Origin of the sequence: Pseudomonas sp. 2957, from assembly GCF_031456345.1 — a bacterium.
GTDB classification, from domain to species: domain Bacteria; phylum Pseudomonadota; class Gammaproteobacteria; order Pseudomonadales; family Pseudomonadaceae; genus Aquipseudomonas; species Aquipseudomonas siliginis.
Window position 1 is genome coordinate 1 of record NZ_JAVDUL010000009.1, and the last position, 102,182, is coordinate 102,182.

At 60.5% G+C, this 102,182-nt stretch carries 101 protein-coding genes; 52 read left to right on the top strand and 49 right to left on the bottom strand.

The annotated features are described in order from the left end of the window. Positions 1 to 451: 451 nt before the first annotated feature. Positions 452 to 1,189, bottom strand: coding sequence for an SDR family oxidoreductase (locus tag J2Y39_RS25795; protein WP_024012510.1), 738 nt, complete (start codon positions 1,187 to 1,189; stop codon positions 452 to 454). A 127-nt stretch (positions 1,190 to 1,316) separates the two neighbouring features. Beyond that, complete coding sequence (locus J2Y39_RS25800; RefSeq protein ID WP_310220482.1) at positions 1,317 to 2,198, bottom strand: AraC family transcriptional regulator; 882 nt, start codon at positions 2,196 to 2,198, stop codon at positions 1,317 to 1,319. A gap of 259 nt (positions 2,199 to 2,457) precedes the next feature. Here J2Y39_RS25800 and J2Y39_RS25805 point away from each other — a divergent pair, with 259 nt between their 5' ends. Then, entirely contained in the window at positions 2,458 to 3,222 is a 765-nt protein-coding gene (locus tag J2Y39_RS25805) for an SDR family oxidoreductase (protein WP_310220377.1), read from the top strand. Positions 3,223 to 3,396: 174 nt separating this feature from the next. After that, complete coding sequence (locus tag J2Y39_RS25810; RefSeq protein ID WP_016774232.1) at positions 3,397 to 4,314, top strand: AraC family transcriptional regulator; 918 nt, start codon at positions 3,397 to 3,399, stop codon at positions 4,312 to 4,314. Here the strand turns inward: J2Y39_RS25810 and J2Y39_RS25815 are convergent, their stop codons facing one another. Together J2Y39_RS25815 and J2Y39_RS25820 are read right to left on the bottom strand one after the other, a co-directional pair. Beyond that, positions 4,315 to 5,244, bottom strand: a complete 930-nt coding sequence (locus J2Y39_RS25815; protein ID WP_122699049.1) for a LysR family transcriptional regulator — start codon at positions 5,242 to 5,244, stop codon at positions 4,315 to 4,317. A 94-nt stretch (positions 5,245 to 5,338) separates the two neighbouring features. Continuing rightward, the gene (locus J2Y39_RS25820) at positions 5,339 to 6,049 is read right to left on the bottom strand and encodes an SDR family NAD(P)-dependent oxidoreductase (protein ID WP_016774234.1); all 711 of its coding nucleotides are present in this window, start codon (positions 6,047 to 6,049) and stop codon (positions 5,339 to 5,341) included. A 265-nt stretch (positions 6,050 to 6,314) separates the two neighbouring features. Here J2Y39_RS25820 and ycaC point away from each other — a divergent pair, with 265 nt between their 5' ends. Then, complete coding sequence (ycaC, locus tag J2Y39_RS25825) at positions 6,315 to 6,944, top strand: isochorismate family cysteine hydrolase YcaC (RefSeq protein WP_016774235.1); 630 nt, start codon at positions 6,315 to 6,317, stop codon at positions 6,942 to 6,944. Positions 6,945 to 7,137: 193 nt separating this feature from the next. On the opposite strand, the gene J2Y39_RS25830 is transcribed toward ycaC, so the two are convergent. The 3 genes from J2Y39_RS25830 to J2Y39_RS25840 all read right to left on the bottom strand — a co-directional run bounded on the left by J2Y39_RS25830 (position 7,138) and on the right by J2Y39_RS25840 (position 9,388). Next, complete coding sequence (locus tag J2Y39_RS25830) at positions 7,138 to 7,836, bottom strand: tRNA (adenine(22)-N(1))-methyltransferase TrmK (RefSeq protein WP_257221805.1); 699 nt, start codon at positions 7,834 to 7,836, stop codon at positions 7,138 to 7,140. 127 nt (positions 7,837 to 7,963) lie between these two features. Beyond that, positions 7,964 to 9,013 (bottom strand): NAD(P)-dependent alcohol dehydrogenase, encoded by a 1,050-nt coding sequence (locus J2Y39_RS25835; RefSeq protein WP_310220381.1) that lies wholly within the window; start codon positions 9,011 to 9,013, stop codon positions 7,964 to 7,966. Between the two features lie 147 nt (positions 9,014 to 9,160). Then, complete coding sequence (locus J2Y39_RS25840; protein WP_056784730.1) at positions 9,161 to 9,388, bottom strand: hypothetical protein; 228 nt, start codon at positions 9,386 to 9,388, stop codon at positions 9,161 to 9,163. Positions 9,389 to 9,552: 164 nt separating this feature from the next. On the opposite strand from J2Y39_RS25840, the gene J2Y39_RS25845 reads away from it, so the two are divergent. Beyond that, positions 9,553 to 9,762, top strand: coding sequence for a DUF2945 domain-containing protein (locus J2Y39_RS25845; RefSeq protein WP_051600414.1), 210 nt, complete (start codon positions 9,553 to 9,555; stop codon positions 9,760 to 9,762). On the opposite strand, the gene J2Y39_RS25850 is transcribed toward J2Y39_RS25845, so the two are convergent. The 5 genes from J2Y39_RS25850 to J2Y39_RS25870 all read right to left on the bottom strand — a co-directional run bounded on the left by J2Y39_RS25850 (position 9,759) and on the right by J2Y39_RS25870 (position 16,234). Then, positions 9,759 to 11,012, bottom strand: a complete 1,254-nt coding sequence (locus J2Y39_RS25850) for an FAD-dependent oxidoreductase (protein WP_310220383.1) — start codon at positions 11,010 to 11,012, stop codon at positions 9,759 to 9,761. The genes J2Y39_RS25845 and J2Y39_RS25850 overlap by 4 nt on opposite strands. Beyond that, positions 11,002 to 12,594, bottom strand: a complete 1,593-nt coding sequence (locus J2Y39_RS25855; RefSeq protein ID WP_310220385.1) for an aldehyde dehydrogenase (NADP(+)) — start codon at positions 12,592 to 12,594, stop codon at positions 11,002 to 11,004. The genes J2Y39_RS25850 and J2Y39_RS25855 overlap by 11 nt, the downstream gene beginning before the upstream one ends. A gap of 63 nt (positions 12,595 to 12,657) precedes the next feature. Then, a complete protein-coding gene (locus tag J2Y39_RS25860) occupies positions 12,658 to 13,605 on the bottom strand; it encodes a dihydrodipicolinate synthase family protein (RefSeq protein ID WP_116657459.1) in 948 nt (315 codons plus the stop codon). A 54-nt stretch (positions 13,606 to 13,659) separates the two neighbouring features. After that, the gene (locus J2Y39_RS25865; RefSeq protein ID WP_310220387.1) at positions 13,660 to 14,586 is read right to left on the bottom strand and encodes a 4-hydroxyproline epimerase; all 927 of its coding nucleotides are present in this window, start codon (positions 14,584 to 14,586) and stop codon (positions 13,660 to 13,662) included. 22 nt (positions 14,587 to 14,608) lie between these two features. Beyond that, the gene (locus tag J2Y39_RS25870) at positions 14,609 to 16,234 is read right to left on the bottom strand and encodes an APC family permease (protein WP_310220389.1); all 1,626 of its coding nucleotides are present in this window, start codon (positions 16,232 to 16,234) and stop codon (positions 14,609 to 14,611) included. 221 nt (positions 16,235 to 16,455) lie between these two features. Here J2Y39_RS25870 and J2Y39_RS25875 point away from each other — a divergent pair, with 221 nt between their 5' ends. Next, a complete protein-coding gene (locus J2Y39_RS25875) occupies positions 16,456 to 17,226 on the top strand; it encodes an AraC family transcriptional regulator (protein ID WP_110599539.1) in 771 nt (256 codons plus the stop codon). On the opposite strand, the gene J2Y39_RS25880 is transcribed toward J2Y39_RS25875, so the two are convergent. Continuing rightward, complete coding sequence (locus J2Y39_RS25880; RefSeq protein WP_076563371.1) at positions 17,223 to 17,816, bottom strand: LysE family translocator; 594 nt, start codon at positions 17,814 to 17,816, stop codon at positions 17,223 to 17,225. The genes J2Y39_RS25875 and J2Y39_RS25880 overlap by 4 nt on opposite strands. A gap of 54 nt (positions 17,817 to 17,870) precedes the next feature. Continuing rightward, positions 17,871 to 18,707, bottom strand: a complete 837-nt coding sequence (locus J2Y39_RS25885) for an AraC family transcriptional regulator (RefSeq protein WP_310220392.1) — start codon at positions 18,705 to 18,707, stop codon at positions 17,871 to 17,873. A gap of 1,033 nt (positions 18,708 to 19,740) precedes the next feature. Here J2Y39_RS25885 and J2Y39_RS25890 point away from each other — a divergent pair. Beyond that, positions 19,741 to 20,037 carry a hypothetical protein gene (locus J2Y39_RS25890; protein ID WP_042609596.1) on the top strand — a complete coding sequence of 99 codons (297 nt, stop codon included), beginning with the start codon at positions 19,741 to 19,743 and terminating at the stop codon, positions 20,035 to 20,037. A 79-nt stretch (positions 20,038 to 20,116) separates the two neighbouring features. Here J2Y39_RS25890 and J2Y39_RS25895 read toward each other — a convergent pair whose 3' ends face one another. From J2Y39_RS25895 to J2Y39_RS25905, 3 genes are read right to left on the bottom strand one after another with little or no spacing between them, the layout of a single operon-like run. Continuing rightward, complete coding sequence (locus tag J2Y39_RS25895) at positions 20,117 to 21,355, bottom strand: nucleoside permease (protein WP_252869226.1); 1,239 nt, start codon at positions 21,353 to 21,355, stop codon at positions 20,117 to 20,119. 42 nt (positions 21,356 to 21,397) lie between these two features. Further along, a complete protein-coding gene (locus tag J2Y39_RS25900) occupies positions 21,398 to 22,480 on the bottom strand; it encodes a sugar phosphate isomerase/epimerase (protein ID WP_252883584.1) in 1,083 nt (360 codons plus the stop codon). Beyond that, entirely contained in the window at positions 22,470 to 23,633 is a 1,164-nt protein-coding gene (locus J2Y39_RS25905; protein WP_310220395.1) for a Gfo/Idh/MocA family oxidoreductase, read from the bottom strand. Before J2Y39_RS25905 ends, J2Y39_RS25900 begins: the two co-directional genes overlap by 11 nt. A gap of 203 nt (positions 23,634 to 23,836) precedes the next feature. On the opposite strand from J2Y39_RS25905, the gene J2Y39_RS25910 reads away from it, so the two are divergent. After that, positions 23,837 to 24,850, top strand: coding sequence for a LacI family DNA-binding transcriptional regulator (locus J2Y39_RS25910; protein ID WP_252883586.1), 1,014 nt, complete (start codon positions 23,837 to 23,839; stop codon positions 24,848 to 24,850). Between the two features lie 5 nt (positions 24,851 to 24,855). Here J2Y39_RS25910 and J2Y39_RS25915 read toward each other — a convergent pair whose 3' ends face one another. Further along, positions 24,856 to 27,237, bottom strand: a complete 2,382-nt coding sequence (locus J2Y39_RS25915) for a DUF3772 domain-containing protein (RefSeq protein WP_310220398.1) — start codon at positions 27,235 to 27,237, stop codon at positions 24,856 to 24,858. A 165-nt stretch (positions 27,238 to 27,402) separates the two neighbouring features. On the opposite strand from J2Y39_RS25915, the gene J2Y39_RS25920 reads away from it, so the two are divergent. From J2Y39_RS25920 to J2Y39_RS25940, 5 genes are all read left to right on the top strand, one after another. Further along, complete coding sequence (locus tag J2Y39_RS25920; RefSeq protein ID WP_150635663.1) at positions 27,403 to 27,912, top strand: CinA family protein; 510 nt, start codon at positions 27,403 to 27,405, stop codon at positions 27,910 to 27,912. Then, positions 27,909 to 28,427 (top strand): hypothetical protein, encoded by a 519-nt coding sequence (locus J2Y39_RS25925; RefSeq protein ID WP_150635662.1) that lies wholly within the window; start codon positions 27,909 to 27,911, stop codon positions 28,425 to 28,427. Before J2Y39_RS25920 ends, J2Y39_RS25925 begins: the two co-directional genes overlap by 4 nt. A gap of 7 nt (positions 28,428 to 28,434) precedes the next feature. After that, a complete protein-coding gene (locus tag J2Y39_RS25930) occupies positions 28,435 to 28,890 on the top strand; it encodes a DUF421 domain-containing protein (protein ID WP_016774256.1) in 456 nt (151 codons plus the stop codon). A gap of 86 nt (positions 28,891 to 28,976) precedes the next feature. Beyond that, positions 28,977 to 29,204 (top strand): PLD nuclease N-terminal domain-containing protein, encoded by a 228-nt coding sequence (locus tag J2Y39_RS25935; protein ID WP_024012535.1) that lies wholly within the window; start codon positions 28,977 to 28,979, stop codon positions 29,202 to 29,204. 110 nt (positions 29,205 to 29,314) lie between these two features. Further along, positions 29,315 to 29,461 (top strand): hypothetical protein, encoded by a 147-nt coding sequence (locus J2Y39_RS25940; protein ID WP_164488341.1) that lies wholly within the window; start codon positions 29,315 to 29,317, stop codon positions 29,459 to 29,461. Between the two features lie 112 nt (positions 29,462 to 29,573). Here J2Y39_RS25940 and J2Y39_RS25945 read toward each other — a convergent pair whose 3' ends face one another. Beyond that, positions 29,574 to 30,800, bottom strand: a complete 1,227-nt coding sequence (locus J2Y39_RS25945) for an MFS transporter (protein ID WP_310220402.1) — start codon at positions 30,798 to 30,800, stop codon at positions 29,574 to 29,576. A 107-nt stretch (positions 30,801 to 30,907) separates the two neighbouring features. Between J2Y39_RS25945 and J2Y39_RS25950 the strand changes: the two genes are divergently transcribed. After that, on the top strand, positions 30,908 to 31,360 hold the full coding sequence (locus tag J2Y39_RS25950) for a helix-turn-helix domain-containing protein (protein WP_056784779.1): 453 nt from the start codon (positions 30,908 to 30,910) through the stop codon (positions 31,358 to 31,360). Between the two features lie 168 nt (positions 31,361 to 31,528). Further along, positions 31,529 to 31,954 carry a VOC family protein gene (locus J2Y39_RS25955; RefSeq protein WP_252887705.1) on the top strand — a complete coding sequence of 142 codons (426 nt, stop codon included), beginning with the start codon at positions 31,529 to 31,531 and terminating at the stop codon, positions 31,952 to 31,954. Here J2Y39_RS25955 and J2Y39_RS25960 read toward each other — a convergent pair whose 3' ends face one another. Then, positions 31,955 to 32,869 (bottom strand): LysR family transcriptional regulator, encoded by a 915-nt coding sequence (locus tag J2Y39_RS25960; protein WP_123441644.1) that lies wholly within the window; start codon positions 32,867 to 32,869, stop codon positions 31,955 to 31,957. It abuts the gene before it with no gap. 202 nt (positions 32,870 to 33,071) lie between these two features. On the opposite strand from J2Y39_RS25960, the gene J2Y39_RS25965 reads away from it, so the two are divergent. After that, entirely contained in the window at positions 33,072 to 34,412 is a 1,341-nt protein-coding gene (locus tag J2Y39_RS25965) for a nucleobase:cation symporter-2 family protein (RefSeq protein WP_056784786.1), read from the top strand. A 33-nt stretch (positions 34,413 to 34,445) separates the two neighbouring features. Further along, entirely contained in the window at positions 34,446 to 34,955 is a 510-nt protein-coding gene (locus J2Y39_RS25970; protein ID WP_095179608.1) for a nucleoside deaminase, read from the top strand. Positions 34,956 to 35,124: 169 nt separating this feature from the next. Here the strand turns inward: J2Y39_RS25970 and J2Y39_RS25975 are convergent, their stop codons facing one another. The 6 genes from J2Y39_RS25975 to J2Y39_RS26000 all read right to left on the bottom strand — a co-directional run bounded on the left by J2Y39_RS25975 (position 35,125) and on the right by J2Y39_RS26000 (position 39,699). After that, on the bottom strand, positions 35,125 to 35,373 hold the full coding sequence (locus J2Y39_RS25975; RefSeq protein ID WP_041480580.1) for a DUF6555 family protein: 249 nt from the start codon (positions 35,371 to 35,373) through the stop codon (positions 35,125 to 35,127). Between the two features lie 84 nt (positions 35,374 to 35,457). Beyond that, positions 35,458 to 35,664: a hypothetical protein gene (locus J2Y39_RS25980; protein ID WP_370593551.1), complete on the bottom strand. Its 207-nt coding sequence runs from the start codon at positions 35,662 to 35,664 to the stop codon at positions 35,458 to 35,460. Positions 35,665 to 35,842: 178 nt separating this feature from the next. Beyond that, complete coding sequence (locus tag J2Y39_RS25985; RefSeq protein WP_252869234.1) at positions 35,843 to 36,775, bottom strand: MBL fold metallo-hydrolase; 933 nt, start codon at positions 36,773 to 36,775, stop codon at positions 35,843 to 35,845. Positions 36,776 to 36,815: 40 nt separating this feature from the next. Continuing rightward, positions 36,816 to 38,018, bottom strand: a complete 1,203-nt coding sequence (locus J2Y39_RS25990) for an NAD(P)/FAD-dependent oxidoreductase (RefSeq protein ID WP_095179611.1) — start codon at positions 38,016 to 38,018, stop codon at positions 36,816 to 36,818. A gap of 223 nt (positions 38,019 to 38,241) precedes the next feature. Then, positions 38,242 to 38,598: a response regulator transcription factor gene (locus tag J2Y39_RS25995; protein WP_056784799.1), complete on the bottom strand. Its 357-nt coding sequence runs from the start codon at positions 38,596 to 38,598 to the stop codon at positions 38,242 to 38,244. Positions 38,599 to 38,694: 96 nt separating this feature from the next. Beyond that, on the bottom strand, positions 38,695 to 39,699 hold the full coding sequence (locus J2Y39_RS26000; RefSeq protein WP_310220411.1) for a DJ-1/PfpI family protein: 1,005 nt from the start codon (positions 39,697 to 39,699) through the stop codon (positions 38,695 to 38,697). A 199-nt stretch (positions 39,700 to 39,898) separates the two neighbouring features. On the opposite strand from J2Y39_RS26000, the gene J2Y39_RS26005 reads away from it, so the two are divergent. Together J2Y39_RS26005 and J2Y39_RS26010 are read left to right on the top strand one after the other, a co-directional pair. Then, complete coding sequence (locus J2Y39_RS26005) at positions 39,899 to 40,570, top strand: response regulator transcription factor (RefSeq protein WP_310220413.1); 672 nt, start codon at positions 39,899 to 39,901, stop codon at positions 40,568 to 40,570. 56 nt (positions 40,571 to 40,626) lie between these two features. Then, the gene (locus tag J2Y39_RS26010; protein ID WP_310220415.1) at positions 40,627 to 46,089 is read left to right on the top strand and encodes an AAA family ATPase; all 5,463 of its coding nucleotides are present in this window, start codon (positions 40,627 to 40,629) and stop codon (positions 46,087 to 46,089) included. Positions 46,090 to 46,146: 57 nt separating this feature from the next. Here the strand turns inward: J2Y39_RS26010 and J2Y39_RS26015 are convergent, their stop codons facing one another. After that, on the bottom strand, positions 46,147 to 46,911 hold the full coding sequence (locus tag J2Y39_RS26015; protein ID WP_310220417.1) for an SDR family NAD(P)-dependent oxidoreductase: 765 nt from the start codon (positions 46,909 to 46,911) through the stop codon (positions 46,147 to 46,149). A gap of 116 nt (positions 46,912 to 47,027) precedes the next feature. Between J2Y39_RS26015 and J2Y39_RS26020 the strand changes: the two genes are divergently transcribed. Beyond that, positions 47,028 to 47,972 (top strand): GlxA family transcriptional regulator, encoded by a 945-nt coding sequence (locus tag J2Y39_RS26020; RefSeq protein WP_310220419.1) that lies wholly within the window; start codon positions 47,028 to 47,030, stop codon positions 47,970 to 47,972. 12 nt (positions 47,973 to 47,984) lie between these two features. On the opposite strand, the gene J2Y39_RS26025 is transcribed toward J2Y39_RS26020, so the two are convergent. Both J2Y39_RS26025 and J2Y39_RS26030 read right to left on the bottom strand, forming a co-directional pair. Then, on the bottom strand, positions 47,985 to 48,752 hold the full coding sequence (locus J2Y39_RS26025; RefSeq protein ID WP_056784810.1) for a TSUP family transporter: 768 nt from the start codon (positions 48,750 to 48,752) through the stop codon (positions 47,985 to 47,987). Between the two features lie 143 nt (positions 48,753 to 48,895). After that, positions 48,896 to 49,870, bottom strand: coding sequence for a hypothetical protein (locus J2Y39_RS26030; protein WP_310220421.1), 975 nt, complete (start codon positions 49,868 to 49,870; stop codon positions 48,896 to 48,898). 143 nt (positions 49,871 to 50,013) lie between these two features. Between J2Y39_RS26030 and J2Y39_RS26035 the strand changes: the two genes are divergently transcribed. The 6 genes from J2Y39_RS26035 (at position 50,014) to J2Y39_RS26060 (ending at position 55,250) form a co-directional block, all read left to right on the top strand. Next, positions 50,014 to 50,880, top strand: a complete 867-nt coding sequence (locus J2Y39_RS26035) for a LysR family transcriptional regulator (RefSeq protein WP_310220423.1) — start codon at positions 50,014 to 50,016, stop codon at positions 50,878 to 50,880. 124 nt (positions 50,881 to 51,004) lie between these two features. After that, on the top strand, positions 51,005 to 51,565 hold the full coding sequence (locus J2Y39_RS26040; RefSeq protein ID WP_310220425.1) for a nucleotidyltransferase family protein: 561 nt from the start codon (positions 51,005 to 51,007) through the stop codon (positions 51,563 to 51,565). Between the two features lie 617 nt (positions 51,566 to 52,182). Then, positions 52,183 to 52,542, top strand: a complete 360-nt coding sequence (locus J2Y39_RS26045; protein ID WP_024012551.1) for a DUF6124 family protein — start codon at positions 52,183 to 52,185, stop codon at positions 52,540 to 52,542. A gap of 139 nt (positions 52,543 to 52,681) precedes the next feature. Further along, on the top strand, positions 52,682 to 54,223 hold the full coding sequence (locus J2Y39_RS26050; RefSeq protein WP_310220428.1) for a DUF2235 domain-containing protein: 1,542 nt from the start codon (positions 52,682 to 52,684) through the stop codon (positions 54,221 to 54,223). Continuing rightward, positions 54,223 to 54,879, top strand: a complete 657-nt coding sequence (locus J2Y39_RS26055) for a DUF2931 family protein (RefSeq protein ID WP_150635657.1) — start codon at positions 54,223 to 54,225, stop codon at positions 54,877 to 54,879. Before J2Y39_RS26050 ends, J2Y39_RS26055 begins: the two co-directional genes overlap by 1 nt. 80 nt (positions 54,880 to 54,959) lie before the next feature. Further along, a complete protein-coding gene (locus tag J2Y39_RS26060) occupies positions 54,960 to 55,250 on the top strand; it encodes a hypothetical protein (RefSeq protein WP_236169171.1) in 291 nt (96 codons plus the stop codon). A gap of 64 nt (positions 55,251 to 55,314) precedes the next feature. Here the strand turns inward: J2Y39_RS26060 and J2Y39_RS26065 are convergent, their stop codons facing one another. Beyond that, positions 55,315 to 56,274, bottom strand: coding sequence for a DMT family transporter (locus J2Y39_RS26065; RefSeq protein ID WP_056784828.1), 960 nt, complete (start codon positions 56,272 to 56,274; stop codon positions 55,315 to 55,317). A gap of 168 nt (positions 56,275 to 56,442) precedes the next feature. Next, positions 56,443 to 57,369 carry a LysR family transcriptional regulator gene (locus J2Y39_RS26070; RefSeq protein ID WP_310220431.1) on the bottom strand — a complete coding sequence of 309 codons (927 nt, stop codon included), beginning with the start codon at positions 57,367 to 57,369 and terminating at the stop codon, positions 56,443 to 56,445. 112 nt (positions 57,370 to 57,481) lie between these two features. Here J2Y39_RS26070 and J2Y39_RS26075 point away from each other — a divergent pair, with 112 nt between their 5' ends. From J2Y39_RS26075 to J2Y39_RS26110, 8 genes are all read left to right on the top strand, one after another. After that, a complete protein-coding gene (locus J2Y39_RS26075) occupies positions 57,482 to 58,234 on the top strand; it encodes a 3-oxoacyl-ACP reductase family protein (RefSeq protein ID WP_236169174.1) in 753 nt (250 codons plus the stop codon). A 7-nt stretch (positions 58,235 to 58,241) separates the two neighbouring features. Next, the gene (locus J2Y39_RS26080) at positions 58,242 to 58,838 is read left to right on the top strand and encodes an NADPH-dependent F420 reductase (RefSeq protein WP_236169241.1); all 597 of its coding nucleotides are present in this window, start codon (positions 58,242 to 58,244) and stop codon (positions 58,836 to 58,838) included. A gap of 49 nt (positions 58,839 to 58,887) precedes the next feature. After that, on the top strand, positions 58,888 to 59,286 hold the full coding sequence (locus tag J2Y39_RS26085; RefSeq protein WP_310220434.1) for a nuclear transport factor 2 family protein: 399 nt from the start codon (positions 58,888 to 58,890) through the stop codon (positions 59,284 to 59,286). A gap of 107 nt (positions 59,287 to 59,393) precedes the next feature. Continuing rightward, positions 59,394 to 59,696 carry a metalloregulator ArsR/SmtB family transcription factor gene (locus tag J2Y39_RS26090; RefSeq protein ID WP_310220436.1) on the top strand — a complete coding sequence of 101 codons (303 nt, stop codon included), beginning with the start codon at positions 59,394 to 59,396 and terminating at the stop codon, positions 59,694 to 59,696. A 63-nt stretch (positions 59,697 to 59,759) separates the two neighbouring features. Further along, positions 59,760 to 60,734, top strand: coding sequence for a zinc-dependent alcohol dehydrogenase family protein (locus J2Y39_RS26095; protein ID WP_310220438.1), 975 nt, complete (start codon positions 59,760 to 59,762; stop codon positions 60,732 to 60,734). A 28-nt stretch (positions 60,735 to 60,762) separates the two neighbouring features. Continuing rightward, complete coding sequence (locus J2Y39_RS26100) at positions 60,763 to 61,104, top strand: antibiotic biosynthesis monooxygenase (RefSeq protein ID WP_056784844.1); 342 nt, start codon at positions 60,763 to 60,765, stop codon at positions 61,102 to 61,104. Positions 61,105 to 61,268: 164 nt separating this feature from the next. After that, on the top strand, positions 61,269 to 61,970 hold the full coding sequence (locus tag J2Y39_RS26105) for a DUF695 domain-containing protein (RefSeq protein ID WP_310220441.1): 702 nt from the start codon (positions 61,269 to 61,271) through the stop codon (positions 61,968 to 61,970). A 274-nt stretch (positions 61,971 to 62,244) separates the two neighbouring features. Further along, entirely contained in the window at positions 62,245 to 63,390 is a 1,146-nt protein-coding gene (locus J2Y39_RS26110) for a sensor histidine kinase (RefSeq protein WP_310220443.1), read from the top strand. Positions 63,391 to 63,429: 39 nt separating this feature from the next. Here the strand turns inward: J2Y39_RS26110 and J2Y39_RS26115 are convergent, their stop codons facing one another. Then, on the bottom strand, positions 63,430 to 65,286 hold the full coding sequence (locus tag J2Y39_RS26115; RefSeq protein WP_056784851.1) for an ABC transporter ATP-binding protein: 1,857 nt from the start codon (positions 65,284 to 65,286) through the stop codon (positions 63,430 to 63,432). 298 nt (positions 65,287 to 65,584) lie between these two features. Here J2Y39_RS26115 and J2Y39_RS26120 point away from each other — a divergent pair, with 298 nt between their 5' ends. Genes J2Y39_RS26120 through J2Y39_RS26130 form a run of 3 tightly spaced genes read left to right on the top strand, consistent with a single transcriptional unit; the run spans position 65,585 to position 67,472 of the window. Next, positions 65,585 to 66,235 carry a hypothetical protein gene (locus J2Y39_RS26120; protein WP_252877904.1) on the top strand — a complete coding sequence of 217 codons (651 nt, stop codon included), beginning with the start codon at positions 65,585 to 65,587 and terminating at the stop codon, positions 66,233 to 66,235. Further along, positions 66,235 to 66,663 carry a phage holin family protein gene (locus tag J2Y39_RS26125; protein WP_310220444.1) on the top strand — a complete coding sequence of 143 codons (429 nt, stop codon included), beginning with the start codon at positions 66,235 to 66,237 and terminating at the stop codon, positions 66,661 to 66,663. Before J2Y39_RS26120 ends, J2Y39_RS26125 begins: the two co-directional genes overlap by 1 nt. After that, positions 66,660 to 67,472 carry a DUF3618 domain-containing protein gene (locus tag J2Y39_RS26130; RefSeq protein WP_150635647.1) on the top strand — a complete coding sequence of 271 codons (813 nt, stop codon included), beginning with the start codon at positions 66,660 to 66,662 and terminating at the stop codon, positions 67,470 to 67,472. Before J2Y39_RS26125 ends, J2Y39_RS26130 begins: the two co-directional genes overlap by 4 nt. A 330-nt stretch (positions 67,473 to 67,802) precedes the next feature. Here the strand turns inward: J2Y39_RS26130 and J2Y39_RS26135 are convergent, their stop codons facing one another. Further along, a complete protein-coding gene (locus tag J2Y39_RS26135; protein WP_310220446.1) occupies positions 67,803 to 68,705 on the bottom strand; it encodes a LysR family transcriptional regulator in 903 nt (300 codons plus the stop codon). Between the two features lie 131 nt (positions 68,706 to 68,836). On the opposite strand from J2Y39_RS26135, the gene J2Y39_RS26140 reads away from it, so the two are divergent. Further along, on the top strand, positions 68,837 to 70,048 hold the full coding sequence (locus J2Y39_RS26140; RefSeq protein WP_409037450.1) for an MFS transporter: 1,212 nt from the start codon (positions 68,837 to 68,839) through the stop codon (positions 70,046 to 70,048). Between the two features lies 1 nt (position 70,049). On the opposite strand, the gene J2Y39_RS26145 is transcribed toward J2Y39_RS26140, so the two are convergent. Next, positions 70,050 to 70,208 carry a DUF2986 domain-containing protein gene (locus tag J2Y39_RS26145; RefSeq protein ID WP_024012572.1) on the bottom strand — a complete coding sequence of 53 codons (159 nt, stop codon included), beginning with the start codon at positions 70,206 to 70,208 and terminating at the stop codon, positions 70,050 to 70,052. Positions 70,209 to 70,336: 128 nt separating this feature from the next. On the opposite strand from J2Y39_RS26145, the gene J2Y39_RS26150 reads away from it, so the two are divergent. From J2Y39_RS26150 to J2Y39_RS26160, 3 genes are all read left to right on the top strand, one after another. Then, positions 70,337 to 70,828: an anti-virulence regulator CigR family protein gene (locus J2Y39_RS26150; protein WP_310220449.1), complete on the top strand. Its 492-nt coding sequence runs from the start codon at positions 70,337 to 70,339 to the stop codon at positions 70,826 to 70,828. A gap of 152 nt (positions 70,829 to 70,980) precedes the next feature. Further along, positions 70,981 to 71,955 (top strand): quinone oxidoreductase, encoded by a 975-nt coding sequence (locus J2Y39_RS26155; RefSeq protein ID WP_310220450.1) that lies wholly within the window; start codon positions 70,981 to 70,983, stop codon positions 71,953 to 71,955. Continuing rightward, complete coding sequence (locus J2Y39_RS26160; protein ID WP_310220452.1) at positions 71,952 to 72,878, top strand: LysR family transcriptional regulator; 927 nt, start codon at positions 71,952 to 71,954, stop codon at positions 72,876 to 72,878. Before J2Y39_RS26155 ends, J2Y39_RS26160 begins: the two co-directional genes overlap by 4 nt. A 373-nt stretch (positions 72,879 to 73,251) precedes the next feature. On the opposite strand, the gene J2Y39_RS26165 is transcribed toward J2Y39_RS26160, so the two are convergent. After that, a complete protein-coding gene (locus J2Y39_RS26165; protein ID WP_016774305.1) occupies positions 73,252 to 73,728 on the bottom strand; it encodes a hemerythrin domain-containing protein in 477 nt (158 codons plus the stop codon). A gap of 256 nt (positions 73,729 to 73,984) precedes the next feature. After that, positions 73,985 to 74,200 carry a PLD nuclease N-terminal domain-containing protein gene (locus J2Y39_RS26170; RefSeq protein WP_041480553.1) on the bottom strand — a complete coding sequence of 72 codons (216 nt, stop codon included), beginning with the start codon at positions 74,198 to 74,200 and terminating at the stop codon, positions 73,985 to 73,987. A 169-nt stretch (positions 74,201 to 74,369) separates the two neighbouring features. Here J2Y39_RS26170 and J2Y39_RS26175 point away from each other — a divergent pair, with 169 nt between their 5' ends. Continuing rightward, the gene (locus tag J2Y39_RS26175) at positions 74,370 to 75,497 is read left to right on the top strand and encodes a saccharopine dehydrogenase (RefSeq protein WP_310220454.1); all 1,128 of its coding nucleotides are present in this window, start codon (positions 74,370 to 74,372) and stop codon (positions 75,495 to 75,497) included. Between the two features lies 1 nt (position 75,498). Next, positions 75,499 to 75,996: a DUF2269 domain-containing protein gene (locus J2Y39_RS26180; RefSeq protein ID WP_252877912.1), complete on the top strand. Its 498-nt coding sequence runs from the start codon at positions 75,499 to 75,501 to the stop codon at positions 75,994 to 75,996. Here J2Y39_RS26180 and J2Y39_RS26185 read toward each other — a convergent pair. Together J2Y39_RS26185 and J2Y39_RS26190 are read right to left on the bottom strand one after the other, a co-directional pair. Then, positions 75,979 to 76,431: a thiol-disulfide oxidoreductase DCC family protein gene (locus tag J2Y39_RS26185; protein WP_310220457.1), complete on the bottom strand. Its 453-nt coding sequence runs from the start codon at positions 76,429 to 76,431 to the stop codon at positions 75,979 to 75,981. The two genes, J2Y39_RS26180 and J2Y39_RS26185, sit on opposite strands and share 18 nt — an antisense overlap. A 51-nt stretch (positions 76,432 to 76,482) precedes the next feature. Then, a complete protein-coding gene (locus J2Y39_RS26190) occupies positions 76,483 to 77,403 on the bottom strand; it encodes an AraC family transcriptional regulator (RefSeq protein ID WP_310220458.1) in 921 nt (306 codons plus the stop codon). 88 nt (positions 77,404 to 77,491) lie between these two features. Between J2Y39_RS26190 and J2Y39_RS26195 the strand changes: the two genes are divergently transcribed. Further along, positions 77,492 to 78,460 (top strand): oxidoreductase, encoded by a 969-nt coding sequence (locus J2Y39_RS26195; RefSeq protein ID WP_310220460.1) that lies wholly within the window; start codon positions 77,492 to 77,494, stop codon positions 78,458 to 78,460. A gap of 182 nt (positions 78,461 to 78,642) precedes the next feature. On the opposite strand, the gene J2Y39_RS26200 is transcribed toward J2Y39_RS26195, so the two are convergent. Next, a complete protein-coding gene (locus tag J2Y39_RS26200; RefSeq protein ID WP_056784881.1) occupies positions 78,643 to 79,518 on the bottom strand; it encodes a LysR family transcriptional regulator in 876 nt (291 codons plus the stop codon). A 98-nt stretch (positions 79,519 to 79,616) separates the two neighbouring features. Between J2Y39_RS26200 and J2Y39_RS26205 the strand changes: the two genes are divergently transcribed. Both J2Y39_RS26205 and dctA read left to right on the top strand, forming a co-directional pair. Continuing rightward, on the top strand, positions 79,617 to 80,786 hold the full coding sequence (locus J2Y39_RS26205; protein WP_252883610.1) for a mandelate racemase/muconate lactonizing enzyme family protein: 1,170 nt from the start codon (positions 79,617 to 79,619) through the stop codon (positions 80,784 to 80,786). A 102-nt stretch (positions 80,787 to 80,888) separates the two neighbouring features. Continuing rightward, positions 80,889 to 82,196, top strand: coding sequence for a C4-dicarboxylate transporter DctA (gene dctA / locus J2Y39_RS26210; RefSeq protein WP_042610193.1), 1,308 nt, complete (start codon positions 80,889 to 80,891; stop codon positions 82,194 to 82,196). A gap of 338 nt (positions 82,197 to 82,534) precedes the next feature. Here dctA and J2Y39_RS26215 read toward each other — a convergent pair whose 3' ends face one another. After that, complete coding sequence (locus tag J2Y39_RS26215; RefSeq protein WP_236708157.1) at positions 82,535 to 83,572, bottom strand: LysR family transcriptional regulator; 1,038 nt, start codon at positions 83,570 to 83,572, stop codon at positions 82,535 to 82,537. 26 nt (positions 83,573 to 83,598) lie between these two features. On the opposite strand from J2Y39_RS26215, the gene J2Y39_RS26220 reads away from it, so the two are divergent. Next, positions 83,599 to 84,339, top strand: a complete 741-nt coding sequence (locus tag J2Y39_RS26220) for an SDR family oxidoreductase (protein ID WP_056784894.1) — start codon at positions 83,599 to 83,601, stop codon at positions 84,337 to 84,339. 28 nt (positions 84,340 to 84,367) lie between these two features. Then, on the top strand, positions 84,368 to 85,450 hold the full coding sequence (locus J2Y39_RS26225; protein WP_252869259.1) for an alkene reductase: 1,083 nt from the start codon (positions 84,368 to 84,370) through the stop codon (positions 85,448 to 85,450). Positions 85,451 to 85,617: 167 nt separating this feature from the next. Here the strand turns inward: J2Y39_RS26225 and J2Y39_RS26230 are convergent, their stop codons facing one another. The 4 genes from J2Y39_RS26230 to xylA all read right to left on the bottom strand — a co-directional run bounded on the left by J2Y39_RS26230 (position 85,618) and on the right by xylA (position 90,934). Next, positions 85,618 to 86,754: a sugar ABC transporter permease gene (locus tag J2Y39_RS26230; RefSeq protein WP_076563313.1), complete on the bottom strand. Its 1,137-nt coding sequence runs from the start codon at positions 86,752 to 86,754 to the stop codon at positions 85,618 to 85,620. Next, the gene (gene xylG / locus J2Y39_RS26235) at positions 86,755 to 88,311 is read right to left on the bottom strand and encodes a D-xylose ABC transporter ATP-binding protein (RefSeq protein ID WP_110599153.1); all 1,557 of its coding nucleotides are present in this window, start codon (positions 88,309 to 88,311) and stop codon (positions 86,755 to 86,757) included. Positions 88,312 to 88,468: 157 nt separating this feature from the next. Continuing rightward, a complete protein-coding gene (gene xylF / locus J2Y39_RS26240) occupies positions 88,469 to 89,470 on the bottom strand; it encodes a D-xylose ABC transporter substrate-binding protein (protein WP_016774327.1) in 1,002 nt (333 codons plus the stop codon). A gap of 147 nt (positions 89,471 to 89,617) precedes the next feature. Next, a complete protein-coding gene (xylA, locus tag J2Y39_RS26245; RefSeq protein WP_310220469.1) occupies positions 89,618 to 90,934 on the bottom strand; it encodes a xylose isomerase in 1,317 nt (438 codons plus the stop codon). Positions 90,935 to 91,217: 283 nt separating this feature from the next. Here xylA and J2Y39_RS26250 point away from each other — a divergent pair, with 283 nt between their 5' ends. Then, the gene (locus tag J2Y39_RS26250; RefSeq protein ID WP_122881891.1) at positions 91,218 to 92,393 is read left to right on the top strand and encodes a DNA-binding transcriptional regulator; all 1,176 of its coding nucleotides are present in this window, start codon (positions 91,218 to 91,220) and stop codon (positions 92,391 to 92,393) included. A 12-nt stretch (positions 92,394 to 92,405) separates the two neighbouring features. Here J2Y39_RS26250 and J2Y39_RS26255 read toward each other — a convergent pair whose 3' ends face one another. After that, positions 92,406 to 93,572 (bottom strand): MFS transporter, encoded by a 1,167-nt coding sequence (locus tag J2Y39_RS26255; protein WP_258711502.1) that lies wholly within the window; start codon positions 93,570 to 93,572, stop codon positions 92,406 to 92,408. Positions 93,573 to 93,667: 95 nt separating this feature from the next. Here J2Y39_RS26255 and J2Y39_RS26260 point away from each other — a divergent pair, with 95 nt between their 5' ends. Beyond that, the gene (locus J2Y39_RS26260; RefSeq protein WP_095179644.1) at positions 93,668 to 94,561 is read left to right on the top strand and encodes a LysR family transcriptional regulator; all 894 of its coding nucleotides are present in this window, start codon (positions 93,668 to 93,670) and stop codon (positions 94,559 to 94,561) included. A gap of 48 nt (positions 94,562 to 94,609) precedes the next feature. Here the strand turns inward: J2Y39_RS26260 and J2Y39_RS26265 are convergent, their stop codons facing one another. Further along, positions 94,610 to 95,386: an SDR family oxidoreductase gene (locus J2Y39_RS26265; RefSeq protein WP_095179645.1), complete on the bottom strand. Its 777-nt coding sequence runs from the start codon at positions 95,384 to 95,386 to the stop codon at positions 94,610 to 94,612. Between the two features lie 208 nt (positions 95,387 to 95,594). Here J2Y39_RS26265 and J2Y39_RS26270 point away from each other — a divergent pair, with 208 nt between their 5' ends. After that, positions 95,595 to 96,503, top strand: a complete 909-nt coding sequence (locus J2Y39_RS26270) for a LysR substrate-binding domain-containing protein (RefSeq protein WP_310220474.1) — start codon at positions 95,595 to 95,597, stop codon at positions 96,501 to 96,503. Between the two features lie 13 nt (positions 96,504 to 96,516). Here J2Y39_RS26270 and J2Y39_RS26275 read toward each other — a convergent pair whose 3' ends face one another. Then, positions 96,517 to 97,956 (bottom strand): HD domain-containing phosphohydrolase, encoded by a 1,440-nt coding sequence (locus tag J2Y39_RS26275; RefSeq protein WP_310220477.1) that lies wholly within the window; start codon positions 97,954 to 97,956, stop codon positions 96,517 to 96,519. Positions 97,957 to 98,044: 88 nt separating this feature from the next. On the opposite strand from J2Y39_RS26275, the gene J2Y39_RS26280 reads away from it, so the two are divergent. After that, positions 98,045 to 98,818, top strand: coding sequence for an alpha/beta fold hydrolase (locus tag J2Y39_RS26280; protein ID WP_252885811.1), 774 nt, complete (start codon positions 98,045 to 98,047; stop codon positions 98,816 to 98,818). A gap of 26 nt (positions 98,819 to 98,844) precedes the next feature. After that, a complete protein-coding gene (locus tag J2Y39_RS26285) occupies positions 98,845 to 100,416 on the top strand; it encodes a GMC family oxidoreductase (RefSeq protein ID WP_252887736.1) in 1,572 nt (523 codons plus the stop codon). A gap of 76 nt (positions 100,417 to 100,492) precedes the next feature. On the opposite strand, the gene J2Y39_RS26290 is transcribed toward J2Y39_RS26285, so the two are convergent. Then, positions 100,493 to 100,906, bottom strand: coding sequence for a PaaI family thioesterase (locus tag J2Y39_RS26290; protein ID WP_041480531.1), 414 nt, complete (start codon positions 100,904 to 100,906; stop codon positions 100,493 to 100,495). 119 nt (positions 100,907 to 101,025) lie between these two features. Then, on the bottom strand, positions 101,026 to 101,967 hold the full coding sequence (locus J2Y39_RS26295) for an AraC family transcriptional regulator (protein WP_056784919.1): 942 nt from the start codon (positions 101,965 to 101,967) through the stop codon (positions 101,026 to 101,028). Between the last annotated feature and the right edge of the window lie 215 nt (positions 101,968 to 102,182).

Genomic DNA, 102,182 nt, shown 5'->3' on the forward strand with positions numbered 1-102,182 from the left:
CAGTTGAATAAGAGTTACGCATATCCGAACACCTCAGATTTGGACGCCATCATAGCGCCTGATTGAAGTGTCCAAAATCATTAGGCCAGTTCAGCTTGCCCGCGAAGGCGGCGGCACTCCAGCATCTCTGCCGACTGACCCAGCGCTTTCGCGAGCAGGCTCTCTCCCACAATGTTCCGTGTTGACCATTGATTCTGTGGTGCCACAAATCCCCGGTGGGAGCGAGCCTGCTCGCGAAGACGGCGGCACATTCAACATCACATTCACCTGACTCAGCGCTTTCGCGAGCAGGCTCGCTCCCACAATGTTCCGTGTTGACCAATGATTTGGTGGTGCCACGACCCCCTGTGGGAGCGAGCCTGCTCGCGAAGACGGCGGTACATTCAACATCTTTGCCGACTGACCCAGCGCTTTCGCGAGCAGGCTCGCTCCCACAGATTCAGTCCTGGCCTCAGTAAGGGCTCGCGGTCGGGCGCACGATCAGTTCGCTGACGTCGACATCCGCCGGTTGTTCGACGGCGTAGGCAATTGCGCGGGCGATGGCTTCGGCGGGGATGGCGATCTTGCGGAATGACTTCATCTCTTCGCGGCCGCCTTCATCGGAAATGCTCTCGGCCAGTTCCGATTCGGTCACGCCCGGTGCGATGACGGTGACGCGGATATCGCCGCCCACTTCCTGGCGCAAGCCTTCGGAAATCGCCCGTACGGCGTATTTGGTCGCGCAGTACACCGCTGCGGTGGGGCTGACCGCGTAGGCGCCGATCGAGGCGATGTTGATGATCTGCCCGGCGCGCTGGCGCTGCATCAAGGGCAGACTGGCGGCGATGCCGTGGAGTACGCCACGGATGTTGACGTCGATCATGCGGTTCCACTCATCGACCTTCAGCGCGTCCAGCCGTGACAACGGCATGACCCCGGCGTTGTTGACCAGCACATCGACGCGGCCGTAATGCTCGACGGCAAAATCGACGAAGCGCTGCACATCCTGCTGATCGGTGACGTCCAGTGCGCGGAACTGCGCGTGGCCACCGGCGCCGTTGATCTCTTCGGCAATCACGGCCAGACGCTCGGTGCGCCGTGCGCCCAACACCACTTTGGCGCCACGTTCGGCGAGCAGGCGTGCGGTGGCTTCGCCGATGCCGCTGCTGGCGCCGGTAATCACGATCACTTTGTCTTGAATGTTCAGCATGATGTCGTCCTCTTCTGTGTGCCCGTGAGTGGGCTTGGAAGAAGATTAAGTGCGGCGGCTCATGGGCTATTAATCGATTCCTCCTCGGGATTTGCCCAATTCTGCTGCATCGCTTTTCGACAGGTTTTCAGGCCCCGCGTGGCGCGTCCCGGTAGGCACTCGGAGTGACCCCGACTTCACGGCGGAACACCTGGGAAAAGTGGCTGGGGCTGGAGTAGCCGACTTCCAGGCCAATGTCGATCACGCTGCGTGCGGTCTCCAGCAACAGATGACGCGCGCGGCTCATGCGCAGGCGGATGAAGTATTGCGAGGGCGATAAACCGGTGGCGCGTTTGAAGGTGCGGCTGAAGTGGTAGTCGCTCAGCCCGGCGATGGCGGCCAGATGACTGAGACTGAAATCCTCCGCCAGATTCGCATTCATGGCTTCGATCACCCGGCGCAGTTTGTAGGCGGGCAGGGCGTTGTCGCGGCGCGGGTTGCTGTCGGGGTCGAGATAATGACGCAGCAAATGGATCGCCAACGCCTGGGCCAGGCTGTGCACCAGCAGTGCACTGGGATGGCGCTGTTCGGTCAGTTCGACGCGCAGTTGCTCAAGAATGAAGCTGACCTGCTCGTCACGCGCACCCGACACGTCGACAAACGTCACTGCACCGGCCTGTTCGCCGAAGGCTTCGCGCGCCGCGTGTTCGATCAAGCCCAGACCAAGATAAAGGTGCATGACTTCGAAGACCTCGCAACCTTCGGTTTGCCAGCGCATTTCGTAGGGTTCCCGGGTGTTGGTCAGGAAAAAATCGCCCGCCGTGACCTGGCTCGCCTGCCATTCTCCGCCCAACGAACGTTCTTCGACCCGGGCAGTGCCGGCCAATACCAGCACGAGCAGCGGTTCGGCCACGCAGGGCACGCGGATCGGCTCAAGCAGGGTTTGATGGCGGAACAGCTGCACCACTGCATCCTTGATCTGCGGCTGGGGTGCCTTCGTTTCTGCAACACCGGGCAAATGCTCTGGCATGGCTTCGGCGGCGATGCGCGCGGGCTGGCTGATTGTCGGTGTAGCAGGGCTGGCAGAGGGCACAGGACGCTCCATGAAAAGCTTCGGCTGCGGAATGATTTTGAAGGTTAGGGCGGGCGAACGAGAAACTCCAGCGCAAAACTCCGACAGTCCCGGCAATCGCCCGAAAGCCCGGCGGCGGCCAGTGCGCGACAGTGAAGCCGTGTTCACGACCGCGCCATCAGGCGCAACACCGATTCGCTATCGAGGAGTTAAAACCATGACTGATTTCAACCACACCCTGCCCCAAGAAGTCGCCGGTAAAGTTGCACTGGTCACTGGCGCGGCCAGTGGCATCGGCAAGGCGATTGCGCTGATGCTGCACGCTCGCGGCGCCAAGGTGATTGCCGAAGACCTCAACCCGGCTGTCGAAGCACTGGCTCGTCCCGATCTGGTGCCGCTGGTGGCGGACATCACCGAGGACGGCGCCGCCGAACGCGCAGTAGGTCTTGCCGTCGAGCAGTTCGGGCGCCTGGATATTCTGGTCAACAACGCCGGGATCATCATCAACAAAGCCGTGATCGACATGAGCCGCGACGACTGGGAAAAGATCCAGGCAGTCAATGCCACGGCCGCCTTCCTGCACTGCCGCGAAGCGGTGAAAGCGATGATCCCGAACAAGTCCGGTGCGATCGTCAATATCGCCTCCTATGCCTCGTACTTTGCCTTCCCGACCATCGCCGCCTACACCGCTTCCAAAGGTGCGCTGGCACAACTGACCCGCACGCTGGCCTTGGAAGTCATCGAGCACGGCATTCGCGTCAATGCCATCGGCGTCGGCGATGTGGTGACTAACATCCTCAATGACGTGGTCGAGGACGGCCCTGGCTTCCTCGCGCAGCACGGCGAAGCGGCGCCGATCGGTCGGGCGGCGCAGCCGGAAGAAATTGCCGAGATCGTCACCTTCCTCGCCTCCGACCGCGCCAGTTTCATGGTCGGCTCGGTGGTCATGGCCGATGGCGGCATGACGGTAATGGCGGGTTGATAGTGGCGTGAGAAGCCACGGGCGCGTGTGATAACGCGCCCATGGCTTTGCCACGATCATGAGCACGCAGAATCAGGCAAACCTGCAGCATCTTTGATCTAGTCGCCGCTGGGTAAAACTGGCTAATCTTCCTTCGCAGTTGACCCACCTTCGTCTGCTTTCGAGGCCCTTTGCATGGATAACCACGACGCTTCCATCCTCCACGACACGGCGGTGTATCGCGCCGAGCTGGTGCGCTTGCTGACTCAGCGCTTTGATGCGCCGGGCACCTACGAAACCGCGATTGCGCCGCTGCACGTGATCCGTCTCGATGGGCCGTCCGAGCTGATCCATGTCGTGCACCGCCCGGCGCTGTGCCTGATCGTGCAGGGGCGCAAGGAAGTCGGGCTGGGCGACGAACGTTTCCTCTACGACCCGTTGAATTACCTGGTGGTGTCGGTGACGTTGCCGGTGTCGGGACGGGTGATTGAAGCCTCACCCGAGGCGCCGTATTTTTGCGTACGGCTGGATTTCGATCCGGCACAACTGACGCAACTGATTGCCGAATCACCGCTGACCGGCATGCCGCAGGACGCCGGGCGCGGGATGTTTCTCGACAAGATCGACGTGACCCTGCTCGACACCATGCTGCGTCTGGTGCGCCTGCTGGATAATCCGCGCGACATCGGCATGCTCGCGCCGATGGCGTTGCGCGAGCTGTATTACCGCCTGCTGCGCGGCCAGCACGGGCATCTGCTGTATGAAATCGCCGTCAACGATTCGCAGACCCACCGGGTCACGCGCGCTATCGACTGGCTGAACAAGAATTTCACCGAGCCGCTGCGTATCGACGCGCTGGCGCAGGTGGCCAACCTGAGCAACTCGGCGCTGCATCACCGCTTCAAAGCCGTCACCGCCATGAGTCCGCTGCAATATCAAAAACAGCTGCGCCTGCAAGAGGCACGGCGGCTGATCATCAATGAAGGGCTGGACGTGTCCAGCGCCTGTTACCGCGTCGGCTACGAAAGCGCTTCGCAATTCAGCCGCGAATACAACCGCCAGTTCGGCTGCCCGCCGTCCAAGGAACTCAGCCGCCTGCGTCAGACCGGTTGATTACCGCGCGGGTCCTGCCCATTGCTCACGAAACCCCAGCAGAAAATCCACAAACGCCCGCACCCGCTGCGGCACATAGCGGCCGTGCGGGTAGAGCAGGGTGTAGGGGCGCGAACGTCCGGCGTACGGTTGCAGCACTTCAATCAGGCGGCCATCGGCGAGTTCTTGCTCGACGATGAAACGGTAAGTCTGAAACAGCCCGGCGCCGTGTTTGGCCAGTGTCACACCGCCGAGTACATCGTCGGAACAGGAATAGCCACCGTCGGAAATCACTTCCAGGTCCCGGCCGTTTTCCTGAAACAGCCAGGAAATCCGCCGCCCGCTGCTGGGCAATTCGAACTGGATGCACTCATGCGCGATGAGATCGTCCAGCGTCTGCGGCGTGCCGGCTCTATGCAGATATTCAGGTGCGGCGACCACCACCAGGGCGGCGTCTTCCAGCAGGCGCGCGATCAGGGTCGAGTCCGGTTGTGCGCGCACGCGTATCGCCAGGTCGTAGCCCTCTTCAACGAAGTCGATATTGCGGTTGCCCAAGTGCACGTCGACCGTGACCTCGGGGTACAACGCGCGAAATTTCGGTAGCAGCGGCAGGATGCGGTGATGCCCGTAGGTGGTTGGCAGGCTGATGCGCAGTCGACCCGATGGCGAAGTCTGCGCGCCCATGACTTCCTGCTGCGCTTCGACCAGTTGCGTCAGCGCCTGGCTGCATTGTTCGAAGAAGCTCCGGCCGGCGTCGGTGAGGCGAATGCTGCGCGTGGTGCGGGCAAACAGTCGCGAACCCAAGCGTTGCTCCAGACGCAGAATCGACCGGCTCACCGCAGCGGGCGTGACCCCGGCCAGTTGCGCGGCAGCGGTGAAGCTGCCGGCTTCGGCGGCCAGGCAGAACAGTTCGATACTGCCTAACTGCAAATCTTCAAAATGGCGTTTCATTGTGGCTCGCACCGAGGATCGACGGACGTTCATCCTCTGTGTACCACAACCAACGACGCCGCCGGTATCCACCGGCGGCGTTGCAGGGTTTCGATCAATGGCCGGCGCTCTGGCCACCGTCGACATGCAGGATCTCGCCAGTGACGAAATTTGCCCCGTCGAGGTAGAGGATCGCTTGCACGATGTCGTCGATTTCGCCCATGTGGCCGACCGGGTGCAGGCTGCCCAGCGCCTGATGGGTTTCCTCAGCGTGCATCGGCGTTTTGATGATGCCCGGCGACACGGCGTTGACCCGAATGCCGCGCTTGGCGTACTCGATGGCCAGGGATTTGGTCGCGGCGTTGATGCCGCCCTTGGTCAGCGACGCCAATACCGAAGGCACGCCATCGATTGCATGATCGACCAGGCTGGTGGTGACGCTGACGACGTGGCCGCTGCCGTGTTTTTCCATCTCGGCGATGGCCAGTTGCGAGATGTAGAAGAAGCCGCTCATGTTGGTCGCCACGACCTGGGCATAGTCCGCCTGGCTGTAAGCGGTGAACGGCTTGGCCAGAAAGATCCCGGCATTGTTGACCAGCGTATCGACGCGACCGAAGCGGGCAACAGCGGCGCGAATCACGCGCTCGGCGGTTTGCGGATCGGCAATGTCGCCGGCGACGGTCAGGACATCCGGGTCGCTCGACTCTTTGATCGAGCGCGAGGTGGCGACCACTTGATGGCCAAGGGCGCGAAAGCCTTCGACCAGACCTGCACCAATGCCTTGCGAGGCGCCGGTGATGACAACTACTTTTTTCGATGTGCTCATGATGATTTCCTCTGTCGCTGGCCCGTCAGGATGGCGGGTGGCTGTTGGAGGAGACTTTAGGAAGTTGTGCCGAGTTGATAAATGGGGGCTGAGGTACATCATTTGTACTGTGGTGTATCTAATCAGAGCGGGCCTCGAATGATTGTCCCGTTTGAGTGGACGGTGAAACGCTTTTCAGCCGATTTATCCCTTTGCTGTGCGTCAGTAATCTGTACCCAACTTGAACGCAACAACAAACTTCAAAACTTGAAAAGGGACGCACACCATGACCACTCCAACCTACAACCGCCTGAACAAAGACGACGCTATCGTGCTGCTGGTTGACCACCAGACCGGTCTGATCTCGCTGGTGCAGGACTTCTCGCCGAACGAGTTCAAGAACAACGTGCTGGCGCTGGCGGATCTGGCCAAGTTCTTTGACCTGCCAACCATCCTCACCACCAGCTTCGAACAAGGCCCGAACGGCCCGCTGGTACCAGAGCTGAAAGAAATGTTCCCGGACGCGCCATACATCGCTCGTCCAGGCCAGATCAATGCCTGGGACAACGAGGACTTCGTCAAGGCGATCAAGGCCACCGGGCGCAAGCAGATCATCATTGCCGGTGTCGTGACGGATGTGTGTGTAGCGTTCCCGACCCTGTCGGCACTGGCGGAAGGTTTTGATGTGTTCGTGGTGACTGACGCGTCCGGCACCTTCAACACCACCGTGCAGCAAGCCGCGTGGAGCCGCATGACCCAGGCCGGCGCGCAAATGATGAACTGGTTCTCGGTGGCCTGTGAGCTGCACCGCGACTGGCGCAACGACATTGAAGGCCTGGGTAACCTGCTGTCGCAGCGTATCCCCAACTATCGCAACCTGATGAACAGCTACTCGGCGCTGACGCAGCAGAAGTAAGTTCACGGCCCACGAAAAAGCCTGCTTTTAACAGCAGGCTTTTTGTTTTTCCGACGGCTGCGGCCAACTTGGTTGCTCTGTAGCTTGACCCACCGCTTTCACGAGCAGGCTCGCTCCCACAGTTGACCGTGTTTCCTCAGGAGAAATGCAATTTCCTGTGGGAGCGAGCCTGCTCGCGAAGACGGCGGCACAGTCACCCGAGCAATTCGCTGATCCACTGCATCTCTTGCTTCAGCGCAAGAATTTTGTCCTCCGGCAACGCCTGTTGCGCTCGCGTAAACTGCCCCAACGTCTTCTGCCGCTGACTCAGCCTGCGTTGCCATTTGTGCAGAAATGCCGGGCAGCGCGCCTGCAGATGCAGCGGTCCGAAAAACAGTTCCCTGGCATCGTAAGTCACCGGATCAGAGCCGCGCTCGGCAACGATGATTTCATAGTCGAAGCGATTTTCGTGCAGCACTTCTTCGCAAACGATGCGGTAGCCGTTATCCATCAACCACTGGCGCAGCGCTTGCTCGCCGCCGTTGGGTTGCAGGATCAGCCGTTCGTGGCCATTGAGGTGAGCTTTGCCGTTCTGGAAAATATCGCGAATAGTTTCGCCGCCCATGCCGCACAGGGTGATGGCGCTGATGCCGTCGTCAGGCCTGATCGCCGCCAGACCATCGGCCAGACGCACGCTGATCTGGCCTTGCAGATCGTTGTCATTGACGGTGCGTTGCGCCGCGTGGAACGGCGTGCGCGCGACCTCGCCAGCCACCGCCGCTGTAATCAGGCCTCGGCGCATCAGGGCAACCGGCAAATAGGCGTGATCCGAGCCGATATCCGCCAGCCGCGCGCCGACCGGCACGTGGGCAGCGACGCGCTCCAGGCGCATGGACAATGTCTGTTGGTTCAATGGCGACCCCGTTCACCCAGCGGTGGAAAAAGGGGTGCGACTCTGGCGAGCAACGCTGACGCTGTCAATTGTGCAGGTGAAATCCCCGAACCATCGGCAGCATTGCGCTGCCGATGGGCGCTTGCGCTTAGCCGGCGAGCGTTGCGTTGTCGATGACGAAGCGGTATTTCACGTCGCCCTTGAGCATGCGCTCGTAGGACTCGTTGATCTGGTCGGCGCGGATCAACTCGATGTCGGAAACGATGCCGTGCTCGGCGCAGAAATCCAGCATTTCCTGAGTCTCGGGAATGCCGCCGATCATTGAACCGGCAATGGTGCGGCGCTTGGTGATCAGGTTGAACACGTTCGGCGACGGATGCGGCGATGCGGGCGCTCCGACCAGGGTCAACGCGCCATCGCGCTTGAGCAGGACGAGGAAGGCGTCGAGATCGTGCGGCGCTGCGACGGTATTGAGGATGAAGTCGAAACTCTCGGTGTGTGCCGCCATTTCTTCGGCATTGCGCGACACCACCACTTCGTCCGCACCCAGCGCCTTGGCCGCTTCGCGCTTGGATTCGGAGGTGGTGAAGGCGACGACATGGGCGCCCATGGCGTGGGCCAGTTTGATGCCCATGTGGCCCAGGCCACCGATGCCGACCACGCCGACTTTCTTGCCGGGGCCAGCGTGCCACTGGCGCAGCGGCGAGTAGGTGGTAATGCCGGCGCAGAGCAGCGGCGCGACGGCTGCCAGTTGCGCCTCGGGATGACGGATGCGCAACACATAGCGTTCGTGCACGACGATGTTTTGCGAGTAACCACCGAGGGTCCAGCCCGGTGCGTCCGGGGTCGGGAAATTGTAGGTGCCGATCATGCCGTCGCAGTAATTTTCCAGGCCGGATTCGCAGTCATCGCAGTGCTGGCAGCTGTCGACGATGCAACCGACACCGACCAGATCGCCGACCTTGTAGTCCTTGACGTGATCGCCGACCGCCGAGACGCGGCCGACGATTTCGTGGCCGGGGACGCAAGGGAATTGCGTGCCGGCCCATTCGGCGCGCACCTGATGCAGGTCGGAATGGCAGACGCCGCAGAAGGCGATATCGATCTGTACGTCGTGCGCGGCTGGCGCACGGCGTTTGATCTGCATGGGCTCAAGGGGTTTGTCGCCAGCGTGGGCGCCATAGGCTTGTACGAGCATGTGAGCATCCTCCATGGGTTGTCGGACGCCCATTGTTGCGCCTGGGTCGGAGCGCGAAGTAGTGCATTTCTGTGAAATGCTTGCCTGATTCTGCTGTTGATTGCGCAACCGACAGGCAGCCGTATGGCGACGGCTGCCTGTTCAGGCTCAACGCGGATTGGGCTGGTCGTCCATCTCGGCGTTATCGGTTTCCTGACGTACGCGCTCCGGATCCAGCCCGGTACTGTCATCGTCCAGCGGGATTTCGCCTTCGTTGTCGGGCAGTTCGTCGATGCCGCGTTCCTTCATCGGATCGACCTCGGTACGCCCCGGACTCAGCGGGTCGGGCGTGGTTGGGAGCGGATCGTCACCTTGCTTGCCTTGATCGTTATTCATCTCACACCTCGTCATGGCCGTTTTCTACGGCTTGTGCAGATTGGAGGTGCGGGTGATTTTCGCCGTTCGATTTTTTTGCCTGCCTTCGGTCGCCTCGCAAAAAAGCGGAATTTCTCCGACGCGCGCCGCTCCATAAACCAACAGCCAGAGGCGAGGACGCAATGATGAGCAGCTCATTCAAAGTCGGCGATGCGGTGCGCTGGAATTCCGAGGCGGGCGAGATCCACGGCAAAGTGGTCAAGGTGCACACCCGCGACACCGAGTTCATGGGCCGCCACCGGCCAGCCTCGAAAGACGCGCCGCAGTACGAGGTCAAGAGCGACAAGACCGGCCACCTGGCCATGCATCACGGCGACGCGCTGAAGCACGCTTAGAAACGTGCCAGTCGGTAGGCGTCGGCATTCGGCAACTCGCCGGCCGCGCCTGAGACCATCTGCCCGATCAATTCCGCCGTCACCGCCGCTTGAGTCAGGCCCAGATGCTGATGACCGAAGGCAAGCAAGACCTTGCCGGCGCAAACCTGATCAATCACTGGCAGCGAATCCGGCAGCGACGGGCGAAAGCCCATCCACGGTGTGGCGCCATCAGCGTTCAGGTCCTTGCGAAACAGGCCTTGGCTCAGGCGCTGCAACTGCCAGGCGCGCGCCATGTTCGCCGGCCGCTCCAGTCCGGCGAATTCGACCGTGCCGGCCAGACGCAGGCCTTCGCGCATCGGCGTCATGATGAATTTGCGTTCCAGCGAGGTGACGGGGAACGGCAGACGATCATGTTCGTGCGGCAGCATCAGGTGATAGCCACGTTCGGTGTCCAGTGGTACTTGCTTGCCGGTCAGAGCGGCGGTAAGTTTCGCCGAATGCGCACCGCAGGCCAGTAACACGCGGCCGGCCGTTACGCCGCCATTGCCGGTGACTAATAGCACACCGTTTTCCTGCACGTAGCCGCCCTGAACCTGCTGTTTGAGAAAACTCACGCCGCTGCTGCGCGCCGCCTCGACAAGTGCACGAACCACCCGATAGGGGTCAAGGAAATGCCCTGTTCGCGGGAAAAACAGTCCGCCCCGAATCTGTTCGCTGAGCTGCGGCGCCGTTTCGCGGATCGCCCCCGCTTGCCAATAGTCCACCGGCACCTGCTGCTGATGCAGTCGCGCCTGCAAGGCTTCGATGGCCTGCCGGGATTCAGGTTTTTCGAAGACCAGTAACGAGCCGTCAACCTTGAGCAGATCAGTGCGCTGGATATCGCTGAGCAAGCGCTGCCACGCGTCGAGGCTGCTTTCATTGAGCGCGCGCAAGCCGGCGACGGTTTTCTGAAAAGGCTCGGGCCGCAGATTCAGCAGCAAGCGGGTGAACCACGGCAGGGCGCGCGGCAGGTACTTCCAGTCCAGGCGTAGCGGTCCCATCGGGTCCATCAACATGGCCGGCAAGCGCTTGAGGATCGACACGTCAGCGATAGGAAAGACTTGCTCGGTGGCCAGATGCCCGGCGTTGCCGAACGAAGCGCCATGGCCCGGTTCCTGCTGATCGATGACCACCACCCGCAGGCCCTGGCGCGCCAGACGCAGTGCGCAAGCGACGCCGATGATCCCCGCGCCGACCACGGCGATGTCGTGCGAAGGGTTATTCGCCATGGTGTGTCGCTTCCCGTTGGCCATCGAGCAAGCGCCGAAGGTTGAGCGGATTGGTCTGTTGCAGCGCCGTCGGCAGCAGGCTGTCGGGGAAATCCTGATAGCACACCGGCCGCAGGAAACGCAGGATCGCCGCAGTGCCCACCGAGGTGCTGCGCGCGTCCGAGGTTGCCGGGTAAGGCCCGCCATGCACCATTGCATCGCAGACTTCCACGCCGGTCGGCCAGCCATTGACCAGCAAGCGCCCGGCCTTGCGCTCCAGGGTAGGCAACAACGCGCGCGCCAGTGCAAGGTCGGCGTCGTCCATGTGCAAGGTCGCGGTCAGTTGACCTTCCAGATGTTCGCAGACCTGACGAATTTCCTCGTCACTGCTGCATTGCACGATCAGCGCTGTCGCGCCGAAGACCTCGGCTTGCAAGCTTTGATCGGCAAGAAAATCCGCTGCATCGGTGCTGAAGACATGCGTCTGACACTGATTCGGGCCGCCGCCGACTTGGCCAACCGCTACCGCGCGCGCACGGGGATTGTCTTGCAAAGCCGTCGCGCCTGCTTGATAGGCGCCGAAGATGCCGGGCGTGAGCATGGTTTGCGCCGCGCTGCGCGGGATCAGTTCCGCTATCGCGCCGAGAAACCCGTCGAGCGCAGGGCCTTTGCGGGCAATCAGCAATCCCGGGTTGGTGCAGAACTGCCCGGCGCCCAGTGTCAGCGACGCGACAAACCCTTCGGCCAACGCCTGCGCCCGATTTTCCAGCGCGGCGGGAAACAGCAAAACCGGGTTGATCGAGCTCATTTCCGCATACACCGGAATCGGCTCCGGCCGCACTTGCGCGGCTTTCATCAAGGCCAGTCCACCAGCCCGTGAGCCGGTGAAACCAGCGGCTTTGATGCGCCAATCACTGACCAATGCGATGCCGACTTCGTAGCCAGAATCGAACAACAAGGAAAACACGCCATCAGGCAGACCGCAGGCCTTGACCGCTTGCGCGACTGCGCGGCCGACCAGTTCGCTGGTGCCGGGATGCGCGCTGTGCGCCTTGACGATCACCGGGCAACCAGCCGCCAATGCCGCAGCGGTGTCGCCACCGGCCACGGAAAATGCCAGGGGAAAGTTGCTCGCACCAAACACCGCGACCGGCCCCAAGGCAATCTGTCGTTGCCGCAGGTCGGAGCGCGGCAGCGGCTGGCGTTGCGGTTGCGCACTGTCGACGCGCACGTCCAGCCATTCACCGGCGCGTACCGTGCGGGCGAACAGGCGCAATTGCTGGCACGTGCGCCCGCGTTCACCCTCGAGGCGGGCGCGCGGCAAACCGGTTTCGGCGTGGGCGCGTTCGATCAGTTCGTCGCCAAGGTTTTCGATGTGTTCGGCAATGCTTTCGAGAAATGCCGCACGGGCGCTCAGGCTGGTTTCGCGATACGCATCTTGCGCCGCCCAGGCCAGGGCGCAGGCTTGTTCCACCTGTTCGGCTGATGCCCCGGCGTACTGCGGTTCAAGTGCCTGGTTGGTCGCCGGATCAATCGCGCGAAAGGCTGGACGATTACCGGTCACGGCTTGCTGGCCGATCAGCATGTTGCCCGTCAGAGTCATGGTGTCTTCCTGTGAAATGAGCGAGGCCTGCCGCGAATCGTGATGACTCGCAGCAGGTGGTGGTCAGGCGAAGTTCTGTTCGGCAGACCAGTTCTCGTACCAGTGACGGAACAGCGAATACTGCTTCTCGGCATAGCGCCGTTGCGAGTCGCTCAGCACGTCTGTTTCGTTGAAGTGCAGGGTGTATTCCTTGTCGCCGTTGAGCACCATCAAGTGCTTGTAATACAGCACCAGATCACAGCCTTCGTCGAACGATGACAGCACTGCCAATGCCGATTCCAGCTCCCGTGCCTGACGCCGGGCCTTGGCATCGCCTTGCGCGGCCTGCTTGCTCAGCGCGACCAGTTGCAGCACTTCGCGAGGAAGGGCGTTGCCGATACCGGTGATGGCGCCGGTGGCGTTGCAGTTGACGAAACCGTGCACCACTTGCGTGTCGACACCGACCATCAGCGTCACGTCATCGTCCTTGGATGTGATGTTCTCAGCCGCGTAGCGCAGGTCTGCGCCCCCACCAAATTCCTTGAAGCCGATCAGGTTCGGGTATTCGCGACGCAGTTCGAAAAACAGATCGGCGCGGGTGGCGAAGCCGTAGTAAGGGCTGTTGTAAATCACCGCCGGCAAGTTCGGTGCGGCTTGCAGGATGGCAGCGAAGTGGGCCTTTTGCGCCGTCGCCGAAGCACCACGGGACAGCACGCGCGGAATGACCATCAAGCCTTGCGCGCCGACTTTCGCCGCATGCGCTGCGTGGGAAACCGCTTCACGGGTATTCACCGCACCAGTGCCAACGATGGTCGGCACCCCGGCGGCGACCAGGCGCGCCACGCCTTCCTGACGCTCGGCTTCAGTCAGCAGCGGCCAGTCGCCCATCGAGCCGCAATAGACCACGGCGCTCATGCCGATATCAATCAGCTCGCGTCCCTTGCTCACCAGCGCATCGAAGTCCGGTTTGCGCTGGGCGGTGCACGGGGTCATCAGGGCCGGCATGCAACCGGTGAAGATGTTGTCGCTCATGGTTCAACTCCTTGGCATTTCGTTTTATTCGAGGGAAAAAATCGGCGTGGCGGCTCAGATGCCCCACGCGAACGGGTCGCTGTCGTCGATCAGCAAGGTGCTGTCGGCGGTCATGTAGGCGCGGCCGGTGATGAACGGGCGAATGCGTTCACCTTCCCATTCGAAGCGGCCTTCGAACTGGCTGCCGGTGATGCTCGCCTGGATCCACGGTGCGCCCGGTTGCAGCTTGTCGTCGGCTGCCAGGCAGGCAAGTTTGGCGCTGGTGCCGGTGCCGCACGGTGAGCGGTCGTAGGCTTTGCCGGGACACATGACGAAGTTGCGGCTGTCGGCCTGATCGTCATCGGCGAACAATTCGATGTGGTCGATGACCGCACTGTCTTCGCCGAAGATGCCCTGATCTTCCAGCGCCTTGAGCATGGCCCAGGTGTACGCGGTCAGGTGTTCGACGTTGTCCATGGTCAGGGTCTGGCCATGCTCGGAAACCAGAAAAAACCAGTTGCCGCCATAGGCGATATCGCCGACCACGCGGCCAAAACCGGGTACGTCCACCGACACCTGTTTGCGATAACGGTAAGCGGGCACGTTGCCCAGAGTGACCGAGCCATCGTCGTGCAGCGTCGCGCTGACTTGCCCCACCGGTGTGTCGATCTTGTGCACGCCCGGCTGGATTTTCCCCAGATGCTGCAACGAATTGATCAGGCCAATAGTGCCGTGGCCGCACATGCCCAGGTAGCCGGCGTTGTTGAAGAAGATCACCCCGCAAGTGGCGTCCGCCGATACCGGTGGGCAATAGAGCGCGCCGACCAGCACATCGTTGCCGCGTGGCTCAAGCAGACAGGCGCGCCGCCACTGGTCATGCTGGTTGCGCAAGGCATCGCGTTTCTCGGCCATGCTGTTGCCGGACAACTCGGGGAAGCCGCTCATCACCAGCCGTGTCGGTTCGCCGCCGGTGTGGGAATCAATGACGTGTACTCGTTTCATGGAGAGATCCCGTTGGATGATTTCAGTAGGCGCCGGCAGGGCGGGCGGTGACGGTGGACGAGGGCGCAGGGCTTTCGCTTTCTTCGTCCTCGTCGTCCAGGCGCAGCAGATGGGCAGGCACGCCGGTTGCTGCACCCCAGTAGTAAATGCCGGTAGCGCAAGCGGCGACGACGATCGTATCGAACGGATGGGCGAGGATGCCCAGGCCACCGAAGGTGCCGAGTTTCGACAGCACGATGGTCACCGCGTAGAAGACGATCAGCCACGCCGATGAACGCACCTGACGCACCAGACTCAGGTGTGCAGTGGGCACAAAGCGGCCACAGAACAGATAGATGACAAACATCAGGATTTGCAGGCCGAGCAGCCACGACACAGTGTTCCAGCCCGACCAGTAAACGATCAGCGCGGCGATGATGAACGACACCGGCCCGAGCAGGCCCATGCTCCTGACCCGGAACGGGCGCGGCATGTCCGGCGCATTGCGCCGCAACGCCGCAACCGATACGGGCGCCACCGCATAGCTCAACACCAGCGCGGCGGACACCACGTTGATCAGCGCTTCCCACGACGGGAATGGCAGGGTCCAGAACACCGACAGGGCGAAAGTCAGCCACAGCGCCGGACGCGGGATGCCGGACTTTTCATCGATGTGGGTGAAGACCTTGAAGAAGGTGCCGGTCTGCGCCCAGCCGTAGATCACTCGCGGCGTGGCGTTCATGTAGATGTTGCCGCAGCCGCTCGGCGAAATGACCGCATCGGCAACCACCAGATACGCCAGCCAGCCCACACCGAGCGCCAGGGCGATGTCGCGATAGGGCAGGGCGAATTCCTTGCTGATACCGGCCCAGCCGTTGGCGAGCATCTCCGTCGGGATGCTGCCGAGAAAAGCCATTTGCAGCAGCACGTAGATCAAGGTCGACAGCAGCACCGAGAGAATCAGCGCGATGGGAATGGTGCGCTGTGGATTCTTCACTTCGCTGGCGACGGAAATGATCGGCGTCAGGCCCAGATAGGCAAAGATGATCCCGCCGGCGGAGACCGCCATCTCGACGCCCGACAAGCCGAACGGGGCGAATCCCTGAACCTGGAAGTTCTCCGGTTTGAAGAAGGTGAACAGCACGCCGATGACCAGCAGCGGCACGATGAATTTGAACACGCTGACCAGATTGTTGGCCTTGGCGAAGGTCTTCACGCTGCGGTAGTTGAGCAGGAAAAACACGCAGAGCAGGCCGAACTGGACCAGCCAGCCGAGGATCGTCGGATCGCCACTGCCAGCCTTGGTCAGGCCGGGAAACCACGCCGCCGCGTATTGGCGCGAGGCGACCACTTCGATCGCCACCAGACTGGAAAACGCAATCAGCGTAATGAAGCCCATCAGGTAGCCGAGCAGCGGGCCGTGGGAATAAACCGGGTAGCGCACCACGCCGCCGGCACGGGGCAATGCCGCGCCCAGTTCGCAGTAGACGATGCCCAGCAGCAACACGGCAAAACCGCCCAGCAACCAGGAGAAAATCCCCGCCGGACCGGCAATCGCCGAGACATGGCTGGCGGCGAACAACCAGCCGGAGCCGAAGATCGCGCCGAGTCCGATAAAGGTGAGGTCGATCAATGAAAGCTGTTTTTTGAACTTGCCTTGGCCTGACATGGCATCGCCTTCTTGTGAGTTATTGGATAGGCAGTTGTGTCACGGGGACGAGCAGACTTTGCACCGCCCGGCAGTGGCGGCGATTGATGTTTTATGCCGGGATCGATGACGAATTCAGCACAATGGCACCGATGAATGCGCGGCCTCGACAGGGTCGCGACGTTGCTGCAATCTGCTGGCGAGTGACATTTGCGGTGGTTCAATTCGAGGGGAAGTCTTTGATGCAGTCAGCGTTTTCGATCCTGTGCCAAGGCACTGACGGCTTGCGTGCGCAGACCCTCGAAGAGATGGTCGCCGGTGCCGCGCAGCTGTTGCCGATACTCGATGTGATCCCCAATGCGGCGATCTTCATCAAGGATCTGCAAGCGCGCTATGTGCTGGCCAACCGTACGCTGGTGCAGCGCTGTGGCTTGAAGGACCTGCGCCCGTTGCTCGGCAAAACCAGTGCGCAGGTGTTCCCGGCGCAGTTGGGGCCGGGTTATACCGAGCAGGATCGCAAGGTGCTGGAGGAAGGTTTCGTGTTGGAGGATCAGCTCGAACTGCATCTGTATGGCAGTCGCGAGCCGGGCTGGTGCCTGACCCACAAGAGGCCGATCTACAACCGTGACGGGACGATCATCGGTCTGGTGGGGATCTCGGTGGATCTGCAGTCAGCCAGCGAAACCCATCCGGCTTTCGAGCGCCTGGCGGCTGTCGATGAATACATTCGCGGCAACTTCAATCGGCGGGTGACGCTGGGTGAACTGACGCGGATCGCCGGGATTTCCGTGGCGCAACTGGAGCGCTATTGCAAACGCGTTTTCCACCTGACACCACGGCAGATGATTCAGAAAGTCCGCCTGGAACATGCGCATCGATTGCTGCACAGCGACTTGCCGATTACCGAGGTGGCGCTGCAATGCGGCTACACCGATCACAGCGCTTTCACCCGTCAGTTCAAAGCCTCGACCGGGTTTACACCACGCGAATACCGGCAAGCCACCGGGCATTAGACCAACACGGCCAGCCAGGCCGAGAGCAGCAGAAGAAGGGCCAGTGCCGCGTTCATGCGCTTGAACGCCTGCGGTGAGCTGAGCAACCGCGCGCTGCCAACGCCGAGCAATGCCCAGAGCGTCATGCACGGCAACGACACCAGCAGAAACGCCAGCGACAACACCAACAGGCGCAGCGTCTTGTCGCCGCCGCCGACGAATACGCTGACCACCGCCACAGCCATCATCCACACCTTCGGGTTGACCAATTGCAGCAGCGCCGCGCCGAATACGCTCAAGCTTTGTTCCTGCGATTTCGGGTCCAGGGATGGCGGCGGGCTGCGAAAGATCTGCCACGCCAGCCAGCTCAACCAGAGCACGCCAGCCCAGGCCATCGCTTGCTGCACGCGCGGAAAGCGCAACAGGGTTTCGCCAGCGCCGAGCCCGACCACCAGCACAATCAGCGCCGCCGCCGCACAGGCGCCAAAAATGATCGGCAACGTGGCAATCAATCCGCGCCGCGAACTGTGGCTCAGCACCAGAATATTGGTCGGCCCCGGCGTGATCGAGGCAACGAAAGCAAACAGTAGAAAGGGCAGTAAAGAAGCCATGGTGCAAATTCCTGAAAGTCGAAACAGGACACCATGATCGTCAGCGGGCAGGCCTCAGTCTGGAAGATTTGAGCAGCGTTTGCGGTAGTCCGCCGGGGTCAGTTGATAGGCGCGGCGGAACCAGCGACCGAGGTGACTCTGGTCGGCAAAACCAAGCACGCTGGCCACCTGCGCTGGCGTCTCGCCGCGTGCGAGCAATTGCCGCGCCTTGGCCAGGCGCAACTGGATCAGGTAAGCGTGCGGTGCCAGACCGAAAGCGGCCTTGAACGCGCGGGTCAAGCGAAAACGATCGACACCACAGGCTTGCGCTAGGTCGTCGAGGCCGATGTCTTCATAGGTGTGGGCATGCAGATAGTCCCGCGCAACCTGGGCAACCAGTGGCAGGCGCGGATCGAAGTGCTGACGCTTGCGCCAGTCGAGGTGGCGGGTGAGGGACGCCAGCAGGCCATCCAGCGCAGTCTGCCGGACGATGCGCAGATCGCCGTCATGTAACGCGTGGAAGGCTTGCACGATCGCAGTCGACAGGCGCGGATCGTGGCTCAGGGTGTCGGCAAAGCCTGGCTGACTGTCGGCGGGCGCGTCTTCGAACAGCGCGTGCAGTTCGCGCTCCAGCCAGTGCGGATCGAGGTACAGCATCGAGTAGGTGAAGCCATCCTCGGTCGGTGCATGGCCATCGTGGATCTCTCCTGGTTCAAGCAGGAACACATGCCCCGGGGTACTGCGATGACGTATACGACGGCAATTGAACTGCTGCACGCCCTGCTCGGTAACGCCCACGAGGAAACTGTCATGCCAGTGCGGATCGTAGGCATGCCCACGGAAATGCGCACGAATCGACTCGATCCCGGTATCGACATCCTGGGAGAGAGAGATCCAGTTGCGTTTGTCCATGGGAGGATTCCATAGGGCGGTTGAGCAGGGGCGTTTCTAAAATACCGCGTGGGGGAGAAGAGTGTTTAGAAGATTTGTGCAGGGGCGCAGGGGGATCGAGTCAGGCAATGTGCCTTGGATGGGAGGGGGACCAGAAAACACAGACGAAAAAAAACCGCCTTCGCGGGGCGGTTTTTCAATCCTCGGTTTGGAGCCGAGGCCATGTGCTTCACTAGCCACACCAACATGTCCGCGCATGGTATTAAGTTTCTCCCGTCAGTGCAACGTAGGTTTAGCGTGATGTGGGAGGTTTTTTCGGAGCGGCCAGCGCATGCAACTGAATTCAGATCTGTCAATAAACATTGTCAGAAATACGATTTTACAAAGGTTCAGGCGTAGCCGCAGGATAACCTTGGTTACTCGGGTTTTCTCTTCTGATTTCTGCGTTAAGATGCCTGCGCTCATCTTGTTGGTAGAGCAGTGAGGTTTGGCTGGGGGGCGCAAAAGGTTTCACGCCCTCTGACGCGGATTCGCACCCGCGCCGGAATGTTGTCTCGGAGGGATTTCAACCGGCCGCCTCACTAGCCACACCAGCATGTAGGCTGAAGGCACGCATGGTCCGGTAAGTTTGCTGGAGGTTTGGCCGCCAGCCCTGGAGGCCAAAACGTATGAAGCTTTTGCTGCGTACGCTGAGCCTTGTATGGAGATTGTTGAAAGCTTTGCGCTTTTACGAGTTCCTGCGAGATCACTTTGACGACTTGAAATAAGGGTCGTCTGAGTGGGAAAGACCCGTTTCGGTTTCGATCGATTCGGGTCTTTTTTTGCTTGCGTAAAGCTGTCAGAAATACGATTTGTCAGTTTTGTGCTTTAGACTTTGTAGGGCGTTTCGTCTGGACGCGTAAGCACCAGCTTAACGGTTAGGTAAGCAGCTGCTTTTACTCAACTCATCATTGATTGCGTCAATAACAACCATTAAGTCAATGAAGTTCTCATATCCACGGTGCGGCGTAAGATCGGTTCCATACCCAACCACTGCAACTCGGAGCACATCATCATGAAACGCCAGACTATCCTCGGTATCGCTTTCTCGGTTTTTGCACTGAACGCCTTCGCCGCCACCGAAACCGACCCACTGTTCAGCGACGCGGTGGCCGCTACTCAAACTGATCGTCTGTTCAGCGACGCAGTAGCCGCCACCGAAACCGACCCGCTATTCAGCGACGCAGTTGCCGCCACCGAAACCGATCCACTGTTCAGCGATGCAGTAGCCTCTGATGGCTCCGATCATCTGCAAGGCAATCGGGTTGCCGAAGGTGGCGCAGACCGTCTGCTCGAACGTCGCACCGCTTGAGCGCAACCATGAGCATCGATAGCGAATGCCGCCTAAACCACAGGCGGCATTCGTTCTGTTCATGCATTAGAACTCTGCTCTAAACCGCAGTCGGCAACACAGCCTTGTCCCGATCGCGGCCCTTGAACGTCGCCCAGAAACACAGCAGCACCGCCACGGAAAAACCGGCTGGAAATAGCCAGATACTTCTCCAGTCATGGCCCGCACTCGAAGTGAAGTGGTCAGTAATCCGTCCCGCAATCCAGAAGCCAATCAACATGCCCAACCCGTACGTGGCCAAAGTGATCAGACCTTGCGCCGAACTGCGGAAGCGTTCCGGTGCTTTTGCATCGGTGTAGATCTGCCCGGACACGAAGAAGAAGTCATAGCACACGCCGTGCAGGGCAATGCCGATCAGCAGCATGAATGCCTGATCGTCGTTATTGCCGAAGGCAAACAGCACGTAACGCAACGCCCAGGCAGCCATGCCGACCAGCAGGGCGATCTTGATGCCGAAACGATGGATGAACAGCGGCAACAGCAACATGAACAGCACTTCCGACACCTGACCGATGGCCATCTTCGCTGTCGGGTTGGTCACGCCGATCTCCGCGAGAAACGGGTTGGCGTTCTGGTAATAGAAGGCCAGCGGAATGCAGATCAGGATCGAGGCGAGAAAGAACACCAGATAGCTGCGATCCTTGAGCAAACCCCACGCATCGACGCCGAGCATCTGCTTGAGGCTTGATGAGCCCGCTGCGCTTTTCAGCGGCGCAGTGTTCGGCAGACTGAAGCTGTAAAGCCCCAACAACAGCGACGCGACGGCGGACATCAGGAACGTATTGCGCAAGCCTCCCGCCGCGATGCTTTGTTGCGAGTCCCAGGCGAACACGAAGCTGATCACCACACCGGCGACAATCCAGCCCACTGTGCCCCATACGCGAATGCGCGAGAACTCTAGCGCCGGGTCTTTGATCTGGCGGAACGCCACGGCGTTCACCAGCGCCAATGTCGGCATGTAGACCATCATGTAGGCGAGCACATAGGGATAAAACGCGCTGAAGTCTGCGGCGCGATAGAGCTGATAGAGCAGCACCGCGCCCAGCAGATGGAGCACCGCCAGGATGCGTTCGGCATTGAAAAACCGGTCGGCAATCAAGCCAATGACAAACGGCGCCAGAATCGCACCCCATGATTGCGTGGCGAAGGCCATGCCGACTTGGCCGCCGCTGGCAGCGAGCGTGGTGGCCAGAAAAGTGCCGAGGGTGACGAACCAGCCACCCCAGATAAAGAACTGCAAAAACATCATCACGCTGAGTCGCGCATTCATTACGTTCATTTCAGATCACCGTATTGTTTTTATGTCGGTAACGCGGATGAATCAGTCGTCGGTCAGGCCGAGCAGGCGCCGGTTGGAAGCGGCATCGGCGCTGACCCCGGCGAAATCGTCGAAGGCCTTGGCGGTCTTGCGGATCATGTGTCGCTCGATGAACGCCGCGCCTTCCGCCGCGCCCTGTGCAGAGTCTTTCAGGCAGCATTCCCACTCCAGCACGGCCCAGCCGTTGAAGTCGTATTGGCACAATTTGCTGAAGATCGATTTGAAATCGATCTGGCCGTCGCCCAGCGAGCGGAAGCGCCCGGGACGCTCGACCCAGCCCTGATAGCCGCCGTAGACGCCGGAGCGCGCATCGGGGCGGAACTCGGCATCCTTGACGTGGAACATGCGGATGCGTTGGTGGTAACGGTCGATGAAGCCGAGGTAATCCATTTGCTGCAGCAGCAGGTGGCTCGGGTCATAGAGAATTGCGGCGCGGGGGTGATGATTCACCGCTTCGAGAAACTGTTCGAACGACGCGCCGTCATGCAAGTCTTCGCCGGGATGGATTTCGTAGCACAGATCAACGCCAGCCTCTTCGAAGCAGTCGAGAATCGGCAGCCAGCGCTTGCCCAGTTCGGCGAAACCTTGCTCGACCAAACCGGCCGGACGTTGCGGCCATGGATAGACGTAGGGCCAGAGCAGGGCGCCGGAGAAGGTCGCATGGGCCTTGAGTCCGAGACGCTGGCTGGCACGGGCCGCCAGTTTCAACTGCTCGATGGCCCACTCGGTGCGCTCCTGCGGCTTGCCGCGCAGCGCTGGCGGGGCGAAGTCGTCGAACAGACTGTCGAACGCCGGATGCACAGCGACCAATTGCCCTTGCAGGTGCGTCGACAGCTCACTGATCACCACACCGGCGCGGGCGCAGACGGCGATGAGTTCGTCGCAGTAATCCTGACTTTCAGCGGCGCGCTGCAAATCGATGAACCGCGTGCCGAGGGTCGGTACCTGAATGGCTTTGTAGCCTTGCGAGGCTGCCCATTCGGCGATGTTGGCGAGCGTGTCGAAAGGCGCTTGGTCGGCGATGAATTGCGCGAGAAAAATCCCCGGACCTTTAAGGCCAGTCGAATTTTGCTGATCACTGTTCATTGTGCTGGGCTCCTGTCGGTTGGCCGGGAATCTCGCTCCACTTTTCATTGCCAAGGTGGTTGGCGATGGCGGTTTCAATAAAGGCCATGCCGCGCAGTCCGGTCTCGATGCCCGGTACGCCCGGGGCCTGATGGCCTTCGACGCCTTGAACAATCGCCTCGGCAAGATCGCCGTACAGGTTGGCCATCGCTTCCAGATAACCTTCGGGATGCCCGGCGGGCAGGCGCATGCGCTGACTGGCAGCGTCACACAACCACGGCTGACCGACTCCGGATCGCAGAATGCGCATCGGTTCATTCAACGGTCGATGAATCAGACTGGCCGGCTCTTCCTGACGCCATTCCAGCCCACCCTTGTCACCGTAGACGCGGATCTTCAGCGGGTTTTCTTCACCGGCGCAGACCTGACTGGCGAGCAATACGCCACTGGCGCCGTCGCTCATTTTGAACAGCATCGCCACATCGTCATCCAGGTGCCGCCCCTCGACATGGGCGCCAAGCATCGCGCTGATGAACTGGATCGACTGGCCGGTAACGAACTCGGCGAGGGAAAACGCATGGGTGCCGATGTCGCCGATGCAGCCGCCGATCCCGGATTGCGCCGGATCGTCGCGCCAGCCGGCCTGCTTGTTGCCTTGCCCGGCGACATCGGTGCTGAGCCAGCCTTGCGGGTACTCGACGAGGACTTTGCGCACGTGCCCGAGCACGCCGCTGGCGACCATTTCGCGGGCCTGCCAGACCATCGCGTAACCGAGGTAGGTGTGCGCCAGCCCGTAAATTCGCTGGCTGTTGATCACCACCGAATGCAGCGCCTGCACCTCGGCGAGGTTCAGCGCCGCGGGTTTCTCGCTGAACACGTGAAAACCGGCGCTCAATGCCTCACGGGCAATCGGTGCGTGCAGATGATTGGGGGTGACGATGACCAGCAGTTGCATGCGTTGCTCGGCGGGCAGGGCGGCCTCGCGGGTAAGCAGGGTTTGCCAATCGTCGTAACAACGTTCGGCGGACACTCCCAGGGTCGCAGCGGTGCGCTGATTATTCTCTGAGTCGCGGCTGAACGCGCCACAGACCAGTTCGAAGCGTCCGTCGAGGCCGGCGGCTTGCCGGTGGGCACGGGCAATGAATGAACCTTCACCGCCTCCAACAAAACCCATTCTTATTTTTGCGGCAGCGTACATGGCGGTCGTCTCGGTAGCTGGATGCAATGCTGATGAGCGATGTAACCGGTTACATCGTGGGCGAAATCTAGGCGTGAAATAGCCGGGTGTCAAATGGCAGCGGATGATCGACAGCGTTTCGATCGCTCGTTGCCTGCGGTAAGCTCCGCGCCTGATCGGCATGAAACAACGAGGTGGTTTTGTCCAATATCCGCGAAGTGGCTCGGCTGGCTGGCGTTTCCGTGGCGACAGTGTCGAGGACGTTGAAGTCCCCTGAGCGCGTGCTCGCGCCAACCCGTGAGCGCGTCATGGCCGCCGTGGAGCAGGCCGGCTATCGGCCGAACCTGATGGCGGTGCAGTTTCGTTCGCGGCGCACCGGCAATCTGGTGATCCTGGTGCCGACCATCGCCAATACCTTCTTTGCCCGGGTCATCAGCGGCGCGCAGCAAGCGGCGCAGGCGGCCGGTTATCGGCTGCTGCTGTGCGACACCCAGGGACGGGAAGAACTGGAGCGGCAATTCGCCGAGCTGGTGTACGCCTATCAGGCCGACGGCGTAATCCAGTTGCGCGCTTACGATCCGTTCGAAAATGCACCGCCCGACGCCGATCGGCCGCCGATCGTCAATGCTTGCGAAGTGCTCAAGGCCGGGCGTTATCCAACCATCAGCCTGGACAACGTCGCCGCCGCCAAAGCCATGACCGACCACCTGATCGCATTGGGACACCGACGCATCGGCCTGATCAAGGGCTCGAAAAACAGCCCGCTGACCCTGGATCGACTGGCGGGTTACGAAGCGGCATTGCGCGAGGCCGGGATTGCCATCGATGAAGCACTGATCTGCCATGGCAATTTCAGCCTCGAGGCCGGTTTTGCCGGCGCGCAAAAGATGCTCGCATTGGCCGAGCGACCGAGTGCGCTGTTCTGTGAAAACGATGAAATGGCCATTGGTGCACTCAAGCGCATCCGGCAGGCTGGGCTGCGTGTGCCCGAGGATATTTCAGTGGTGGGTTTCGATGACATTCCCATGGCTGCGTTCTGCGATCCGCCGCTGACCACCATCTCGCAACCAGCCGAGGCCTTCGGGGCCAAGGCGGTCGAGATGCTGATTGCCCTGATCGAAAAGCGGCCGCTGGCAGAAAGGCATGTCGTCCTGCCGTTCGAGCTGACGCCACGCAGCAGCACGGCCCGCATCGACAACTCGGGCAAGCGCTAACCGGATCACGCCGCTGGCGGCTTCGCCAGCGCAATCCCCGCTGCGCCCAACCGCTTCAACACTTCAAACAACAAATCGCTCTTGGTCAGCCCGACAATCCTCGGGCTGCCCACATAGCCGGTGACCGTGAGGGTTATGCCGTCCGGCGACAACTTGCTGAAACGCACGAATGGCGCCGGTTTATCGAGGATGGTTTCGTTCTCGTGATACGCATCCAGCAGCAGTTGTTTGACCTGCTCAGGATCGATATCCAGCGGAAACACCAGCTCCAGCGATGCCACGCCCTGAGCACTGCCGCCGAGGGTAACGTTGCGCAGGTTCTGCGAGATCAGTTGCGAGTTGGGCACGATCACAATCGAGCGGTCGCTGAGCTGGATCTCCGTGGCGCGTACGTTGATCCGGCGGATGTCGCCCTCGACGCCGCTGATGCTGATCAGGTCGCCGACCTTGACCGGGCGCTCGGTGAGCAGAATCAGGCCGGAGACGAAGTTCTTGACGATCTCCTGCAAGCCGAAGCCGATACCCACTGACAGCGCACTGACGATCCACGCCAGATTGGTCCACTGCACGCCCAGCGACGACAGCGTCAGCAGAATCACGAAGGCGTAGCCGATATTGGAGAACAGCGTGCTCAGCGACGCGCACATGCCCGGGTCCATGTCGGTCTTGGGCAGGAATTCGTTGTCGAGCCAGCGGCTCAATGTACGGATCAGCCAGATGCCGATCAGCAGCGCCAACAGCGCATTGAGCAGGTGCCCGGGGACGATATTCAGCTTGCGCAAACCGGCGCCGCCAAGAATCGACATGATGTTGGTGACCAGTTGGCCGAGCGTGGTGCCGATGCCGCCGACAAACAACGAAATCAGCGCCATCAGCATCAGGCCGGCGCGGCTGACGCCGGACAACAGGATCGACGTTTGCTCAAGGCGTCGATCGCTGACCCCGAGCAATTGCTTGAGCGCCTGGCCGCTCGCGTGTTTCGGTGAAAACAGGTGTTCACAGGCGTCCTTGACCAACTGAATGAGCAAATAGAAGCCCGACAGCACGACGTAGCTCCACACCAGTTCATAACTGATGAACCGCGCCAGCGAAACATAGCCGGCAAGCAGGGCAATGGCCGTCACAAACATCGAGACGCTGGCGACGCTGTAGATCAGCCCGGCGAACACGCTGTTCGTCGCCGAAGCGTCGTTGGCGGCGACCAAGGCCTTGCGCACTCTGCCGACGCGCAACAGCATCGTGCCGATGATCGCCAGCACCATGATGGAAATCACACCGCGTCCGGCCATGACGATGTGACTGCTCATGCCCGTGGCATTGGCGACCTGCACCAGCGTCACCAGCACCAGCAACGCGCAGGCGAGGATTCGCGGATAAGGCTTGAGGGCTAGTGCCACCGGATCGGCAATTGCCGGCAGGCGCCACGAAGGGTGCTCGGTGGAAAGCAATGCACGGCTGAGCCCGGTGATCAGCACGCAGGCATAGACGACTTTTTCGAACTCTTCGGAAAAGGTTTCCAGCACCGGCGGCAGGGCATCGTGGCGGGTGCAGGCGTAGAACAGGAGTTTCAGGGCGATGGCGGTGGTGATGAAGGTCGCGAGAGCTGAGGCGAATGCCAAGGCACTGCGGCGCAAGCGGCCCTCTGCCACGCGGTGAATACAGAACCAGGTGAGCCCGCGCTCAGCCAGACGCCGGCCAAAGGTCCAGACGAGCAGCGCCAGCAGCACCAGCACGCAGGTGTAAAAACGCTCGCCCGGCGCCCAGACCGTGGCCCAGACGTCGCCCACCTGCTCGACGAACAGTCGCAGCCGCTCGCGGTCGTCCTCGCTTGGATTGATCAGTGGCGCCCAGAACTGCGGACTCAACACGCTGCGTGTGCTCAGGGTCAGTTCGCTTTCCAGTAGCGTGCGGCGGATGCCGGCGATTTGCGTGATCAGGTCGGCGGCATTCTGTTTCAGTGCGGCAAGGCTTTTCAGGGTGCCGTCGACCTTGCTTTTCTGTTCCGCCAGCGCAGCCCGCTGCGCGACGATATCGGCTTGCTCGGCAGCCACCTCAGCGTCTGGAGCGGTGCCGAGCACGCCCAGTTGCACCGCCAGTTGCGCCTGTTGCGGCAACAGCGCTGCCGACAACCGATCGACATCTAGAATAAACGCCTGCACCCGATCCTGCGGGCCTTCGAGCTGGTTGTAATTGTTTGCCGCCGAAATCTGCTGCTTGAGCCCGTCGAGGCGTTGTTGCAGGGCTTGCAGATCGCTCTGCGAAATCACCGGCAGCGGCGCTGCGCCGGGGTTTGTCGGCGCGGCAGGCTCCGCTGCCCACGGCGCAGCGCTGCCCGGCATCAGCAGCAGGAACAGAATCAAAAACAACGACTTGAATGAACAACGCATGGGGGCGGAGGGCTCAAGTGGATCACACAGTCTATGAGGGTAGGTGATCGTGCCGAACAGGGCGGAAAACTTTCACTGGAAGAGGCGGGTATACGCTCATCCAGTCCAGCGGAATGATCCGCACAGCGAGCGGTCAACCGGCAATAACAGCTTCGAGAGCGTGCCATGTCCATCGCCAAGGAAACGATTGAATACCTGCGCCAACATTCGCTGATCATCACCACCGCCGAATCCTGCACGGCCGGGGAAATCGTCATGTTGCTGTCGGAAGTGCCCGGCAGCGGCGAGCTGATCGAATGCGGCTACGTGGTCTATTCGCCGCAGGCCAAGCAGCGCTTGCTCCACGTCAGCCCGGCGACCATGGAAACCTTCAATCTGACCAGCGTTGAAGTGGCCAGCGAAATGGCCATCGGTGCGTTGCGCGACAGCACGGCCAACGTCGCCGTCGCCACCACCGGCATTCTCGGCCCCGACGATATGGATGGCATCAAGGCCGGCACGGTGTGTTTCGCCTGGGCATTCCAGTTCGATGACCAACATTTTCTGTTCAGCACCCGGCAATGGTTTCCCGGATCGCGCAGTGAAGTGCAGACCCTGGCCTGTGAGTTCGCCTTGCAGCAGTTGCCGGCCTATCACCGTCGCGCCTTGCGCGGCGAAGGAGGGTGGCGCCGATGAAGCCTGACGCTGAGCATCCCGATCTGCGCAGTCGGCAGTTCCCGGTGCAGGAGGACATGGCCTATCAACTGAAGGTCTGGCGCTTCGAGCGCATCGGTTGGTATCTGCTGGTGCTGTGCATGCTGCTGGGTCTGTTGGGGCTGTTTTCCCGGGGCGTGCTCAGTTCGCAGGACGCCCGCAGCGACGATGGCAAAGTCCAGGTCGAGTACGAGATGTTCCACCGCAACGGCTCGACCAACCCGCTGAAACTCAGCGTGCACGCGACGCCTGAAGCTACCGTCGAATTGGACATCGGCGGCGAGATGCTCGATGGCTTCAGCATCGAAACCATGCAACCGGCGCCAGTGCGTATGCGCAGTTCAGCGCAGGGCATGCGTTTGTGGTTGCAGGCGGATGCGCAGGGCCAGGCAACGCTTTATCTGACCCTGCGCGGTGACGGACTGGGGCTGTTTCGCAGTCATATCCGCGCGCCGGGCTCGAGCGAAGTGATGCTCACTCAATTCATTTATCCATAGGTGACCCATGGACTCGGTGTTGCGCGCACTCGCGATGTATCTGGCACTGATGGTGTTGTTCAAAATTGCCGGTCGGCGTTCGTTGGCCGAGCTGACTACGTTTGATTTCGTCTTGCTGATGATCATCGGTGAAGCCACCCAGCAAGCGCTGCTCGGGGATGATTTTTCCCTGACCAATGCGTTTCTGGTGATCATCACCCTGATCGCCATCGACGTTGGGTTCTCTTTGCTCAAGCAGCGTTCCAGCTGGATCTCGCGGCTGATCGATGGTGAACCAACGATCATTGTCGAGAACGGCAAGCTGTTGCAGCGGCGTCTGCGCCATGCGCGGCTGGTCGAGGCGGATGTCATGGAGGCGGCGCGCTCCAGTCAGGGCATTGAAACCATCGACCAGATCAAGTTCGCGATCATCGAGCGCAACGGCAAGATTTCCGTGATCCGCCAGGATCCGGAAGGCGGCTGAAGCTTTGGCGCCGCGCACGCGCAATTTTTTTGAACGCTGAAAAAGCCCCGCAGCCCAATGCTTACAAGTCATCGGAGGATTGCGAAATGAACGAGGCAGCGAGTTACTTCTCCATCGCCGTGGCGGTGATCATTCTGCTGGTCGACCTGTGGGCGATTGTCAGCGTGTTTCGCAGCAACAAGAGCGTCGGCGTCAAAGCCGCCTGGGCGATCGGCTTGATCGTCTTCCCGGTGCTCGGCCTGATCGTGTGGGGCATCGCCGGCCCGCGCGGCGTCAAGGAAGGGCCTTCGTCGCCGGAGCACAGTAAGGGTTGAGAGCCTGATGCGGTCCTGCAATGATTTTGCGCGCACTCCGGAAATGTAGGTGAACGATGCATGCTCAAGCTTGAACCGGGTAGCAATACCACTGCTGAAAGGAGATTGTCATGAAGAAAATCTGCGTATGTCTGGGGTTCTGCTCAGTGTTTCTGTTGAGCGGCTGCTTCGATTCCAACGATGCACCCAACAAGGATGGTGACAAAAGCAAACCGTCGGTGCAGATGCAGACCGAGAAGCCTGAGGAGGGCAAGTAACTGCTGGCGAGTAATCCCTGTGGGAGCGAGCCTGCTCGCGAAGGCGTCAGGTCAGACAACTCTGTGCTGACTGATGCTCCGTCTTCGCGAGCAGGCTCGCTCCCACATTGGTTCAGTCGTGTGAATAAACGTACTCCAGCCACACCCAATACATCAGCGCCACAGCACTGATCCCTCCTCCGAGAAAACACACCGCCACCCAGCCAGAGTGCGCATAGGTATACGTCGCCGCGATGGCGCCCAAACCACTGCCCACCGAGTAAAAACACATATACGCACCGACCAGTCGGCTCTGCGCATCGGGCCGTGCGGCGAAGATCAGGCTTTGGTTGGTGACGTGCACCGCTTGCACGGCGAAGTCGAGGAGGATCACTCCGACGGCCATCGCCAGCAGCGAACTGTCGACAAATGCGATGGGTAGCCAGGACAGCGTCAGCAGCGCCAAGGCAATTCCGGTGGTGCGATTGCCCAAGCCGCGATCGGCCAGGCGCCCAGCCCGTGCGGCGGCGAGCGCGCCCGCTACCCCCGCCAGTCCGAACAGGCCGATCTGCGTGTGGGACAACGACAGGGGCGCGGCGCTGAGCGGCAGCACCATCGACGTCCACAACACACTGAACGCGGCGAAGATCAGCAGGGCGAAGATACCTCTGATGCGCAATACCCGCTCAGTCAAAAAAAGTTGGAACATCGAGCGCAGCAATTGCCGATAGCTGCCCTGTGCGGGCGGTTTTGCCGAGGCGGGCAGGGTGCGCCATAACAGCAGAGCCATGCCGATCATCATGACTGCCGAGACAAAATACACGCCGCGCCAACCGGCCAGATCAGCCACTACGCCGGAAACGAAACGCGCCAGCAAAATGCCCAGCACCACGCCACTGGTGACGGTGCCTACGGCGGCGCCGCGCTGTTCCGGACGAGCAAGGCTGGCGGTGCAGGCGACCACCACTTGCACCACCACCGCCAGCAATCCCACCAGCATCATGGCGCCGAGCAACACTCCCCAGCTCTCGGACAGGCCCACGGCACACAGCGCCGTTGCAGACAAAAGCAGTTGGCTGACGATGAGTTTCTTTCGATCGAGCAGATCACCCAGCGGCACAATGAACAGCAGCCCGACCGCATACCCGGCTTGCGTGGCCGTGACCACAACGCCGATTGCACCGGGTGAAACCCCGAGGCTGGCGGCCATCGATTCCAACAATGGCTGTGCGAAATAAACATTGGCCACTGCTATCGCGCAGGTGATTGCAAAGAGAAAAGTCTGCAAACGACTCAGCCCGGTCGTTGCGCTGTCAGCTGCGGCTTGCGCATTGATCAGGGTTTGCGTCTGACACGGCATCCTTGCTTCCTCGTAGTGTGGTTTTGAATTGAAACCGATACGTTGATCTTTATTCATTCGGGTTGTTAAATGCAACCACATTCAATAGCCGATCCATCAGGAATCACATGGCCCGACAACAAACATTGGCGCAGAGCGAATGCCCGGTGGCCCGAACACTCGAAGCCATTGGCGATCGCTGGGCCTTGATGATCATTCGCGATGCGTTCGATGACGTGCGCCGTTTCAGTGAATTCCAGAAACGTCTGGGCTTGGCCAAGAACATCCTCACGGTCAAACTGAAAATGCTCGTCGAGCTCGGCGTGTTGCAGATTCAGCCCGCGTCCGATGGCAGCGCCTACAAGGAATACGTGCTCACCGACATGGGCCGGGCGGTGTTCCCCATCGTCGTCAGCCTGCGGCAGTGGGGCGAGCGTTTTCTGTTTGTCGAGGGGGAGGAGCACTCGATCCTGCTCGACAACGAACGGGCCGAGCCCGTCGAAACTATCGTCGTGCGCTCCAGCGCCGGCGCGGTGCTGGCCCCGGCAGACTGTCACCGAAAAGTGGTGACGCGCCGGTAAAGAAGCCGAGCAGATAGTCGTGGCGCGTATTCACAGACGCGCTATCTCAGGGCATGGAACGTCGGGTCGGCATCTGGCGAGTTTCTGATCTAGGCTGTTTCCAACCTCGAGCAACAGCGGTGCGCCGTTGCCAGATTGGTTTAACCAACGCGATTGCCGGAGTGCCTGATGAGTCTTTCACCTTTCCACCTCGCCATCCCGGTCTACGATCTTGCCGCTTGCCGCCGTTTTTACGGTGAAGTGTTCGGTCTGGACGAGGGCCGATCCAGCGCGCAGTGGGTCGATTTCAATTTTTACGGCCACCAATTGGTCATCCATGAACAGCCGCAGACAGCTGCCCAGGAAAGCGTTCACAGCAACCCGGTCGACGGTCACGACGTACCGGTCCCGCACTTCGGCATCATTTTAGAGTGGCAGCAATGGGAAGCACTGGCCGAGCGACTGAAGTCATTCGGCACGCAATTCGTGATCGAGCCCTACATTCGATTCAAGGGTCAGGTCGGCGAACAGGCGACCATGTTTCTGCTCGACCCCTGCGATAATGCGCTGGAATTCAAGGCGTTCAAGGACATGGGCCAGGTGTTCGCCAAGTAATCACAGCGTAGTGGTCTGACCGTTGCGATCGCGTTCATAAACCTTGTTGGCCTGGAGCTTTTCCTTAAGCCAGCGCTCGGCCGTCCCTAGTGGCCGTTGGCGTGCCCATAACAGGTCGACGCCGATTTGCCAGTCTGTATGCGGGTACGCCGACAGCTGCAACTCGACCAGTTCGCCATTGCCCAGTTCACGCTGGATCAGCTGGCGCGGCAGGGTCGCCCAGCCGAGGCCGGCGCGGACCATTTCGAGCAGGGCCAGATAGCTTTCCGCTTGCCACAGTTGCGTCGAACGCAGGTATTCACTGCTCGGCAGTTTGCTGGCGTGCGCACTGAACGCCAGGCGCCGATGCACGTGCAAATCGTCGAACGTGACGTTGTCCAGTTGCGCCAGCGGATGATCGGGATGACAGACGTGCAGCATGATCAGTTTGCCCAGTTGCTGGAACGCCAGTTCCCGGGGATAGCCCGGCTGCGAAAACGCCACGCCCAGCACCGCCTCGCCACTGCTGACCAGTTCGCTGACATCGCCGTAGACCGGGTGGCGAATGATCAGATCGACAAACGGAAAGGCCTGCTCGAACGCTTGCAGCACCGGCATGATCGGGCCGTACGGCGTTTCAATCGCCAGGGTCAGGCTCGGTTCGACGCTATCGGAAAGGCAATCAGCGTGGGCCTCGAAGGTCATGCAGCGCTCCAGTACCGCCTCTGCCTGGACCAGCAATTTATGCCCGCTGGCGGTGAGGGCAGGGCTGCGATTGCTGCGGTCGAACAACTCGACGCCAAGGTCGGTTTCCAGATTGGCGATCGCCGCGCTGATGGTCGATTGCGTCTTGCCCAGCTTGCGCCCGGCGGCGGAGAACGAGCCGCTTTTCACCACTTGGACGAACATCAGCAACTGATCGAGTGAGAAGCGCACGCGGTGTACTCCGAGCTTGAGCGAGACGGCGATTGTGCCGCGTCTTTGCCATCGAAAAAAGCGATGGTTGCCAATTTGTTTCATCGTTAAAAACATTCAAGGATGACCCCGCGTCTTCGAACGCCGGGGCCGATTCTGTTTGTGCGTCTGTCCCTGAGCGCCCGCGATTACAACCAACGCTGCCCCTTCAGGAGCTTGTGCCATGACTACACAACGCGTTCACCCGGTCGACGAGGTGTTGCCCCTGCGGCAGCTTTTCACCTTCGGTCTGCAGCATGTTCTGGTGATGTATGCGGGAGCGGTGGCGGTGCCGCTGATTCTCGGCAGTGCGATGGGACTGACGTCGGCTCAGGTGGTTTTACTGATCAACGCCAACCTGCTGACGTCCGGTGTGGCGACGTTGATTCAGACCCTCGGCTTCTGGAAGTTCGGCGCGCGTTTACCATTGATTCAGGGCTGCTCGTTCATTGCGCTGGCGCCGATGATCATGATCGGCAAAGAATTTGGCCTCAGCCAGATCTTCGGGGCGGTGATCGCCGCCGGCTTCCTGACCATCGCACTGGCGCCGGTGTTCAGCCGCTTGTTGCGATTCTTTCCACCCGTGGTGATTGGCAGCCTGATCACCATCATCGGTATTTCACTGATGCCGGCGGCGGCAATCTGGCTGGGTGGCGGCAATCCCGATTCGCCTGACTTCGGTCGCCCGGCCAATCTGCTGCTGGGTCTGGCCACGGTCAGTGTGACGCTGGTGATTTATGCGAAATTCAGCGGCTTCATCGGTAACCTCAGTGTGCTCATCGGCTTGTTTGTCGGCAGCCTGATCGCTGCCGCCTGCGGCATGACGCACTTCAATCGGGTCAGCGAGGCGGCGTGGTTCGAGTTGAGCGCGCCAATGGCGTTCGGTGCGCCGGAATTTTCTCTGGTACCGATTCTGATCATGACCCTGGCGATGCTGGTGATCATGGCCGAGACCACTGGCAACTGCCTGGCCATCGGCAAACTGGTCGGCAAACCGACTACGCAGCAGACCCTCGGTAACGCCTTCCGCGCCGACGGCTTGTCGACCATGCTCGGTGGTCTGTTCAACAGCTTTCCCTATAACGCCTTCACGCAAAACACCGGCCTGATTGCGCTTTCCAGCATCAAGAGCCGCTTCGTCGTTGCGGCCGCTGGCGCGATCATGGTGTTGATGGGCTTGTTTCCAAAGCTCGGCGCGCTGATTGCGGCGGTGCCGACGCCGGTGCTGGGCGGCTGCGCGATCGTCATGTTCGGCATGACCACGGTGGCGGGCATTCAGGAACTGTCACGGGTGCAGTTCGAAGGCACACGCAACGCCATCATTGTCGCGGTGTCGGTCAGCGTCGGCGTCCTGCCAATGTCGTTTCCGGCCCTGTTCGAACATGTCGGCCCAACGCTGAAACTGGTGCTCGACAGCGGCATTTTTCTCGGTGCGATCACCGCCATTCTGCTCAACCTCTTGCTCAACAAACAAAAACCATCGACCGACGCCGTCGGCGCTTCCACGGCCGAACTGGCCGACTGACTTTTGTCTTTTCTCACTGCCCAGGAGTTACCCATGAATCAATTCACTCAGCTTGTCCCGGCCGGCGTCAGCGATCTGGACCTGGCATTGCTGCGCCAGACCATCGCCCTGTCGCAGGCGTCGAAACAACGTGGCCGGCACCCGTTTGCGGCGCTGGTGGCGGACCGCGACGGCAACGTCATTGCCGAAGCGGGCAACAATTCGATGCCGCCGGAAGGTGATCCCACCCAGCACGCCGAACTGGTCGCGGTGGCTGCGGCGGCGAAGCGTTTGTCACCCACGGAGCTGGAGGCGTGCACGCTGTACACCAGCGCCGAACCTTGCTGCATGTGCGCGGGCGCGGTGTATTGGACCGGTGTCGGGCGAGTGGTGTACGCGTTATCGGAACATGCTTTGCTCGGGCTGACCGGCGATCATCCCGAGAACCCGACGTTCTCGTTGCCGTGTCGCGAAGTGTTTGCCAGAGGGCAGCGCACGGTGAGCGTTTTCGGGCCGATGCTGGAGGAAGAGGCGGCTGAGCCGCATAAAGGGTTCTGGTCTTAGTTGATATGGATCGTTCCCACGCGGAGCGTGAGGAACGATCAGTTTCGCGCGGTCAGGTACTGGTCACTTCACCGGGACGATAACCGCACATTCCCCAGCGGAATGCCCCCCATGGTCTGTTGTGGGTCGCCTGGCTGACTTGCAAGCTCAGCCAGGCGACCCGATTTGCCTAAGCCTCCGTCCAGTCCAGCGCTGCCGTCTCGCGCCACTTCACCTCCGTAATCCCATAGCGCTCGGCCTGGGGTTTGGAAACCACTTTCAACGGTGGTTTACCCGGTTTCGGAATCGGCGCAATACCGGCGTCACAGCTCGCCCAATGCCAAGCGTCGGCGTTGCGCATACTCTTGGCGCGGATGACGAATGATTTTGGCTGGTCGTGATGTTTGTATTCGATGACGAAAATATCGGTGCTACGCATGAGTTCCTCCTTACGCTCATACGTAAATGATTTTGTCCGACAAGAAAAATTCAAAGGATTTTCTGGCCAGATGATCATCGTCACTCAGCGCTCTGAAACGCGGTTCTTCATGAAGCCGCGCAGGTTCATCAGGAACAGGCAAAGCTGCAGAACGATCAGCGCGTAAGCCCCGGCATGGACGCCCCAGATCACCCACAGCAAATTGCTCAGACTGAAACAAACGAAGCCGCTCATGCGCCGTTGCGGTCGTTGCGAACCGATCAGCCAGGCGGCCAGAACGGTGACCAGCATCGCCGGCCATTGCACCCAATCCAGATATGCCAACACTCCATCCTCTGCTCAGATTTGCTTGATGCAGAAAGGGTACACAGCAACCGAAGTATGGTCACCGCCCGCACGGTTCTGCGTAGCAATGGCGGTGAAAAAGGTTTCGCCCGGCAGAAGCCGGGCGAAGATTTCAGGCGCGCAATCAGTAATCCCAAATCGCAGGTATCCAACGGAAAGCAGCACCATTGATCGCGACCCTACCCACCGAAGGGAAGGCCAGATGCGTGGCGACAAACAGCTCGCCGCTGGCGGCGGCTTCCTTGAGCATGCGCACGCGCACTTCCACCGATTTGGTCGGATCGTGTTCGAAACCGTTGTGCCAGTCAGGGTGATCGAACGCCACCGGGAACAACGCGTCACCGGCAAAGGTCAGGCGCTCGCCACCGGAGTTGACGTAGACCACGCAGTGCCCTGGCGTATGACCACCGGTGAGTTTTGCAACTACGCCCGGTGCAACCTGACATTCGTCTTCGAATATGTGCAACTTGCTTTCATAGTGGTTGATGAACGCGTTGGCGGTGCTGCGCAGGACGTCTGGTACTGGTGCGGGCATGTCGGTGCTGGTGAAGTCTGGCGTGGACCAGAAATTCACTTCGGCAGCGGTGACGTGGATGCGCACGTCGTGGCGCAGACGGCTCTTCACCGAGTCGACCAGTAGGCCGCCGATATGGTCCATGTGCATGTGCGTGATGACGATATCAGTGATGTCGGCGAGGTCCACCCCGGCAGCGGCCAGGCGCTTGGGGAACTGCCCGGCGCGCGGGAAACCGGGGAATTGGCCACCGAGGCCGGCGTCGACGAGGATGACTTGTTCGCCGCTACGCACCACCAGCACGTTGAGCGCCCAGTCGAAGGCGTCAGGGCCCAGATACATTTCCTTGAACCAGGCGGCACGGTCGGCGGGGTCGGCATTGGTTGACATGGTCTGGGTCGGCAACGGCAACACGCCGTCGCTGATCACCATCACGTCAATGTCGCCCAGGCGCAGGGCGTAGCGCGACGGCACCAGTTCTTCGCTTTGCGTTTGCAGGGCCACCGCGCGGTTGGCGGTGAAGGAATCCAGATGCAGGGTCATGGTGTTCTCCTTGTTCTCAGGGCTAAAGCGGAGGGTGAAATCAGGCTACAGGGATCAGCGGATCGGCGGCCGCGAGGGCGGCGCGACGTTCGGCGGCGGGCGGGTAGATCCACACCGTGTTGATCTGCGTCTTCAGCTCTTTGGCTTCGGCCTTCACCAGTTTCAGCTGACGATCCCAGCCTTCGGTGTACACCGCGCCCCAGGCGCCCAGATCCAGGCAAGTCACGTACTTGGGCTGGCGATACATTGTCGGAGCGACGCCGAGGATATCGGCGGCGGCGTTGTTGCCGGCGTAGCGACCCAGGCTGATCGCATGCTGGCAAGACATCGCGGCATAGTTGCCGAGGTCGTCAGTGGCGGCGCGAGCGACATCACCGGCGGCAAAGACGTGATCGATGCCGTGCACCTTGAGGTTGCCATCGACATGCAAGCGGCCCTGGCCATCGCGTTCGGCGTCGAGTTGTTCGGTGAGCGGGCTGGCGCGGAAACCTACGGTCCAGATCACGGTGTGGCTTTCGATGTGGCGGCCATCGGCGAGGGTGACGCCATTGGCATCCACAGCGGCAACGCTGGCATCGACGATCCATTCGATACCCAGGTCATTGGACGCCTCGATGATCGACGGGCGAATGCCATCGCCCATGGTCGCAGCGATGTCCTTGCTGCGATCGACAATGATCACGCGCAGGTCTTGATCCTCACCGAGAATCGCGCGCAGGCGCGCCGGCATTTCCGTCGCAGTTTCAATCCCGGTGAAACCGCCACCGGCGACCACCACGGTGTTGCGCGCAACGCTGGGCGGTTGGTTGCCGAGGGCGATGAGATGGCGTTCCAGACGCGCCGAGGATTCGATCTGATCGACATCGAACGCATGCTCCTTGAGGCCAACCACCGGAGGCCGAGCGAGCTGGCTGCCGCTGGCGAGAACCAGCCGATCGTAGGCCAGTTCACCCGGACGCCCGGCCTCGTCGCGGTAACCGATTCGGCGCGCCCGGGCATCGATGCTTTCAGCGGTGCCTTTGACGAAGCGCACACCCACCGCATCGAACAGCGCGTCGAGCGGCGCGTACATGCTGTGCACGTCCGGCTCGTAGAAGCGCGGGCGAATACGCAATTCCGCTTGCGGGGCGAGCAGCGTGATCTCGACATCCTGACGGGCATGCATATCCAGCAAACGCGCAGCGCTCAGCGCACTCCACAGCCCGCCGAACCCTGCACCGATCACTAATAATTGCTGTTTCATAATGTGCTCCCTGACGCTGATGGATGGATGACACCCGAGTCCGATGCGGACTCTGGCGTGACGATCACTGGCCGCCGTAACTGCTTGCCGTACTGCCTGGCGCTCAATCGCCCGCTGTGTAGAGCCATGCTAGGGCGGGGAGGCTACGAGCGCAGTTGTCCATCGGTGTGCGTGGGGTACGCATGGGTGGAAGGGGGGTATACGAAGGTATGGGGAAAAAGGATCAACCCAGCGCTTTTTCCAGGCAGGCGAGCAAACGTTCAGCCTGAAATGGCTTGGCCAGACACGCGATGACCCCGGGTACGCTGTTGGGCATTTTGCCCGCATGCGCCGACACAAAAATCACCGGCATCCGCCAGCCTTGCGCCCGCAGTGCATCCAGCATCTGCAAACCACCCATGCCCGGCATCTGAATATCGGAAATCAAACAATCAGTCTGCGCCGGCCCGTCCGAGTCAAGGTAGTCCGCTGGCGCCGCATAGCAGAACACCTGATACCCCGACGCTCGCAGCAGGCTGCTCAGCGATGTGCGCATTGCCTCGTCGTCGTCCACTACCGCAATGACATGCGTCTTGTACATAAAGCTCCCGGGCCGGGCGGCCGAGCTGGTGACTCCTGTCGTTCTTGCACCATACGCTGATGGCCAGCGGGCAAAACTATACGTAGGTATAGCGGTTCAGCCATCGCGGCTGAAGCGACTGCGGTAGTCGCGCGGGGAGATCGACAGGTGGCGCTGGAAGCAGGCGCGCAGGCGTTCTTCATCGTTGAAGCCGCAGAGGCGGGCGATTCGTTCGATTTTGTGCGGGGAGTTTTCCAGCAGGCGTTTGGCCGCTTCGAGCCGGAACAGCTCGAGCGCTTTCGACGGTGTGCGCCCGGTGCGCGCTTTATAGACCCGCGTGAAGTTGCGCAGGCTCATTGCGGCTTGCTCGGCGAGGCGCTCCACCGTCAGATTCGGGTCGCCGAGGCGCTCCATGAGCCAAAGGTGCAGATCATCGAACATCGCAGCGTCCTGCGCCTGCGATTGCAGCAGCGTGCTGTATTGCGCCTGGCCGCCGGGGCGTTTGATGTACACCACCAATTCCCGCGCGACTTGCAACGTCACTTCACGGCCGTAATCGGCCTCTACCAGCGCCAGCGCCAGATCGATCCCGGCGGTGACTCCGGCCGAGGTCCAGACCTTGCCTTGCTGAATGAAGATCGCGTCGGCATCTACCTCGACCGCTGGAAAGCGATCGCGCAAAGCGTCGCACATCGCCCAGTGAGTGGCAGCGCGGCGGGCGTCGAGCAATCCGGCCTGACCCAGCAGAAACGCACCACTGCACACCGAGACCACGCGGCGGGCGAGGTGAGCATGGTCCTGCAGCCAGTCGCTCAGTTCGCGGTGCTCCTCAAGGGTCTGGCAGATGTCAGGGGCGCCGGGCACGACCAGCGTGTCCAGCGCGGTGGTGTCGAGCGTGGTTAACGCTTGGGTGTCGATGGCCAGCCCTTCGACGGTCGGGATCAAGCCGCCGCTGAGGCTGGCGGTGTGCAGTTGATAACCGGGCTGCCCGCGCTCGACCAAGGCTTTGCTCGCCGCCCAGAACACGGTCTGCGCACCGCTGAGATCGAGCAGGCTCAGCCGTGGGTAGGCGATAAACACCACGTCGCGCGGGGCCGTTGTAAAAGCGGGATGAGTGGACATCGCGGGCCTGCCTGTTTGCAGCGCTAGAGGCGGGACTGCCTCAGCCTGGCCGATTTTCAGGGGTTTCTGGCCGGCCGGCAATGGTGCTGACTGTTAGCCTGATTGCTGACCGTCCGGCCGGTGTCTGGCTGCGGTGGCCATCCTGAACTAGATTTATTGACCAGCCCAATGCGTGCTGCGATTTCGCCGAGGAGACACAATGACCTTGTGGTCGCATTCCAGCCCTGCGCAAAGTCCCGATGTGCTCGGCGAACCAGTGGTGTACGTGGTCGATGACGATGCCTCGATGCGCCAGGCGCTCGACAGCTTGCTGCGCTCGATCGGCTGGCAGGTGCGAACCTTCGACAGCGCCGGAGATTTTCTCGCGCAAGCGCAACGTGAGGTACCCGGTTGCCTGGTGCTCGACGTGCGCCTGCGCGGCGAAAGTGGCCTGACGTTTCAGGAACAGATGGAAAAAAATGGCTTGCGCATCCCTGTGGTGTTCATGACCGGCCACGGCGACATCGCCATGAGCGTCAAGGCGATGAAGGCCGGCGCGGTGGATTTTCTGGCAAAGCCGTTCCGTGATCAGGACATGCTCGACGCCGTGGCCAGTGCGTTGGCTCGCGACCGTGCGCGGCTAGCAGCCGAACACTCCGGCGCCGTTTTGTGTCGGGCTTACCAAACCCTGACCGCACGTGAGCGCGAAGTGCTCGGCTTCGTCATTGCCGGGCTGATGAACAAACAGATTGCCGGACAGCTCAACCTCAGCGAGGTCACGGTCAAGGTCCACCGTGGCCAGGTCATGCGCAAAATGGCCGCACGTTCAGTGGCCGATCTGGTGCGTATCGCAGAAGCGCTGGGCATCGAGCCTGTCCAGCGCAACCCCTGAGCGCTGGCGACGTGCAACTCACCGTGCGGCAAAAAACCTGAGCAGTGTTGACGCAGATGGCCAGCAGAAAACAGATTTTGTGGGACGACGGCGAGCGGGTGCTGTCCCGTGAGCGCGGTTCGAATGATGGCAGCCTACTGGCGGTGCGTCCGGCGATGGGCCAGCCATTGCCGAGCACCCTGGAGCGTCTGGCGCATGAATACAGCCTCAGGGACGACCTCAATCCTGCCTGGGCGTTGCAGCCGACAGCTTTCGAGCGTACGGGCACCCGAGTTCGTCTGCTGTTCGACGATCCGGGTGGCGAGCCGTTGTCGCGATTGCTGGTCGCTCCGCTGGATATCGAAACCTGTCTGGAATTGGCCACGAACATCGCCAAGGCACTGGGCCATATGCATCAGTGTGGTCTGGTGCACAAAGACCTGAAACCGCAGCATGTCTTTGTCCATTGCCATGACGGGCAGGCGCGGCTGACCGGCTTCGGCCTGGCCACGCGCTTGCCACGGGAACGGCAAGCGCCCACGCCACCGGAATCTATCGCCGGCACGCTGGCTTACATGGCGCCGGAGCAAACCGGGCGGATGAATCGTTCGATCGATTCGCGTAGTGATCTGTATGCCTTTGGCGTGACGCTGTACCAGATGCTCACCGGCTCGCTGCCGTTCAGTGCCAGTGAACCGATGGAGTGGGTGCATTGCCATATCGCGCGGCTGCCAATGCCCGTGTGTGAACGGGTGGCGACGGTGCCGCCGATGTTCTCGCGAGTGGTCATGAAACTGCTGGCGAAAACTGCCGAGGAGCGCTATCAGAGCGCAGTCGGTGTCGAGCATGACTTGCGCCGTTGCCTCGATGACTGGCGCCGTATGCGGCAGATCGAGACGTTCACGTTGGACGAGCAGGGCGCCTGCGAGCGCTTGCTGATTCCGGAAAAACTCTACGGCCGCGAACACGAAGTGCAAACGTTGATCGATGCCTTCGCCAATGTGGTGCAGACAGGCGCGCCGACACTGGTGCTGGTATCCGGCTATTCCGGCATCGGCAAATCGTCGGTGGTCAGTGAACTGCACAAGGTGCTGGTGCCGTCGCGTGGCTTGTTCGCCGCCGGCAAGTTCGACCAGTACCAGCGCGACGTGCCTTATTCGACTCTGGTTCAGGCCTTTCAGGGGCTGGTGCGGACGCTGTTGGGCAAGCGCACCGACGTACTGGCGGGCTGGCGCGAAGCACTGTTGCGGGCACTGGAAGCGAATGCGCGGTTGATCACCGATCTGATCCCCGAACTCAAGCTGATCATCGGCGAGCCGCCGCCCGTGCCTGAGTTGGAGCCGCAACAGGCGCAGCAGCGGTTCCTTCAGGTCTTTCAGCGTTTTATCGGCGTGTTCGCTCAGTCCGAGCATCCGTTGGCGCTGTTCCTTGACGACCTGCAATGGCTCGACGCGGCCACCCTTGATCTGCTCGAAGATTTGCTCAGTCGCGCAGAGACCCCTCATCTGCTGCTGGTCGGTGCTTATCGCGACAACGAGGTAGATGGCGATCACCCACTCAGCCGCACACTCAAGACCCTGCATCACGCCGGCGTACACATTGACGAAATTCGTCTGGCGCCACTGGCTGGCGCGCACATCGAACAACTGATCAGCGAGTCACTGCGCTGCCCGCCGGCGAGCATTGTCGCGCTGGCGCGGCTGGTGCTGGACAAGACTGCTGGCAATCCGTTCTTCGTCCTCCAGTTTCTGCACGCCCTGGCCGAGGAGAAGCTGCTGACATACGAGCCTGCGTGCCAGCGCTGGCGGTGGGATGTGCACCTGATCAACGGCAAGGGCTACACCGACAATGTCGTCGATTTGATGGTCGGCAAACTGGCGCGGCTGCCCCAGGAAACCCGCCAGGCGCTGCAACAACTGGCCTGCCTGGGCAACGTCGCGCGTCTCGACACGCTGGCCACAGTCCTTGATGTGCCGGTGCCTCACGTTCACTCCGCATTGTGGCCGGCGGTGCGGCTTGAGTTGGTCGAGCGTCAGGACGGTGCCTACAGGTTTGTGCATGATCGCATCCATGAGGCGGCGTATTCGCTGATCGCTGAAACCGAACGGGCGCAAATGCACTTGCGCATCGGCCGGCTGCTGGCACTGCAAACCCAGGGTGAGCGGCGCGAGGAGGCGATCTTCGAGATTGTCGGCCAGCTCAATCGCGGTGCGCATCTGATCAGCCTGCGTGCCGAGCGCGAGCAACTGGCCGAGTTCAACCTGCTCGCCGGCCAGCGAGCGAAGGCCTCGACCGCTTATACCTCAGCACTGACCTATCTGGGCGCCGGCGCAGAACTGTTGGGCGAGCAGGGTTATGACAGTCGGCATGAACTGGGTTTCGCTCTGGAGCTGAACCGTGCCGAGTGCGAATTTCTCACCGGCCAACTGCAGCTTGCCGACTCGCGCCTGGCGACATTGGCCGAGCGCGCCGTGACCACCGTCGAGCGCGCGGCGGTGGCGTGCCTGCAGATGGATGTCTACTTGCTGCTTGATCGCAGTGACCGGGCGGTGACGGTGTGTCTGGCCTTTCTGCGTCAGGTCGGCATCGATTGGCCAGCGCGTCCGGACGATATTCAGGTGCGCGACGAATATCAGCAGGTCTGGACCAGCCTGCGCGGGCGCAGTATCGAGCAGATGATCGACTTGCCGCTGATGGAGGATCCTGCCGCGCGGGCCACCCTCGATGCGCTGGGCAAACTCTTCGCGCCGGCGGTGCAGTCGGATCTGAACCTCGCCAGCCTGACCATTTGCAAAGCGATCAGCCTGAGCCTGCAATATGGCAACTGCGACGCCTCCTGCCTGCTCTATGCCAACTTCGGGCGCGTGTCGGGGCCGCGTTTTGGCGACTATGCCGCTGGTTATCGATTTGGCCGTCTGGGCTGCGATCTGGTTGATCGGCGCGGGCTCACGCGTTATGAGGCGAGCACCTGGTTGTGCTTCTCGATCTTCGTGGTGCGCTGGATGCGGCCAGTGCGCGAGTGCCGCGAACTGTTGCGCCGTGCGCTCAACGCGGCCCATCGCAGCGGCGATCTGCCGTATGCCGCGTTCGCCGGAAACAGCCTGATTTCCGATCTGTTGTTTATCGGCGAGCCGCTGGCCGAGGTGCAGGCGCAAGCGGAATCAGGGCTGGTCTATGCACAAAAGGTCGGTTTCGGTCTGGTGGCGGATTTCATGCGCTGCCAGTTGACGCTGATCCGCATGCTGCGCGGGCAGACGCCGACGTTCGGCTGTTTCGACGATGACGGGTTCGATGAAACAGCTGTCGAGGCGCATCTGGCCGGTTCGGCGGATCTGGCGCTGGCGCGCGGCAAGTACTGGGTACGCAAGTTGCAGGCGCGCTATCTGGCCGGGGATTACGCGGCGGCCGCTGAGTGCGCGGCCCAGGCGCAGGGACTTTTGTGGGTGGTTTCGGCGTTTTTCGAGGAGGCCGAATACCATTTCTACGCGGCGTTGACCTTGGCGGCCCACGGCGAAACTGACGCCGGTGCTTTGCAGCGTCTGGGTCAACATCATGAACAGTTGCAGACGTGGGCGCGCTTGTGTGCAGAGACCTTCGCCAGTCAGGTGGCGCTGGTCGGCGCGGAAATGGCGCGCGTCACCGGACAGTTGCTCGAAGCCGAATTGCAGTACGAGCAAGCCATTCAATTGGCTCAGGACAATGGTTTGCTCCATATCGAAGCGCTGGCCAACGAACTGGCCGCACGGTTCTACGGCGCTCGCGGGCTGGTCAGGATATCCCGGGTTTACCTGCGCGACGCACGCTACGCCTATCTGCGTTGGGGGGCTGCTGGCAAGGTGCGGGAGCTGGAGCGACGTCATCGTTTTCTGCGTGCCGAAGAGGCGCAACCGAATCCGGTCACCACGCTCATTACGCCAGTTGAACATCTCGACCTGGCAACGGTGCTCAAGGTCTCTCAAGCAGTCTCCGGCGAGATCGTCCTGGACCGTTTGATCGAAACGGTGATGCGCACCGCGATCGAACAGGCCGGGGCCGAGCATGGCCTGCTCATTTTGTTGAACGCCGACATTCCCTATGTCGCTGCGCGAACCCGTATCGGCGACGGTGCCACGCAGCTGTGCAACGCGCCGCTGCACACGGTGGCGCTGGCAGAGTCAGTGCTCTACCAGACGCTGCGCACCGGCGAAAACCTGTGCCTGGACGACGCGGTTGCCGATCCGCTGTTCGCCGCTGATCCATACGTTCAGCAACGAGGCGCGCGCTCGATCCTGTGCCTGGCATTGATGAATCAGGCGCGGGTCGCCGGGGCGCTGTATCTGGAAAACAACCTGTCCGCCGGGGTGTTCAGCCCGACGCGTCTCGCCGTGTTGCGCCTGGTGGCGTCGCAGGCAGCGATCTCGCTGGACAACGCGCGCCTGTACCGCGACCTCGCCGAGCGAGAAGCGAAGATCCGTCGGCTGGTCGACGCCAACATCATCGGCATCATCGTCTGGGGCGTGGAAGGGGAAATCATCGAGGCCAATGACGCGTTCCTGCGCATGGTCGGTTACACCCGTGATGAGTTGCTTTCGGGCAGTGTCCATTGGCGTGACATGACCCCGCCGGCGATGCGCGCTAACAGCGATATTGCACTGGCAACGGCGATCCACACTGGCCGGGCCCAGCCATTCGAAAAGGAGTACATCCGCAAGGACGGCAGTCGGCTGCCGGTGATTGTCGGTCTGGCTGCCTTCGAAGCGAGTCAGCAACAGGGCCTGGCCTTTGTGCTGGATATCAGCGAACGCAAGCTGGCTGAAGAGCAAGTGCGCGAAGGCGAGCGTCGTTATCGTCAGGTGCAAACGGAACTGGCCCACGCCAATCGTGTGGCAACCATGGGTCAGTTGGCCGCATCGATTGCCCACGAAGTCAATCAGCCGATCGCCGCCACGGTGACCCATGCTAATGCCGCGTTGCGCTGGCTCGGTGCAAAGCCACCAAATATCAACGAGGTCGAGCAGGGCCTGCGGCATATCATTCTCGACGGCAACCGCGCCGCCGACGTACTCGGGCGCATCCGCGCGCTGATTCACAAAACGCCACCGCAGCGTCAGCCTGTCAGCCTCAATCTGCTGATTGAAGAAATGGTCGGTTTCAGCCGGGGCGAAGCGCTCAAGCACGGCGCCGAAGTCAGCGTTGAGCTGGCGGCAGATTTGCCTTTCGTAGTGGCGGACCGGGTCGAACTGCAACAGGTGTTGCTCAACCTGATCATCAACAGCCTCGAAGCCATGACGATCATGGCGGAGGGGCAGCGACGTCTGCTGATTCGCAGTGAGGCGCTGGGCGATAACGTGCACATCAGCGTCAGCGATTCGGGGCCGGGCTTTGCCTGCGAGCGGGCGGAGCAAGTGTTCACGGCGTTCTTCACAACCAAATCCACCGGGCTGGGCATGGGCCTGTCGATTTGCCGCACGATCATTGAAGGACATGGCGGCAAATTGTGGGCCGAGCGCAATGAGCCGAGGGGGGCGCGGGTGGTGTTTGGCTTGCCGCGTTGTGAATGAACATGATCAACAGCCAGGCTACCCGGGCATTGAGCCCGGATGTTTCTGTCGGTGAGTTCAGGCCACCGGAATAGGATTTTCCAGCAGCGACAGGTTGAACTGCTCGATCAACCCGTGCTCGTTCGCGCCCTGGTTGGCTCGCAGCGGCAGCACTCGGTCGACCAGCACTTCGGTGGTGGCGGTTTCCAGCTTGATCAGGGTTTCCTCGATGAACTCGCCCAGCGGCATGGCGCGCTCGTCGCCGCTCTTGTGGATCAGGTCGGTATCGACCCAAGGTGGCGCGATTTCCAGGACCTTGACGCTGGTGTCGCGCAGCATGAAACGTTGCGACAGCGAGTAGGAATGGATCGCCGCTTTGGTCGCCGAATACAGCGCCGTGGTCGCCAGCGGCAGGTAGGCCAGCACCGAGCTGTTGTTGATGATGTAGGCCTCGGGCTGGCGCTTGAGGTGTTCGACGAACGCCGCGCTGACGCGCACCGGGCCGAGCAGGTTGGTCTGCAACAGACCGACGGCCTGTTCATCGTCGTAGTCGCCGGAACCCGCGTTGTCGAAGGGCATGATCCCGGCGTTGTTGATGATTACGTTCAACGACGGATGGCGGCGGATGACTTCGGCGGCGACGTCGTTGATCTGCTGCGCATCGTTGATGTCCAGCTGCACGGTATCGATGCCCGGGTTGGCCTGGGCAATCTCTGCCAGCAGGGCCTGGCGACGGCCAGCGATGATGACCTTGTTGCCGCGCTGATGCAGGGCCTCGGCCAGTGCGCGGCCGATGCCGGAAGTGCCGCCGGTGATGAAGATCGTGTTGGCTTCAAGTTTCATGAGCTGCGTCCCGCACGTGGATTGATTGGCATGTGAACCATGATGGAGAAAACCTGCTCCGACCTGAATGACGTATGTGGTAGTGTTTCAGGACATTCAACAAACGGAGCGCGACCATGCATCGAGTCGGCTATCTGCTCACGGAAGGTTTTCAGGTCATGGCGCTGGCGACCCAGTCGGTGTTCGAGTTTGCCAACATCGTCACGGGCAAAGCCGTGTACAAGGTGCAGAACTTTTCCCAGGCCGGCGGCATCGTCAGCTCCTCGCTGGGCCTGCACGTCGATACGTTGCCGCTGACGCAAGCGGGGCTGGCCGACAGTTGGCTGGTGGCGGGAACGCTGACACCGCTGACGCCGCCCGATGCTGACGTGCTGCACAGCGTGCGCGGGCTCGCCGACGGCGCACGCCGCGTGGCCGGCTTCTGCACCGGCTCGTTCGTACTGGCGCAGGCCGGTGTACTGGATAATCGCCGCGTGACCACGCACTGGGCGTTCGCCCCGGCGCTGCGCAGGATGCATCCCTCGGTGAATGTCGAGGACGACCGGATCTTTATTATCGACGGCCCGGTGTGGACGTCGGCGGGCATGACCGCTGGTGTCGACATGGCGTTGGGCATGGTTGAAAAAGATCTGGGCAGCGACATTGCGCGCTCGGTGGCCCATCGGCTGGTGATGCATCAGCGCCGCTCGGGCGGGCAGTCGCAGCACTCGGAATTGCTGTCGCTGTCACCCAAATCCGATCGCATTCAGAGTGCGCTGGATTACGCGCGCAAGCACCTCAATCGCCCGCTGAGTGTCGAAGAACTGGCCGAGGTGGTGCACCTGAGTCCGCGGCAATTCACCCGGGTGTTTACCGCCGAAACCGGCCAGTCTCCAGCCAAGGCGATAGAGAGCCTAAGGCTGGAAGCAGCGCGTTTGCTGATCGAGCAAAGCAGTCACAGTCTGGATGTGGTCGCCAGAGAAACCGGGTTTCGTGACCGCCGGCACATGCGCGAGGTGTTCATGCGCGGGTTTGGCGTGCCGCCGCAGGCGGTGCGGCGCGATTCGCGGCGGATGGTATGACGTGACCAGGGTCTACGAAAAAATGTTGACCCCCATTCTGCCGATCAGGAATACGAGCAGGATCAGGAAAAAAACTCTGATGAAACTGCTTCCATAACGTAATGCCAAAAAGACACCGGTCAGTGCACCGGCCATATTGCATAAAGCAACTATGCCGCCAATCGCCCACAAGACATTACCGGAGGGGATAAAAAATATGAGCGCAGCGCTGAACGTCCCCAGGTTGACCAGTTTTGCAGAGGCTGATGCATTGAGGAAATCAAAGCCAAAGACCTTGACGAAGATAAACAGCAGCAGGCTGCCACTGCCCGGGCCGAAGACACCATCGTAGAAACCGATCAGGCTGCCAAAGAAAACTCCAAGGCAAATGTCTTTCGTTCCGAAGTGGCGGTCTTTGCCTGCCAAACCAAGTTTTTTTTCCATAAACGTGTAGATAGCCATGACTATCAATATGAAAAAGACAACGATCTCCATCAATCTTTTAGGAACAAGGGATACCGAGAGAGCTCCGAGAAAAGAAAATAAAAAAGCGGCGAGCATGGTCGGAAGCATTAAATTCCAGCGAATTTTTATGCGCTTCAGGTAACCCGATATTGATGAAATATTGCCTGCCAGAACGGCCAGTTTGTTGGTGCCGAAAATGGTGGCAAGGCTGTACTGGGGTAGAGCATGTAGAAGTGCCGGCACCTGTACCAGGCCCCCGCCACCGACCGCAGCGTCTATCAGGCCACCACAAAACGCGAAGAAACCCAATGCAAGAACAGCGTGTTCAACATCCATGCGATAGATCCCTGCGGAACGTCATTTGGCCGGAAGGTTCATGAGTCGCTCGTGGTTTGGTTTAAATATCGTCAAAACATGCCGATCATTCTCCAAGCTCACATTATGAGAGTTCATCGGCATGCTTCGTTAATCCATAGAGATCAACAGGTCATAATCCGATGCATGGCGGAGAATGCATTGCCGACTCTTTCATTGTAATTGAGCATGATGCCCTTCAGTCGCGCAGGCTTGAATTCCAGACCTACCGTCTGACCGTAAGCTTGCGCGGCCGCCAAGGCATGCAATCCGTGTTTGTTCTCAAGTTCTCCGGAGTGCCCCATTACGTAGCCTTTGGCGTTACGCAGGTTTTGCGTGTTTGTCCTCAAGAACGGATTGGCCGCGAGGAGCTTTGCTTCAATATATTGAGCGATGAAATTGTATTCACGACCGTTCCACAGTTCAGATGAGATTGAAACCATCATCGCATCCATAATTGAAGATTTGTGTTCCTGCGAGTTTAGTGCCGTTTTATGCTTGGCGACCCCGGTGTTGTATAGGAAGTCCGCGAAGTCATTGCATTCAGCAATTTTGAATTGTTCTTCAACCCAGGCTGACGCACCAAAAGCTGCAGTCATGTAGTTGTACATTCCGTCATGGCCCTGATGTACAAGACCGAAATCATCTTTCGCCACTTCATGCATATGCGCCATGACATTGTGGTAACCCTCACGTCTGTCGGCAGATACCGATATCGCATCCGCCGACAGGCGCATGATGATTTTTGCCGAGACAAGGCTGGTGGTTTTATGGGGTTCATTCCACCCATTGAAAAAGCTCAATACCGACGAGTCTATTACTGGCTTTTCGAGGAACGCCCTGAATGCGCTTTCAGCCGCCAGTTGCGCGTCTTGCGTGATGGAATGATTGAGTACCTCAAGCATGGCGTCCTGTATCTCAGCAACGTTGCCGACGCAAGCCAGCAACGGTTGACGCCGTTGGTTTTCTTCTAAGGTACGTCCGGGAATTTTCAAGTTGCGTATGTGCTTGGGCAGGGCCTGGATAAATGTCTCGCCAAATTCTTGCATGGATTTATGTTCAAGCGGTTCCAAACGACTCTGTGGCGATGCTGAGCTCATGATGTGTCCTTCTCCCTAAAGACCTATGAAATGTTTGGTTTTAACGCACTTTCTTGCCTTGCAGCGGCGAAATTAGCCCGATTTGTTGGCCTGCGACAAGTGACTTATACTGACCAAATCATTCATTTTTAATGAGCGTTTACATGGAGTTTTCGCAACTGGTCATGTTCAAGGCAGTAGCCGATCTGGGCAGTATCGTCCGTGCCTCGGAGCGATTGCACTGCGTGCCGTCCAACATCACCAACCGCATCAAGCTTCTGGAACGTGAGCTTGGAGTTGACCTGTTTATAAGGAAAGGCAGAGGATTGATCATCAGCCCTTCAGGTCGGCTTTTTCTCGGCTATACCAACAAAATCCTGTCTTTGTGCGAAGAATCGCAACGAGCGCTTGATCCGTCGTCAGCTCCTTCGGGAGAACTCAGGATTGGTGCCATAGAATCATCCGCTACCGGCCGGTTACCCAAAGTGCTATCCAGGTTTCATCAACTTTATCCGGCTGTACAAATGCAATTCAGCACTGGCGATTGGTCACAATTATCCGCAGAAGTGGTCAACTACACGTTGGACGGGGCAATAATTGCCATCAGGCCAGAACATCCGGACATCGAGAGTCTGGAGATCTATGAAGAGGATCTAGTGGTGATTGCCTCGCCGTCCGCGGGGGTGATAAACCAGCCAGAGGACCTGCGCGGTGTGGATTTATTCATATGGCCTGAAGGATGTCCCTACAGAAAAGCTTTGTTAACCTGGCTGGAGCGGTACAAAGTTTTCAACCCGATAACAAGCATAGCCAGTTATGGCACCATCCTTGGCTGCGTAAGTTCAGGCGCCGGGATATCGTTGGTGCCGAGAGGCATGTTTGAACAGTTCCGCCAGCTCGGCGGTATTCAGGGATTCTTCTTCAACGACTTAAAGCCTGTGCAGAATTATTTTATCTGGAACAGACACGTTGAATCTCATCGCGCAAAAGACAAGTTTGCCGATTTGCTCAAGGAAGAGTTCAAGGTTTGAGAAGTGGGCGGCAGTTGGCCCTATCCTGCAAAGTTCGCCTGCACTCGTCATTCAGCACAAGGGACCGAGCGCTTACAGAGACCACTGATAGGCTCTCGCAACCATGGTCATTGGATTGAAATAAATGAATCTGGAAGCGCAACTGCGGGATCTGATTGCTGAAGATCCCGTCCGCATGCACATCTTGCGCATAGTCAGGGATCTCAACTTGCCGGACTGCTGGGTTGCCGCAGGTTTTGTGCGCAGCCTGGTTTGGGATCATCTGCATCAGCGCCAACCTTCGCCGTTGCCCGAGGACATTGATGTCATATGGTTTGACAGAACACGTCCCGGTGATCAAACGGATTTGGCCTTGGAGGTCGAGCTTGCAGCACTGTGCAGTGACTTGAAGTGGTCGGTGAAAAACCAGGCACGCATGCACCAGCGAAATGCCGATGCGCCTTATGGGGCGGCTGCGGATGCAATGACGTTCTGGCCGGAAACTGCTACGGCAGTAGGTGTCAGGCTTGATCGGCATGGTGCGATAGAGGTTTCGGCGCCGTTGGGGCTGGAGGATTTGTTTGCGCTGAAAGTGCGGCCAACCGCCCGATTTGAAAGTGATAAATACGTGGTGTTTCTGGAGCGCCTGCAGTCGAAGAGATGGCTCGAGATCTGGCCGAAATTGACGCTCGTAACGCAGGGTTGATGCCGCCCCGATTGATCGTTTAAACCGATAAGGAAATCTTTATGCATCCCGACCTTTCGTAGAGCGCTCGGGTTTTTGATTGAGGCTTTGAAGTACCAGGGACAACTAGCGGCACACGACCGAGGAGCAAAATGGAGATTGACCCGCTGCTTAAGAAGCGACAGTTGAATGTGCAGGAGCAGAATGCTGTGACTGCCCATCGCCTGATCCCCTTGTAGGAGTGAGCCTGTTCGCGATGACGCCAGCCCATTCACCGCCACATAAACAGAAAACCCTTAGCCCGTTTAAACAGTAAATCAAGCATTAAGCAAACGGCTACAACGCCTTGCGCCATTCCCTACGACTACGCCAGAATCCGCCGGCTTGTGCGTCTAGGTCGCGGGTTCTATCGTCTGTCGGTCGCTGAAAAACAGTGATCGGGTTTGGTAGCCCGCCATAACTAGTCGCATCGCGCACCGTTCGCAGACCGGCTTCAGGTCGCTGCTCAATGGTGGCCATGCGCAGGACACCTTCGGGTGTGCCGGTTCCTAGTTACCGGTCTACCAACCCGCGTATGGCCGCCACCTTCGATTGGTAGCGAATGTGAAGGCTCCTTTTAGCTAACTAGGAGTTTCACCATGTTCAAAGTCACACCCAATCCCCCAACCACCGACCCCGCATCCCCCTACGAATCAAGTGCATCGAAAAAACTACACGAAGCCGCCGAACGCGCCCTCGATCACTACCTCGGCCCGGCAGACATCCTGGCCAGCACCAACACCCCGGAACAGATGTTCCTCGCCAACCCGAAATACGACACCGAATCCCTGCTGGCCAACGCCAGCGAATCCCTCGGCTCGGCCACCACCATGCTCTACGACTTCGCCGCGCTGCTCGACAACCCGCGCCGCAAAACCCTTCTAGGCATCGCCCAGGTCGTCATGCTCGGCGAAATCGCGGTCAATCAGGCTTTGGATAAAGTCGAAATAGCCAAATGACCCGCAATGCGACGAGCGCAAAACCTCGTCGCAACTCCCCGGGCGCGCCATGGCTGGCACACGGCCACGGCTTGCACCACCCGGCCTCGACTGTCACCCTTCGGGCCGTTCTTCAAGGATCAGAACAAGGAATCAAGGATTGAGTGGCTACGTTCCAAACCCGCCGAAAAACTACCGCTACGAACAAGCCAAACCCGTCGACCTGCACGCCCAGCACTGGGCCGAATATGAGAAGCACGGGAAAGAGCCCGCGCGCGAGCCTGAGAAGATAGGCATTGCGTTGAGGATCGGGGTTTTCTTTGATGGCACTGGCAACAATGCGAACAACTCTGCTGCGGGGTTGTTGTGTGGTGCTCAGCATCCGATTGCGCCTGAGGATATTCCTCCCAGTTGTCAGCCCTATATGGGAGATCCGGACAGCAGTTATGGCTCTGGCGCGACGAATATCAAAAAACTTGCCGATCTGTATTACGAGGCTCCGATTGCTGATGGAGAAGGGCCTATAAAACAGGTGTCACGCCCGTTATATATCGAAGGCATCGGTACTCAATCCAACGAGAAAGACAGTATCGTCGGTCAAAGCACGGGACGTGGAGAGACGGGAGTAGCCGGTAGGGTGCAGACTTCGTTTACGTTCATCAAACAGGTTGTTGAAGACGCCCTGCAAGAAAATCCGAACAGTGAAATTGCCTCGCTAACTTTTGACACTTTTGGATTCAGTCGAGGTGCAGCGGCGGCACGTCATTTCTGCAATGAAATTGTACGAGGCAAGCAGGGGCCGTTAAGGGATCTGCTTAGCACTTACGCCCATGATTTCAGCCGCACCTTTCTAGATCAATATGGCAGCAGTATCCGAATGGGCTTCATCGGTCTATTCGACACCGTGCCGTCTATTGCCGGTTTCACTAATTTCGGTAGAGTGCAAAGCCCCATTGCTCCGGGCATTAAACTGTATCTCGACCCTCGCTTCTTCAAGGATGTTGTCCACTTGGTGGCGCGCGATGAATGTCGTGCCAATTTCGCCCTCAGCAATGTCAATCCCGATTATCCAGAATATGTTTTTCCGGGCGTGCATTCGGATATCGGTGGTAGCTATCTCGACGAAGTCGAGGAATGCGTATTGGTCAGTCCCATGCAGAGACTTGATGTATGGAGCAACACTGACGTTCAATCAACTTCGATCTATCAGGACGCCGCGATGGTGAAAAAACAATGGGTCGCCAAAGGATGGCCTGCCGATCTGTTGGAAATCGTAACGCCCCCCGCGCTTGCTTTGCCGCCCGATCCGCAAGATCGTTTCGGGCCTAAACACAAACGTGTATACGCTGGGCTTCAGCTCAAACGCCCGGTCAGTGGCAAACTCTCAAGGGTTTATTTGAGAGTCATGTATCAATTGGCCAAAGAAAAAGGTGTTCCTCTCCACGATATTCCCGAACGACCCGAGTACGCCGTTCCCCAGGAGCTGCAACCGCTTTGTGAAAGATTCATCGCCGGTGGCTTCAGCACCACAGCTGAAGAGGAGAAATTGCTGCAATTGAAATACATCCACACATCTGCCAACTGGAATCACCCGCAAGGAAGGCGGGACGGCAGCGGCCTGAAAGCTGTTTATATCAATTCACCAACGGAAAATGGCATTCGCATGCAGCATCCTCATGTAGCTGACTGGAAGCTTTGGTAATGAGAATATTCTTGGCTCTACTGGGCGTTTTGGCCTTTACCGGCTGTCACGCGACAGGCTCCAATTCAGGTGAAAACGATCCCAAATATCCTTGGTGGGAACTGGCGTTTATCAAGCCCAATTTCATGAACGTTTGGGTCGAAGACAGCTCAGTGGAAGACATCAACGGTCGAACGTTTCTGCGAGCCGGGGGAGGAAACGCCAGCGGCGCTGAACCAAATGACGACAAAGAATCCGCGCGCGGTTGGGTAGGTGTGGGAGGTACGGGGAAACCGGTTATTGGCGCAGATCTGCCCAAGCGAATTTTCGTCCGTTGGCAGTCTATACCCGAGCAAAAAACCTACCGGGCTTGGGTGGATTTTCCTGAGGAAGCCAGACGAGTAATGGTGACATCTACCCATCAGCGCTGCGCCGAAACTCCCGACAGGACAGCGCGCTTCATGGCTTCTGTGTATTTGGGACTCGCACCAGGTGGCATAGTCCAGGTCTGGGTCAGAGATCAGTGTCGACGCCCGATCAAAGTCGCCCGCACCCAAGCAGAGTTGGAACCGCTGGGGCCGGAGTTGGGCAAGAACGGTGGTCAGTATGCCTATCCCGTGAGTGAAAAGGCCAAGCGATACATTGATAAGTTCGGCATCCCGTACGGTAGCTGGTAAACGACGTGGATGGAGCGCCATCTACTTTTCAGGCGCCAGACCGTTTCAATTTCGCTGAGTCGAATTAGCGGGGCGGCGTCTTGAGAATAGAAAAGGTCGACCGTTTCGATGATGTCGACTACGGCGCAGGCTATGAGTATCGAGGTTTCAATTACCTGATTCTGGATGGTGTCGATCAGTTTTTCGTCAGAACTTACGATGACCAACCCGGTGGCGCGACGGTTGTACGCCCTGCCATGACCACAAGCACCAGACTCAGAACGCTGGCGGAATTCTTACGAACGGAGCTGGAGGTAACTGCGATTTATCTCTACAAGGGTGAAATAGGAAGCTATGCCAAGGTAGACCTCGAGAGCCTGCAATTTTGCTGATCCGGTATCGAGCCGGGGGCGATAAGCAGGACTCGCCAACCAAGAGTCCCGCCACCACACCCCCTCAAACCTCAGCCTTCACCCCAACCTTCAACGCCGCTTTGCGATACGTCAGCAAAACAATCCCGCTCACCACAATCACGCCACCGATGATCTGTCCTCTGCTAAGCATCTGATCCAGCACAATCCAGCCCATCAACAACGTCGCCAATGGCTCAATGTTCATCACCGGTGCGTTGCGTGGCATGTCCAGCCTGGGTACGGAAATGAACAACACAATGAAGCCGGTCCCATAGAGCACGACGAGCGTGGCAAGGGCCAGCCAGCCGGTTGAGGTGGCGGGGAGGTTGAGTCCGCCGGGGAGGGCGCCGGTCAGGCCGGCCAGGTTGACGCTACTGAAGACGATGAAGATGGTCAGCAGGCTGCGCACCGAGCCGCGCACTTGCGACAGTTTGTGATCGGTGATCCACAGCGCGCAGGCGAATACGCTGGCGGCGCAGAAGGCGAGTGCGACGCCCAGCAGCCATTCCGGACCGACGCTGGCGCTGTCTGACAGACGTCCGGGGACGTCCAGTACGAACACCAATCCCACGAGAATCAAGCCCATCAACATCGCGGTGCGCGCGCTTGGTCGTGGGCCGCCCATCGCCCAGGTCAGCAAGGCGAGCAGGATCGGAAACACGTTGGCCACCAGCAGCGCCAAAGCAACCGGCACCCGTGCTACGGCGGAATACAGACATAGGCTCTGCGCGGTGATCAACAGCCCCAACAGTAACTGCCAACGCCACGCGCCCGCCGGCAGACGCAGACTTTGCCGCTGCCACAGAACGAGAATGGCAAGCACCAGCAAGGTCCCGCCCGAGCGCATCAGAATCGCCAGCAACACGCCCGCGCCATCATCAAAAGCGACCCGTGCCGCGACGTGGTTGCCGGCGAACGCACAACCCATGCACAACAGAATGATCACGGCGAGATAACGGGGGAAGGGCGGCGGTACGGTTGGCGCAAACTCAGGACGGGACATGGCAGATCTCAAAAATGATAGCCACTCGGGGTGGCTCAGGTTTTTATTATGTTGTCGTACAACTGCCAGATTTGTACCGTAATCGAGCGGGGCCGGCAAGCTTGAAAGGCTTGTAAAATCGCTTGGTTGTGGTGCTGCTTAGATCTTAGAGGTCGTATAACTTGCTCGTTAAACCCGAGCATCGAGTCGAATTGCCCACCCATCCTCTCGAGCCTGACCGACCAGAAAATCCACAAAAGCCCGGGTTTTTGCTGGCAATAGTTTCTGGCTGGAAAAGTACAAATAGATCTGCCCTGCATCGACATACCAATCGGGCAAAACCCTTTCCAGCGTACCGTCCTGCAGATAAGGCAAAACATCCGGAACTGCCAACAGCGCAACCCCCAACCCCAGTCGCGCGCACTGACACAGCGCTTGCGGATCGTTGACCAACAGGCGCGGCGTCAACTCCAGGGGCGCTCGTTGCCCGTCGGGGCCTTGCAACATCCAGCTGCGCACCTTGCCGGTCCGCACCGAGCGCATGGCCAGGTGATTCAGCGTCGACAGCTCTTCAATGCGCTGGACGCGCGGGCGCCCCGACAGATACTCCCGCGAGGCCACCAGAATCAGATGCGCCGGGGCGATGGCTCTGGCGACCACACCTTGCGCGAGTTCGATGCCGCCGCCGATAGCCGCATCAAAGCCGTCCGCGATGAGATCGACCTGGCGATTGTCGACATGCCATTCGGGGATCACGGCGGGATATCGATTGAGAAATTCCGGCATCAGCGGCAGCAGGAAATCCCTGGCAAAACCCGGTGCCGCACTTAGACGCAGGGTGCCGGAAGGCTCTCCGGCATTGCCGGCCACATCGGCGATCGCCGCTTGAACACTTTCCAGTCCTGAACCGACATTGGCCAGAAAGCGTTCTCCCGCTTCGGTCAGCGTGAGTTTGCGCGTGCTGCGCTGAAACAAGCGTACGCCGAGGTTAGCCTCCAATTGCGCGACATTGCGGCTGACCGCCGCAGGTGTCAGGCCCAGGCGGCGCCCCGCCGCAGAGAAGCTTCCTGCCTCGGCGCTGCGCACGAATGAGAGCAAATTACCCAACGTTTCCATCCGCGCACCTTCAACTAATGATTGAAAGTGATTCTAGTTGTCCTCCACTACTGGTGGAAGATCAAAAAGCGTCTCATAGCCTCATCAACTTCAACCACCCAGAGGCTCGACCATGAACACATCCACGCTTCCACTGACCGGCAAAATCGCCATCGTTACCGGTGGCTCACGCAGCATCGGCGCAGCCATCGCCAAACGGCTCGCGGCAGATGGCGCAACCGTCGCTATCACCTACAACGCATCGCCAGATCGCGCCGCAGCGGTCGTGCAGGAAATCGTTGCGGCGGGCGGCCAGGCTGTGGCGCTGGCGGCCGATGCGGGCAACCCCGAGGCTGTACGTGCTGCGATTGCCGAGGTTGCACAGCGTTTTGGCAAGATCGACATTCTGGTCAACAACGCTGGTATCAGCCTGCTCGGTGCCCCCGAGGACATCGTCTTTGAGGACTTTCAACGCATCCTTGCGGTGAACGTGACCGGCGTCTTCGTCGCCACTCAGCAAGCGCTCAAACACATGGGGCAGGGCGGCCGCATCATTCACATCGGCAGCTCGATGGTGCAATACGCTGCGTTCGCTACCGCCTCCGTCTACACCCTGAGCAAAGGTGCGCTGACCGGTTTCAGTCGTGGACTGGTGCGCGATCTGGGGCCGCGCGGCATCACTGTGAACACCGTCCATCCCGGCCCGACCGACAGCGACATGAACCCGGCCGACGGGCCTATTGCGGACTTCCTACGCCCGAACATCGCCATGGGGCGGTACGGAGAGGGCAAGGATGTCGCCAGTGCGGTGGCGTACCTGGCCAGTGCAGAGGCAGGGTTTGTCACCGGCGCAGAATTAATCGTCGACGGCGGCTTCACCGCGTAAGGAGAGCATCATGACTATCAGCATCATTGGTACAGGCTCCATCGGCACCGCCATCGCTCGGTTGCTCGTCAACGCAGGCCTGCCGGTCAGCCTGGCCAACAGCCGCGGGCCGCAGAGCCTTGCCGGTTTGGTCGACGAATTGGGTCCACTCGCACAAGCGGTGACGGCTCAGCAAGCAAGCCAGGCGGACATCGTTTTTCTGGCGGTGAACTGGTCGAAAATCCCTGACGCGGTGCGCGATCTCGGGCCTTGGGATGGGCGCATCGTGATCGATGCCAACAACCCCATTGAAGCGCCGCTGTTCAAGCCTTTCGATCTGGGCGGCCAGCCGTCTTCGCAAGTGGTGGCGCAGATGCTGCCCGGTGCGCACGTGGTCAAGGCCTTCAACCACCTGCTCGCGGCTCTGCTGAGCGATCCCACCGCCGAGGGCGGCAAGCGTGTGCTGTTTTATTCCGGTGAAGATGCCGCGAGCAAAACCCAAGTTGCAGAGCTGATTGATCAATTGGGTTTTTACGGCATCGATCTCGGCGGTGTGCAGCAGGGAATGCTTGCGCAGTTTCCGGGCGGACCGCTGCCAGCCTTGAACCTGGTCAAACATGGTTAATCGCTGAGCCCGGGCAACCGGGCTTCACACACAAATCGAGGAATCAAAAATGGCTGGCTCAGATTCGCGAAATACTGATGAAGCTGAAAACTACGACGCCTTGCTACGGGCCAATCTGCAGCGGGTGTTCAACCAACGCGATGCACAAAGGCGCTTGGCGGCGGTGCAGGAGCTTTTTGCAGAAGCACCGACGATGTATGAACCGGCTGGCATCGTCACCGGGCAAGCGGCGATTTCGGCAGTGGCCGGTGCGTTGCTGGATCAGTTCGGGCCGGACTTCGCTTTTGTTGCGGAGGGAACTGCAGTTGGGCATCACGGCTTGGGTTATCTGCGCTGGCACGCCGGCCCGGGCGATGGGCAGGTCATCGTCAGCGGCGTCGATGTGGCAGAAATCAGCGAAGGGAAAATCGTGCGGTTGTGGGTGTTGCTGGATGCGCCCCAAGGCTGAGCTGTCCGGCAGGGCGGCAGATCGGGTTCCATTGCCGCCTGTCGCCGACTGTCAATCAGATCGATATCCCGCATTGACATATCGAAGAATCTCGATATCATCGGCGAATGGAACTGATCGAAATCTTCAAAGCCCTCTCGAACCCGACGCGCCTCAAGATCCTTGAAGGCCTGAAGGATCCCGTGAAGAACTTCCCCCCGCAGGATGAGGGTGACGTTCTTGTTGAGGGTGTCTGCGTCAGCAGTATCCAGGAAGGTATCGGCCTGTCGCAGTCGACGGTGTCGAGTTATCTGGCCACGTTGCAGCGGGTGGGGCTGGTGGAAGTGCGGCGCATCGGTCAATGGACCTACTACAAACGCAATGAGGCAGCAATCAGCGCGCTTGCAGAGATCATAGGGAAAGAGATGTAAATTTTTTTACTACAGGATATCGAGAATTCTCGATATCCCTCTTTATCGATACGAGGTTTTGCCATGAAAGCGATGATTCTGAAATCCTTCGGCGGTCCTGATTCGTTCGAACTCAGCGACGTGTCCAAACCGGTTCCGCAAGCGGGCCAAGTGCTGGTCCGAGTGCACGCCACTTCCATCAATCCGCTGGATTACCAGGTTCGGCGCGGTGACTATCCCGACCTGGTGCCGCTGCCAGCCATTACCGGTCACGACGTGTCGGGCGTGGTTGAATCCATCGGGCCGGGCGTCAGCGCTTTCGCGCCGGGCGACGAGGTCTGGTACACCCCGCAGATATTCGACGGGCAGGGCAGTTATGCCGAGTACCACGTCGCAGCCGAAAGCATCATCGCCAGAAAGCCTGCCTCGCTGAGCCACCTTGAGGCGGCCAGTCTGAGTCTGGTCGGCGGTACGGTTTGGGAAGCGCTCACCGTGCGCGCTGTGCTCCGCGTTGGCGAAAGCATTCTGATCCACGGCGGCGCGGGCGGCGTCGGCCATGTGGCGATTCAGGTGGCCAAAGCCATGGGCGCCAGGGTCTTTACGACCGTGCGCGAGGCCAACGCCGATTTCGTCCGCAGCCTGGGCGCTGACGTGGTGATCGATTACACCCAAGAGGACTACGTCGAAGCGATCATGCGCGAAACCGCCGGGCATGGCGTTGATGTGGTGTTCGACACCATCGGCGGCGATACCCTGTCTCGCAGCGCCGACGTGCTCGCTCAGCTTGGCCGCGTAGTCTCGATCGTCGACATCGCGCAGCCACAAAACCTCGTTCAGGCCTGGGGCAAGAACGCCAGCTACCACTTCGTCTTCACCCGGCAGAATCGCGGCAAGCTCGATGAATTGAGCGCGTTGGTCGAGCGCGGCCAGTTGCGGCCACATGTGGGCGCCGTCTATTCGCTCGCCGACATCCCGCTCGCCCACGCTCGACTGGAGAGCGCCAACAACGGTCTGCTGGGAAAAATCGCCATCGCCGTCGAGCCTACGCTCATCGTCTGAATCCGCTCACTGATTTTGGAGAAGCATCATGGTTTATGAAATCGCAGTCCTGCCCGTTCACCCGCAACAGACTGAAGCCTTTCGACGGGCATTTGCCGAAGTCGAACCGTTGCTGACCCGCGCCAAGGGATACGGCGGCCACTTGCTGGCGCAAGGTATTGAAACCCCCGAGCAATTCAATTTGATCGTGCGCTGGCAGTCACTTGAGGACCACTCACCGGGGTTTGAAGAGAGTGACGACCACCAGCGGTTCATGCTGGGGTTGGAGGATTATTTTTCGGCGGAACCGATGGTGTACCACATTGAGGGTGGTGCTTTTCCGGGTGGCGACTTTGGCGTATCGGACAGCGGAGCCAGCGTAGGCCTCTGAGTGAGTATGTGGCTGTTCGTCAGAAGCGGCTGTGGCTGGTCGAGCACTGCTTGTGATGAATTGCCACATTAATTCCGCCTCGGCCTGTTCATGGAGCAGGGGTGGCAGGCAAAATGCGCCGTTTTCCATATGTCTCGTACTGCAACTCATCCAAGGAAGGCCACTTGAAAGTCATTCCCCACGCTTCCCTGCGCCCTGAAATCTGGCCAGCCGTTGTTTTATTGGTGCTGGCAAGCCTGATCACGTCCGGCTGCACGCGCTCCCATTCTCCAAAATTGGTGGAGCGCGATCCGTGTCTGGATTCCGGTCCAGCGCATACAACGGCCTACAACAAATGCGTGAGCGAGCGGGAAGAGCGCCGCGCTGAAGCGCTCAGAATACTGCTCAGTGATGATCCTGCTGACAATCCGCAACGGCAAGTGGCCGTGACAGGCGACAGCGATTTCCAACCGTCTGATTTTCCTGACGACCCAATGCCAGCGAGTTTTCGCATGCCTTCCGACCTGAATCTCAAGGATACCCGGGCATTTCCTTACAAGGCTCGCATCAGCTGGAAATACGTGTCGGATCGCTTCCTGCCGAGTTCAAAGGAATCCGCGCGGATGATGCGGGTAGACCGCCTGATTAAGGCGGCCGTAACGGCGGATGGGTTCGCAAAGTGGGGGTGCACGGTCACCGGCGGAAAGCGTCAGGTGTGGGTTTTCTACACCCTGGACGACGCGGCCTTTGTCAGCCGTGTGCAGGCAGCTCTGGCGCAGACCGGGCCCTATCCGATCGAGTTCAGCAGCCGTAAACAGACGGATGTGAGTGCTGAGGTGCAGAATGCCGAGCAACCTCGACTCACGCCCAAGCGATGCCTGGAGTGAAGACTCTCAACGGATAACCTCTTGAAACGGACTTCTCTCATCGCAAGGAGTCCGTAGCCGTAGTCGCTTCAGAGGCGTTCGTTGCGGGCGCAGCGATCATCTCATGCCGACCGCAACCTCTTCAGCATACCGATTTTCCTCCGACGTTAGCCCAGCGCTTTGGTGGTAGGCTGCATCCCCTCAGCCGTACTTTCTGTACTCCTGAATTGCCCTTTCCGAAATCTGCGCCGGCTCAGTTGCTGGCGTTGATGAATTTCCCCTGCGGACCACAGCCATGCGCCTGCCAGATTTCATTCTCGAAAACCTAGAGCCGATCCTGCAGGCCTGGGAAGATTTCGCCCGCACCATCGAGACACCAGGTGCGGAACTCGATAACGTCGCACTGCGCGATCACGCCGAGCAGATGTTGCGCGCCATCGTTATCGATCTGCGGAGCAAGCAGACCATCAGCGAGCAAATCGCCAAGGCCCAGGGTCATGCGCCGCGCGACGATGAAGAAACGGCTGCGGAAACCCACGCGGTGACGCGGCTGATGGCCGGTTTCACCATCGATCAGATGGTTTCCGAATACCGCGCGCTGCGAACCAGCGTGCTGAGCCAGTGGCTGCGTCAGGTCAAGGATGGCAAATCGGTGAATGTCGACGACATGACGCGTTTTCACGAAGCCATCGATCAGGCGCTGGCCGAGTCGATTGCCAGCTACTCGCGCGCCGTCGAGGCGTCGCGCAACGTGTTTCTGGGGATTCTCGGCCATGACTTGCGCACGCCACTGGGGGCGATTCTGCTTGGTGCGGATATGTTGCGTCGTACCGAAGCCACCGACCCGCGCACCAGAAAAGTGGCCAGGCAGATCTACGCCAGCGTGCAGCGCGCCAGCCAGATGGTCGGCGACCTGCTGGATCTGACGCGCTGCCAGATGGGGCCGGGTATTCCGGTGAAAAAATCCCTGATCGATCTCAGCCCTGTGTGCGAACGGGTGATCGAGGAAATCCGCGCCTTTCATCCGCAGGCCAACGTGCGGTTCGATGCAAAGGAAGCGGTGATGGGAGCGTTCGATGGCGCGAGGATGGAACAGGTCTTTTCCAACATCATCAGCAATGCGGTGACCCACGGCGACAATAAGTTTCCGGTCTCGGTCCAGTTGCAGGTCCGCGAGGATTGCGCGGTGTTCACCGTACATAACGGCGGTGAACCGATCCCGGGGGATGTATTGCCGTTCATCTTCAACCCGATGGGGCGGTTCTCGCAGCGCTCCGTGGTTGATCACGGGCCGGTTGCCGGGCTCGGTCTGGGCCTGTTCATCGCCTCGGAAATCGTCGCCTCGCATGCCGGCTCGATCGAGGTCAGCTCTGACCTGGAAGGCGGAACCGTGTTTCGCGTAAAGCTTCCGGTTGGTGCCGAAAGCCCCGTCACCATCTAGGCCAATCGATGGAGGGCCGGCCCCGGCCCTCCAGCCTGATCACTCCTCCATCACCTCAACCAAACCGCGATCCTCACCGAGGAACCCGCCGCTCTGGTGTTGCCACAGCCGCGCATAGGTGCCGTTCTTCTCCAGCAATTGCGCGTGGGTGCCTTGTTCGATGATGCGGCCTTCGTCCATGACGATCAGCCGGTCCATGGCCGCAATGGTCGACAAGCGGTGGGCAATGGCGATCACGGTTTTGCCCTGCATCATTTCATCGAGGCTTTCCTGGATCGCGACTTCAACCTCGGAATCCAGTGCGCTGGTGGCTTCGTCGAGCAGCAGGATCGGCGCGTTTTTCAGCATCACCCGAGCGATGGCGATGCGTTGGCGCTGCCCGCCGGAGAGCTTGATACCGCGTTCGCCGACCAGCGTGTCGTAACCGCTGTGGCCCTGCTTGTCGCTCAACTGGCTGATAAAACCATCGGCCTGTGCGTTCACTGCCGCGCGATGGATGTCTTCGTCGGTGGCGTCCGGGCGTCCGTAGGCAATGTTGTCGCGGATCGAGCGGTGCAGCAGTGACGTGTCCTGGGTGACCATGCCGATCACGCTGCGCAGGCTGTCCTGGGTGACCTCGGCGATGTTCTGCCCATCGATGCGAATCTCGCCGCGATCAACGTCGTAGAAGCGCAGCAGCAGGTTGATCAGCGTCGATTTACCTGCACCGGAGCGGCCAACCAGGCCGATTTTCTCGCCGGGGCGAATGTGCAGGGTCAAGCCGTCGAGCACCTGGCGTTCGCCGTTGTAGTTGAAGCTGACATTGTCGAAGACCACTTCGCCGCCGGCAGGCTCCAGCACCTTGGCATCCGGTGCGTCCTGGACTTTCGGGCCGCTGGTCAGGGTGGCCATGCCGTCCTGCACGGTGCCGATGTTTTCGAACAGCGACGTCATCTGCCACATGATCCAGTGCGACATGCCGTTGATGCGCAACGCCATGGCGGTGATCGCCGCGACGGCGCCGGTGCCGACTTCGCCTTGATGCCACAGCCACAACGCATAACCGCCGGCACCGAGAATCAGCGCGACCACCAGCGCCTGATTGACGATTTCGAACTGGCTGACCAGCCGCATCTGGCGGAACCCGGTGAGCTTGAAATCTTCCATCGCCGCACGGGCAAAATGCGCTTCACGCTTGGAGTGCGAGAACAGTTTGACCGTGGTGATGTTGGTGTAGGCATCGGCAATCCGCCCGGTCATCGACGAGCGCGCATCGGCCTGTTCCTGGCCGACCTTGCCCAGACGCGGCACGAAATACACCATCGCCAGCCCGAACAAAACGATCCACGCCAGGAACGGCAGCATCAACTTCAACGCAAAGCCACCAGCCAGCGCAATGATCGCGATGAAGTACACGCCAATGCCGGGGAGAATTTCGATCAAGGTGAACAACACCTCGCGCACCGACAACGCAGTCTGCATGACCTTGGTCGTGACCCGGCCGGAGAACTCGTCGGAGAAGAACGACAGACTTTGCCGCAGCATCAACCGGTGAAAGTCCCAGCGCAGGCGCAGCGGCAGATTGATCGCGAGGATCTGGTGCTGGACCATCGTGCGTAGCGCCACCAGCCCGATGCTGACTACCAGCACAATGCCGATGCCCCACAACACGCGGCTTTCCTCGTCACCAGCAGCGCCGCCAGATTGCCAGGTCGAGAGCAGATCCACCACTTGCCCGAGGAACGAAAACAGCCATGCCTCGTAGATCGACACGCTGGCGCTGAGCAGGGCGAAGGCCAGGATGTAACCGCGCGCGCCCCGGGTGCACGCCCACAAGAAGCGCATCAGGCCGACTGGCGGTGGCGGCGCCTCGTCGGGCGGGAAGGGGTCGAGCCTTTCTTCAAACAGGCGAAGCATTGCGGTCTCCGAAGTGATCAGGGTGTGGGGATTCTGCCATCTATCGGCGGCGTTGAGGGTTTCACTGCGATCATCTGGATGAACCCCCGTGCCTTGTCTTGACCGCAGACCGGCGCAGAAGCTCAACACAATCCTGCCAAGCGCAACCTTTCGTCACTGATCCAGACCTGATGTCGCACGCTCATCAACCTCTTTGAACTCTCGCGCAAGCTGCTCCGTCATCTCCTATGTGGGGGCTCGAGGCAATGTTGCCGTGTAGCTCCGTTTTTGCGTTTTCAGTGAGAAGGCGAGGGGCGACATGAATACTTCAGACAGCAGGTCAGGGTATGAATCAGGTGATCCCAACGGCAAGCCTGAGCAAAATTTTGATCATTTGAAGGACAACGTCAGCGAAGCACTGGGCGGTGCGCGGCAGCAGGCCGATGCGCAATTCGGCCAGTATCGCGACACGGCGGCCGAGCAGATCGAAGCCTTGGCGCAAGGGGCGAAAAGCTTTGTCTCGGAACTGCAGGACAAGGACACGCTGGGTATGTCCGACTACCTGACCGACATGGCGGATTCCATGACCGGGCTGGCAGGCAATCTGCGCGGCAAGAGTGCCGAGCAGTTGCTGCATGATGCGGCGGATCTGGCGCGCAGCAATCCGGGATTGTTCATCGCCGGCAGCATTGCCATCGGTTTCGGCCTGTCGCGGTTTCTCAAAGCAGGCACCTCTGCAGCAGCGACGGTCAGTGCCGAACACGATCCGGCGGCGGGCTCCACCTCGACGCCACCGCCAGCCGATTACGGCGCGCAGCGACCCTATGAATCGTCGATGCCGTCGTCGACCCACGCCAATCCGGGATTGGCTACCGGCATTACCCCTAACTCGCCCAGTGACAGCGATCACCCCGCTGATTTTGCCGCGGCTTCCGTACCGCACGCACCCGACGCCAAAGGAGAACTGTGATGAACAGAGATGAATCTGATCTGAGCAGGGCAAGGCCCCTCGGCCAAACAGATGACGCTTCGGTGGTCGGCCTGTTGCGGCAACTGTCCCGCGAGGTACCGGCCTTGTTCACCAAGGAACTGGCACTGGCAAAAGCCGAACTGCACAACAGCCTCAGCACGCTGAAGGCGGGCATCGCTGCGGTGGCCGGCGGCGCGATCGTGTTCCTCGCCGGCTTCATCATTCTGCTGATGTCGGCGGTGTACGGCCTGAGCATGTTCATGGCGCCATGGCTGGCCGCGCTGATCGTCGGCGTGGTGGTGATGATCATCGGCTTCGCCATGCTGCAATCCGGGAAAAAGCAATTCGAGCCATCTCACTTCAAACCTGATCGCACCCTCGACGCCTTGAACAAGGATCAGGAAGCGCTGCGGAGGAAAGTCTCATGAAAAGCGAACTGGATATCGAAGCGGAAAAAAGCCCGGAGCAGATCGAGCGCGAAATCGATGCGCAGCGCGCCAGCATCGGCAACATCGTCGATCAACTGGAGAGCAAGTTCACCCCCGGGCAGATGATCGATCAGGCCTGGGGAATGATGCAGAGCAACGGCTCGACATTCTTCACCAATCTCGGCACCAGCGTGCGCAATAATCCGGTGCCAGCGGTGCTGACTTCCGTGGGCCTGCTCTGGCTGATGATCAGCCAGAATCGCCCACCGGTGCCGCAGCCGACCTATCGCAGTGGGCCGGACCAAGACAAGGCCGGCGAATGGGCCGATGGTTTGGCCGACGGCATCGACAGTGCGCGCGCGCATTTGCATTCGACCACTGACTCGCTGAAGGACGGCTACCAGTCGCTGAAAGGCAAGGCCAGCCACCTCGGGGAAAACGTCGGTGCGGCGAAGGAAAATCTGAGCCATGCGATGCATGACGCAAGTGATCGACTGTCGCGTAATTCGCAAGTGCTTGGCCAGCAGTTCAGTCACCTGCTCAAGGAGCAACCGCTGATGGTGGCTGCCGCTGGGGTCGCTTTGGGTGCCTTGCTCGGCGCGGCGTTGCCGACCACGTCCACTGAACAGCGCTACATGGGCCGCACCAGCGCTGGCATGGTCGACAAAGCCAAGCAAAAAGCTCAGGAAGGTTATGAAGCCGTGCGTGACACGGTGACCCGAACCACTGAACAAACCGAAGTCGAAACCAAACCGGATCCGGCGCGGCCGTCTTCTTCGGATCTGTCGCAGGGTCTGGGTACATCCTGACGGGGAGAAACGAGGGAGGTCTGCAATGGGCCTCCCTTCGTCGTTGTGCGGCGGTGATTCGGTGTGCCGCTGTGGTGAGCCAGCCTGTGAAAACGTAGCCTTGACCCGGATCATTGTGGGAGCGAGCCTGCTCGCGAAAGCGGTGTGTCATTCAATGTGGATGTATCTGATCTGGCGCCTTCGCGAGCAGGCTCGCTCCCACAGGGATTTTGGTTGCGCTGAAGATTTTGGCCTTGCCCCGGACCATTGTGGGAGCGAGCCTGCTCGCGAAGCGGTGTGTCATTCAACGTGGATGTATCTGATCTGGCGCCTTCGCGAGCAGGCTCACTCTTACAGGGGCGCGGTGTTCAGCTTCAGTGCTTCGACAAACGCTGCAAACGCTGCCGAGCCTTGGCGCCGGTTCGGGTAGTACAGGTGATAGCCCTGAAACGTCGGGCACCACTCTTCCAGCACTTCCACCAGTCGCCCGTCGGCCAGATACGGCGCGACCAATTGCTCGGGCACGTACGCCACGCCGATGCCATCCACGGCGGCATTGAGCACGTGCATGATGCTGTTGAACACCAATTGCCCGTTGACCTTCACGCTGAAATCCTGACCCTTGTGCGCAAACTCCCAGGCGTATATCGCGCCGGCCGGTTGATGGCGGATGTTGATGCAAGTGTGCTCCGTCAACTGATGCGGCGTGGCGGGTGCCGGGTGACGAGCGAAGTAATCGGGCGAGGCGACCACGGCCAGACGCCAGTCCGGACCAATGCGCACGGCGATCATGTCTTTGCTGATCGATTCACCGAGACGGATACCAGCGTCGAAGCGCTCCTTGACCACATTGGTGAAACCATAATCGACGTAAAACTCCAAGGTGATGTCCGGATAGTCCTGCAAAAACTTTGCAAGCATCGGCCGAATGCACAACTCGATCTGATCGTCCGTGCAGGAAATCCGGATCGTGCCGCTGGGCTTGTCGCGCAATTCGCCAAGGGCTTCGAGCTCGGCGCTGATCTGCTCGAACAGCGGCGCAATCGAACGCATCAAGCGCTCGCCAGCCTCGGTCGGCGAGACGTTGCGCGTCGTGCGAGCCAGCAAGCGGATACCCAGACGCTGCTCCAGCGCGCGGACCGTATGACTCAACGCAGAAGGCGTGACGCCGAGGCGAGCAGCGGCTTTGGTGAAGCTTTGCTCCTGGGCCACCGCCAGAAAGGCCTGCAGGTCATTGACTTTGGCGTTGCTCATTGCTGAATTTTTCTCAAAAGCACATGAAGATTACCGCTACTAATCAAGTTAAGCCCGATCCGTCAAGCTTTGCAGCCTGAATAACGGGGCAGAAGTGCCTCGACCATTTATTCTTCCAAACAGGTTTTTGCATGACGGCCCAAGCAATCGACAACCCGACAAACCAGCCCATGGAAGCGTCCACGGCCGACGAGCAACCGGCGTACTGGAGCGGCGTGTTCGCCATGACCTTGTGTGTCTTCGCGCTGATCGCCTCCGAGTTCATGCCGGTCAGTCTGCTCACGCCCATGGCCACGGACTTGCACATCAGCGAAGGCCTGGCCGGTTACGGCATCGCCATCTCCGGCGCGTTCGCGGTGTTGACCAGCCTGACGATCACCAGGCTCGCCGGCTCGATGGATCGCAAGCGCCTATTGCTGCTGTTGACGGCGCTGATGTGCGCGTCCGGGCTGGTAGTGGGCCTGGCGCCCAACTACACGGTTTACATGATCGGTCGCGCATTGATCGGCGTGGTAATCGGCGGCTTCTGGTCGATGTCAGCGGCGTTGGCCATGCGTCTGGTGCCCTCCGCCAGCGTGCCCAAGGCACTGGCGATTTTTAATGGCGGCAACGCTTTGGCCACGGTGGTCGCGGCGCCGCTGGGCAGTTATCTCGGCAGCGTGATTGGCTGGCGCGGGGCGTTTTTCTGCCTGATACCCGTGGCGTTGATTGCGCTGCTCTGGCAGTGGATAAGCTTGCCCGCGTTGCCGGCCGCGCCGCGCAAGTCCAGCGCAGGCAATGTCTTTGCGTTGTTCAAAAGCCGCCGAGTGGCGTTGGGCATGCTCGGCGCAGGTCTGTTCTTCATGGGCCAGTTTGTTCTGTTCACCTACCTGCGACCGTTTCTGGAGACCGTGACCCGGGTCGACGTTTCGATGCTGTCGATCATCCTGCTGGTCATTGGTGTGGCCGGGTTTATCGGCACCGTGGCCATCGGTTCGGTGCTGAAGAAGGGGTTGTATCGCGTGGTGATCGCCATCCCGCTGTTGATGGCGATGATCGCAGTGGCGCTCATTGGGTTGGGCAGTTCAGTGGTCGCGACGTTCGTGTTGCTGGGCTTGTGGGGATTGATCGCCACGGCGGCGCCGGTGGGCTGGTGGTCGTGGCTGGCGCGCACGCTGCCTGACGATGCCGAAGCGGGCGGCGGGCTGATGGTGGCGGTGGTGCAGTTGTCGATTGCCTCGGGTTCTACCATCGGTGGTCTGCTGTTCGACGGCAGCGGTTATCGGCTGACGTTTTTCGCCAGCGCGGCATTGCTGGTGCTGGCGGCGCTGATGACCTGGCTGACGTCGCGGCAGACGGCCTGAATCAGCTTTCGCTGTTTTCGGCCGCCGCCTGCGCAGCTTCGGCTTCCAGCTTCAGGCGGTCGGCCTTGCAGATGTATTTGGGCTTTTTCGGCGCCAGTTTGGCATTGGCCTTTTTGGCCTTTTCCTTGAACAACTGCTGCAGCTTCTTTTGACGATTCATGATTTTTCGATCAGGGGTGGAGAGGGTGGGAATCCTGACGCAAGGCCGAGTGGTCAGCAAGAAGAAATCCACTAAGCTGAGCACATTCGCCCATACTCAAGAGCATCCCCCAACCGAAGGAATCGCACATGAGAGAAGCTCGCAGATTGATTGTCGCGTTGTCTTGCCTCGCGCTGGTAATCGGCAGCACGACGGCACTGGCTGACCCCGGCAATGGCAAGGGTCAGGGCGGCCAGGGCAACGGCAAGGGCAAACCGCAGAACATGCAGGATCACGGCAAACAGGGTGGGGGCGGTCAGGGCAATGGCAACAAAGGCCAGCAACACTCTGGCAATGGCGGCGGTGCTCCGAGCATTGATCGCGGCAATATTCTCGGCATCGTCGACGGCTATCGCGGCGAATACTGGAATCCGGGGCCAGCGCTGCCGCCTGGCGTTCAGAAGAATCTGGCGCGGGGCAAACCGCTGCCACCAGGCATCGCCAAGAAGCTGGACGGGCGGCTGCTCGGCCATTTGCCTCACTATGACGGCTACGAATGGCAACAGGTTGGCACCGACCTGATCCTCGTCGCGCTGGCTACCGGGCTGATCTACGAGGTGCTCAACGGCGCGTTCGATTGATTCTGCAAAGAGGAGTGGCAGCACCTGCCGCTCCTTTTTATTCATGCATAGCTGCATCATATGCAGCAATGAACTGCATTCAGGCTGGGTTGTTCGTTGACTACTGAGCTTTCAGACTGAGCTCAACGCTTAACAAATCAATGGAGATGACCATGGCCAACGCAATTCGCTTCACCGCAACCGGCGCACCGGACGTCCTGCAACTGCACACTGTCAGCGAACAGCCCCCCGGGGCTGGCGAGGTCTGGCTGGAGCAAGCGGCGGTGGGCGTCAATTACCTCGATGTCAGCCAGCGCAAAGGTGCAGTGCCGGTGGCGTTGCCTTCGGGGTTGGGTCTGGAAGGCGCGGGGCGGGTCGCGGCGGTCGGTGCCGGTGTGAGCAATGTCCGCGTCGGTGATCGGGTCGCTTACGCCACCGGGCCCCTGGGCGGTTACGCCTCGGCGCGGCTGTTTCCGGCAGAGCGGCTGGTGAAGATCCCCGATGAGTTGTCGTTCGAAGATGCGGCGGCGGTTTTGTTCAAAGGCATCACCGCGCAGTATCTGTTGAAGGCGACTTACCCGGTCGGGCCGGGCACGACGATGCTGCTTTACGGCGTCGCGGGTGGTCTGGGGGAAATCATGGTGCCATGGGCCAAACACCTTGGCGCAACGGTGATCGGTTTGGTGTCGAAGCAGGCCAGTGTCGACAAGGCTCGCGCGTCCGGTTGTGACGAAGTACTGGTGTTCGATGCCGAAACCCTCGCAGCCGACGTGTTGCGTATCACCGAGGGGCGCAAGGTCGATGTGGTGTATGACCCGATTGGTCGGGTGTCTTTTCAGGCCTCGCTGGACAGCTTGCGCCCACGCGGGCTGATGGTCTCGTTCGGCGCGCAGACCGGCGCGCCGGCAGCGGTGGAAATAGCCACGCTGAACGCCAAGGGCTCGCTGTTCCTGACCCGTCCATCGCTGGCCGCGCACACTGCCACGACAGCCGAATATCAGGAGCGCGCGCAAGACGTGCTGGCTGCGGTGGCCGCCGGTATCATCACGCCGCAAATTCGCGCGCGTTATTCATTGGCTGACGCGGCACAAGCGCATGCCGATCTCGAGGCAGGCCGATCATCAGGGGCGATCATTTTAAAACCATGATTCTGGATGTTCTGAGCAACCCGCACAGCGATCAAATCGCTGCTTTCCTGGCCGTCGCCGCGCAAGGCTCGTTTGTCGCGGCGGGGCGTTTGTTGCAGCGCCATCCGACCATTGTTTCCAAGCGCCTGGCGGCGATGGAAAAGCGACTGGGCGTGCGATTGGTGGAGCGCTCGACGCGACACGTGCGCATCACCGAGGCCGGCCTGCAACTTGAACAACGCTTGCGCGCGGCCGTCGAGTTGATGAACGAAGCGCAGCAACAAGCGGTGCAGGGCGCCAGCGAAGTACGCGGCACCTTGCGCCTGGCGTTGCCGGCGGCGATGGGGCGCTTGTGGCTGGGGCCGCTGCTGCCCGAATTTCTCAAGGCCCATCCGCAGGTTTCGCTGGTGGCCGATTACAGCGAAGGTCTGGTCGACATCATCGAGCAGGGCTTCGACGCGGCTATTCGCATCGGCGAGCTGGACGATAATCGGCTGATCGCGAAAAAGCTCAGCGACCATCGACGGATTCTCTGCGCATCGCCGGCCTACATCGAGGCCCATGGCATGCCGCAAACCCCGCAGGACCTGCTTCAGCACAATTGCCTGCGCTTCAGCGGGCTGGCGTCGTTCCCGCTGTGGCGCCTGCATCGGGGCAAGGAGGTGCAGGCCATCACGCCCCACGGCAACCTGACTGCCAGCGACAGCGAATCCCTGCTCGCCGCCGCCCGCGCCGACGCCGGCATACTCGGTGCCGGCGACTGGCTGATGAGCCGTGATCTGGCGGCAGGTCGGTTGATTCGTGTGTTGCCCGACTGGCATCTGGATTCGGCGGGCGGCGTTTATCTGGTCAGGCCGTCATCGCGGTTTCCAGCGGCGGCGGTGGTGGCGTTCAAGGAGTGGATTGAATCCAAATTCGATCCGGCGCCACCTTGGGCGGTTTGATCACAACCTGCATCAAGACCGACACTGACCCTGTGGGAGCGAGCCTGCTCGCGAAAGCGCAGTGTCAGTCATAGTTGATGTGGCTGACCTGACGCCTTCGCGAGCAGGCTCGCTCCCACAGGTTTCGTGGGTTGCTAAGGAATTGCCGAACATACGTATATCCAATGTGGGAGCGAGCCTGCTCGCGAAAGCGCAGTGTCAGTCATGGATGATCTGGCTGACCTGACGCCTTCGCGAGCAGGCTCGCTCCCACAGCTTTCGTGGCTTGCTCAGGAATTGCCGAACATACGTATATCCAATGTGGGAGCGTGGGCCAGTTTGGGCGCACAAAAAAAGCCCGGCATTGCCGCCGGGCTTCGGTGTCTTCAACACTTCAAGCGGCGATTTTGTTGGCCGCCATTTCCTTTTTGTGGCTGGCCTTCATCGCTTCCATCTGTGCGCCCAGTTCCTCGAGCTTGGCCTTACCCAGAAGCTTCTGCGCTTTCGGGAACATTTCCTCTTCTTCCTCCTCGATGTGGTGCTCCAGCAGTTCCTTGACCACTTTGACCCGACCGGCAAATTCCGGGCTGCCTGGATCGGTTTCTTTCAGATCAGGCAGTACCAGCGAATCCACGGTGCGGTGCTCTTCCTTGGCTTCGTAGTACATGATGTCTTCTTCCTTGCTGCCGGCTTCCTTGAACGCAGGGTAGAGAATCTCTTCTTCGAGGCGGGTGTGGATGGTGATTTCCATTTCCAGTTTGCCCAGTAACTCGACGCGTTTTTTCAGCGCGCGGTCGGTGGATTCACTCAGTTGGCTGAGGATGGCTTTTACTTTTTCATGGTCGGCTTTGAGAAGGTCGATGGCATTCATTTTTTGAGGCCTCTGCTTTTCACGGATTGAACACAGCGTTCTTTTTTTCGCGCTGCTGTGTATTCAGGAAGAGGCTATCGCAGGACTCATGCCAACTCGCCGATCAAGCGCAACCCTTGTAAATCAAGGGCTGGCATCGAAGCAGGCACAATGCTTTCGTGCAGCCTGCAAGAAATCCGCGCGGCGGGCATTGCATATAACAAGCCCGGCAAAAGCCGGGCTGTGGTGATACTTGAGACGGGCCTGCACCCGTGGGTCACCGGTTAGCCTGGGAAGGCGAAATGCGACCGACATGCTTGGGTCCCGCCAGTGCCCAGGCGATCAGGCCGAACAGCGGCACGAACACGATCAGCACGATCCACACGCCTTTACTACTGGATTTCCCTTCGCTTTTACGCACCCGATTGATGGCCCAAAGCTCGATCAGCACAAGAATGACCGCCAATACGATCCACACGGTTTCGATTTGCATAGGCTTAGCTCCTGATGGTCTGTGCGTTAGGCGACGATAGGGGCGTTGGGTTCATTCTTTTTGCCTTGGACAAGCGGGCGGGGTGGTACCCGGTTGCAAAATAAATGTCTGATCGCCGCTGCGGCCTATATCCTCTGCGCCACGTTTGGGCTGAAACAGGGACAGGGCAATGGCATTCAGGGTGATGGTTGTCGGTGGTTACGGCAATTTCGGCAGTATCGTGTGTCGGCATCTGGCGCTCATGCCAGAGATTGAACTGCTGTTGTCGGGCCGCGATGCACGCAAGTTGCAAATCAAGGTCGCTGAGCTGCAAGCGCAATCAGGCCGTCCGTGCGGAGGGTGGTGCGGCGATGCAATGGGCGCAGGTTTTCAAGCGGCGTTGCGAGAGTTGAATGTTCAGTTGGTGGTGCACACCGGCGGGCCGTTTCAGGGGCAATCCTACGCAGTCGCTGAAAGCTGCATCGGCGCCGGTGTGAATTATTGCGATCTGGCTGACTGCCGCACCTTCGTCAACGGCATTGATGTGCTCGACGCCCGCGCCAGGGAGGCTGGTGTGGCCGTGCTCAGCGGTTGCAGTTCGGTGCCGACCTTGTCTTCGGCGATCATCGATCAGCAGCGCTCACGTTTTGCGCGAATCGACTCGATCGAGCATGGCATTTCTTCCTCGGCAAAAATGCCGGGGCTGTCCACGGTCGAAGGCGTGCTCGCTTATGCCGGCAAACCGATCAGGCAGTTGAAAAACGGCCAGGATCACGAAGTATTGGGTTGGCTCGATCTGACCCTGCGCAGCATGCCGCAACTGGGCACGCGGGTGCTGGCCAATGTCGATGTGCCTGACATGGATATTTTCGCACGCCGCTATGGCGCACAGACGCTGCGCTTCAAGGCTGGCGCCGGCCTGAAGCTCGGCGGCGTCGCCAATGCCTTGCTGGCGAAAGCCTTGCGCTTCGGGCTGGTGCGCGATCATGTGCGCTGGGCGGCGCGTCTGCATCGACTGGGCACGTGGTTCGAACGCTTCGGTGATGGCAAAAGCGCGATGTACATCGATGTTCAAGGCATCGGGGTTGACGATCAGCCGCTGAGCCTGACCGCGCAACTCACCGCGCTGAATGACAAAGGCCCGGAAATCCCCAGCTGCGCCGCCGTCGCCCTGGCAATCAAAATGGCGCGGGGTTATGCACCGCAACCTGGCGCGAGGCCGTGTGTTGGCGAAATCAGCGTCGATGAATATCTGGCGGCGATCAACGATCCGGCCAACTTGAGCCTGTCGGTTCAATTCTCCGATGGGCAGCGTTGAGATGCTCTATCTCTGCCTGAAGTACCTGCATGTAATCGCGGCGATTTTCCTCTTCGGTTTCGGCATGGGCTCCTACCTCTACCTGATCGCCGCCAGCCGCAGCGGCAACCCGCAAGTGATCGCCCATGTCGCAAGGATGGTGGTGCGTTTCGATACGTGGATCACCACGCCGGCAGGGATTGTGCAGGTCATCACCGGCTATCTGCTGATGCGGCTTTCCGGGCTTTCGATGAGCAGTGAGTGGCTGCTGACGTCGCTGATCATTTTCTTCTGCGTAGGCGCACTGTGGCTGCCTGTACTGGTATTGCAAAAGCGTCTGCAGAAGATGGCGCTGAGCGCGGGCGAGGGCGGCCTGCCTCTGGATGATCGCTTTGCAAGCACTTACCGCTGGTGGTTCTGGATGGGCATCGCCGGGTTCGCCGGGATGTTTGTCATCGTGCTGATGATGGTGACGAAGATGACACCGGTGCAACTGGTCGGGTTAACCGTGGGCTTTTAGAAAGCGGCTTTCATGATCCGCTGTTGGCAGCAGGCAAGTGTCGTACTTGCCGAACAGCCGATAGCGGTTCAGCGCGATTCGATCGTAAGCCCAGTCACGCAGGCGGCGCGGGAAAATCCGCAGCAGTTTCAGCGGCTGCCAGCGCATCGGCAGTTGCCCGACCACTGCAAGGAATGCATCTGATCGCTCCCAATAATTGCGGTCGCGGATCACCGCCATGGTGTCGAACTCATCCAGGGGCAAGCCGGCCCACGCCAGCAAGGCCTGGCCTTCGGGCGATTGCACGGTCGCCAGACGCACATGGCGCTGATGGTCATGGCGAATCAGGAAGCGCGCCCAGCCGTTGCACAGTTTGCACACGCCGTCGAACAGCACCACGGTTTCGCCTGGCTTGAGCAATGGCGCGGGGGTGGGGCGGGTTTTCATGGCAGGCATCGGCGGATGTCCTTGGCGGCGGTTGTCGCGATCATAACCTCGATCATTGGCCTACAGGAGTGGATCGCGGCGGTATTGGCCCGGCGATATGCCGTGCACGCGGCGGAAGGCCGCGCCAAACGCCGCGTCGGACAGGTAGCCCAGTGAAGCAGCAATGGTCGCCACAGTGTCCCGGCCATTGCGCAAGCGAAACGCGGCCACGCGCATCCGCCAGCGCGTGGCATATTCGACCGGCGCTACACCCATGCAAGTTTTGAATAACGCGGCGAAACCGGAGCGCGACATGCAGGCAATCTCGGCCATTTGCGTCAGGCGCCAAGGTTTTTCCGGGGCACCGTGAACGGCGCGCAAGACGCCGGCAATCGCCGGTTCCCGCAGTCCGCCCAGCCAAGACAATTGTTCGGCATCCGCGCTGTTGATGTGATGGCGCAGCGCATGGATGAAGATCAGCCGCAGCAGGTCGTTGCACATCGCCTGCGAGCCGGCCTGGTGTGATGGCCACTCGCGCTCCAGTTCATCCAGCAGCCAACCGAACGACGAGGCACCTGTGGCCTCTGCGCGAATGATCAGCGAGGTCGGCAGCACGTCGAGCAGTTCGGTTGCGCCGGGTCCCGATAGCGACACGCTGCCGCCCAGCAGCTCGACTTCCTCGCCGACGCCAAACGTCGCCGAGACGCCGTCATGGGCAAAAACATCCGCTGCATTCACCGCCTCGACGTCGGCGCCGCTGGCCAGAATGAACGGCGTGCGCGACACCACAAAGCAGTCGCCGGCCCGCAGCAACTGCGCCGGCAAGCCCTGCATGCGCAACCAGCATTCGCCTCGTCGCACCACGTTGAATTTCAGTTCGATGGGTTGAAATCGCAGCGCCCAGACGCCTCCCGCTTGCAAGCGAACCGAGCAGGCTGCTTGCAACTCGGAGAGCGCCAATACGGCAGAAAGCGGATCGCCAGCAGGATTTTGGATGATCACGACAGAAACCTGGATTTATCAGACTGGTTCGTCCGTAGAGCTTAGCCAAGAATGAAGACCTTCGATAGCTCACTCAGGATTCACGCTCATGGCTACGCTCCAACAACCTGTGCAATCACCGTTCAACGCCGCGAGCACAGCGGCTGAAGTCATGGCTGGCATCGATCTGCGCGGGCAGCTCGCTGTGGTCACCGGCGGCTATTCCGGCCTGGGTCTGCTGACGGTGAAAAGCCTCGCGGCGGCGGGCGCGCAAGTCCTCGTGCCGGCCAGAGATACGGCGCGGGCAGAGGTGGCATTGGCCGGTGTTGAAGGTGTCCGCGTGCTGCCCATGGACCTCATGCAGGCTGAATCGGTGGCGGCGTTCAGCCACAGCGTGGTCAGCGCGGGTCAGCCGGTGTCTTTGCTGATCAACTGCGCCGGAGTCATGGCCGCGCCGTTGCTGCGCGATGCCGATGGCCATGAAAGCCAGTTCGCGACCAATCACTTGGGCCACTATCGCCTGACCTGCGGCCTTTGGCCGGCGCTGGTCAAAGCTGGACAGGCGCGGGTGCTGTCAGTGTCATCGCGCGGGCACCAGATTGCCGGGATCGACTTTGACGACATTGATTTCCTGCAACGGCCGTATGACAAATGGGTCGCGTATGGTCAGTCGAAAACGGCCAATGCCTTGTTCGCCATGGCGCTCGATCGTCGCGGGCGCAGTCATGGCGTTCGTGCGTTCTCATTGCATCCGGGGCAGATTCTGACGGATCTGGCACGGCACCTCAGCACAGCGGAACTTGCCGCATTCGATGCGCTGGATGAGCAGGGCCGGCCACGGCTGGATGCCCACAACGGTCTGAAAACGCTGGAGCAGGGCGCCGCGACGGGATTGTGGTGTGCGACCAGTGCATTGCTTGCGGATTTGGGTGGCGTGTATTGCGAAGACTGCAATGTTGCGCCGATCAATCAACCTGAAGCGGGCCGCAAGGGCGTTGCGCAATGGGCGGCGGATGCTGAGCTGGCTGAGCGACTTTGGGCGGTTTCGGAGCAATGGACGGGGCTCACGGTGGCATAAATCGAGTCAAAGGACAAAAGCCCCTCACCCTAACCCTCTCCCGAAGGGAGAGGGGACTGACCGAGGTGTTTGGTAGAAATTCGCCGACCTCAAATACCGGGTCGAACTCAGTTCTTGAACAGCACCCAGATCGGCTCCCTCTCCCTCGGGAGAGGGCTGGGGTGAGGGGCTGCTCGATAGAGTTACTCTCCCAGCTTCGCCCAGAATTCCTCCGCCGAAGGGCTGATCGGTGCGGTCGGGCGAGTCAGGTGTATTTCCAGTGGAATATCCCAACTGTCATCCAGCGCCCTGACCAGGCGCCCGTCAGCCATTTCCTGTTCGGTCAGGCTTTTCGGCAGCCAGGCCACGCCTTTGCTTTCCAGCGCCATCGACATCAGCACAGCCGCCAGATGGCTGCTGAACAGCGGTTTCAAATGCAGATAATCAGCCTTGCCATGCAACCTGTGGGCGACGATTCGGCCCAGGCCGGATTCGTGGGTGTAGGCCAGATAGGGCAGGGTTTCAGGCGACGTGCCGAACTGGGCTGAAGCACTCGCCAGCGGCACAAGTACGTCCTCGCCGACCTTCTTGCCAATGAACTGATCAGGCGCCAGCAACGGCGGAACGTCGGGGTGGCGATGGCACAACAGAAATTGCACCTGACCATGAATCAGCATCTGTTCGCACACGGCCATGCTGTCGGAATGCAGGCGAACCGCGTCGATCGGCGCGCCACTTTCGGCACTGCGCAACCAGCGCGGGAAGAAGGTGAATGACAGAGAGTGAGTGGCAGCGAACTGCAAGGTTTTCGCGGCCATGCCGGCCACTTCCTGAGCCTCGGAGCGCATGCGGTACAGGCGTCTGGCCGCTTCCTGAGCGCTGGGCAAAATCTGCCTGCCGGCCTCGGTCAGCGTCGCGCCCTGCGGAGTGCGCACGAACAATTCCACGCCCATCCAGTTCTCCAGTGAACGCACCCGACGACTGAATGCCGGCTGCGTCACATGGCGCGCTTCAGCGGCCCGGACGAAGCTGCCGTATTCGGCCAGCGCTGAAAAATCCTCAAGCCAAACCAGTTCCAAGGGCAATGCCTCCTGTGCATAGGGCGCGGCATTAATAGCATTGGGCGGGTGTCGTCGCAACGCATAACGTTGGCCCACCACAACAAGAGGAATCCGTCATGCGTATCGTCGATATCCGTGAAAAAACCGTCTCCATCGCTTCCCCGATCGCCAATGCCTACATCGATTTTTCGAAGATGACCTGCTCGGTCGTCGCGGTCATTACCGACGTGATTCGCGATGGTAAGCCGGTCATCGGTTACGGCTTCAACTCCAACGGTCGCTACGGTCAGGGCGCGTTGATGCGCGACCGTTTTCTGGCGCGGATCACCGAGGCCGACCCTGAAACCCTGATCGATCACGAGAACAATAACCTCGATCCGTTCGCCATCTGGAAAACCCTGATGACCAACGAAAAACCGGGCGGGCATGGCGAGCGTTCGGTAGCGGTCGGCACCATCGATATGGCGGTGTGGGACGCGGTGGCGAAGATCGAAGGCAAGCCGCTGTATCGCCTGCTCGCCGATCGTTATCGCAACGGCGTTGCCGATGACAAGGTCTGGGTGTATGCGGCGGGTGGCTATTACTACCCGGGCAAGGACCAGACCAAGCTCAAGGCCGAAATGCAGAGCTATCTGGATCGTGGCTACGACGTGGTCAAGATGAAGATCGGCGCGGTGCCGCTGGACGAAGATATCCGCCGCATTGAAGCGGTGCTCGAAGTGGTGGGCGACGGCCAGCGCCTGGCGGTCGATGCCAACGGCCGCTTCGATCTGCAGACCGGTATCGCGTACGCCGAAGCGATCAAGAAGTACAACCTGTTCTGGTACGAAGAAGTCGGCGACCCGCTGGATTATGCGCTCCAGGCCGAGCTGGCCAATCACTACGAACTGCCGATGGCCACTGGGGAAAACCTGTTCTCTCACCAGGACGCCCGCAACCTGTTGCGCCACGGCGGCATGCGCCCGGACCGCGATTACCTGCAATTCGACTGCGCGCTGTCCTACGGGCTCGTTGAGTACATGCGCACCCTGAAAGTGATGGAAGAGCTGGGTTGGTCTTCGCGCCGCGTGGTGCCACATGGTGGTCACCAGATGTCGCTGAACATCGCTGCCGGTCTGCACCTGGGCGGCAACGAATCGTACCCGGACGTGTTCCAGCCATTCGGCGGGTTTGCCGATGGTATCCGCGTGGAAAACGGCTACGTCGGGCTGCCGGATATCCCGGGGGTCGGCTTCGAAGCCAAGTCTGCGCTGTATGCCGTCATGCGCGAACTGGGCGAGGGCTGATTCGGTTTTATCTGCGGCCTCGATTTCCGAGGCCGCACCTTCAGGCGTCATCCTCGACGCCAAAGCCACATGCCCACCACAACAATAAAATGAGGTGCTTCCGTGGAAACTTCAAAATCACGCTGGTACAGCCAGCTCTATGTGCAGGTGCTGATCGGCATCGTCATCGGTGCTGCCATCGGTTACTTCGTGCCGGACATCGGCGCCAAGCTGCAGCCGTTCGCCGACGGTTTCATCAAGCTGATCAAGATGCTCCTGGCGCCGATCATTTTCGGCACGGTGGTGGTCGGTATCGCCAAGATGGGCAGTATCAAGGAGGTCGGTCGCATCGGTGTGAAAGCGCTGATCTACTTCGAGATTCTTTCCACCATCGCTCTGGTGGTCGGCCTGATCGTAGTCAACGTGGTCAAGCCCGGTGCCGGCATGAACATCAACGCCGGTACCCTCGATGGCAGCGCTGTCAACAAATACAGCCAGGCGGCGAGCGAGCAGGGCGGTCTGGTCGAATTCTTCCTCAATATCATCCCGCACACCTTCCTCGGCGCTTTTTCCAATGGCGTCATGCTGCAAGTGATTCTGTTATCGGTGCTGATGGGCGTCGCCTTGGTGCAAATGGGCGAAACCAGCAAACCGCTGATCAACACCATCGACCTGTTCCTGCAAGGCCTGTTCAAAATCGTCGCGATGGTCATGCGTCTGGCGCCGTTGGGCGCGGGGGCTGGCATGGCATTCACCATCGGCAAATACGGCATCGGCACTCTGCTTTCGCTGGGGCAGTTGCTGGTCGCGCTGTACATCACCACGCTGATTTTCATCGTCGTTGTATTGGGCGCGGTGGCGCGATGGTCGGGCATGCCGCTGATGCAGTTTCTGCGTTATTTCAAGGATGAAATCCTGATCACCCTGGGCACCTGTTCGACCGAAGCGGTGCTGCCGCGAATGATGGTCAAACTGGAAAAGCTCGGCTGCAAGAAGTCCGTGGTCGGCATGGTCCTGCCGACGGGCTACACGTTCAACGCGGACGGCACCTGCATCTACCTGACCATGGCGGCGATCTTCATCGCCCAGGCGACCAACACGCCGCTGACCTTCATGGATCAGATGATTCTGCTTGGCGTGTTCCTGCTGACCTCCAAGGGCTCGGCCGGTGTGGCGGGAGCAGGGTTTGTGACACTCGCGGCCACGCTCACCACCATTCACTCGATACCTCTGGTGGGCCTGGTGTTGCTGTTGGGCATCGACCGCTTCCTCAACGAGGCGCGAGCGGTGACCAACCTGATCGGCAACGGCATCGGCACCATCGCCATCGCCAAATGGGACAAGTCGTTCGATGTCGAAGCGTGCGAGCGGGAAATCGCCGCCATGAAGCAGGACAAGGCAGCGCGCAAGTCGCTGCTTGTGCATAAGTGATTCGGGCAACGTGAGCGCTTGATTGGCCTGCCGACGCGTACAGGTTTCAAGTCAGTTCAAAGGTTATGGACTGGGGGCGGGACGATGAGAATTGGCGCACTGACGAAAACCAGTCGGTGCTGGCACGCCACCAATCCCCAGCCATGCCAAAAAACCTGTGGGAGCGAGCTTGCTCGCGAAGGGGCCAGAACGGTCAACACGGATGGCGACCGGCAGAGCGCTTTCGCGAGCAAGCCCGTTTCCACAGTAGGTTGCGCGATTGCTGTCACAACAGTTGGCGATGTTCTTTCGCACCGGACAGTACAAGCAGTGGATTGCAAAACGTTCGCTATGAACCGTCAGGCCGGACCTGAACCCTCTACGTACGTCTGGATGACCTCATCCCAAGGCGGCGTTGCAGGGAACAACTCAAGCAAAAACGCCGTGAACGCTTTGACATTCGGGCTACCGCGACGGCTCTCCGGCCACAACGCGGTAATGGCGAAGCGTTCGACGGTGAACTGTGGCAGCACCGGGACCAGTTCGCCCCGACGAACATACGCCGCCGCTACGTAGTGCGGCGAAATACCGATGCCGCCGCCGGCAGCCAGCACCGCCGCGACCGCATCGCTGGCATCAACGGTGAAGGCCGCGTCGGGTGCCAGTTCCAACTGTCTGTCACCGGCTAGATACGGCCAGCGCAAACTCTGCCCGGTGCTTTGATAGCGGAAATTCACGCACTCATGCTCGGCGAGATCCTCGGCCGTAAGCGGAGTACCCTTGCGCTGCAGATAGTCCGGTGATGCGAACGCACCGATTCGATGCGGGCCCAGCGGGCGAGAAATCAGTCGCGAATCCGCAAGATTGCCAACCCGAACCGCGACGTCGATGCCTTGTTCGATGAGGTCGGCATACTGATCGCCGAGTCGTAGATCGATCGTCACCTTTGGATATTGCTCGCGAAATCTCGGCAGGGCCGGCGCGAGGATATTCAGTCCAATCGGCAACGGCGCGGTGACCTTCAATACGCCCGATGGCTCAGCGCGTGAAGCAACGGCGGCCTGATCGATGTCTTCGACTTCGCGCAGAATCCGCAGCGCCCGTTCGTATAGATCACGGCCCTCCGGGGTGAGTACCAGCGAGCGCGTGGTGCGAGTAAACAGCATCAGGCCGAAATGCTCTTCGAGCCGTTGCACGCTTTTGCTGATGGCCGACGGCGACACCGACAGTGCCCGAGCGGCAGCCGTGTAGCTGCCCAGCGAAGCCGCTCGTGCAAAGGCGATGAGCCCGGTTAAACGATCCAATCCAATTTGTGCCTTCATGGCACTAGTAAAGCGACTTCTGGCCCAATTATCAATGTGGCTTCCAAAACGTAGTCTTTGCCCATCGAACGCCATTCAGGTGTTCCAGATGGAGACTCAGCATGAACATCAGCCAAACCCTGCCTTCCACACTCACCGACAAAACCGTGGTCATTTTCGGCGGCACCTCCGGCATCGGCCTGGCCGCTGCGGTGCAAGCGAAAGCCGCTGGCGCCAAGGTCATCGTCATCGGCTCGAACGCTGCACGTGCCGAGCAGGCCGCCAGCGAGCACGGGCTCGATGGCTGGCGCGCGGCCGACGTGACCGATAGCCAGGCTCTCGATACTGCACTGGCCGATATCCTTCAGGTCGATCACCTCGTTCTGCTCGCCGGCACGTTTGTCGCTGGCACCGTGCGCGCGGCTGATCTCGATTATCTGCACCGCGCGTTCGACGAACGCATCTGGGCATCGATCAATGCGATTCGGGTCCTTGGCGACAGGCTGGCAAAAGACGGCTCGATCACGTTTATCTCCGGTTCTCTCGCTGATCGCCCGAATGCCTACGGCACCGCCGTACTCGCCGCCGCCTCGGCAGCCATGGAAGCACTGGCTCGCGGTCTGGCCCTTGAGTTGGCACCGGTGCGAGTCAACACGCTTTCGCCCGGCCCGATCAACACCCCGATTCTGGGCAAGGCACTGGGCGAGGGGCGGGATGCATTTGTCGCTTCTCTTGAGCAGGTGCTGCCCCTGCATCGCCTCGGCACAGCTGCAGAAGCGGGCGCGGCAGTGGTTTTCCTGATGAGCAACACCTTCATGAACGGCGCCGTGCTCAACATCGACGGCGGCGCACGCCTGGTTTGATCCTGCCCACCTTTTTGAGAGCCTGAACATGACATCGTTATTTGATTCCGTGCGCCTCGGCGCGCTCGATTTGCCCAACCGCATCCTGATGGCACCGATGACCCGCGCGCGCGGCACTCGCGAGCACGTCCCGACCGAGATGATGGTCGAGTATTACCGCCAGCGCGCCAGTGCCGGCCTGATCATTTCCGAAGCGATCGGCATCAGCCAGCAAGGTCTGGGCTGGCCGTATGCGACAGGCATTTGGTCGGCCGAACAGGTCGCCAGCTGGCGCAAGGTCACCGATGCCGTGCATGGCGCTGGCGGCCGGATCATCGCGCAGCTCTGGCACATGGGCCGGGTCGTGCACCCGAGTTTCCTTGGCGGCGGCCAGCCGGTTTCCGCATCGGTCACCACCGCGCCGGGACAGGCGCATACGTACGCCGGCAAGCAGCCGTATACACCGGCGCGTGCGTTGCCGCTGGAAGAAATTCCCGCACTGCTGGAAGACTTTCGTCAGGCCACTCGCAACGCAATCGAGGCGGGTTTCGATGGCGTGCAGATCCACGCCGCCAACGGCTATCTGCTCGACCAGTTCCTGCGCGACAGCGACAATTTTCGCACCGATGCGTACGGCGGCTCGATCAACAACCGTATCCGCTTGCTCAAGGAAGTGACCGAGGCGGTGGCCGAAGTCATCGGCGCCGACCGCACTGGCGTGCGCTTGACTCCAAGCAGCTACGAGCAGGGCATCCGCGACAGCGATCCCGAAGCGCTGTTCATCCGCGCCGCCGAAGTGCTGTCAGCGATTGGCATCGCTCATCTGGAAGTCCGCGAACCACCGCTGGACGGCACCTTCGGCAAGTCCGAACGCCCGCCACTGGCCGGGATGATTCGCGACGTGTTCAAAGGCGTGCTGATCCTCAATTCGGACTACGGTTTCGCCAGGGCACAAGCGCAACTGGATGCCGGGCTCGCCGATGCGATTGCGTTTGGACGGCCGTTTATAGCCAATCCGGATCTGCCGCTGAGATTCGCTCGGCAGTTGCCATTGGCGGAAAGCGAAATGAGCACTTGGTTCAGCCAGGGTTGGGAAGGGTATGGGGATTATCCGGCGGTGGATGGCGTTTGAATGTAGCGTCGGTGCCAGCCGCCGTGGCAGTGGATGCCCTGACGGGCTGGCCAGAACCCGGAAAAGCACGCTTAAGCCAGTCGCAAGAGACGGTTCGCGCTGTTGATATGAAAAGTGAGGCCTGTGATCAGGCCTCATTTGCGTTTTACCAACTCACCTGCAACGTTTCAACGCCGCGCCGTGCGCGTGCTCACATCCACCCAGACCGCCAGCACCAGAATGCTGCCCTTGACGATCATCTGCCAGTAACTGTCGACGTCGAGCATCGACATGCCGTTATCCAGGCTGGTGATCACCAGTGCGCCGAGGAGGGCGCCGTAGACGGTGCCGGAGCCGCCGCGCATGGAGGTGCCGCCGATGAAGCAGGCGGCGATGGCGTCGAGTTCGCCCATGCTGCCGGCGGACGGTGAGCCGGCGGCGAGGCGTGCGGTGTTGACCACGCCGGCGAGGGCGCACATCACGCCCATGATGCCGAAGATCCACAGCTTGACCGCTTGCACATTGATGCCCGACAGGCGCGTCGCTTCCATGTTGCTGCCGACCGAATAGACCCGGCGGCCGAACACAGTCTGGCTGGTGACGTAACTGAACACGCCGAGCAGAATCAGCAACAGCAGCACCGGCACGGGAATGCCGTCATAGCTGTTGAGGGTCTGGACGAAACCGGCCAGCACCGCGCCGATCACCAGCACGCGCACAACATCACGCACCAGCGAATGCGCCGCCAGGCCATGCAGGGCGCGATTGCGTCGTTGTTTCCAGGTCAGGAACACCGTCAGCACAAACAGCAGCACACCCAGGCCGGTGCCGATCGCGTGAGGCAGATATCCTTGGCCGACGTAGACCAGCTCCGGGGATACCGGGGCGATGGTGGTGCCGCCGGTGATCCCCAGCAAAATCCCGCGAAACGCCAACATGCCACCGAGGCCGACAATGAATGAGGGGATGCGCAAGTACGCCGCCATGTAGCCGTTGGCAAGCCCGATGACCAGACCGCACAGGGCAACCAGACTGAGATTCGCCAGCAGCGGAATGTGATAGACCACGTCGAGTATCGCCGCGAGGCCGCCGAGCAGACCGAGTAATGAACCCACCGACAAATCGATCTCGCCGCTGATGATCACCAGCACCATGCCGCAGGCGAGGATTCCGGTAATCGACATCTGCCGCAGCAGGTTGGACAGGTTGCGCGGGGTGAGGAAGCCGCCCTCGGTCTGCCAGCTGAAGAACAGCCAGATCAGCACCACGGCAAATACCAGCGCGAGCATCTTGTAGCGGGTGAACAGTTGTTTGACCTGATTCATTTACGCGGTTTTCCGATCATTATTGTTATGGCTGCCCGGCTGACTGAGGGCGGCGGCGAGTACCTGTTCCTGGGTCAGCTCATGGTTGACGAAATCGCCGCGCAACTGGCCTTCGCCGATCACCAGCACGCGGTCGGAGACGCCGAGCACTTCGGCCAGTTCCGATGAAACCATGATGATCGACACGCCTTCGGCGGCCAGCGCGCCCATCAATTTGTAGATCTCGTACTTGGCGCCGACGTCCACGCCTCGGGTCGGCTCGTCGAGAATCAGTACGCGCGGTTTGGCCAGCAGCATTTTCGCCAGCACGGCTTTCTGCTGGTTACCGCCCGACAGGCTGGTGATCGGCAGGGATGGACTTGCGGTCTTCAGATGCAGACGGGAGATTTCCCGGTCGATGCAGCCCAGTTCGGCTTCGGCATCGATGCGGGTCATTTTCGAATAGCTCTCGAGCACGGCGAGGGTGATGTTCTGACCGACACCGAGATCCGGAATGATGCCCTGGCGCTTGCGATCTTCGGGCACCAGGCACAGGCCGGCGCGGATCGCTTTCAGCGGCGTGCGCGTGTCGATCGGTCGGCCGTCCAGCCAGACTTCGCCCTCGTGGCGTCCGGGGTAGGCGCCGAACAGTGCGGTGACCAGTTCGGTGCGGCCGGCCCCGACCAGCCCGGCAATGCCGAGAATCTCGCCGCGCTTGAGGCTGAAGGAAATGTCGTCGACCCGTTTGCGCTTGGGGTTGTCGACGTCGTAGCAAGTGATGTGGCGCGCTTCGAAAATCACCTCGCCAATCTCGTGCGGCTCGCTGGGGTAGAGGTTGCTCATTTCGCGGCCGACCATCTGCGTGATGATCTGTGGAATGTCCATGTCGGCCATGGCGGTGGTAGCGATGTGTTTGCCGTCGCGGATCACCGAAATGGTGTCGCATACGGCGGCGACTTCATCGAGCTTGTGCGAGATGTAGACGCAGGCGACGCCCTTGGCTTTGAGGTCGCGGATGATGTCCAGCAGCACTTCGATTTCCGAGCGGCTCAGGGCCGAGGAGGGTTCGTCGAGAATCAGCAGACGCGCCTGTTTGTTCAAGGCCTTGGCGATTTCCACCAGTTGCTGATAGCCGCCGCCATACTGCGAAACCGGCAGCGACACGTTCATGTCCGGCACTTTCAATTCACGCATCAACGCTTCGGCACGGTGGATCATCGCCGGGTAGTTCATGCGCCCGCCGGGCAGCGTCAGCTCATGGCCCATGAAGATGTTTTCCGCCACCGACAGGTCGGGAACCAACGTCAGTTCCTGATGGATGATGACGATGCCGGCGGCTTCGGTTTCGCTGATCGATTGCGCCCTGAGCGGTTGCCCGTCCCAGAGGATTTCACCGTCCCAGGTGCCATGGGGATAGACCGCCGAGAGGATCTTCATCAGCGTCGACTTGCCGGCACCATTCTCGCCGCACAGCCCCACGCATTCGCCGGGCCGGACCTTGATGTCGATGCCGTTGAGCGCTTTGACACCGCCGAAGGTTTTGACGATGCCGTTCATTTGCAGCAGATAGTCGGACATGGAAAAGGCTCGTATACCAGGGACTCGAACATCACTGAACCTGTGTGGGAGCAAGCCTGCTCGCGAAGGGGCCTTTTCAGCCAGAGCTGTACTGACTGACACTCCGCTTTCGCGAGCAGGCTCGCTCCCACAGCTCTGATCAAGATTTACGACCGGATCACTGCCCGGCAATCTGCGCCTTGGTGTAGAAGCCATCCTGTTCGAGCAAGTCGATGTTGTCCTTGGTCAACGGCGTTGGCGTGAGCAGGATGGTGTCGACTTTCTTGCTGCCGTTGTCGTACTGCGAGGTGTAGGCCGGTTTTTCGTTGCGTGCCAGTTGCACCGAGAGCTTCGCCGCTTCGGACGCAATGAGTTTCAGCGGTTTGTACACGGTCATGGTTTGCGTGCCGGCGATTACGCGTTTGACCGCTGCGAGGTCAGCGTCCTGGCCGGAAATCGGCACCTTGCCGGCCAGCTGCTGCGCGGCCAGTGCCTGGATGGCGCCGCCAGCGGTGGCGTCGTTGGAGGCGACGATGCCGTCGATTTTGTTGTTGTTACGGGTCAGGGCATTTTCGACGATGCTCAGCGCTTCGGTCGGGTTCCATTCCTTGACCCACTGCTGGCCGACGATCTTGATATCGCCCTTGTCGATGGCGGGTTGCAGCACCTTCATCTGGCCTTCACGGAGGATCTTGGCGTTGTTGTCGGTGGGCGCGCCACCCAGCAAGAAGTAATTGCCCTTGGGCGCCGCTTTCAGCACGCCGCCGGCCTGCATCTCGCCGACCTTTTCGTTATCGAAGGAGATATAGGCGTCGACATCGGCGTTGAGAATCAGTCGGTCGTAAGACACCACTTTGATCCCGGCTTTCTTCGCCTCGGCCACGGCGTTGGTCAGCACTGTCGCGTTGAACGGCACGATGACAATCACATCGACGCCGCGAGAGATAAGGTTTTCGATCTGCGAAATCTGCTTCTGCTCGTTGGCGTCCGCCGATTGCACGAAGACTTTGGCGTCCATTTTTTCCGCCGCCGCGACGAAGTAATCGCGGTCGCGCGACCAGCGTTCCAGACGCAGGTCATCAATGGAAAACCCGATTTTCGGGTGGGTAGCGTCAGCCATTACCGGCAGGGCCAACAACGCCAGGGCACTGGCCAACAGCGTACGTTTCAAGTTCTTCATGGTGGTGCGTCCTTTTATTTTTGTTGGAAAGACACGGCCTGACGATGAATCGGGCTGGTAGAACTGTAGAGAATCTGCCGACGCAGCAGGCACAGAATTGTCGTGCAATTGTCACAGCGTGGTTGCGTCGGCAGAGGGTCTCGGCGATCAGCGATAGAGATAGCGGTTGACGATGTTTTCGAGCATTTCCTGGCGGCCGCTGACGGCTTGCGGGTTCAGCTCGTTGGTGAACGCGTGCTCGGCCAGCGACTCGAGATTGAAGTCGCCCGCCATCACTGCTTGCCCGAACGGCTGACGCCAGCCGGCGTAGCGTTGGTCCTTGAGGGTTTGCAATTGATCGTTCTTAACCATCGCGGCGGCGCGTTCCAGCGACAAGGCCAGAACGTCCATGGCGCCGACGTGGCCGTGGAACAGGTCGATCTCGTCGAGGCTCTGCCGGCGCACCTTGGAGTCGAAATTGAAGCCGCCATTCTTGAAACCGCCGGCCTTGAGGATTTCATAGGTCGCCAGGGTCATTTCTTCGACGCTGTTGGGGAACTGGTCGGTGTCCCAGCCGTTCTGCGGATCGCCACGGTTGGCGTCGATGCTGCCGAAAATTCCCAGCGAGGCGGCCGTGGCGATTTCGTGATGAAAGCTGTGGCCGGCCAGGGTCGCGTGGTTGGCCTCAATGTTGACCTTGATTTCCTTCTCCAGCCCGTACTGCTGAAGGAAGCCGAACACCGTGGCGCTGTCGTAATCGTACTGGTGCTTGGTCGGCTCCTGGGGCTTGGGCTCGATCAGCAGGTCACCGGTGAAACCGATCTTGTGCTTGTGCTCGACCACCATGCGCATAAAGCGCCCGAGTTGTTCGCGCTCACGTTTCAGGTCGGTATTGAGCAGGGTTTCGTAGCCCTCACGACCGCCCCACAGCACGTAGTTGGAGCCTTTGAGGCGATGGGTGGCGTTCATTGCGCTGAACACTTGCGCAGCGGCGCAGGCGAACACTTCCGGATCGGGATTGCTCGCGGCACCGGCGGCAAAACGTGGATTGCTGAAGCAGTTGGCAGTGCCCCAGAGCAACTTGATGCCGCTTTGTTCCTGATGCTGTTCGAGGCGGTCGACCATTTGCGCGAAGTGTTCGCGGTACTCCTTCAGCGAGTTGCCTTCGGGGGCGACGTCCGTGTCGTGAAAGCAGTAGTAATCGATGCCCAGTTTGCTGAAGAACTCGAATGCGGCTTGAGCCTTGCCGATGGCCAGTTGCATCGGCTCGCCGCTGCGTTGCCAGGGGCGTTTGAAGGTGCCGGCGCCGAACACATCGGAGCCCGGCCAGACGAAGGTGTGCCAGTAGCAGGCGGCCATGCGCAGGTGTTCGCGCATGGGTTTGCCGAGGATCAGTTTGTCGGCGTCGTAGTGACGAAAAGCGAGGGGCGAATCACTGTTCGGGCCTTCGTAGCGAACCGGCTCGATATTGGGGAAATACTGCATGGACCTTGTCCTTGTTGTTCTTGGCGGTGTCTCGATACTAGCAACGCCCCCGTGCCCGCTGATTATGAAAAGCCTCAACCGTGAGTGCGATTTTGCGTATTGAGCTTCAGCGCGCGCAGGCCTAGTCTGTGTCCATCGTCGCCGTGACATGGCGCCCGGAACAAAAACAATTTGAGGCCGCTTTCGCGAGCGGGCTCGCTCCCACATTTGATTCGTGTCGTTCACAAAACCGTGTGGGAGCGAGCCTGCTCGCGAATGGCTTTACGCAAAATCCGGATACTGAATGAAAAGCCTACCGCCCGTGCACCGCATCGCCCTGTTGTTCAACGGCAGCAAGATCTACGACCGTGGAATCATCAGCGGCATCGGCAACTACCTGAGCAGCACCCGCGCTTCCTGGGACCTGTTTCTGGAAGAGGACTTTCTTTGCCGCTTGAAGGGCATCGAGCGTTGGCAGGGTGACGGCATCATTGCCGACTTCGACGATCCGCTGATCGGCGAGGCGCTGGCCGACATTCATTTGCCGGTAGTGGCGGTCGGCGGTTCTTACGAGGATGCTCGCGCTTATCCGAAAGCGATTCCCTACGTTGCCACTGATAACAACGCACTGATCACTCTGGCTTATTCGCATCTGGTCGAGGCGGGGTTGCAGCGCTTCGCCTGTTTCAGTCTGCCGGAGGCGCAGGCCAATCGCTGGGCGCAGGAGCGGGAAAAAGCCTTTCGCAAACTGATGCAACGAGACGGCCTGCATGCCGAGATCTATCGCGGCATGGGCACCAGCGCGCCGCTGTGGGACAGCGCCGTCGAGCAACTGATCGCCTGGCTGCACAGCCTGCCGAAACCGATCGGCATCATCGCCGTCAGCGACGCGCGCGCCCGGCAGTTGCTGCAAGCCTGCCTGACCGCCGGCATTGCCGTGCCGGAGCAGGTCGCGCTGATCGGCATCGACAACGACCCGCTGACCCGCAGCCTGACTCGCGTACCGCTGAGTTCGGTGATTCAGGGCACCGAAACCATGGGCCGCACCGCCGCGCAATTGCTGCACCAGATGCTCCACGGCATGCCGTCCACCGGCACGCAGATTCTGATTCCACCGGACGCGGTCAACGTGCAGGTGTCGAGCTTGCATCAACCGTTGGGCAATCCCTACGTCATGCAAGCGCTGCTGTTCATCCGCCAATATGCCTGTCAGGGCATCAAGACCGCACAGGTGGCTGCGTATGTCGGGGTGTCGCGTTCATCACTGGAAGCGCATTTCCGCGCCGAGCGCGGTTGCAGCGTGCATGACGAGATTCTGCGTTTCAAACTGGCGGCGGCTACCAGCGGTTTGAAGAACACCGATGCGGCGATTGCCGACATTGCCCAGGCCTGCGGCTTCAAGTCTGCGCAGTATCTGCACACGGTGTTCCGTCGCGAGTTCGGCTGCACGCCCCGCGAGTATCAGCACGGCGGCGCATAGCGCTGCGAAGACTTACGCCAGCGCAGCGGCACTGGCTCTGGAGCGCCAGGCGAACGCCAGCACCATCAGCAGGCCCAGACCAGCCATCGCCGCGCCGGCCAGGGAAATCGCCGGATAACCCAGCCCGGCATTGATCACCGCGCCACCCAGCGCCGCGCCGATCGCGTTGCCGAAATTGAACGCACCGATGTTCACCGCCGAAGCCAGATTCGGCGCGTCCTTGGCGGCTTCCATCACGCGCATCTGCAGCGGCGGCACCAGAGCGAAGCTGGCGATACCCCAGATCAGAATGGCGACGGCGGCCGGCAGCGGCCAGCGCATCAGCACCGTGAACGCCAGCAACACCACAATCAATGCGCTCAGCGACACGATCAGGGTGCGGTCGATCGAACGGTCGGCAGCCTTGCCACCCCACATGTTGCCCAGGGTCAAACCGATTCCGAACAACACCAGCATGGCGGTGATGAACGCGGCGGAGGCGTGGGTTTCGCTGCTGAGAATCGGCGCGATGTAGGTGAACACGGTGAACATCGCACTCGAGCCGACCACGGTCAGGGCCAGTGCGGCCAGCACCGGACCTCGGCCTAGCACACGAATTTCCGCCAGCGCACCCGCGCCTTGCTCTGCTTTCAGATTGGGCAGGGCGAACCACAAGGCGATCATGGTCAGCACACCGAGGCCGGTAATGCCCCAGAACGCCGTGCGCCAGCCGAACAGCTCACCGAACCAGGCTGCCAGCGGCACACCGCCAATGGTCGCCAGGGTCAGGCCCATGAACATCGCCGCGACTGCGCCGGCACGTTTTTCCGGCGCGACCACGCTGGCGGCGACCACAGAGCCCACTCCGAAGAATGCGCCGTGATTGAGCGAGGTGATCACTCGGGCGACCATCAGGCTGGAGTAATCGGTGGCCAGCGCCGACATCAGGTTACCCAGGGTGAAAATCGCCATCAGCCCGATCAGCAGATAGCGCCGGGGGATCTTGCCGGTGGTCAGGGTCATCAGCGGCGCGCCGAGCAGCACGCCCAAGGCGTAGGCACTGACCAGCAACCCCGCAGCGGGAATGGAAACGCCGAGATCGGCGGCAATGCCGGGCAACATGCCCATCGGCGCGAACTCGGTGACGCCGATGCCAAAGGCGCCGACAGCGAGTGCAACAAGTGGTGGATTGATACGCATGGAAAGTCTCCTCATCTATGCCGCCAATGCTACGATCCATGGTTTTCCGGCGGTAGATGACGATTTTGGCAATCACCTTTGCGTAAGAGGCACGAATGGACTTCAACGGCAGGTCAGGGGAAATGAGCGTGTTCGTCACCGTGGCGCAGGAGGGCAGTCTCTCAGCTGCTGCGCGTGCGCTGGGACTGACGCCTTCGGCGGTCAGTCGGATCATCGCCCGCGCGGAACAACGACTTGGTACCCGCTTGCTGCTGCGCACCACCCGCGCACTCACTTTTACCGCCGAGGGCGAGGCCTTCCTGCGCGGTGCCCGGCGGATTCTCGCCGACATGGACGAAGTGGAAGGGGCCATCACCGATCAGGGCGTACCCAAGGGCCGCTTGCGCGTCAGTGCCGCCCTTGGCCATGGACGGCTGACCATTGTGCCGCTGGTCGCAGCCTTCACCGCCCGTTACCCGAACATCGTGGTCGACCTCAGCCTTGGCGACGAAGTCGTTGACATCCTCGCCGGCCAGGCGGACGTCGCCATACGTTTCGGCCATCTGCCCGACAGCCCGTTGACCGCGCGCCGGCTCGGCCACACCGGCCAGGTGGTCGTGGCATCGCCCGACTATCTGGAACGTCATGGCACGCCTCAGCAACCCGAAGACCTGCTCAAGCACAACTGCCTGCGCTTCAACTTCCGCCGCGCCGAAGCCAACTGGCCGTTCATCCGCGACGGCAAGGAGTTCTCGCTGAAAGTCAGCGGCAACATCGAATGCAGCAGCGGCGAAGCACTGGCCCAGTTCGCCAGACTCGGCGCCGGAATTGCGCGGATTGGCGAGTTCACCGTCAGGGAAGACTTGCAGTGCGGCGCGCTGATCCCGCTGCTGCAAGCGTTCAACCCGGGCGATGAGGAACCGATTCATGCGGTGTTCGTCGGCGGCGCGGCGATGCCGGTGCGGGTGCGCTTGTTTGTGGATTTTTTGCTGGAGCAGCATCGGATGTAGACGTGCTGTGCGGATTCTGCGGGTCGTCCATGACCCGCAGACTGGCGGCTAAATGGTCGGGATGGTGCCGCCGTCGATCACAAATTCACTCCCGGTGATCGACGCTGCTCGCGGCGATGCCAGGAACCCGATCAGCTCAGCCACTTCAACTGGCGTCGACGGGCGGCCGAGCGGGATACCGCCCAGGGCCTGCATGATGATGTCCTTGCCACCTTGATAGTCAGTGCCTGCCTCCTGCGCGAGTCGCTCGGCGAATGCCACCGACGCTTCGGTTTCAACCCAGCCCGGCGATACCCGCACGACGCGAACCCCCTTGGGTGACACTTCTTTCGACAGGCTTTTGCTGTAGGTCGACAGCGCAGCCTTGGCCGCCGCGTACGCCGTCGTTGATTCCGGCAGTGGCAGCCTACTCTGGATGGATGTGACATGGATCACCACGCCATTACGACGCTCGAGCATGCCCGGCAGCACGGCACGATCTAGGCGCACCGCTGGCAGCAAATTCAGATTGAGTTCGCGTTGCCACTGCTCCTCGTCCAGCGCTGCAAAACCACCACCGGGGGCCGACGAGCCACCCAGGACATGGATCACTATGTCGACGCCGCCCAGTTGCTGTTGGACCGCAGCGATGAGTGCGTCACAACCTTCCCGTGTCGAAAGATCAGCCGCAACCAGCAGTGCGCCCGGCATTTCGACCTCCACTTGCCGAGCCGAGGTGATGACCTTTGCGTCCTCGGCCAGGAACCACTCGACCACTGCTTTGCCGATTCCCTTGGTACCGCCGGTGACGAGCACCCGCTTGCCAGTCAATCCTGAATTCAGCATGGCGAGATCTCCAGCGCGAGGAATTGATGGATTGCGTCGGAGATTTTTTTCTCGTCGGTGACCGTGAGATACGTTTGCACGACGTTGGAAAGTTGAAGGTTCATTGCCTGACTCCTGATTGATGGTCTGGAGTCATCTTGCTGCGCCACAGATAGTTTGTTCAACTGGGACAAACCTTAATGACCTATCCCGAAAATGAGGACAATCCATGGCCCAGGATCGCTTAGCCCTTAATGAACTGGATGCCGTTATAGCGGTGGCACGCAGGGGGTCGTTCCGCCAGGCTGCCATTGATCTCGACGTTTCGACCACCGCGCTGAGCAACACCATTGCGCAACTGGAAACGCGCCTAGAATCGCGCCTGTTCAACCGCACCACCCGCAGCGTCGCCATCACCGAAGCGGGCAGGGTGTTTCTCGAGCAAGTGGGGCCAGCCTTGCACGACTTGCGCGCGGCACTGGATGCAGTGCGATCGCAGAATGCCGGACCCTCGGGAACGCTGCGCATCAACGCATTCGCCAGCGCTGCTCGTTCGGCGCTGCTGCCACTGGTGATCGAGTTTTTGCAGCAGCATCCGAAAGTCCACATTGACCTTGTGACCGAAGGGCGCCTGGTGGATATCGTGGCTGACGGCTTCGATTTCGGCGTGCGCTCGGCAGGCCTTGTGCCCAACGATGTGATTGTGGTGCCTGTCGGCCCGCCGCAACGTTACGCGGTGGTCGGTTCGCCGGGGTATTTTGCACAACACGGCAAACCGCGCTCGCCGTCCGATCTGCCCGGGCATCGATGCATCCGCGTACGACTGCCGAACGGGGCGATTTTCCCTTGGTATTTCGAGCGCGACGGCGAAGTCATTCGTCTGGATGTGAACGGGCCGCTGACCCTGGATGAATCGAGCGTGGTCAAGGTGGCGGTGCAGGCGGATATGGGGCTGGGCTTTTTCATGGAGCAGGACGTTCGTGACGAAATCCGCAGCGGCGAGTTCGTGCAGGTACTCAAGGACTGGACCCCGCCCCGAGACAGGTTGTGCCTGTACTACCCGAACCGCCGCAATCCCTCTGCGGCCGCCAGGGCATTCATCGAACTGGCTCGCGTCAGGCAGGCTGATCAGGCTTGACCTGGCGCAGGGCTCAGGCGATCAAGCCCAGTGTCAGCCCCTTCAGAGTGGCGGCTGCACGGGTCGAGCATTGCAATTTGCGAAAGATGCTTTCCATGTGCGTGCGTACCGTGCTCGGACTGATATCCAACAGTTGCGCGACTTGCTTGTTGCTGGCGCCACGGCTGATCTCCAGAAGAATGCGGCACTCACGGGCTGTCAGCAGCGAAGGCTTGGGTTGCCGCAGGCGGCGCTCGCCACTGGCGGCGGCAATGACCGCTTCGCAGACATCGTTATCGAACAGACCACGGCCAGCATCCTGTTTGAGTAGCGTGGCTGCTGCGGCTTCGTCGTGGGCTGTTCGCCATGGCCGGGCTTGCCTCAACGCTACCCAGGCGACCGAGGTGGCGAACAGCCGATGTTCGGCATTCAGTGCATCACCGGCCACGCCGCGAAAATAGCCGCTGCCATCGAGCCGTTCATACGCGTGGGTGGCTATTTCGGCGGGCGCGGCCAGTTCAGGAACCGGTCGGAGCGCCTGTTGCGTCCAGTAAGGCACCAGCCGCACTCGCTCTGCCGCACCGTAGGGCAGCGACCCCGGGCTATTCCATAGGTGATTGGAAACGGCTGCGCGGCCGAGACCGTAAATCAGCGCGGACTTGCCAATGTTTGCCAAAGCCGGCTCACCCAGCCCCCACAGGCGCGCAGCTTCCACGGCAACATGCGCGACCTGACGCGAATGCCCGGCCAGCCATGGCAGCTTCAAGTCAATGACGTCTCCGACCAAAGTCAGCGAGACACGACGCTGCTCAGGCGCGGGTTCAACTTTTGTGCAAAGCGTTTCCAGATCCGCCAGCCAGGCCTTGGCATTGGCCACCAGCAACGACACCAGCGACGCTGGATAGCGCCGATCCGACTGCTCGTTGATCCAGCGCAACGCCGCGTCCAGGCCGTGAGCGCGAGTGAGAATATCCAGATCACCGGCCATGACCACCTGATAGGCCACCTCCGGGATATGTTCATGCGCCACGCCGAGCGGTCGGCCAGTGCCGTCGTAGGTTTCGAACACCCGACACAGGCCCGCTTCGACGGCGGTTCCGAGCTGGAGGGTTTTGGCGATTGCACCGGACACTTCACAGTGCACCACGGCCAGCGGGGTTGCCTGATGCACCGCGTTCATCTGCTCATTGCCCAGGGTCAGATCGAGCATTGCGCGGCGACCATCGACGTCGTCACCCAGCAGGTCGGCAAAGCCTTCGGCGTTGGCCGTGCACCCAGACCAGCGCAGCAAGGCAATCTGCTCTGCAACCTGCAGATGCTCACCGTCGCCGTGGCATGCCTGCGCGAGCATCCGCGCCAAAGCGGCAACGCGCCGGGAGTGACCGAGCGGTTGCCCCATGCTGAGGTCACCGACCTGGGCGATGGTTGCCAGTGCGCCGTCCAGTGAGATGTCCAGTTGCAAGCCACTATCCATGAAAAATGCCCCGGGGTCGGATAATTGACCGATGCCCACATCGCAGGCCGGCCAGCACACTCTGAACTCCCGAACAGGAGCTCATCCAATGAAAACAATCAAATCGAAATTCGCCACCGTCGCCTTTGCCCTGGCCAGTACCTTCATGGCCGGCGCCAGCCACGCGCAGGATACAACGCCTTCGGTGGTGATCGTACACGGCGCCTTCGCCGACGGTTCCGACTGGGCCAAAGTGGTGCCACTGCTGCAAGCCAAAGGCGTGGCCGTTACCGTTGTGCAAAATCCGCTCACCTCGCTGGCCGATGATGTTGCCGCCACGCGCCGCGCGCTGAACAACCAGCAGGGCAAGGTGGTGCTGGTCGGTCACTCCTGGGGCGGCACGGTGATCACCGAAGCCGGCAACGACCAGAAAGTGAGCGCTCTGGTGTACGTCGCCGCCTTCGCGCCAGAGGCCGGGCAAACCAGCGGCGAGCAGGGTAAAGGCGCGCCGACGCCGCCGGGCATCAGTCAGATCAAGGCCGACGGTAACGGCTTCCTCTATCTGACCGCTGAAGGCATGGCCAAGGATTTCGCTCAGGATCTGCCGGCCGCGCAGACCGCCGTCATGACCGCCACACAGGGGCCGATCAAGGCCTCGGCTTTCGAAGATAAAACCACCGTTTCGGCCTGGAAAACCAAGCCGTCCTGGTACCTGCTCGCTACCGAAGACCGGATGATTCATCCCGACGTCCAGCGGTCTGCCGCCAAGCGCATCAGTGCGACCCTCGCCGAGGTGAAGTCCAGCCATGTCCCGCAGCAGTCGCAGCCGGCGCAAGTCGCGGCGGTGATTCTCAAGGCCGTGCACGGCGTTGCTGAGCAGTGATCGCGGCATCGAAGGAGAGTGGGCGTATGAACCCTCGAAGCGCTCACGACTACGATTTCATTGTCTGTGGTGCCGGCACGTCGGGCTGCGTGGTCGCTGCGCGGCTTGCCGATCAGTCAGGCGCACGGGTTCTGCTGATTGAAGCCGGCGAAGGTTACTCAGGCCCCGAGGTGACCGAACCGGCGCAATGGCCGCTGAACCTCGGCTCCGCGCGCGACTGGGCATTCGAGGGGCAATCCGATCCACGCCTCAACGGTCGACGGCTCCCGCTGAGCATGGGCAAGGGGCTCGGTGGAGGTTCGAGCATCAACGTGATGGTCTGGTCGCGCGGCCATCGCGCCGATTGGGAGCATTTTGCTGCCGAGTCTGGCGACCCGGCCTGGGGCTACGCATCGGTTCTCGATTACTACCGCAGGATCGAAAACTGGCAAGGCAGCCCGGACGCCACTCGGCGTGGTTCAGGTGGGCCGGTACATGTCGAACAGCCGGCCACGCCTCAACCCCTTGCGTGGGCAACGCTGGAGGCGGCCAGCGATCTGGGCATCCCCCGATTCGACAGTCCCAATGGCGAGATGATGGAAGGCGCAGGTGGGATCGCTGTCACCGACCTGCGCATCAAACAGGGCAAGCGCGAATCGGTTTACGACGCTTACATCCAGCCACGCTTGCAATGTCCAAATCTGACGGTGCTGACCGGAGCCTTAGTGACCCGCGTGTTGCTGGTCGGCACCCGGGCCGTCGGTGTCGAAGTGTTGATCGCCGGCGAGCGGCGCTGCTTTCATGCCGCAGCTGAAGTCATCCTGTCCATGGGCGCGGTGCAATCACCGAAAGTGCTCATGCAGTCGGGCATCGGCCCGGCGGATGAACTGCGAAAACACGGCATCGCACCGGTCGTTCATCTACCCGGTGTGGGCGAGAATTTGCAGGATCATCTGGCGTTCGCTTGCACGTGGGAGTATCGACAACCCCAGGCCGTCGCTGGCAGCGGATGCGAAACCACCTTGTACTGGAAAAGCGACAGCCGCCTGGAAGCCCCGGACCTGTTGCAGTGCCAGTTGGCATTCGCGGTACCGTCTCCGCCTGAGGTCGCCATCGAGCCGCCGGAGCATGGCTGGACCATGTTCGCCGGGCTTGCCAGACCTGCCAGTCGCGGACGCTTGCGGTTGTCGGGTGCTGGGCCGCTGGATGCACCGATCATTGAGCCGAACTCCCTGAGCGAGCCCGAGGACATGGCCGCAGCCCATGCGTCGATCGAACTGTGCCGCGCACTCGGCAACAGCCAGGCCTTCAATGCGCTGATCAAGCGCGAAGTCGTGCCCGGTCCCAGAGAGCGTCGCGCTATGGAACAGTTCATCCGCAATTCGGCCGTGACCTACTGGCACCTGTCGTGCACGGCAAAAATGGGCCGCGATGCGCTGTCGGTGGTTGACCACCAATTACGCGTGTACGGGATCGACGGGCTGCGCGTTGCAGATGCCTCGATCATGCCGCGCATTACCGTTGGCAACACGATGGCGCCGTGTGTCGTTATTGGTGAGCGGGCGGCGGATATGCTTCTGGCTGCGTATGGGGTGACGATGGCGAACACCATGCCTTGAAGGTAATGGCCGTGCGGGCGGGGCGGCAAATCCCGGCCTGCCGTCCAGGGTGGGACGATGAGTCGAGTCAGTCGATTCAATTCATCGGCACGGCGAACACGGCACTGGCGCGCGCAACCGTTCGCTCACCGACGTGCAGACTGACGCCAGCAAACGCCAATTGGCGGCCCTTTCTGGAGTGCTCAAGACGCACTTCGAGCCACTCGTTGATTTGCACCGCGCCGAGATAATCCAGGGTCATGCTCGCGGTGATCAACGGCTGCGGCGGATCGCTGGAAAAGGCCATGGCGTAACCCATGCCCACGTCCGCCAGTGTCGCCAATACACCGCCATGCAAAGTGCCACGGCCATTGGCGTGGCGGGAGTCGGTCAGTAAACCCAATTCCAAGTGCAGCCCCTGACCCCTGGCGTAGATCGGGCCGAGCAGATCCAGCAACGGACTGCTGCGGGTCAATGGAGTGAAACCTTCGGGAATGGCCGTGGTGTTCATGTTCCCATCCTGATGCAGGCGACTGACCTGCATGATTGGGCGAGGAAACGCAGGAGGGGGCAAGCACTATGCGAACGGGGAATTTGCTGCAATAAATGCGCGGAGCGTGGCACTGAAAATCAGTGCGACGACACAAACGGCGAAGCACTCGTCGGTGCCGGCAGCGCATAGGCCGTTTTCATCCACGCCACTTCCGCTAGCGGTGTGCGGCCGAAGAGGCGTTTGAAGTCGCGGCTGAATTGCGAGGCGCTTTCGTAACCGACCAGAAACGCAGATTTTGCCGCGGTCAGGTCGTTACGCAGCATCAGCAATCGCGCCTGGTGCAGCCGCGTCGACTTCAGATACTGCATCGGCGAGGAATCGGTAACCTTGCGAAAGTGCAGATGAAAATTCGGCACACTCATCTGCGCTTCCTCGGCCAGGGTTTCTACGTCGAGATGCTGGTGATAGCAACTGTGGATCTTGTGGATGGCGCGGGTCACTTTGCCGAACTGGCCTTGTTGGGCGATGGCGGCGCGCAGGGTGCCACCTTGTTCGCCGGTGAGGATACGGTAGTAAAGCTCGCGCAGCATCGCCGGGCCGAGGATTTGCGCGTCGGCATCGTTGCTCATCACTTCAAGAAAGCGCAGGGTCGATTGGCGTAGCGGTTCGTCGAGAGGCGAGGCGTACATGCCCATCGGCTGCGCTGTGGGGAAATCCCACAGCTCATCCACTTGCTGAATCAGCTCGCCAGCCAGGGCGAAATCCAGACGCACGTACACCGCGAGCATCGGCTCGGCTTCGCTGGCGCAGGTTTCCATGGTGAAGGGTACCGGCACCGACACCACCAGATAGTGCTGAGCGTCGTAGACGTAGATTTCATCGCCGAGATAGCCGCGTTTGCGCCCCTGACAGAGGATGACGATGCCCGGTTCATACAGCACCGGCGTGCGGGTCAGCGGTCGGTTGGAACGCAGGAAACGTACATCGTCCAGCGGGCTCAGGTTGTAGCCCTCCAGCGGGGCGAGCTGGCTCATTAACTGGACCATGCGCGCTGTGATTGGGTCTTTCGGTTTCGGCATGGGCTGTGGGTTTCCTTGTGAAAAGGCGCGTTCGAACCTGTCTGGCTGATTGGCGGGGTGTCAGACAGAGCCCTCACCCTAGCCCTCTCCCAGAGGGAGAGGGGACTGACCGTGGTGTTAGATCGGGATCTGCCGACCTGAAATATCGCGCCGAATGCTGACCGCGCTGTTCTAGCGTAATAAGCCCTGCGGAAATCTTCGAGGCAGGCTCAGGA

Bases quoted from the DNA above. Each gene is read 5' to 3' on its own strand.
- J2Y39_RS25795 (WP_024012510.1), bottom strand. From the start codon at position 1,189: ATGCTGAACATTCAAGACAAAGTGATCGTGATTACCGGCGCCAGCAGC.
- J2Y39_RS25800 (WP_310220482.1), bottom strand. From the start codon at position 2,198: ATGCCAGAGCATTTGCCCGGTGTTGCAGAAACGAAGGCACCCCAGCCG.
- J2Y39_RS25805 (WP_310220377.1), top strand. From the start codon at position 2,458: ATGACTGATTTCAACCACACCCTGCCCCAAGAAGTCGCCGGTAAAGTT.
- J2Y39_RS25810 (WP_016774232.1), top strand. From the start codon at position 3,397: ATGGATAACCACGACGCTTCCATCCTCCACGACACGGCGGTGTATCGC.
- J2Y39_RS25815 (WP_122699049.1), bottom strand. From the start codon at position 5,244: ATGAAACGCCATTTTGAAGATTTGCAGTTAGGCAGTATCGAACTGTTC.
- J2Y39_RS25820 (WP_016774234.1), bottom strand. From the start codon at position 6,049: ATGAGCACATCGAAAAAAGTAGTTGTCATCACCGGCGCCTCGCAAGGC.
- ycaC (WP_016774235.1), top strand. From the start codon at position 6,315: ATGACCACTCCAACCTACAACCGCCTGAACAAAGACGACGCTATCGTG.
- J2Y39_RS25835 (WP_310220381.1), bottom strand. From the start codon at position 9,013: ATGCTCGTACAAGCCTATGGCGCCCACGCTGGCGACAAACCCCTTGAG.
- J2Y39_RS25840 (WP_056784730.1), bottom strand. From the start codon at position 9,388: ATGAATAACGATCAAGGCAAGCAAGGTGACGATCCGCTCCCAACCACG.
- J2Y39_RS25845 (WP_051600414.1), top strand. From the start codon at position 9,553: ATGAGCAGCTCATTCAAAGTCGGCGATGCGGTGCGCTGGAATTCCGAG.
- J2Y39_RS25850 (WP_310220383.1), bottom strand. From the start codon at position 11,012: ATGGCGAATAACCCTTCGCACGACATCGCCGTGGTCGGCGCGGGGATC.
- J2Y39_RS25855 (WP_310220385.1), bottom strand. From the start codon at position 12,594: ATGACTCTGACGGGCAACATGCTGATCGGCCAGCAAGCCGTGACCGGT.
- J2Y39_RS25860 (WP_116657459.1), bottom strand. From the start codon at position 13,605: ATGAGCGACAACATCTTCACCGGTTGCATGCCGGCCCTGATGACCCCG.
- J2Y39_RS25865 (WP_310220387.1), bottom strand. From the start codon at position 14,586: ATGAAACGAGTACACGTCATTGATTCCCACACCGGCGGCGAACCGACA.
- J2Y39_RS25870 (WP_310220389.1), bottom strand. From the start codon at position 16,234: ATGTCAGGCCAAGGCAAGTTCAAAAAACAGCTTTCATTGATCGACCTC.
- J2Y39_RS25875 (WP_110599539.1), top strand. From the start codon at position 16,456: ATGCAGTCAGCGTTTTCGATCCTGTGCCAAGGCACTGACGGCTTGCGT.
- J2Y39_RS25880 (WP_076563371.1), bottom strand. From the start codon at position 17,816: ATGGCTTCTTTACTGCCCTTTCTACTGTTTGCTTTCGTTGCCTCGATC.
- J2Y39_RS25885 (WP_310220392.1), bottom strand. From the start codon at position 18,707: ATGGACAAACGCAACTGGATCTCTCTCTCCCAGGATGTCGATACCGGG.
- J2Y39_RS25890 (WP_042609596.1), top strand. From the start codon at position 19,741: ATGAAACGCCAGACTATCCTCGGTATCGCTTTCTCGGTTTTTGCACTG.
- J2Y39_RS25895 (WP_252869226.1), bottom strand. From the start codon at position 21,355: ATGAACGTAATGAATGCGCGACTCAGCGTGATGATGTTTTTGCAGTTC.
- J2Y39_RS25900 (WP_252883584.1), bottom strand. From the start codon at position 22,480: ATGAACAGTGATCAGCAAAATTCGACTGGCCTTAAAGGTCCGGGGATT.
- J2Y39_RS25905 (WP_310220395.1), bottom strand. From the start codon at position 23,633: ATGGGTTTTGTTGGAGGCGGTGAAGGTTCATTCATTGCCCGTGCCCAC.
- J2Y39_RS25915 (WP_310220398.1), bottom strand. From the start codon at position 27,237: ATGCGTTGTTCATTCAAGTCGTTGTTTTTGATTCTGTTCCTGCTGCTG.
- J2Y39_RS25920 (WP_150635663.1), top strand. From the start codon at position 27,403: ATGTCCATCGCCAAGGAAACGATTGAATACCTGCGCCAACATTCGCTG.
- J2Y39_RS25925 (WP_150635662.1), top strand. From the start codon at position 27,909: ATGAAGCCTGACGCTGAGCATCCCGATCTGCGCAGTCGGCAGTTCCCG.
- J2Y39_RS25930 (WP_016774256.1), top strand. From the start codon at position 28,435: ATGGACTCGGTGTTGCGCGCACTCGCGATGTATCTGGCACTGATGGTG.
- J2Y39_RS25935 (WP_024012535.1), top strand. From the start codon at position 28,977: ATGAACGAGGCAGCGAGTTACTTCTCCATCGCCGTGGCGGTGATCATT.
- J2Y39_RS25940 (WP_164488341.1), top strand. From the start codon at position 29,315: ATGAAGAAAATCTGCGTATGTCTGGGGTTCTGCTCAGTGTTTCTGTTG.
- J2Y39_RS25945 (WP_310220402.1), bottom strand. From the start codon at position 30,800: ATGCCGTGTCAGACGCAAACCCTGATCAATGCGCAAGCCGCAGCTGAC.
- J2Y39_RS25950 (WP_056784779.1), top strand. From the start codon at position 30,908: ATGGCCCGACAACAAACATTGGCGCAGAGCGAATGCCCGGTGGCCCGA.
- J2Y39_RS25955 (WP_252887705.1), top strand. From the start codon at position 31,529: ATGAGTCTTTCACCTTTCCACCTCGCCATCCCGGTCTACGATCTTGCC.
- J2Y39_RS25965 (WP_056784786.1), top strand. From the start codon at position 33,072: ATGACTACACAACGCGTTCACCCGGTCGACGAGGTGTTGCCCCTGCGG.
- J2Y39_RS25970 (WP_095179608.1), top strand. From the start codon at position 34,446: ATGAATCAATTCACTCAGCTTGTCCCGGCCGGCGTCAGCGATCTGGAC.
- J2Y39_RS25975 (WP_041480580.1), bottom strand. From the start codon at position 35,373: ATGCGTAGCACCGATATTTTCGTCATCGAATACAAACATCACGACCAG.
- J2Y39_RS25980 (WP_370593551.1), bottom strand. From the start codon at position 35,664: ATGCTGGTCACCGTTCTGGCCGCCTGGCTGATCGGTTCGCAACGACCG.
- J2Y39_RS25985 (WP_252869234.1), bottom strand. From the start codon at position 36,775: ATGACCCTGCATCTGGATTCCTTCACCGCCAACCGCGCGGTGGCCCTG.
- J2Y39_RS25990 (WP_095179611.1), bottom strand. From the start codon at position 38,018: ATGAAACAGCAATTATTAGTGATCGGTGCAGGGTTCGGCGGGCTGTGG.
- J2Y39_RS25995 (WP_056784799.1), bottom strand. From the start codon at position 38,598: ATGTACAAGACGCATGTCATTGCGGTAGTGGACGACGACGAGGCAATG.
- J2Y39_RS26000 (WP_310220411.1), bottom strand. From the start codon at position 39,699: ATGTCCACTCATCCCGCTTTTACAACGGCCCCGCGCGACGTGGTGTTT.
- J2Y39_RS26005 (WP_310220413.1), top strand. From the start codon at position 39,899: ATGACCTTGTGGTCGCATTCCAGCCCTGCGCAAAGTCCCGATGTGCTC.
- J2Y39_RS26010 (WP_310220415.1), top strand. From the start codon at position 40,627: ATGGCCAGCAGAAAACAGATTTTGTGGGACGACGGCGAGCGGGTGCTG.
- J2Y39_RS26015 (WP_310220417.1), bottom strand. From the start codon at position 46,911: ATGAAACTTGAAGCCAACACGATCTTCATCACCGGCGGCACTTCCGGC.
- J2Y39_RS26020 (WP_310220419.1), top strand. From the start codon at position 47,028: ATGCATCGAGTCGGCTATCTGCTCACGGAAGGTTTTCAGGTCATGGCG.
- J2Y39_RS26025 (WP_056784810.1), bottom strand. From the start codon at position 48,752: ATGGATGTTGAACACGCTGTTCTTGCATTGGGTTTCTTCGCGTTTTGT.
- J2Y39_RS26030 (WP_310220421.1), bottom strand. From the start codon at position 49,870: ATGAGCTCAGCATCGCCACAGAGTCGTTTGGAACCGCTTGAACATAAA.
- J2Y39_RS26035 (WP_310220423.1), top strand. From the start codon at position 50,014: ATGGAGTTTTCGCAACTGGTCATGTTCAAGGCAGTAGCCGATCTGGGC.
- J2Y39_RS26040 (WP_310220425.1), top strand. From the start codon at position 51,005: ATGAATCTGGAAGCGCAACTGCGGGATCTGATTGCTGAAGATCCCGTC.
- J2Y39_RS26045 (WP_024012551.1), top strand. From the start codon at position 52,183: ATGTTCAAAGTCACACCCAATCCCCCAACCACCGACCCCGCATCCCCC.
- J2Y39_RS26055 (WP_150635657.1), top strand. From the start codon at position 54,223: ATGAGAATATTCTTGGCTCTACTGGGCGTTTTGGCCTTTACCGGCTGT.
- J2Y39_RS26065 (WP_056784828.1), bottom strand. From the start codon at position 56,274: ATGTCCCGTCCTGAGTTTGCGCCAACCGTACCGCCGCCCTTCCCCCGT.
- J2Y39_RS26070 (WP_310220431.1), bottom strand. From the start codon at position 57,369: ATGGAAACGTTGGGTAATTTGCTCTCATTCGTGCGCAGCGCCGAGGCA.
- J2Y39_RS26075 (WP_236169174.1), top strand. From the start codon at position 57,482: ATGAACACATCCACGCTTCCACTGACCGGCAAAATCGCCATCGTTACC.
- J2Y39_RS26085 (WP_310220434.1), top strand. From the start codon at position 58,888: ATGGCTGGCTCAGATTCGCGAAATACTGATGAAGCTGAAAACTACGAC.
- J2Y39_RS26090 (WP_310220436.1), top strand. From the start codon at position 59,394: ATGGAACTGATCGAAATCTTCAAAGCCCTCTCGAACCCGACGCGCCTC.
- J2Y39_RS26095 (WP_310220438.1), top strand. From the start codon at position 59,760: ATGAAAGCGATGATTCTGAAATCCTTCGGCGGTCCTGATTCGTTCGAA.
- J2Y39_RS26100 (WP_056784844.1), top strand. From the start codon at position 60,763: ATGGTTTATGAAATCGCAGTCCTGCCCGTTCACCCGCAACAGACTGAA.
- J2Y39_RS26110 (WP_310220443.1), top strand. From the start codon at position 62,245: ATGCGCCTGCCAGATTTCATTCTCGAAAACCTAGAGCCGATCCTGCAG.
- J2Y39_RS26115 (WP_056784851.1), bottom strand. From the start codon at position 65,286: ATGCTTCGCCTGTTTGAAGAAAGGCTCGACCCCTTCCCGCCCGACGAG.
- J2Y39_RS26120 (WP_252877904.1), top strand. From the start codon at position 65,585: ATGAATACTTCAGACAGCAGGTCAGGGTATGAATCAGGTGATCCCAAC.
- J2Y39_RS26125 (WP_310220444.1), top strand. From the start codon at position 66,235: ATGAACAGAGATGAATCTGATCTGAGCAGGGCAAGGCCCCTCGGCCAA.
- J2Y39_RS26130 (WP_150635647.1), top strand. From the start codon at position 66,660: ATGAAAAGCGAACTGGATATCGAAGCGGAAAAAAGCCCGGAGCAGATC.
- J2Y39_RS26135 (WP_310220446.1), bottom strand. From the start codon at position 68,705: ATGAGCAACGCCAAAGTCAATGACCTGCAGGCCTTTCTGGCGGTGGCC.
- J2Y39_RS26140 (WP_409037450.1), top strand. From the start codon at position 68,837: ATGACGGCCCAAGCAATCGACAACCCGACAAACCAGCCCATGGAAGCG.
- J2Y39_RS26145 (WP_024012572.1), bottom strand. From the start codon at position 70,208: ATGAATCGTCAAAAGAAGCTGCAGCAGTTGTTCAAGGAAAAGGCCAAA.
- J2Y39_RS26150 (WP_310220449.1), top strand. From the start codon at position 70,337: ATGAGAGAAGCTCGCAGATTGATTGTCGCGTTGTCTTGCCTCGCGCTG.
- J2Y39_RS26155 (WP_310220450.1), top strand. From the start codon at position 70,981: ATGGCCAACGCAATTCGCTTCACCGCAACCGGCGCACCGGACGTCCTG.
- J2Y39_RS26160 (WP_310220452.1), top strand. From the start codon at position 71,952: ATGATTCTGGATGTTCTGAGCAACCCGCACAGCGATCAAATCGCTGCT.
- J2Y39_RS26165 (WP_016774305.1), bottom strand. From the start codon at position 73,728: ATGAATGCCATCGACCTTCTCAAAGCCGACCATGAAAAAGTAAAAGCC.
- J2Y39_RS26170 (WP_041480553.1), bottom strand. From the start codon at position 74,200: ATGCAAATCGAAACCGTGTGGATCGTATTGGCGGTCATTCTTGTGCTG.
- J2Y39_RS26175 (WP_310220454.1), top strand. From the start codon at position 74,370: ATGGCATTCAGGGTGATGGTTGTCGGTGGTTACGGCAATTTCGGCAGT.
- J2Y39_RS26180 (WP_252877912.1), top strand. From the start codon at position 75,499: ATGCTCTATCTCTGCCTGAAGTACCTGCATGTAATCGCGGCGATTTTC.
- J2Y39_RS26185 (WP_310220457.1), bottom strand. From the start codon at position 76,431: ATGCCTGCCATGAAAACCCGCCCCACCCCCGCGCCATTGCTCAAGCCA.
- J2Y39_RS26195 (WP_310220460.1), top strand. From the start codon at position 77,492: ATGGCTACGCTCCAACAACCTGTGCAATCACCGTTCAACGCCGCGAGC.
- J2Y39_RS26205 (WP_252883610.1), top strand. From the start codon at position 79,617: ATGCGTATCGTCGATATCCGTGAAAAAACCGTCTCCATCGCTTCCCCG.
- J2Y39_RS26215 (WP_236708157.1), bottom strand. From the start codon at position 83,572: ATGGCGTTCGATGGGCAAAGACTACGTTTTGGAAGCCACATTGATAAT.
- J2Y39_RS26220 (WP_056784894.1), top strand. From the start codon at position 83,599: ATGAACATCAGCCAAACCCTGCCTTCCACACTCACCGACAAAACCGTG.
- J2Y39_RS26225 (WP_252869259.1), top strand. From the start codon at position 84,368: ATGACATCGTTATTTGATTCCGTGCGCCTCGGCGCGCTCGATTTGCCC.
- J2Y39_RS26230 (WP_076563313.1), bottom strand. From the start codon at position 86,754: ATGAATCAGGTCAAACAACTGTTCACCCGCTACAAGATGCTCGCGCTG.
- xylG (WP_110599153.1), bottom strand. From the start codon at position 88,311: ATGTCCGACTATCTGCTGCAAATGAACGGCATCGTCAAAACCTTCGGC.
- xylF (WP_016774327.1), bottom strand. From the start codon at position 89,470: ATGAAGAACTTGAAACGTACGCTGTTGGCCAGTGCCCTGGCGTTGTTG.
- xylA (WP_310220469.1), bottom strand. From the start codon at position 90,934: ATGCAGTATTTCCCCAATATCGAGCCGGTTCGCTACGAAGGCCCGAAC.
- J2Y39_RS26250 (WP_122881891.1), top strand. From the start codon at position 91,218: ATGAAAAGCCTACCGCCCGTGCACCGCATCGCCCTGTTGTTCAACGGC.
- J2Y39_RS26255 (WP_258711502.1), bottom strand. From the start codon at position 93,572: ATGCGTATCAATCCACCACTTGTTGCACTCGCTGTCGGCGCCTTTGGC.
- J2Y39_RS26260 (WP_095179644.1), top strand. From the start codon at position 93,668: ATGGACTTCAACGGCAGGTCAGGGGAAATGAGCGTGTTCGTCACCGTG.
- J2Y39_RS26265 (WP_095179645.1), bottom strand. From the start codon at position 95,386: ATGCTGAATTCAGGATTGACTGGCAAGCGGGTGCTCGTCACCGGCGGT.
- J2Y39_RS26270 (WP_310220474.1), top strand. From the start codon at position 95,595: ATGGCCCAGGATCGCTTAGCCCTTAATGAACTGGATGCCGTTATAGCG.
- J2Y39_RS26275 (WP_310220477.1), bottom strand. From the start codon at position 97,956: ATGGATAGTGGCTTGCAACTGGACATCTCACTGGACGGCGCACTGGCA.
- J2Y39_RS26280 (WP_252885811.1), top strand. From the start codon at position 98,045: ATGAAAACAATCAAATCGAAATTCGCCACCGTCGCCTTTGCCCTGGCC.
- J2Y39_RS26285 (WP_252887736.1), top strand. From the start codon at position 98,845: ATGAACCCTCGAAGCGCTCACGACTACGATTTCATTGTCTGTGGTGCC.
- J2Y39_RS26290 (WP_041480531.1), bottom strand. From the start codon at position 100,906: ATGAACACCACGGCCATTCCCGAAGGTTTCACTCCATTGACCCGCAGC.
- J2Y39_RS26295 (WP_056784919.1), bottom strand. From the start codon at position 101,967: ATGCCGAAACCGAAAGACCCAATCACAGCGCGCATGGTCCAGTTAATG.